This is a genomic window from Candidatus Pelagibacter sp. HIMB1587 (genome assembly GCF_052047775.1).
Taxonomy (GTDB): domain Bacteria; phylum Pseudomonadota; class Alphaproteobacteria; order Pelagibacterales; family Pelagibacteraceae; genus Pelagibacter.
Genome location: NZ_JBNAJJ010000001.1, coordinates 1 through 113744 on the forward strand (window position 1 = coordinate 1; position 113744 = coordinate 113744).

Annotated in this window: 126 protein-coding genes and 1 riboswitch (1 of these 127 running past the window's edge); of the genes, 74 read left to right on the plus strand and 52 right to left on the minus strand. The window is 29.3% G+C overall.

What is annotated here, in order from left to right; all coding sequences use genetic code 11:
- The 3 genes from ACTTBE_RS00005 to ACTTBE_RS00015 form a co-directional block, all read right to left on the minus strand.
- A partial coding sequence (locus ACTTBE_RS00005) for an OstA-like protein (RefSeq protein ID WP_440676665.1) occupies positions 1–409 on the minus strand: 409 nt, incomplete at its 3' end.
- Positions 399–1472 carry an LptF/LptG family permease gene (locus tag ACTTBE_RS00010; protein WP_440676666.1) on the minus strand — a complete coding sequence of 358 codons (1074 nt, stop codon included), beginning with the start codon at positions 1470–1472 and terminating at the stop codon, positions 399–401. The genes ACTTBE_RS00010 and ACTTBE_RS00005, both read right to left, overlap by 11 nt.
- Entirely contained in the window at positions 1472–2602 is a 1131-nt protein-coding gene (locus ACTTBE_RS00015) for an LptF/LptG family permease (RefSeq protein WP_440676667.1), read from the minus strand. Before ACTTBE_RS00015 ends, ACTTBE_RS00010 begins: the two co-directional genes overlap by 1 nt.
- A 60-nt stretch (positions 2603–2662) precedes the next feature.
- On the opposite strand from ACTTBE_RS00015, the gene ACTTBE_RS00020 reads away from it, so the two are divergent.
- Positions 2663–4117 carry a leucyl aminopeptidase gene (locus ACTTBE_RS00020; RefSeq protein ID WP_440676668.1) on the plus strand — a complete coding sequence of 485 codons (1455 nt, stop codon included), beginning with the start codon at positions 2663–2665 and terminating at the stop codon, positions 4115–4117.
- Between the two features lies 1 nt (position 4118).
- On the plus strand, positions 4119–4520 hold the full coding sequence (gene ndk / locus ACTTBE_RS00025) for a nucleoside-diphosphate kinase (RefSeq protein WP_440677331.1): 402 nt from the start codon (positions 4119–4121) through the stop codon (positions 4518–4520).
- On the opposite strand, the gene purN is transcribed toward ndk, so the two are convergent.
- Together purN and purM are read right to left on the minus strand one after the other, a co-directional pair.
- A complete protein-coding gene (purN, locus tag ACTTBE_RS00030; RefSeq protein WP_440676669.1) occupies positions 4510–5091 on the minus strand; it encodes a phosphoribosylglycinamide formyltransferase in 582 nt (193 codons plus the stop codon). The genes ndk and purN overlap by 11 nt on opposite strands.
- On the minus strand, positions 5069–6097 hold the full coding sequence (gene purM / locus ACTTBE_RS00035) for a phosphoribosylformylglycinamidine cyclo-ligase (RefSeq protein WP_440676670.1): 1029 nt from the start codon (positions 6095–6097) through the stop codon (positions 5069–5071). Before purM ends, purN begins: the two co-directional genes overlap by 23 nt.
- Before the next feature lie 11 nt (positions 6098–6108).
- On the opposite strand from purM, the gene ACTTBE_RS00040 reads away from it, so the two are divergent.
- From ACTTBE_RS00040 to aspS, 3 genes are read left to right on the plus strand one after another with little or no spacing between them, the layout of a single operon-like run.
- Positions 6109–7188, plus strand: coding sequence for a DUF2066 domain-containing protein (locus ACTTBE_RS00040; protein ID WP_440676671.1), 1080 nt, complete (start codon positions 6109–6111; stop codon positions 7186–7188).
- A complete protein-coding gene (locus tag ACTTBE_RS00045) occupies positions 7185–7847 on the plus strand; it encodes a DNA replication protein (protein ID WP_440676672.1) in 663 nt (220 codons plus the stop codon). Before ACTTBE_RS00040 ends, ACTTBE_RS00045 begins: the two co-directional genes overlap by 4 nt.
- Positions 7848–9632: an aspartate--tRNA ligase gene (gene aspS / locus ACTTBE_RS00050; protein WP_440676673.1), complete on the plus strand. Its 1785-nt coding sequence runs from the start codon at positions 7848–7850 to the stop codon at positions 9630–9632.
- 2 nt (positions 9633–9634) lie between these two features.
- On the opposite strand, the gene ACTTBE_RS00055 is transcribed toward aspS, so the two are convergent.
- Positions 9635–10450: a TSCPD domain-containing protein gene (locus ACTTBE_RS00055; RefSeq protein WP_440676674.1), complete on the minus strand. Its 816-nt coding sequence runs from the start codon at positions 10448–10450 to the stop codon at positions 9635–9637.
- Between the two features lie 114 nt (positions 10451–10564).
- On the opposite strand from ACTTBE_RS00055, the gene ACTTBE_RS00060 reads away from it, so the two are divergent.
- Both ACTTBE_RS00060 and ACTTBE_RS00065 read left to right on the plus strand, forming a co-directional pair.
- Entirely contained in the window at positions 10565–10924 is a 360-nt protein-coding gene (locus ACTTBE_RS00060; protein WP_075506547.1) for an NADH-ubiquinone oxidoreductase subunit NDUFA12 family protein, read from the plus strand.
- Entirely contained in the window at positions 10887–11288 is a 402-nt protein-coding gene (locus tag ACTTBE_RS00065) for a DUF2155 domain-containing protein (protein WP_440676675.1), read from the plus strand. The genes ACTTBE_RS00060 and ACTTBE_RS00065 overlap by 38 nt, the downstream gene beginning before the upstream one ends.
- On the opposite strand, the gene accC is transcribed toward ACTTBE_RS00065, so the two are convergent.
- The 3 genes from accC to aroQ are packed head-to-tail and all read right to left on the minus strand — an operon-like array spanning position 11285 to position 13497.
- The gene (accC, locus tag ACTTBE_RS00070; protein WP_440648985.1) at positions 11285–12622 is read right to left on the minus strand and encodes an acetyl-CoA carboxylase biotin carboxylase subunit; all 1338 of its coding nucleotides are present in this window, start codon (positions 12620–12622) and stop codon (positions 11285–11287) included. The two genes, ACTTBE_RS00065 and accC, sit on opposite strands and share 4 nt — an antisense overlap.
- 3 nt (positions 12623–12625) lie before the next feature.
- Positions 12626–13060 (minus strand): acetyl-CoA carboxylase biotin carboxyl carrier protein, encoded by a 435-nt coding sequence (locus ACTTBE_RS00075; protein ID WP_440672736.1) that lies wholly within the window; start codon positions 13058–13060, stop codon positions 12626–12628.
- Complete coding sequence (gene aroQ, locus ACTTBE_RS00080) at positions 13057–13497, minus strand: type II 3-dehydroquinate dehydratase (RefSeq protein WP_440676676.1); 441 nt, start codon at positions 13495–13497, stop codon at positions 13057–13059. The genes ACTTBE_RS00075 and aroQ overlap by 4 nt, the downstream gene beginning before the upstream one ends.
- Before the next feature lie 16 nt (positions 13498–13513).
- Between aroQ and thiS the strand changes: the two genes are divergently transcribed.
- Both thiS and ACTTBE_RS00090 read left to right on the plus strand, forming a co-directional pair.
- Positions 13514–13723, plus strand: coding sequence for a sulfur carrier protein ThiS (gene thiS / locus ACTTBE_RS00085; RefSeq protein WP_440648991.1), 210 nt, complete (start codon positions 13514–13516; stop codon positions 13721–13723).
- 1 nt (position 13724) lies between these two features.
- Positions 13725–14498: a thiazole synthase gene (locus tag ACTTBE_RS00090; protein WP_440614625.1), complete on the plus strand. Its 774-nt coding sequence runs from the start codon at positions 13725–13727 to the stop codon at positions 14496–14498.
- Here ACTTBE_RS00090 and ACTTBE_RS00095 read toward each other — a convergent pair.
- On the minus strand, positions 14491–16299 hold the full coding sequence (locus ACTTBE_RS00095; RefSeq protein ID WP_440676677.1) for an Rne/Rng family ribonuclease: 1809 nt from the start codon (positions 16297–16299) through the stop codon (positions 14491–14493). The two genes, ACTTBE_RS00090 and ACTTBE_RS00095, sit on opposite strands and share 8 nt — an antisense overlap.
- A gap of 98 nt (positions 16300–16397) precedes the next feature.
- Between ACTTBE_RS00095 and ACTTBE_RS00100 the strand changes: the two genes are divergently transcribed.
- The 3 genes from ACTTBE_RS00100 to ACTTBE_RS00110 are packed head-to-tail and all read left to right on the plus strand — an operon-like array spanning position 16398 to position 22456.
- Entirely contained in the window at positions 16398–18734 is a 2337-nt protein-coding gene (locus ACTTBE_RS00100) for a penicillin-binding protein 1A (protein ID WP_440676678.1), read from the plus strand.
- A gap of 3 nt (positions 18735–18737) precedes the next feature.
- Positions 18738–19829 carry a peptide chain release factor 2 gene (gene prfB / locus ACTTBE_RS00105; protein ID WP_440677332.1) on the plus strand — a complete coding sequence of 364 codons (1092 nt, stop codon included), beginning with the start codon at positions 18738–18740 and terminating at the stop codon, positions 19827–19829.
- Positions 19826–22456, plus strand: coding sequence for a hypothetical protein (locus ACTTBE_RS00110; RefSeq protein ID WP_440676679.1), 2631 nt, complete (start codon positions 19826–19828; stop codon positions 22454–22456). The genes prfB and ACTTBE_RS00110 overlap by 4 nt, the downstream gene beginning before the upstream one ends.
- Here the strand turns inward: ACTTBE_RS00110 and tyrS are convergent.
- Positions 22453–23682 (minus strand): tyrosine--tRNA ligase, encoded by a 1230-nt coding sequence (gene tyrS / locus ACTTBE_RS00115; protein WP_440676680.1) that lies wholly within the window; start codon positions 23680–23682, stop codon positions 22453–22455. The genes ACTTBE_RS00110 and tyrS overlap by 4 nt on opposite strands.
- A gap of 45 nt (positions 23683–23727) precedes the next feature.
- Between tyrS and ACTTBE_RS00120 the strand changes: the two genes are divergently transcribed.
- Entirely contained in the window at positions 23728–24873 is a 1146-nt protein-coding gene (locus ACTTBE_RS00120; RefSeq protein WP_440676681.1) for an anhydro-N-acetylmuramic acid kinase, read from the plus strand.
- Here the strand turns inward: ACTTBE_RS00120 and ACTTBE_RS00125 are convergent.
- Positions 24870–25514, minus strand: coding sequence for an alpha/beta hydrolase (locus ACTTBE_RS00125; protein WP_440619478.1), 645 nt, complete (start codon positions 25512–25514; stop codon positions 24870–24872). The two genes, ACTTBE_RS00120 and ACTTBE_RS00125, sit on opposite strands and share 4 nt — an antisense overlap.
- 148 nt (positions 25515–25662) lie before the next feature.
- Here ACTTBE_RS00125 and ACTTBE_RS00130 point away from each other — a divergent pair, with 148 nt between their 5' ends.
- The 9 genes from ACTTBE_RS00130 (at position 25663) to ACTTBE_RS00170 (ending at position 32060) form a co-directional block, all read left to right on the plus strand.
- Positions 25663–26088, plus strand: coding sequence for an Rrf2 family transcriptional regulator (locus tag ACTTBE_RS00130; RefSeq protein WP_440614619.1), 426 nt, complete (start codon positions 25663–25665; stop codon positions 26086–26088).
- Position 26089: 1 nt separating this feature from the next.
- Positions 26090–27532: a Fe-S cluster assembly protein SufB gene (gene sufB / locus ACTTBE_RS00135; protein WP_440652683.1), complete on the plus strand. Its 1443-nt coding sequence runs from the start codon at positions 26090–26092 to the stop codon at positions 27530–27532.
- Positions 27533–28267 carry a Fe-S cluster assembly ATPase SufC gene (gene sufC / locus ACTTBE_RS00140; RefSeq protein ID WP_440618646.1) on the plus strand — a complete coding sequence of 245 codons (735 nt, stop codon included), beginning with the start codon at positions 27533–27535 and terminating at the stop codon, positions 28265–28267.
- Complete coding sequence (sufD, locus tag ACTTBE_RS00145; RefSeq protein ID WP_440676682.1) at positions 28267–29505, plus strand: Fe-S cluster assembly protein SufD; 1239 nt, start codon at positions 28267–28269, stop codon at positions 29503–29505. The genes sufC and sufD overlap by 1 nt, the downstream gene beginning before the upstream one ends.
- The gene (locus ACTTBE_RS00150) at positions 29502–30722 is read left to right on the plus strand and encodes an aminotransferase class V-fold PLP-dependent enzyme (RefSeq protein ID WP_440676683.1); all 1221 of its coding nucleotides are present in this window, start codon (positions 29502–29504) and stop codon (positions 30720–30722) included. The genes sufD and ACTTBE_RS00150 overlap by 4 nt, the downstream gene beginning before the upstream one ends.
- Complete coding sequence (gene sufU, locus ACTTBE_RS00155; protein WP_440676684.1) at positions 30719–31183, plus strand: Fe-S cluster assembly sulfur transfer protein SufU; 465 nt, start codon at positions 30719–30721, stop codon at positions 31181–31183. Before ACTTBE_RS00150 ends, sufU begins: the two co-directional genes overlap by 4 nt.
- A gap of 2 nt (positions 31184–31185) precedes the next feature.
- Positions 31186–31485 (plus strand): SUF system Fe-S cluster assembly protein, encoded by a 300-nt coding sequence (locus tag ACTTBE_RS00160; RefSeq protein ID WP_075506523.1) that lies wholly within the window; start codon positions 31186–31188, stop codon positions 31483–31485.
- Complete coding sequence (locus tag ACTTBE_RS00165) at positions 31485–31817, plus strand: HesB/IscA family protein (protein WP_075506524.1); 333 nt, start codon at positions 31485–31487, stop codon at positions 31815–31817. Before ACTTBE_RS00160 ends, ACTTBE_RS00165 begins: the two co-directional genes overlap by 1 nt.
- Positions 31818–31889: 72 nt before the next feature.
- Positions 31890–32060 carry a hypothetical protein gene (locus ACTTBE_RS00170; RefSeq protein ID WP_428080472.1) on the plus strand — a complete coding sequence of 57 codons (171 nt, stop codon included), beginning with the start codon at positions 31890–31892 and terminating at the stop codon, positions 32058–32060.
- 7 nt (positions 32061–32067) lie between these two features.
- On the opposite strand, the gene glnA is transcribed toward ACTTBE_RS00170, so the two are convergent.
- Positions 32068–33474, minus strand: coding sequence for a type I glutamate--ammonia ligase (gene glnA, locus ACTTBE_RS00175; protein WP_440635040.1), 1407 nt, complete (start codon positions 33472–33474; stop codon positions 32068–32070).
- A gap of 140 nt (positions 33475–33614) precedes the next feature.
- Here glnA and ACTTBE_RS00180 point away from each other — a divergent pair, with 140 nt between their 5' ends.
- Positions 33615–34097, plus strand: a complete 483-nt coding sequence (locus ACTTBE_RS00180) for a YbaK/EbsC family protein (RefSeq protein WP_440676685.1) — start codon at positions 33615–33617, stop codon at positions 34095–34097.
- The gene (locus ACTTBE_RS00185; protein ID WP_440676686.1) at positions 34094–34975 is read left to right on the plus strand and encodes a DMT family transporter; all 882 of its coding nucleotides are present in this window, start codon (positions 34094–34096) and stop codon (positions 34973–34975) included. Before ACTTBE_RS00180 ends, ACTTBE_RS00185 begins: the two co-directional genes overlap by 4 nt.
- Here the strand turns inward: ACTTBE_RS00185 and ACTTBE_RS00190 are convergent.
- The 3 genes from ACTTBE_RS00190 to ACTTBE_RS00200 form a co-directional block, all read right to left on the minus strand.
- Positions 34968–35873 carry a homocysteine S-methyltransferase family protein gene (locus tag ACTTBE_RS00190; protein ID WP_440614612.1) on the minus strand — a complete coding sequence of 302 codons (906 nt, stop codon included), beginning with the start codon at positions 35871–35873 and terminating at the stop codon, positions 34968–34970. The two genes, ACTTBE_RS00185 and ACTTBE_RS00190, sit on opposite strands and share 8 nt — an antisense overlap.
- Before the next feature lie 7 nt (positions 35874–35880).
- Positions 35881–35943: riboswitch (SAM riboswitch) on the minus strand.
- 91 nt (positions 35944–36034) lie between these two features.
- Positions 36035–36625 (minus strand): putative 2OG-Fe(II) oxygenase, encoded by a 591-nt coding sequence (locus ACTTBE_RS00195; protein WP_440676687.1) that lies wholly within the window; start codon positions 36623–36625, stop codon positions 36035–36037.
- A 36-nt stretch (positions 36626–36661) separates the two neighbouring features.
- Complete coding sequence (locus ACTTBE_RS00200) at positions 36662–37408, minus strand: sulfite exporter TauE/SafE family protein (protein WP_440647775.1); 747 nt, start codon at positions 37406–37408, stop codon at positions 36662–36664.
- A 15-nt stretch (positions 37409–37423) separates the two neighbouring features.
- On the opposite strand from ACTTBE_RS00200, the gene ACTTBE_RS00205 reads away from it, so the two are divergent.
- Positions 37424–37924, plus strand: coding sequence for a molybdenum cofactor synthesis domain-containing protein (locus tag ACTTBE_RS00205; RefSeq protein WP_440614609.1), 501 nt, complete (start codon positions 37424–37426; stop codon positions 37922–37924).
- Here the strand turns inward: ACTTBE_RS00205 and ACTTBE_RS00210 are convergent.
- Genes ACTTBE_RS00210 through moaA form a run of 8 tightly spaced genes read right to left on the minus strand, consistent with a single transcriptional unit; the run spans position 37905 to position 42323 of the window.
- Positions 37905–38321 (minus strand): YqaA family protein, encoded by a 417-nt coding sequence (locus ACTTBE_RS00210; RefSeq protein ID WP_440614608.1) that lies wholly within the window; start codon positions 38319–38321, stop codon positions 37905–37907. The two genes, ACTTBE_RS00205 and ACTTBE_RS00210, sit on opposite strands and share 20 nt — an antisense overlap.
- Positions 38322–38342: 21 nt before the next feature.
- A complete protein-coding gene (locus tag ACTTBE_RS00215; RefSeq protein WP_440635033.1) occupies positions 38343–38588 on the minus strand; it encodes a DUF1244 domain-containing protein in 246 nt (81 codons plus the stop codon).
- Positions 38581–39165 carry a sulfite oxidase heme-binding subunit YedZ gene (locus ACTTBE_RS00220; RefSeq protein ID WP_440633962.1) on the minus strand — a complete coding sequence of 195 codons (585 nt, stop codon included), beginning with the start codon at positions 39163–39165 and terminating at the stop codon, positions 38581–38583. The genes ACTTBE_RS00215 and ACTTBE_RS00220 overlap by 8 nt, the downstream gene beginning before the upstream one ends.
- A complete protein-coding gene (msrP, locus tag ACTTBE_RS00225) occupies positions 39165–40070 on the minus strand; it encodes a protein-methionine-sulfoxide reductase catalytic subunit MsrP (RefSeq protein ID WP_440676688.1) in 906 nt (301 codons plus the stop codon). The genes ACTTBE_RS00220 and msrP overlap by 1 nt, the downstream gene beginning before the upstream one ends.
- Positions 40057–40509 (minus strand): molybdopterin synthase catalytic subunit, encoded by a 453-nt coding sequence (locus tag ACTTBE_RS00230; RefSeq protein ID WP_440618633.1) that lies wholly within the window; start codon positions 40507–40509, stop codon positions 40057–40059. The genes msrP and ACTTBE_RS00230 overlap by 14 nt, the downstream gene beginning before the upstream one ends.
- A complete protein-coding gene (locus ACTTBE_RS00235) occupies positions 40509–40778 on the minus strand; it encodes a molybdopterin biosynthesis protein MoeD (RefSeq protein ID WP_440676689.1) in 270 nt (89 codons plus the stop codon). The genes ACTTBE_RS00230 and ACTTBE_RS00235 overlap by 1 nt, the downstream gene beginning before the upstream one ends.
- Positions 40779–40783: 5 nt before the next feature.
- Positions 40784–41329, minus strand: coding sequence for a cyclic pyranopterin monophosphate synthase MoaC (gene moaC / locus ACTTBE_RS00240; RefSeq protein WP_440676690.1), 546 nt, complete (start codon positions 41327–41329; stop codon positions 40784–40786).
- A gap of 1 nt (position 41330) precedes the next feature.
- Complete coding sequence (gene moaA / locus ACTTBE_RS00245; protein ID WP_440654507.1) at positions 41331–42323, minus strand: GTP 3',8-cyclase MoaA; 993 nt, start codon at positions 42321–42323, stop codon at positions 41331–41333.
- 33 nt (positions 42324–42356) lie between these two features.
- Between moaA and ACTTBE_RS00250 the strand changes: the two genes are divergently transcribed.
- A complete protein-coding gene (locus ACTTBE_RS00250) occupies positions 42357–43196 on the plus strand; it encodes a phytanoyl-CoA dioxygenase family protein (protein WP_440676691.1) in 840 nt (279 codons plus the stop codon).
- Positions 43197–43231: 35 nt separating this feature from the next.
- On the opposite strand, the gene ACTTBE_RS00255 is transcribed toward ACTTBE_RS00250, so the two are convergent.
- The 4 genes from ACTTBE_RS00255 to ACTTBE_RS00270 form a co-directional block, all read right to left on the minus strand.
- Positions 43232–44194: an aldo/keto reductase gene (locus ACTTBE_RS00255; protein ID WP_440676692.1), complete on the minus strand. Its 963-nt coding sequence runs from the start codon at positions 44192–44194 to the stop codon at positions 43232–43234.
- Positions 44195–44197: 3 nt separating this feature from the next.
- A complete protein-coding gene (locus ACTTBE_RS00260; protein ID WP_440676693.1) occupies positions 44198–45040 on the minus strand; it encodes an amidohydrolase family protein in 843 nt (280 codons plus the stop codon).
- A gap of 19 nt (positions 45041–45059) precedes the next feature.
- The gene (locus ACTTBE_RS00265; RefSeq protein WP_440676694.1) at positions 45060–45914 is read right to left on the minus strand and encodes an SDR family oxidoreductase; all 855 of its coding nucleotides are present in this window, start codon (positions 45912–45914) and stop codon (positions 45060–45062) included.
- Between the two features lie 74 nt (positions 45915–45988).
- Positions 45989–46993, minus strand: coding sequence for a substrate-binding domain-containing protein (locus tag ACTTBE_RS00270; RefSeq protein WP_440656426.1), 1005 nt, complete (start codon positions 46991–46993; stop codon positions 45989–45991).
- A 142-nt stretch (positions 46994–47135) separates the two neighbouring features.
- Here ACTTBE_RS00270 and ACTTBE_RS00275 point away from each other — a divergent pair, with 142 nt between their 5' ends.
- Entirely contained in the window at positions 47136–48155 is a 1020-nt protein-coding gene (locus tag ACTTBE_RS00275) for a LacI family DNA-binding transcriptional regulator (protein WP_440656427.1), read from the plus strand.
- On the opposite strand, the gene ACTTBE_RS00280 is transcribed toward ACTTBE_RS00275, so the two are convergent.
- Genes ACTTBE_RS00280 through iolG form a run of 3 tightly spaced genes read right to left on the minus strand, consistent with a single transcriptional unit; the run spans position 48156 to position 50933 of the window.
- Positions 48156–49193: an ABC transporter permease gene (locus ACTTBE_RS00280; RefSeq protein ID WP_262589493.1), complete on the minus strand. Its 1038-nt coding sequence runs from the start codon at positions 49191–49193 to the stop codon at positions 48156–48158.
- Positions 49190–49930, minus strand: coding sequence for an ATP-binding cassette domain-containing protein (locus tag ACTTBE_RS00285; RefSeq protein WP_440614594.1), 741 nt, complete (start codon positions 49928–49930; stop codon positions 49190–49192). The genes ACTTBE_RS00280 and ACTTBE_RS00285 overlap by 4 nt, the downstream gene beginning before the upstream one ends.
- Position 49931: 1 nt before the next feature.
- Entirely contained in the window at positions 49932–50933 is a 1002-nt protein-coding gene (gene iolG / locus ACTTBE_RS00290; protein ID WP_440676695.1) for an inositol 2-dehydrogenase, read from the minus strand.
- Positions 50934–51071: 138 nt separating this feature from the next.
- Here iolG and iolE point away from each other — a divergent pair, with 138 nt between their 5' ends.
- Positions 51072–51974 (plus strand): myo-inosose-2 dehydratase, encoded by a 903-nt coding sequence (gene iolE / locus ACTTBE_RS00295; RefSeq protein ID WP_440676696.1) that lies wholly within the window; start codon positions 51072–51074, stop codon positions 51972–51974.
- A gap of 44 nt (positions 51975–52018) precedes the next feature.
- Here iolE and ACTTBE_RS00300 read toward each other — a convergent pair whose 3' ends face one another.
- On the minus strand, positions 52019–52984 hold the full coding sequence (locus ACTTBE_RS00300) for a hydroxyacid dehydrogenase (protein WP_440676697.1): 966 nt from the start codon (positions 52982–52984) through the stop codon (positions 52019–52021).
- Between the two features lie 112 nt (positions 52985–53096).
- On the opposite strand from ACTTBE_RS00300, the gene ACTTBE_RS00305 reads away from it, so the two are divergent.
- From ACTTBE_RS00305 to ACTTBE_RS00315, 3 genes are all read left to right on the plus strand, one after another.
- Entirely contained in the window at positions 53097–53690 is a 594-nt protein-coding gene (locus ACTTBE_RS00305) for a TRAP transporter small permease (RefSeq protein ID WP_440676698.1), read from the plus strand.
- Between the two features lie 2 nt (positions 53691–53692).
- A complete protein-coding gene (locus ACTTBE_RS00310; RefSeq protein ID WP_440676699.1) occupies positions 53693–54982 on the plus strand; it encodes a TRAP transporter large permease in 1290 nt (429 codons plus the stop codon).
- A gap of 85 nt (positions 54983–55067) precedes the next feature.
- Positions 55068–56120 carry a TRAP transporter substrate-binding protein gene (locus ACTTBE_RS00315; protein ID WP_262589484.1) on the plus strand — a complete coding sequence of 351 codons (1053 nt, stop codon included), beginning with the start codon at positions 55068–55070 and terminating at the stop codon, positions 56118–56120.
- 40 nt (positions 56121–56160) lie between these two features.
- On the opposite strand, the gene ACTTBE_RS00320 is transcribed toward ACTTBE_RS00315, so the two are convergent.
- Complete coding sequence (locus tag ACTTBE_RS00320) at positions 56161–56631, minus strand: tetratricopeptide repeat protein (protein ID WP_440676700.1); 471 nt, start codon at positions 56629–56631, stop codon at positions 56161–56163.
- A 105-nt stretch (positions 56632–56736) separates the two neighbouring features.
- Here ACTTBE_RS00320 and ACTTBE_RS00325 point away from each other — a divergent pair, with 105 nt between their 5' ends.
- The gene (locus ACTTBE_RS00325) at positions 56737–57969 is read left to right on the plus strand and encodes a cytochrome-c peroxidase (protein ID WP_440676701.1); all 1233 of its coding nucleotides are present in this window, start codon (positions 56737–56739) and stop codon (positions 57967–57969) included.
- 31 nt (positions 57970–58000) lie between these two features.
- Complete coding sequence (locus ACTTBE_RS00330) at positions 58001–59083, plus strand: Gfo/Idh/MocA family protein (RefSeq protein ID WP_440676702.1); 1083 nt, start codon at positions 58001–58003, stop codon at positions 59081–59083.
- On the opposite strand, the gene ACTTBE_RS00335 is transcribed toward ACTTBE_RS00330, so the two are convergent.
- The 5 genes from ACTTBE_RS00335 to ACTTBE_RS00355 are packed head-to-tail and all read right to left on the minus strand — an operon-like array spanning position 59076 to position 63797.
- Positions 59076–59999 (minus strand): NAD(P)-dependent oxidoreductase, encoded by a 924-nt coding sequence (locus ACTTBE_RS00335; RefSeq protein ID WP_440676703.1) that lies wholly within the window; start codon positions 59997–59999, stop codon positions 59076–59078. The two genes, ACTTBE_RS00330 and ACTTBE_RS00335, sit on opposite strands and share 8 nt — an antisense overlap.
- A gap of 37 nt (positions 60000–60036) precedes the next feature.
- On the minus strand, positions 60037–60957 hold the full coding sequence (locus tag ACTTBE_RS00340) for a DMT family transporter (RefSeq protein WP_440676704.1): 921 nt from the start codon (positions 60955–60957) through the stop codon (positions 60037–60039).
- An 11-nt stretch (positions 60958–60968) separates the two neighbouring features.
- Positions 60969–61952: a phytanoyl-CoA dioxygenase family protein gene (locus ACTTBE_RS00345; protein ID WP_440676705.1), complete on the minus strand. Its 984-nt coding sequence runs from the start codon at positions 61950–61952 to the stop codon at positions 60969–60971.
- A gap of 31 nt (positions 61953–61983) precedes the next feature.
- Positions 61984–62853 carry a 2OG-Fe(II) oxygenase gene (locus tag ACTTBE_RS00350; RefSeq protein WP_440676706.1) on the minus strand — a complete coding sequence of 290 codons (870 nt, stop codon included), beginning with the start codon at positions 62851–62853 and terminating at the stop codon, positions 61984–61986.
- Positions 62853–63797: a ketopantoate reductase family protein gene (locus ACTTBE_RS00355; RefSeq protein WP_440676707.1), complete on the minus strand. Its 945-nt coding sequence runs from the start codon at positions 63795–63797 to the stop codon at positions 62853–62855. The genes ACTTBE_RS00350 and ACTTBE_RS00355 overlap by 1 nt, the downstream gene beginning before the upstream one ends.
- Positions 63798–63884: 87 nt before the next feature.
- Between ACTTBE_RS00355 and ACTTBE_RS00360 the strand changes: the two genes are divergently transcribed.
- The 3 genes from ACTTBE_RS00360 to ACTTBE_RS00370 are packed head-to-tail and all read left to right on the plus strand — an operon-like array spanning position 63885 to position 66122.
- On the plus strand, positions 63885–64862 hold the full coding sequence (locus tag ACTTBE_RS00360; RefSeq protein ID WP_440676708.1) for a DUF1907 domain-containing protein: 978 nt from the start codon (positions 63885–63887) through the stop codon (positions 64860–64862).
- A 28-nt stretch (positions 64863–64890) separates the two neighbouring features.
- Positions 64891–65307, plus strand: coding sequence for a hypothetical protein (locus ACTTBE_RS00365; protein ID WP_440676709.1), 417 nt, complete (start codon positions 64891–64893; stop codon positions 65305–65307).
- Positions 65307–66122: a 3-methyl-2-oxobutanoate hydroxymethyltransferase gene (locus tag ACTTBE_RS00370; RefSeq protein WP_440676710.1), complete on the plus strand. Its 816-nt coding sequence runs from the start codon at positions 65307–65309 to the stop codon at positions 66120–66122. The genes ACTTBE_RS00365 and ACTTBE_RS00370 overlap by 1 nt, the downstream gene beginning before the upstream one ends.
- Here the strand turns inward: ACTTBE_RS00370 and ACTTBE_RS00375 are convergent.
- Together ACTTBE_RS00375 and ACTTBE_RS00380 are read right to left on the minus strand one after the other, a co-directional pair.
- A complete protein-coding gene (locus ACTTBE_RS00375) occupies positions 66119–66913 on the minus strand; it encodes an HpcH/HpaI aldolase family protein (RefSeq protein ID WP_440676711.1) in 795 nt (264 codons plus the stop codon). The two genes, ACTTBE_RS00370 and ACTTBE_RS00375, sit on opposite strands and share 4 nt — an antisense overlap.
- Positions 66914–66915: 2 nt before the next feature.
- Complete coding sequence (locus ACTTBE_RS00380; protein ID WP_440676712.1) at positions 66916–68358, minus strand: NAD-dependent succinate-semialdehyde dehydrogenase; 1443 nt, start codon at positions 68356–68358, stop codon at positions 66916–66918.
- Positions 68359–68452: 94 nt separating this feature from the next.
- Here ACTTBE_RS00380 and iolD point away from each other — a divergent pair, with 94 nt between their 5' ends.
- The 6 genes from iolD to ACTTBE_RS00410 all read left to right on the plus strand — a co-directional run bounded on the left by iolD (position 68453) and on the right by ACTTBE_RS00410 (position 75584).
- Positions 68453–70297, plus strand: coding sequence for a 3D-(3,5/4)-trihydroxycyclohexane-1,2-dione acylhydrolase (decyclizing) (gene iolD / locus ACTTBE_RS00385; protein WP_440676713.1), 1845 nt, complete (start codon positions 68453–68455; stop codon positions 70295–70297).
- A 6-nt stretch (positions 70298–70303) separates the two neighbouring features.
- A complete protein-coding gene (locus ACTTBE_RS00390) occupies positions 70304–71461 on the plus strand; it encodes a Gfo/Idh/MocA family protein (RefSeq protein WP_440676714.1) in 1158 nt (385 codons plus the stop codon).
- Positions 71462–71472: 11 nt separating this feature from the next.
- Positions 71473–72495, plus strand: a complete 1023-nt coding sequence (locus tag ACTTBE_RS00395) for an NAD(P)-dependent oxidoreductase (protein WP_440676715.1) — start codon at positions 71473–71475, stop codon at positions 72493–72495.
- Between the two features lie 113 nt (positions 72496–72608).
- On the plus strand, positions 72609–73634 hold the full coding sequence (locus ACTTBE_RS00400) for a sugar ABC transporter substrate-binding protein (protein WP_440614572.1): 1026 nt from the start codon (positions 72609–72611) through the stop codon (positions 73632–73634).
- Between the two features lie 91 nt (positions 73635–73725).
- Positions 73726–74820 carry an ABC transporter permease gene (locus tag ACTTBE_RS00405; RefSeq protein WP_440614571.1) on the plus strand — a complete coding sequence of 365 codons (1095 nt, stop codon included), beginning with the start codon at positions 73726–73728 and terminating at the stop codon, positions 74818–74820.
- The gene (locus ACTTBE_RS00410) at positions 74820–75584 is read left to right on the plus strand and encodes an ATP-binding cassette domain-containing protein (protein WP_440614570.1); all 765 of its coding nucleotides are present in this window, start codon (positions 74820–74822) and stop codon (positions 75582–75584) included. The genes ACTTBE_RS00405 and ACTTBE_RS00410 overlap by 1 nt, the downstream gene beginning before the upstream one ends.
- Here ACTTBE_RS00410 and ACTTBE_RS00415 read toward each other — a convergent pair.
- Complete coding sequence (locus ACTTBE_RS00415; protein WP_440676716.1) at positions 75581–76207, minus strand: AAA family ATPase; 627 nt, start codon at positions 76205–76207, stop codon at positions 75581–75583. The genes ACTTBE_RS00410 and ACTTBE_RS00415 overlap by 4 nt on opposite strands.
- Positions 76208–76217: 10 nt before the next feature.
- A complete protein-coding gene (gene xylB / locus ACTTBE_RS00420; protein ID WP_440676717.1) occupies positions 76218–77666 on the minus strand; it encodes a xylulokinase in 1449 nt (482 codons plus the stop codon).
- 77 nt (positions 77667–77743) lie between these two features.
- On the opposite strand from xylB, the gene ACTTBE_RS00425 reads away from it, so the two are divergent.
- From ACTTBE_RS00425 to ACTTBE_RS00435, 3 genes are read left to right on the plus strand one after another with little or no spacing between them, the layout of a single operon-like run.
- Positions 77744–78202: an RbsD/FucU family protein gene (locus ACTTBE_RS00425; protein WP_440652622.1), complete on the plus strand. Its 459-nt coding sequence runs from the start codon at positions 77744–77746 to the stop codon at positions 78200–78202.
- Entirely contained in the window at positions 78202–79113 is a 912-nt protein-coding gene (gene rbsK, locus ACTTBE_RS00430) for a ribokinase (protein ID WP_440654468.1), read from the plus strand. The genes ACTTBE_RS00425 and rbsK overlap by 1 nt, the downstream gene beginning before the upstream one ends.
- A gap of 11 nt (positions 79114–79124) precedes the next feature.
- Entirely contained in the window at positions 79125–79886 is a 762-nt protein-coding gene (locus ACTTBE_RS00435) for an SDR family NAD(P)-dependent oxidoreductase (RefSeq protein WP_440654466.1), read from the plus strand.
- 3 nt (positions 79887–79889) lie between these two features.
- On the opposite strand, the gene ACTTBE_RS00440 is transcribed toward ACTTBE_RS00435, so the two are convergent.
- A complete protein-coding gene (locus tag ACTTBE_RS00440) occupies positions 79890–80891 on the minus strand; it encodes a 4-hydroxythreonine-4-phosphate dehydrogenase PdxA (protein WP_440654464.1) in 1002 nt (333 codons plus the stop codon).
- Between the two features lie 89 nt (positions 80892–80980).
- Here ACTTBE_RS00440 and ACTTBE_RS00445 point away from each other — a divergent pair, with 89 nt between their 5' ends.
- The 12 genes from ACTTBE_RS00445 to ACTTBE_RS00500 all read left to right on the plus strand — a co-directional run bounded on the left by ACTTBE_RS00445 (position 80981) and on the right by ACTTBE_RS00500 (position 92968).
- On the plus strand, positions 80981–81955 hold the full coding sequence (locus ACTTBE_RS00445; protein WP_440676718.1) for a Bug family tripartite tricarboxylate transporter substrate binding protein: 975 nt from the start codon (positions 80981–80983) through the stop codon (positions 81953–81955).
- A 23-nt stretch (positions 81956–81978) separates the two neighbouring features.
- Entirely contained in the window at positions 81979–82485 is a 507-nt protein-coding gene (locus ACTTBE_RS00450; protein WP_440654462.1) for a tripartite tricarboxylate transporter TctB family protein, read from the plus strand.
- Entirely contained in the window at positions 82486–83958 is a 1473-nt protein-coding gene (locus ACTTBE_RS00455) for a tripartite tricarboxylate transporter permease (protein ID WP_440633985.1), read from the plus strand.
- A 3-nt stretch (positions 83959–83961) separates the two neighbouring features.
- Positions 83962–84711 carry an SDR family NAD(P)-dependent oxidoreductase gene (locus tag ACTTBE_RS00460; RefSeq protein WP_262589454.1) on the plus strand — a complete coding sequence of 250 codons (750 nt, stop codon included), beginning with the start codon at positions 83962–83964 and terminating at the stop codon, positions 84709–84711.
- A 5-nt stretch (positions 84712–84716) separates the two neighbouring features.
- Positions 84717–85619 (plus strand): ROK family protein, encoded by a 903-nt coding sequence (locus ACTTBE_RS00465; RefSeq protein ID WP_440676719.1) that lies wholly within the window; start codon positions 84717–84719, stop codon positions 85617–85619.
- 177 nt (positions 85620–85796) lie between these two features.
- Complete coding sequence (locus tag ACTTBE_RS00470; protein ID WP_440676720.1) at positions 85797–86702, plus strand: sugar ABC transporter substrate-binding protein; 906 nt, start codon at positions 85797–85799, stop codon at positions 86700–86702.
- Between the two features lie 72 nt (positions 86703–86774).
- Positions 86775–88370 (plus strand): ABC transporter permease, encoded by a 1596-nt coding sequence (locus ACTTBE_RS00475; protein ID WP_440618598.1) that lies wholly within the window; start codon positions 86775–86777, stop codon positions 88368–88370.
- Positions 88370–89149 (plus strand): ATP-binding cassette domain-containing protein, encoded by a 780-nt coding sequence (locus tag ACTTBE_RS00480; RefSeq protein ID WP_440654459.1) that lies wholly within the window; start codon positions 88370–88372, stop codon positions 89147–89149. Before ACTTBE_RS00475 ends, ACTTBE_RS00480 begins: the two co-directional genes overlap by 1 nt.
- A 44-nt stretch (positions 89150–89193) precedes the next feature.
- Positions 89194–90042, plus strand: coding sequence for a phytanoyl-CoA dioxygenase family protein (locus ACTTBE_RS00485; protein ID WP_440676721.1), 849 nt, complete (start codon positions 89194–89196; stop codon positions 90040–90042).
- A gap of 133 nt (positions 90043–90175) precedes the next feature.
- Positions 90176–90937, plus strand: coding sequence for an SDR family NAD(P)-dependent oxidoreductase (locus ACTTBE_RS00490; RefSeq protein WP_440652610.1), 762 nt, complete (start codon positions 90176–90178; stop codon positions 90935–90937).
- Positions 90938–90945: 8 nt separating this feature from the next.
- Positions 90946–91929, plus strand: a complete 984-nt coding sequence (locus ACTTBE_RS00495) for an aldose epimerase family protein (RefSeq protein ID WP_440652609.1) — start codon at positions 90946–90948, stop codon at positions 91927–91929.
- A 1-nt stretch (position 91930) separates the two neighbouring features.
- The gene (locus ACTTBE_RS00500; protein WP_440652607.1) at positions 91931–92968 is read left to right on the plus strand and encodes a Gfo/Idh/MocA family protein; all 1038 of its coding nucleotides are present in this window, start codon (positions 91931–91933) and stop codon (positions 92966–92968) included.
- Here the strand turns inward: ACTTBE_RS00500 and ACTTBE_RS00505 are convergent.
- A complete protein-coding gene (locus ACTTBE_RS00505) occupies positions 92965–94029 on the minus strand; it encodes a tartrate dehydrogenase (protein WP_440676722.1) in 1065 nt (354 codons plus the stop codon). The two genes, ACTTBE_RS00500 and ACTTBE_RS00505, sit on opposite strands and share 4 nt — an antisense overlap.
- Before the next feature lie 106 nt (positions 94030–94135).
- Here ACTTBE_RS00505 and ACTTBE_RS00510 point away from each other — a divergent pair, with 106 nt between their 5' ends.
- Both ACTTBE_RS00510 and ACTTBE_RS00515 read left to right on the plus strand, forming a co-directional pair.
- Positions 94136–94648 carry a pentapeptide repeat-containing protein gene (locus tag ACTTBE_RS00510; protein WP_262589441.1) on the plus strand — a complete coding sequence of 171 codons (513 nt, stop codon included), beginning with the start codon at positions 94136–94138 and terminating at the stop codon, positions 94646–94648.
- Between the two features lie 3 nt (positions 94649–94651).
- A complete protein-coding gene (locus ACTTBE_RS00515; RefSeq protein WP_262589440.1) occupies positions 94652–94945 on the plus strand; it encodes a hypothetical protein in 294 nt (97 codons plus the stop codon).
- Between the two features lie 85 nt (positions 94946–95030).
- Here the strand turns inward: ACTTBE_RS00515 and mgrA are convergent, their stop codons facing one another.
- Positions 95031–96059, minus strand: coding sequence for an L-glyceraldehyde 3-phosphate reductase (gene mgrA, locus ACTTBE_RS00520; RefSeq protein WP_440676723.1), 1029 nt, complete (start codon positions 96057–96059; stop codon positions 95031–95033).
- 128 nt (positions 96060–96187) lie between these two features.
- Between mgrA and ACTTBE_RS00525 the strand changes: the two genes are divergently transcribed.
- Positions 96188–97627 (plus strand): sodium:solute symporter family transporter, encoded by a 1440-nt coding sequence (locus ACTTBE_RS00525; RefSeq protein WP_440676724.1) that lies wholly within the window; start codon positions 96188–96190, stop codon positions 97625–97627.
- A 1-nt stretch (position 97628) separates the two neighbouring features.
- Here ACTTBE_RS00525 and ACTTBE_RS00530 read toward each other — a convergent pair whose 3' ends face one another.
- Positions 97629–97997 carry a thioredoxin family protein gene (locus ACTTBE_RS00530; protein WP_440676725.1) on the minus strand — a complete coding sequence of 123 codons (369 nt, stop codon included), beginning with the start codon at positions 97995–97997 and terminating at the stop codon, positions 97629–97631.
- A 69-nt stretch (positions 97998–98066) separates the two neighbouring features.
- Between ACTTBE_RS00530 and ACTTBE_RS00535 the strand changes: the two genes are divergently transcribed.
- Together ACTTBE_RS00535 and ACTTBE_RS00540 are read left to right on the plus strand one after the other, a co-directional pair.
- Entirely contained in the window at positions 98067–98999 is a 933-nt protein-coding gene (locus ACTTBE_RS00535) for an ABC transporter ATP-binding protein (RefSeq protein WP_440676726.1), read from the plus strand.
- Positions 98989–99756, plus strand: coding sequence for an ABC transporter permease (locus ACTTBE_RS00540; protein WP_262589435.1), 768 nt, complete (start codon positions 98989–98991; stop codon positions 99754–99756). Before ACTTBE_RS00535 ends, ACTTBE_RS00540 begins: the two co-directional genes overlap by 11 nt.
- Here the strand turns inward: ACTTBE_RS00540 and ACTTBE_RS00545 are convergent.
- The 3 genes from ACTTBE_RS00545 to ACTTBE_RS00555 all read right to left on the minus strand — a co-directional run bounded on the left by ACTTBE_RS00545 (position 99753) and on the right by ACTTBE_RS00555 (position 102461).
- Entirely contained in the window at positions 99753–100892 is a 1140-nt protein-coding gene (locus tag ACTTBE_RS00545) for a glycine cleavage T C-terminal barrel domain-containing protein (protein WP_440676727.1), read from the minus strand. The genes ACTTBE_RS00540 and ACTTBE_RS00545 overlap by 4 nt on opposite strands.
- A 92-nt stretch (positions 100893–100984) precedes the next feature.
- Positions 100985–102259 carry an isocitrate lyase gene (gene aceA, locus ACTTBE_RS00550; protein ID WP_440676728.1) on the minus strand — a complete coding sequence of 425 codons (1275 nt, stop codon included), beginning with the start codon at positions 102257–102259 and terminating at the stop codon, positions 100985–100987.
- A gap of 40 nt (positions 102260–102299) precedes the next feature.
- Positions 102300–102461, minus strand: coding sequence for a hypothetical protein (locus tag ACTTBE_RS00555; protein ID WP_440676729.1), 162 nt, complete (start codon positions 102459–102461; stop codon positions 102300–102302).
- Between the two features lie 111 nt (positions 102462–102572).
- Between ACTTBE_RS00555 and ACTTBE_RS00560 the strand changes: the two genes are divergently transcribed.
- The 6 genes from ACTTBE_RS00560 (at position 102573) to ACTTBE_RS00585 (ending at position 106719) form a co-directional block, all read left to right on the plus strand.
- A complete protein-coding gene (locus ACTTBE_RS00560) occupies positions 102573–104006 on the plus strand; it encodes a helix-turn-helix domain-containing protein (protein WP_440676730.1) in 1434 nt (477 codons plus the stop codon).
- A gap of 173 nt (positions 104007–104179) precedes the next feature.
- Entirely contained in the window at positions 104180–104449 is a 270-nt protein-coding gene (locus ACTTBE_RS00565; protein ID WP_440614542.1) for a GNAT family N-acetyltransferase, read from the plus strand.
- Complete coding sequence (locus ACTTBE_RS00570; protein WP_440676731.1) at positions 104440–105186, plus strand: sulfite exporter TauE/SafE family protein; 747 nt, start codon at positions 104440–104442, stop codon at positions 105184–105186. The genes ACTTBE_RS00565 and ACTTBE_RS00570 overlap by 10 nt, the downstream gene beginning before the upstream one ends.
- Complete coding sequence (locus ACTTBE_RS00575; protein WP_440676732.1) at positions 105183–105737, plus strand: hypothetical protein; 555 nt, start codon at positions 105183–105185, stop codon at positions 105735–105737. Before ACTTBE_RS00570 ends, ACTTBE_RS00575 begins: the two co-directional genes overlap by 4 nt.
- 2 nt (positions 105738–105739) lie before the next feature.
- A complete protein-coding gene (locus tag ACTTBE_RS00580; RefSeq protein ID WP_440676733.1) occupies positions 105740–106309 on the plus strand; it encodes an SOUL family heme-binding protein in 570 nt (189 codons plus the stop codon).
- Positions 106306–106719 (plus strand): carbonic anhydrase, encoded by a 414-nt coding sequence (locus ACTTBE_RS00585; RefSeq protein ID WP_440676734.1) that lies wholly within the window; start codon positions 106306–106308, stop codon positions 106717–106719. Before ACTTBE_RS00580 ends, ACTTBE_RS00585 begins: the two co-directional genes overlap by 4 nt.
- Here the strand turns inward: ACTTBE_RS00585 and ACTTBE_RS00590 are convergent, their stop codons facing one another.
- Positions 106720–109254: an ABC transporter permease gene (locus tag ACTTBE_RS00590; protein WP_440676735.1), complete on the minus strand. Its 2535-nt coding sequence runs from the start codon at positions 109252–109254 to the stop codon at positions 106720–106722.
- Positions 109238–109903 (minus strand): ABC transporter ATP-binding protein, encoded by a 666-nt coding sequence (locus ACTTBE_RS00595; RefSeq protein ID WP_262589421.1) that lies wholly within the window; start codon positions 109901–109903, stop codon positions 109238–109240. Before ACTTBE_RS00595 ends, ACTTBE_RS00590 begins: the two co-directional genes overlap by 17 nt.
- Between ACTTBE_RS00595 and ACTTBE_RS00600 the strand changes: the two genes are divergently transcribed.
- From ACTTBE_RS00600 to ACTTBE_RS00615, 4 genes are read left to right on the plus strand one after another with little or no spacing between them, the layout of a single operon-like run.
- Complete coding sequence (locus ACTTBE_RS00600; protein ID WP_440676736.1) at positions 109902–110513, plus strand: arylesterase; 612 nt, start codon at positions 109902–109904, stop codon at positions 110511–110513. The genes ACTTBE_RS00595 and ACTTBE_RS00600 overlap by 2 nt on opposite strands.
- Complete coding sequence (locus ACTTBE_RS00605; protein ID WP_440676737.1) at positions 110514–111203, plus strand: ion transporter; 690 nt, start codon at positions 110514–110516, stop codon at positions 111201–111203.
- Positions 111204–111213: 10 nt separating this feature from the next.
- Positions 111214–111864: a pilin gene (locus ACTTBE_RS00610; protein WP_440676738.1), complete on the plus strand. Its 651-nt coding sequence runs from the start codon at positions 111214–111216 to the stop codon at positions 111862–111864.
- Positions 111865–111872: 8 nt separating this feature from the next.
- Complete coding sequence (locus tag ACTTBE_RS00615) at positions 111873–112328, plus strand: hypothetical protein (protein WP_440676739.1); 456 nt, start codon at positions 111873–111875, stop codon at positions 112326–112328.
- A gap of 6 nt (positions 112329–112334) precedes the next feature.
- On the opposite strand, the gene ACTTBE_RS00620 is transcribed toward ACTTBE_RS00615, so the two are convergent.
- Complete coding sequence (locus ACTTBE_RS00620) at positions 112335–112730, minus strand: hypothetical protein (RefSeq protein ID WP_440676740.1); 396 nt, start codon at positions 112728–112730, stop codon at positions 112335–112337.
- A 130-nt stretch (positions 112731–112860) separates the two neighbouring features.
- On the opposite strand from ACTTBE_RS00620, the gene ACTTBE_RS00625 reads away from it, so the two are divergent.
- The gene (locus tag ACTTBE_RS00625) at positions 112861–113118 is read left to right on the plus strand and encodes a hypothetical protein (protein WP_440676741.1); all 258 of its coding nucleotides are present in this window, start codon (positions 112861–112863) and stop codon (positions 113116–113118) included.
- 107 nt (positions 113119–113225) lie between these two features.
- Positions 113226–113744, plus strand: the 5' portion of a protein-coding gene (locus ACTTBE_RS00630; RefSeq protein ID WP_440676742.1) for a tetratricopeptide repeat protein. It continues 30 nt past the right edge of the window; only the first 519 of its 549 coding nucleotides appear in the window; it begins with the start codon at positions 113226–113228; its stop codon lies off the right edge, out of view.

Below are 113744 nucleotides of genomic sequence, written 5' to 3' on the forward strand. Positions count from 1 at the left end.
CTACAATGTTTGTAATTTTATTATAAGTGAGTTTATCTGATGTGATAGTTCTGTTTTTGTTATCAATTCCTTTTGAATTTCCTTCTGTGATAACTATTTCTTTATTCTTATTATACTTAGCGGTATCAGAAAAAATTGTATAATTGTTAACAACATCCTCAACTTTTACTTCTCCTTCAGCCTCTACAATGTTTGTAATTTTATTATAAATAAATTTATCAGCCTCTATAATAATTCCTTCATTATTCTTGATAATTCCACGTTTCAATCCTTTAAATAAGTTACCTTTTTCTAAAATTTCTATTTCAGTTACGTCGAAAATAAAATCATCTTGTGCTTTTACTAAGTTTGTAAAAACTAAACTAAATAAAAAAATTAATATATATTTTAAAAAAAATTTATTTTTCATTGATTTTATTTAACATTAAAAAATTAATAAAACTTAGTACAATTAAAGGAATAAATATTGCTAACTGTACATTGATTTTTTCTGTGCTACCTAAAACATTAAAAAAATTATTTAAATAATAAATAATTACAGAAAAAAATAAACCAAAAGTAATTTGCAATGTAGTATTCGATAAGTGTTTTATTCTTAACATTAGTATTGACGAAAATAGACACATCAACACTAAAAAAACAGGTAAAGTTAATAGCTTTAATATTTGAAGATCTACATCAATAATTGAATAGTTAAGTTTTTTATAATTATTTCTAAGCTCTAAAAGTCCCAACAAATTAAGAGAACTTAGATTTGAATATAATGAATTTATACGTTTAAGGTCAAAATTTGTATTTAAAGAAAAAGTTTTAAAAGATGAATAGTTGTTTTTTTCGTAAACTTTCGCATCTAAGATTAACCAATTTTTTTTACTTACATCAATTTTGTCACTCTTAATGTTTTTTATCACGTTATAGTTGCCATCAAATTCTGTAATAAAGTTACCAATTAAATATTTCTCATCAATCTTAGATGAATTAATTACTAAGGTTTTTTCACCAACTCTATCTCTAATCCATAGACCGTTTTGAGTAACAACTGCAAGATATTTTCCATCATTTGAAAAAGGTGATTTTAACTCAAGATATAGATTTTTAAAATTTGATGAAAAATAATAAAATATTGTTGTAGTAAAAATTCCAGTAAGAAATGAAAGAAGCATTAAAATTTTAATTATTTCTGAATTTTTTAAACCAGAATATTTGAAGGTTGCTAGTTCATTATTATTGAATAGTTTTACAAAAAAAATTTGAGATGTAATCAATATAATAAATGGAGCCATATCAAAAATCATTGCTGGAGAATTCAATAAAGATAAAAATAAAGTAAAATAAGTTTCAATTTCAATTTTTTGAAAGTAGTCTAGCTCTCCTAAGTAATTTAAAATAAATACCAAACTGAACATTATACCTAAAACATACAATAAGGATTTAAAAAAAATTACTGTTAAGAACCTAATATAAATTTTCATTAACTTTTAAATTTTAATTTAATTAAAAACATTAGGTATAAAAATAAAAAAAATATTATTGGAGTTAAAAATATAAGTAGATTCCTAAAATACTCTATTGATAAAAATCTAATTACACCCTCAGATAAAATTATTGTTATTATTCCTGTTAAGAAGGTTATTATTTTTAATTTGGAATAATTTTTTTTTTCTTTAGAGGATAAAATTAAAAAATAGGGTATTAACATTAAAACTGGTATGTAGAAGGGAACTATGAGTCTTTTATACAATTCTTTCAACATGTTAATTTTATTATTTTCTGTACAGTTTATAATTTCATCGATTTTTTTAGAAATAATTTTTAATTTTAAGTTATAAATAGAAGCCACACATACAATAACATCTGTTGTTTTCATTTCTTGATTTTTTTGTTGTGTTATTGTGTTTGCTTTTAGATTTCTTAACAAAAAATCTGATTTTGAAAATTTAAAATTTGTTATTTTGTTATCTTTATTTCTTATAGTTTCTCCGTTATATAATATTAAAATTGGGATCCCTTGATTTTGTTCAAATCTACCTTTATTTGCATAAGTTATCTCAAATTCATCAAGCATTTCCTTTTTAATATACAAATTATAAAGGTTACCATTTACATCCTTGTTTTCTGCATAAATTGTTACTCCATCTATTGTGTCATTAAATCTTTTTGGCTTGACAAAGTTTCCTAAAAAATTCACTTCAGAGTCCCTCAAAAAAGACCTTGCCTTATCTTGACTGCTAGGAACTATTATACTTGTAAACAAAATTTGTATCATAAACATGAATAATGAAACAAACAAAATAAAATTTGTAAATTTAATTTTATTTTCTCCAAAGTTCCAAAAAATCATTAGCTCATTGTTTAGCTCATATCTAGATAAGATGTAGAAAATACTAAAAAATAATACAAATGGAAAAAGCCTACTAATAATCTTTGGAAAATTAAGTAAAGAATAATTTATGTAAACAGTGTATTCTCTTCCATCTTCTATCATGATATCAAGAAAGTTTACTGCCTGAAAAACCCATATGATTAAAGAGGAGCTAAATAGAGCAATTAAAAAAAAATTCATATAATCTTTTAATAATTTTCTGTAAATTAACTTTTTCATTGAAATATTATTTTTTTGATCATATATAGCACCAGTCTTTACCTTATAGAATTGAAATTTATGAATGTTGTAATTGATTATAAAAACACTAAATCTAAAAAAAGTACCCTAAATCAGGTCTTATTTGTTAATGAAAATTTTAACATTTCAAAATGTAAAAGCTTTTTTTCTAGTACAGAATTTACTTTTGTAAACGATTTACTTAAATCAAAAGATCTTAAGAAAAAATTTGTTTTTTTTGAACTAAGTTCAAAAAGAAAAATTATTTTAGCTTCAATTAAAAAAGATATTAAAAACTGGGAATTAGAGAATTTAGGAGGCAAATTTTTTGATACTTTTAAAGAATCTAAAATAAATGAATTTAATATTAATTCAGATTCTTTAAATTTAAATTTAAAAAACGCAGTAGGGTTTTTTTTACATGGTATAAAATTAAAATCTTATTCATTTGATAAATATAAAACTAAAAAAAATAAACAAATTATCAAAATATTTGTTTCTGGAAAAAATATACCGTCATCCAATGATCAACTAAAATTCAGATCTGTAGAGGAAGGTACTTTTTGTACTAGAGATTTAGTTTCAGAACCTGGCAATGTACTGCACCCTGATGAGTATGCTAAAAGATTGAGCCTATTAAAAAAAGATGGTTTGAAAGTAACTATTTATGATAAAAAAAAATTAAAAAAATTAGGAATGAATACTTTACTTGGTGTTGGTCAAGGAAGTATTAGAGGCTCATATCTAGTCACTTTAGAATGGAAGGGATTAAAAAACAATTCTAAACCTTTGGCATTTGTTGGTAAAGGAGTATGTTTTGATACTGGAGGAATATCACTTAAACCTGCAAAATTTATGGAGGACATGACTTATGATATGGCTGGATCTGCTGTTGTTGTAGGTTTAATGAAAAGTTTAGCTCTTAGAAAAGCTAAAGTAAATGCTGTAGGTGTAGTCGGATTAGTGGAGAATATGCCAGGTGGGAACGCTCAAAGACCAGGAGATATAGTAAAATCCTACAGTGGAAAAACTGTTGAGATTCTGAATACAGACGCAGAAGGTAGGCTTGTGCTTGCAGATGCGCTGACATATACAGAAGAAAAATATAAACCTAAATTTATTGTTGATTTAGCAACTTTGACAGGAGCAATTATTGTTTCACTCGGTTCAGAGTACGCAGGGTTATTTTCAAACGATGATAATCTATCAAAACAATTAATTGAGGCAGGTAAAAAAGTTGAAGAAAAAGTTTGGAGAATGCCTCTAAATAAAAATTTTGATAAATTAATCGATTCAAAAAATGCTGATATGCAAAATATAAATTATGTTGGGGGAGCAGGTTCAACAACTGCAGCTCAATTTCTACAAAGATTTATTTTAAACAAAACACCATGGGCCCACTTAGATATAGCTGGTATGGCTTTTTCTAAATACGGAGGAGCATTGAACTCAGGTGGAGCAACTGGTTATGGAGTAAGATTATTAAATAAACTAATAGAGGATAAATATGAGTAGCATTGAGCAAACTTTATCAATTATAAAACCTGATGCAGTTGAGAGAAATCTAGAAAATGAAATAAAAGGAATGTTTAAAAATAATGGCTTTTCAATTTTAAAAGAGAAGAAAATTCAAATTGAAAAATCTGAAGCTGAGAATTTTTATAAAGTACATGAAACAAAGCCATTTTATAATGATTTGTGTGAATATCTATCTTCAGGCCCAATAGTAGTAATGGTACTAGAAAAAGAAAACGCAGTATTAGGAAATAGGGAATTGATGGGAGCAACAAATCCTAAAGATGCCGAAGAAGGTACAATTAGAAAGAAATATGGGATTTCAATTGATAAAAACTCTGTCCATGGTTCTGACAGTGTTGAAAATGCTAAAATTGAAATTGATTTCTTTTTTAAGGACTAAAGATTTTCAAAATAGCTTTTGGATATAATTTATGCTCTTGAGCTAAAATTCTTTTAGCAAGACTATCTGAACTGTCATTTTTGTTAATATTAACTCTTTTTTGAAGAATTATTTTCCCAGAATCTAATTTTGAATTAACAAAATGCACAGTACATCCTGAGTATTTATCTTTATTATCTATAGCTCTTTGATGAGTATTTAAACCTTTGTATTTTGGTAAGAGGGATGGGTGAATATTTAAAATTTTACCTTTAAAATTCATAATAAAGTTTTTAGAAAGTATTTTCATAAATCCTGCCAAACAAATTAATTCAATTTTATTTTTTTTAAGCTCATTAAGTATTTTTTTTTCAGCAATTTCTTTATTTTTGAAATTAATTATTTTTTTTTTAATTTGAAAAATACTGCCATATTTCAAACCTTTAGCTAATTTATTATTAGTAATAATTAAGTTAACAGAAATAGGAGATTTCTTTAATTTAGAAAATTTAATCAGTGATTTTAAATTACTACCTGCTCCAGAAATAAATACTGCAGTTTTAGTTTTATTAGTTCCAGTTGATAGAACCATTTAATTTTACTTTATTTTTTCCATTAATAATTTTTCCAATTACGTATGGTTTGTAACCTTTAGGAAAATAACTTTGAATTTTATTTAAGTTTTTTTTGTTAATAATTAAGCAAAAACCAACACCACAATTAAATGTTTTTAACATTTCATTTTCTGATATTCCATTCTTTTTAAGCCAATTAAAAATTTTTAAAGTTTTAATTTCATTTAAATCAATATCAGCTACCATGTTATCTGGTATAATTCTTTTGATGTTATCAGCAAGTCCTCCTCCAGTAATATTCGCACAACCATTAATAAGATTTTTTGAAATTAAATTCATTATTTCTTTTACATATATTTTTGTTGGTTTCAAAAGTTCTGATTTTAAAAATTTATTTCTATTTATATTAATTTTTTTTTTATTTATTAAATACCTTACAAGTGAGAACCCATTAGAATGTAATCCACTAGATGGAATTGCCAATATTAAATTATTTTTTTTTATTTTATTTTTATTTAAGGTTTTATTTTTACCAACAAGACCAACAGCAAAACCAGCTATATCAAATTTACCTTTTGAATAAGTACCAGGCATCTCTGCAGTTTCTCCACCCACAAGTTCACAACCTGATAGTTTACAGCCCTTCACTATTCCTTTAATGATCGATTTAAGTTTAATTAAATCAATCTTGTTTATTGAAATGTAATCTAAAAAAAGCAAAGGTTTTGCACCTTGAACAATTAAATCATTCACACTCATTGCTACAAGATCAATACCGATTGTATCAAATTTATTTAAAGAATTAGCTATTTCAATTTTAGTACCAACACCATCTGTACAAGCAACTATTTGAGGTTGTTTTATGTTACTTGGAATATTTGAAATAGAACCAAATCCCCCGATATTAGAAAACTTTTTTTTGCCCTTTTTTTTTGATGATACTGATGAAATGAAATTTACAAACTTATCAGCAGCTTTAATGTTAACTCCACTTTTTTTATAGGTAAAATTTTTATTATTCATTACAATATTTTATGAGGTGTTTTACAAAATTAATTAAACTGAGAAATTTATATAATCTTTTTCTATTTCTTGCTTTATTAAATATTTTTTTTTCCACAGAAAATAGTGTTGCAAAAACATTTTCTATAAAAGAAATTGAAATTTCAACTCCATATAATGCTTTATTTGATAAAAATAAGATCATAAATGATGGTTTTGCCAAAGCATTTGAAGAACTTATTTTAACCATTGCCCAAAGCAAAGATCAAAAAAAACTTCAAAATTCTTCAACCAAAGAAGTTAAAAGTTTAGTTGAAACATTTTCAATTGTTCAGGAAAACTTTGTTGATGAAATATATAATCTTACTTTAAATGTAGAATTTAATAAAAAAAGTTTTTTTGAATTATTAGAAAAAAAAAATGTATTTCCTTCATCTATTATTCGAAAAGATTTAATTTTTTTTCCAATAGAAGTAGATGAAGAAAAAAATGAAATATTTCTTTTTTCAGAAAGTCAATTATATAAAAATTGGAATTTTAAAAAAGAAAAATACCATCAACTAAATTACATTTTACCAAACGAGGATATCGACGATTATAATTCAATTAAAAAAAATATTAACAATTTAGAAGATTTTGATTTTAGAGAAATTTCAAAAAAATATAATTTTGAAGATTTTATTATAATGATTGTTTTTAAAAATAATCAAGAAGTTCGAGTACTTAATCAAATAGTATTTAACAAGAACCAAAATTTAAAAAATTTTAAATTCAAAAATATCAATTTAGAAAATTTAGAAGATTTAAAAAAATTCATAGATCAACAAAAAATGATTTTTGAAGATTATTGGAAATTAAAAAATATAATAAACACATCAATCAAATTAGATTTGACTATCTCAGTTGATAATAGCAATTTAATTGAAATCGATCAGTTTGAAGCAACACTTTCAAAGATAGAGTTGGTTAATAATTTCAATATATTTAAATTTGATAATAAAAAAAACATTTATAAAATAATATTTAATGGAACTCGTGATCAGTTTTTAGATGTGATGAAAGATTATGATTATTTTTTTGAAATTAAAAATAAAATTTGGTTGTTAAAATGAAATCTTTAAATCAAGAAATATTAAAATTTGAATATGATCAAAATTTTAAAGATCAAGATTTTTATGTTTCAAAGTCTAATGAATTTTCATTTCTATTATTGAATAGTTGGCCTAAGTGGGAAAAAAATTTTGTAAATCTTATTGGTGACAAATTTTCAGGAAAATCTCATTTAATTAATATTTTTTTACATAAATTTAAGGGCATTAAAATAAACGCAACTGATATTAGTAATGAATATTTAAAAAAAATTAAAATCTATGAAAATATAATTATTGAAGATTTGAATAAAAATATTGATGAAAAGTTATTATTCACTTTTTTGAATAACATAGAGCAAGACAATAAGTATTTAATTATTACTTCAACAAAACCTATTGTTGATTACACTTTTGAATTAAATGATTTAAATTCTAGAGCTAAAAATTTTATCTTATCAAAGATTGATAAACCAGAAGATGATTTATTATATGCCTTAATATTAAAAAATCTTTCTGATCGTCAGATATCAATTGATAAGAAATTAATAGATTTCATTATAAAAAGAATAGATAGATCCTATGGCAAAATATCTGAATTCATATATAAGATCGACGAAATTAGTTTAAAAAGAAAAAAACCAATCGATTTTAAAATTATTAAAGAAGCTTTAGGAGATTAATTGAGTAAATATAGAACACATACTTGTAATGAACTAAGAAAAGAAGATGTTAATAAAAAAGTATTTCTTTCAGGCTGGATCAATAAAAAACGAGATCATGGTAACTTATTATTCATAGATTTAAGAGATAATTATGGAGTTACGCAATGTATTATAGATAAAGATAACAAAAATTTTACAAACTTAGAAAAAACACAATTAGAAACTGTAGTTAAAATCGAAGGCAAGGTTGTAGCTCGATCTGAAGATACAATTAACAAAGAAATAGGTACAGGAGAAATTGAGGTTACAATTGATACTTATGAAGAACTAGGTTCGTGTAAAGAATTACCAATGCCAGTTTTCAGTGATCAAGAATATGCTGAGGAAATAAGATTAAAATATAGATTTTTGGATTTAAGAAGAAAAAAAATACATGAAAATATCATCTTAAGATCAAAAGTTATTTCACACATTAGAAATGAAATGACTAAATTAGGTTTTTTGGAATTCCAAACACCAATACTAACATCTTCTAGCCCCGAGGGTGCTAGAGATTTTTTAGTTCCAAGTAGATTAAATCCAGGGAAGTTTTATGCGTTACCTCAAGCGCCACAACAATTTAAACAACTAATTATGGTATCTGGGTTTGATAAGTATTTTCAAATAGCCCCTTGCTTTAGGGATGAGGATGCAAGAGCAGACCGAAGTCCAGGTGAATTTTATCAATTAGATTTAGAAATGTCTTTTGTAGAACAAGAAGATGTTTTTAATGTTGTTGAAAAATTAATGGTTAATACTTTTAAAACATTTTCGAATAAAAAATTATTAAACGATAAGTTTCCAAGAATTCCTTATAAAGAAGCAATGTTAAAGTATGGAAGTGATAAACCTGATTTAAGAAATCCACTTATAATAAATGATATTACTGAAATATTTACAAGAGAAGATGTATCTTTTGAAATATTTAAAAAGTTAGTAAAATCTGGTTCAAGAGTAAGATGCATAATAACAAAAAACACAAAGGACAAACCAAGAAGCTTTTTTGATAATATTGATAAATGGGCCAAAGAACAAGGTGCATCAGGTTTGGCTTATTTTACATTTGAAAAAGATACTGAATTGTTTGGTAAAGGACCTATAGGAAAATTTTTTTCAAAAGAGGCATTGTCAGAAATAATGAATTTAACTAATGCAGAAGTAGGAGATAGTATTTTTCTAGCATGTGGAAAACAAAATGAATTAGAAAAAATAACTTCTCAGGCAAGAAATAAAATTGCAGAAGATTTAGACTTAATAGATGAGGATGTGTTTGCGTTTTGTTGGATAGTTGATTATCCGATGTTTGAAAGAGATGAGATTACAAACAAAATCGAATTTAGTCACAATCCATTTTCCATGCCACAAGGTGATTTGACAGAAAAAGAACTTGAAAATCCTCTAGAGCTTTTAGCTTATCAATACGATATTGTTTGTAATGGTATTGAATTATCCTCTGGTGCTATAAGAAATCATAAACCAGAACTTATGTACAAGTTATTCTCAATTGCTGGTTATGATAAGCAGCAAGTAGATGAAAAATTTAGTGGTATGATAAATGCATTAAGTTATGGTGCTCCACCCCATGGAGGTATTGCTCCAGGAATAGATAGAATTGTCATGTTGTTAGCTAATGAGAAGAATATTAGAGAAGTAACAATGTTTCCAATGAACCAAAATGCACAGGATTTGATGATGAACGCTCCATCTGAAGTTAATCCTGAACAGTTAAAAGAATTGAACTTGTCTTTAAAAAATAAAAAATAAAATTATTTTTTACCTTTAAGACTTATTTTAACATCAGATAAATCAACTAGATTTTTTTTATAGTTATTTCTTACAAATCCTTTGCTAGTAATATCCTTAACAATTTTTAATAATTGATTTTGATCTTCATTTTCTTGATCATTCGTATCGTTTCCACCAATTGCAGGAGTATGTGCAAGATCTTCTCTATTTTGGTAAGATATAGCTAACTCTCTAAAAATATAATCTAAAATAGAGGTAGCGCTCAATATTCTATCATTTCCATGTACTTTACCTGATGGTTCAAATTTTGTTCCCACGAATGCACTTATAAATTCATCTAACGGTACTCCATATTGAAGGCCTAAAGATACTGCTATTGCAAAGTTATTCATTAATGCCTTAACTAGTTCTCCTTCTTTACTTGTGTCGATAAATATTTCTCCAATTTTTCCATCTTCATATTCACCTGTATGAAGATAAACTTTATGATCTCCAATTGTAGCTTTTTGAATATAGCCTTTTCGTCTGTCAGGCATACTAAATCTTTTTCCACCTTTTTCTGAGGACTTGTTTAATTTTTGAACGACGGTTTCTTTACTTATAGAATTTTCACTTGCACTTTTTGAAACTATTTCAATTTTTTTATTTTCAACTACTTTTTTGTTATTTGGATCTAAACTTTTAGTTTTTCTATTGTCTAATTTGACATCTAAAACTTCGAATTTACCATCATCTCTTTTTTCTAGATTTTTAAGCTCTGTTTCATTTATGTCGTCTAAGTAATGATTCACCTTAAAGGTACAAGTGTAATAAGTTTCTACAAGATATTTTGCCATTTCACCTCAGTTTAAAATTAGTTTGAAAATAGATTCTTTTAATTTATATACTTATTCAAATTTTAGTCTAATTTAATTTTTACAATTTTTAATTGAAATAAAAAATAAAATAACATGTTGACACTTTTTAAAAAAATTTTCACTTGGTGGAATCAAGATACTTTTGGAACAAGATTAAAAACAATTTTTTTTGGAAAACTTGCTGGTACAGATCAGTTTGGAAACAAATATTATGAAGATAAAAAAGGAAAAAGATGGGTAATATATTCTGATGTTATTGATGCATCAAAAATTCCAGTTGAGTGGTACTCATGGATGCATTTTACACCTAACAAAATAGAAAAAAAACATGAGCTAGAAAAATATGAATGGCAAAAACCTCATCAATCCAATTTAACTGGTACCGAAGAAGCATATTACCCAAATAAAAATAAAGATGGTGTTAAAAAAAAATATACTAGTTGGAAAGAATAGTTTTTTTCTTTACTTACTAATCTTCTTTTTTTTATTTACATCTATTTCACATTCCAATAGTCAACTTGAAGGTTCTTTTACTGAAATTAAAATTTTAGATAAAATTAGTTCTAAAAACACTTCATTAAAACTTAAAAATGGTCAATTACTAAAATTTAAAGACTTATCAATTCAGAGTTTAAAATGTAAAAATTCTGAATTTGATGATAGTCCAGAAATTACTGCTTATATTCAAGTCAGAGATTTATCAAATCAAAACAATGATGAAGTTTTTGTTTTTAATGGATGGATGTTTTCTTCAAGCCCTTCAATAACTCCGTTTGATCATCCAATTTACGATGTGTGGCTAACAAAATGTTATTAAACTATAGTATCTTTATCTAGCCAGCTCACATTAAAATCTGAATTGATAAATTTTTTATGATTTAACAATTTTTTATGAAGTGGAATAGTAGTCGTAATACCTTCAATAACAAATTCATCCAAAGATCTATTCATTCTTTGAATAGCTTCTGTTCTATTTCGACCATGACAAATTAACTTACAAACCATACTGTCGTAATATGGAGTAACTTTGTAACCTTGAAATATAGCTCCATCCACTCTTGTTCTAAATCCAGATGGCTGGTGACACATACTTATAACGCCTGGAGATGGTTGAAAATTTTTACTAGCATCCTCAGCGTTTATTCTGCATTCAATAGCATGACCTCTTGGGTTAATGTCGCTTTGCTGTAGTGCTGTTTCTTCAGAAAATGCTATCCAAATTTGTTCTTTGATAATATCTACTCCTGTCACCATTTCTGTAACAGGGTGTTCTACTTGAACTCTTGTATTCATTTCAAGAAAGTAAAACTTTCCATCTTCATAGATAAACTCAACTGTACCAGCCCCCATGTACCCAATTTTAGAGACCATTTTTACAGTTTTTTCAAAAAGATCTTTTCTAATTTCATCATTCAAAACAGGACTAGGAGTTTCTTCAATAAGTTTTTGATGTCTTCTTTGAACAGAGCAATCCCTTTCATGCAAATGCACAACTCTGTTTTTTCCTGCGAGTATTTGAACTTCTATGTGTCTTGGATTTTGAAAGAATTTCTCAATATATACTTCGTCGTTACCAAAGTATTTTTGTGCTTCTGATTTCGCTGTGGAAAATAAAGTTTCAAATTCTTCCTCTTTATGTACTATTTTCATACCTTTTCCACCACCTCCACCTGAGGCTTTAATAAGAACAGGAAAACCAATTTTTTTACAAAGGTCTTTTGCTTCATTAATATCCCTAACACCTCCTTCAGATCCTTCGATAACTGGTAAACCATTTTCTTTAGCTATTCTTTTAGCTTGAATTTTATCTCCCATCATTTCGATGTGTTTTGAAGATGCACCAATAAATTTAATTTTATTTTCCTCTAAAATTTTAGCAAAGTTAGCATTTTCAGATAAGAAGCCATATCCTGGATGAACAGCATCTGCATTAGTCAGTTCTATTGCAGACATTAATGCAGGAATATTTAAATAACTGTTTGCTGGTTGATGAGAACCTATGCAGACACTTTCATCTGCCATTCTTACATGCATGCTTTCTCTATCAACATCTGAATGCACTGCTACAGTTGCAATACCCCATTCTTTACATGCTCTTATAATTCTAACTGCAATTTCTCCACGATTTGCAATTAAAATTTTTTTGAACATTAATTATTCTAAAATAAGAATTGTTTGACCAAACTCAACTGGCTGACCATCATCAACACAAATCTCTTTTACAACACCATCATGCGTGGATGGGACGTGATTCATTGTCTTCATTGCTTCAACAATCATTATTGTGTCACCTTTTTTAATTTTTTTACCAACTTCAACAAATTTTTTTGCCCCGGGTTCTGGCGCATGATAAGCGGTTCCAATTATTGGAGAAGTAATTTCTGTACCAGATTTAACGCTTTCAGTAGATTGGGAAGAAGCAGTTAAATTTGTATTGTTTACAGATGCTGGAATTGTTTGATTGCTAATTGATACGTTATTTTTTGAAACTTTAATTTTAGTATCTTTTTCAGTAATTTCTATTTCAGTTAAATTAAATTCATCCAAATAATTACTAAGTTCTTTGATTATGTTTTTATCTATTTTCATTTTTGTAAAAGCTTTTGTAATGAAATTATGGCCAAAATATATCCTTCAGTGCCTAATCCAAAAATTCCACCTGTTGCAACTCCACTAATAAGTGATTTATGTCTAAATTCTTCTCTTTTATATATGTTTGATATATGCATTTCAATTATTGGTTTCTTGAACAATTCAAGAGCATCTCTTATTGCAACTGAAGTATGTGTAAATGCAGCAGCATTTATAATCATTCCATCATAATTTTTACGTGCATCTTGAATTATATTTACTAAATCTCCCTCCAAATTTGATTGGATAAATTCACATTCAAGCCCAATTTCTTTTGATTTTTTTAAACAATTTTCTTTAAGTTGTTCATAGTTACCTGATCCATATTGTGATTGTTCTCTTTCACCTAATAGATTAAGATTTGGACCGTTAATAATAATTATTTTATTATTCATTCAGCTTTTATATACGATGAAAAAAATAAAAATCAAAGTAAATGGTAAGAACAGATCAATTTCTGAAACATATAAACTTTCAGATTTAATAAAACACCTTAAAATTCCTATGAAAAAAGTAGCAATTGAACTTAATGAAGAAATAATAGATAAAAAAAATGTTAACAAAATTAAATTAAATCAAAACGACAAAATTGAGATTGTTCATTTTATAGGAGGAGGGTAATATGAAAAAAGATAATCTCATCATTGCTAAAAAAAAATTTAAATCTAGATTAATTGTTGGCACTGGAAAGTATAAAACGATGTCTGAATGTGCCAAAGCTATCAAATTATCAGGAGCAGAGATAGTAACTGTTGCAGTTAGAAGAGTAAATATTTCTGATAAAAACAAACCCTTGTTGATGGATTATATAGATCCAAAAAAGATTACCTATTTACCTAATACAGCAGGTTGTTTTAATTCTAAAGAAGCTTTGAGAACTTTGAGGTTAGCAAGAGAAATTGGTGGGTGGAAATTAGTTAAATTAGAAGTTTTAGGAGATAAGGAAAATTTATTTCCAGATATGATTGAAACTTTGAAATCTACCGAAGTTCTTACCAAAGAGGGGTTTAAAGTTATGGTTTATTGTAACGATGATCCATTAATGGCAAAAAGATTAGAAAATGTTGGAGCTGCTGCGATAATGCCACTAGCAGCACCAATTGGATCAGGTTTAGGAATACAAAATAAAATTAATATTCAAATAATCAGGAAACAAACAAAACTTCCATTGATAATTGATGCAGGTCTTGGACAAGCTTCAGATGCTACAATTGCAATGGAGCTGGGTTGTGATGGAGTATTGGTTAACACTGCAATTGCGAAAGCAAAAAAACCATTTGATATGGCTCTAGCATTTAAAAATGCTGTTATAGCTGGAAGACAATCATACAACTCAGGAAGAATAGATAAAACTTTAATGGGAAACCCTTCTTCTCCATTAAAAGGTATTATTTAGTTTTTTTATAATATTTCTTTTTTTTAAAATTCTTTATAATTTTTTTTACTTCTTTTTTTTGAGAAATTTTATCTTCTTTATTTTGGGTTTCTAAGTTTTTTAATTTTTCATAATGCTCAACAAGTTCAATAGTTTTTTTGGATTTGTTCTGAACGTTGATAATATATTCTGGAATTATCAGAGAGTTGTCACTGATGATATCAATTGTCATTTTATTTTTTTTTTCAAAGTAAGTTAAATCATTAACAAAGTTTTCTTTTAGAAAATCTGAAATTTTTTCGCAGACTTTTACTTCAACAAATTTTGCTTTATTAGTTACAGCCTTTAATTCAACAATTTTTAATAATTTTTGAGCAAAAGACTCGTCTGTTAAAGTTACCTTCCATTTAACAGCACTTTCCCTCAATCTTTGTCTAGACATTTCTAAAAGACCAAAATTACTTATTCTTCCAATTTGAATTCTTGCTCTATCAGATCTACATTTTTCTTTAAGTTTTCTCTCTACTAAACGTCGATTGCCAAAACTCAGCATATCAATGAAGTCTATAATTATTAATCCTGATAAATCTCTTATTTTTATTTGTCTCGCAATTTCTTCCGCTGCTTCAATATTTGTGTCTAAGGCTGTACTCTCTACATTTTTACCTTTAATTGAGCTACCAGAGTTAATGTCTATCGATACAAGTGCTTCTGTAGGATTAATAACTAAATATCCTCCAGATTTGAGTTTAATTTCTGAGTCAAAAATTTGATTTAATTTTTGTTCAATATTTTCCTCAATAAATAGTGGTGTTCTTCCTCTATATTTTTTAACTTTTTTTACGCTTGATGGCATCATTGTTTTCATAAAAGATTGGGCTTTTTTATAACCTTCATTTCCTTCAACAATAATTTGGTTAGTACTATCATCGTACATATCTCTTAAAGTTCTTTTAATTATTTCGCTTTCTTGATGAATTAAAGAGGGAGCTATAGAATTAATTGCATTATCTTTTATCTGTCCCCAAGTATTAATTAAAGTTGTTAAGTCACTATTGATTTCATTTTTTGTTTTGTTGCTTCCTGCTGTTCTTACAATTAAGCCCATCTCTTTAGGAATTTCAATTTCATTTAAAATAGTTCTAATTTTTTTTCTATCTGCAGGATTAAATATTTTTCTAGAAATTCCACCACCTTTGGGTGTGTTTGGCATTAACACTATATATTTTCCTGCAATTGAAATAAATGTGCTTAGTGCAGCGCCTTTTTGACCTCTCTCGTCTTTGATGACTTGGACAAGAATTACTTGATTAGGTTTGATTACTTCTTGAATTTTGTATCTTTTAAATTTGAACCTTTTTTCAGGTTTTTTTTCAGTTTTTTCCTCTGTATCTGAATTTTCTTTTGTCTCTGCTTCTTCTTTATCAGTTTCTACATCTTCAACTTTTTCATCTATTGGATCATCTATTTCAAGTTTGCCCTCAGCAATATTTTCTTCTTCTTTTGCTTCAACTTGTTTTGAAAGTTCTTCTCTTGCTTTTTCTTCCTCTTCTTTTATTTTATCTAGATCCGCTTTTGGTATTTGATAGTAATCTGACTGAATATCATTAAATGATAAAAATCCATGTCTTTCTCTTCCAAAGTCAACAAAGGCTGCCTGGAGTGAAGGTTCAATCCTACTTACCTTACCTAAATATATATTATTTTTTATTAAATTGTTTTTTAAACCTTCGTACTCGTAGTCTTCAATATTTTCACCTGATTTAAGAACAACTCTAGTTTCATTTGGATGCGATGCATCGATATATAAATTTTTTTCCATAATATGTTGATTGTTAAGTTCATTAATTTTTTTGTAATAAATTTTGTTAATCTCTGATGCCTTATCTTTAACAAATTCCAAGATATAATGGAAATAAAATGAGTAAATTATTCAAAAATATTCTGTTATTTTCCTCCACTATTTTAATATTATTGGGTATTTTGATATTTAGTATTTTATGGAAATACTCCAACGATATTCCAGATTATAAATTTCTTAAGAGTTATAAGCCACCAGTTTCAAGTAAAGTTTATTCAAGAAATGGAGAATTGGTTGCAGATTTTTCAAAAGAAAAAAGAGTTTTTGTTCCTTACAATGCTATACCAAAAAATGTAATTAACTCATTTTTATCCGCAGAAGATAAAAATTTTTTCTCTCATCCTGGTGTAGATGCGAAAGGTGTTCTAAGAGCAGTCATCAACAATATTTCAAATATAATGGCCTCTAAAAGACTAGAAGGTGCCTCAACTATTACGCAACAAGTAGCAAAAAATTTTTTATTAACAAATGAAGTAAGTCTAAATAGAAAGATAAAAGAGGCAATTTTAGCATTCAGGATTGAAAGAGCATTATCTAAAGAAAGGATATTAGAACTTTATTTAAATCAAATCTATCTTGGTAGTGGAGCCTATGGCGTAGCTGCTGCAAGCTTAGAATATTTTGATAAATCTATAAGGGAACTTAATTATTCAGAAGCTGCATTGTTAGCTGCTTTACCTAAAGCGCCCAGTAAATACAATCCTTATAAAGATAAAGATTTAGCAAAATTTAGAAGAAATTTAGTTTTAAAAAATTTATATGAAAATAATTATATTACATTTGAGTGGTTAGAAAAATTAAGTAATCAAGAAATTAAATTAAAGAAAAAACAAAAAATTTACTTAGAAGATGCGCAATATTATATTGAAGACGTTAGAAAAAATGTCATAGAAAGTTTGACTTACGATAAAGTTTATAAACAAGGTTTAAATATCAATACTCCAATAGATTTAGATTTACAAAAATTAGCAACTAATTCTCTAAGATCTGGATTAATTTCCTATGATCAGAGAAAAGGTTGGAGGGGTGCACTAATTAACAAACCTTACAATTCGAACTGGCACAAAGATTTAGATAAATACAAACTTGAAAAATCAATTAATTGGAAATTAGCAATTGTAAAAAAATTAAATAAATTTTCAGCAATTGTAGAAACGATTGATAAAGATGATGGTGTTATTGAATATAAAGATATTTCTTGGACAAAAAAAGAGTTTAACAAATTATTAAAAATTGGAGACATAATTTATGTAAAACAAATAAAAGATAAAAAATACAGTTTACAACAATTACCAAAAATAAATGGAGGAATTGTTGTTATGGATCCTTATACGGGAAGAGTTTTGGCCCTTAATGGTGGTTTTAGTTTTAAGAAAAGTGAGTTTAATCGCGCAACACAAGCAAAAAGACAACCAGGTTCTGCATTTAAACCATTCGTTTATGCTCTTGCTTTAGAAAATAATTATACACCTACATCATTAGTTTTAGATGCACCTTTAGTTTTAGATCAAGGGGATGATTTAAAGTTATGGAAACCGCAAAATTATGGAAAAAAATTTTATGGTCCATCCACAATCAGAACTGGATTGGAGAAATCAAGAAATCTAATGACAGTTAGAATAGCTCAAGATTTAGGTTTAGATAAAATTATCGACTATTCTAAAAAACTTTCAATTTATGAAGATCCTGAAGAACTTTTGTCAATTTCCTTAGGTTCTGCTGAAACTACTTTGTTGCAGCTTACATCTGCTTATTCTGTTTTTGTTAATGGAGGAAAACTTGTTGAACCTGTTTTGATTGACAGGATACAAGATAGTGAGGGAAATACTATTTATAATAACGATAAGAGATCTTGTGTAAATTGTGATTCAATATCCTATCTTAGTGATGATTATCCTGAGTTAAAAAATAAATATATACAAATTTTTTCTGAAGAAACTGCGTATCAAATGACATCAATTCTTGAAGGGGTAGTTCAAAGAGGAACCGCAAAAAAATTAAGAGATTTAAAATTAAATATAGCAGGAAAAACTGGAACCACGAATAATAATACTGATACTTGGTTCATTGGTTTTACATCAAACTTGTTAGTAGGTGTTTATGTAGGAATGGATAGTCCAACACCACTTGGTAAATTTGAAACAGGATCAAAAACTGCCCTACCTATATTTAAAAATTTTATAAAAAATTCTGTTAAAAAGTCTGAGGCTAGACCATTTAAAGCTGCAAAAGACACAATAATGATGGTTGTGGATCCCTCAACAGGCCAAAAAGCTAAATTCACATCTAAAAATACAATAATTGAGGTTTTTAAAAAGAAAAATGTTGTAGATGGTAAAGTTCTTTATTCAAATTCTTATAGAATGGATATAAACAACATACTAAAGTTTTACTAATGGATAACAATTACCAAAATTACAAAGAAGAAATTTATAAAATTAATCAAAGAATTAAGGAGTATCTTTGAAAACAATAAAATTTACTCAAAACTTGAAAAATTAAATTCTCAAATGTTGGATGCCAATTTTTGGCAAGATAAAGATAATTCAAAAAAAGTTATAAAAGAGAAAAAACTCTACGAAGATTTAGTAAATTCTTTAAATCAGTCTATCCAAAAATTAAATGATTTTGATGATTTGAATGAGCTTGCTTTAGAGGAAAATAATCTGGCGGTTCAGGAAGAAACATTACAAAATATTAAAGATTTAAAAAAAGAAGTAAAAAAAAATGAAATCAAATGTTTTTTATCAGACGAAGCAGACTCATTAGATTGCTATATAGAAATACATGCAGGCGCTGGAGGCACTGAAAGTCAAGATTGGGCAGATATGTTGAGAAGGATGTATTTGAAATGGTCTGATAAAAAAAGTTTCACATCAAATTTAATTAGTGAGCACAAAGGAGATGAAGCTGGCATTAAATCAGCAACAATAAAAATTGAAGGTGATTACGTATTTGGTTGGTTGAAAAAAGAATCGGGTATTCATCGTTTGGTTAGAATTTCACCATTTGATTCAGGAGCAAGAAGACATACAAGTTTTGCAAGTGTCTGGATTTACCCAGTAGTAGATGAAAATATAAATGTTGAGATTTTAGAGAAAGATTTGAGAATTGATACTTATAGATCAAGTGGTGCTGGTGGACAGCATGTAAATACAACTGATAGCGCTGTAAGAATTACTCACATTCCATCGAAAATAGTAGTCCAATGTCAAAATGAAAGATCGCAACATAAAAATAAAGAAACTTGTATGAATATGTTAAAAGCAAGACTGTACGATTTTGAAATTAAAAAAAGAGAAGAGGAGAACCAAAGTACAGAAAACAGTAAGTCAGAAATTGGTTGGGGGCATCAAATAAGATCATATGTTTTGCAACCTTATAGATTGGTAAAAGACAACAGAACAAATTTTGAAAGCACAAGTCCAGATAAAATTCTTGATGGAGAATTAGATGATTTTTTAGAACAATCTCTTTACAAAATTAAATGAAAATAAATATTTTTAAATACTTTTTAATATTTCTAGGATTTTTAATATCACTGATATTTTATTTAAGCATTGTTGGAATAGAAACAGACAAATTTAATCAGCAGATAAAAGACACAGTTGTTCAAAGTAATAAGAATTTGGATGTATCTTTAAAAAAAGTAAAATTAATTCTTGATCCTTTTAAACTTAAAATAAATGCAAAAACTATTGGTGCAAATATCTATTATGCAAATAGACCACTTGAGCTAGAATATATAAAAACTCAAATATCACTTGATTCTATTCTTAAAAATAAATTAGTTTCCTCTAATTTTGAAGTGGCAACAAAGTCAATATTATTAAAAGATTTTGTAAAATTTATAAGAGCCAAAAGTAACAAACCAGAATTATTAATTTTGGAAACTTTCATAAAAAAAGGACATGTAATTTTAGATCTAAATCTTAACTTAGATCAAAATGGAAAAATTAAAAATGATTACAAAATTAAAGGATTATTGAAAGATGGAAAATTTAAATTTTTTAATGGAATAGATTTTAATAATATTAATTTTTTATTTTATATAGAAAAAGACAAATATTTATTTGAAGATATTAAATTTACATCAGATCAAATTGATTTTTCATCTAAATTATTAAAAGTTAACAAAAAGAATAATAATCATTACGCAGAAGGTAAAATTCAAAATTCTGAGGCAGTTTTATCAGATAATTTAATTAATATATTAAATTTAAATAACTTTAATTTAAAAAATACCAAGTTTAGTTCTGAGAATATTTTTAATTTTGAAATAACTAATAAATTTAAATTAACCAATTTAAAAATAGACTCTGACATAAATTTTAAAAAAGTTATTTATGACAATAATTTAATTCCAAATTATTTTTCAAATCAAAATAGTGAAATCTTATTAGATAATCATAAATTAAAATTAATTTATGAAAATAAAGCTCTTATAGCTAATGGTGCAGGTGAATTTAAGTTAGATAATAAAACAAATAAAATTGAATATACTTTTAAAAGAGATCGAAATGATATTGAATTTGAAACTAATTTAAATATTAAAAAAGGAACATTAAAAAATCAAAAAATTATTCAAGAATATTTTCCACTTATTAAGGATCAAATAAATATTGAAGATCATAAAATAAATTTAAAGTACAAAAACAAAGATTTTACCCTTAAAGGTGAAGGTAAAGTAAAACTTAATAAAGATTTTGATTATTTTAAATATTTTTATAACAAAAATGATAAGGATTTTGAATTCATATCTGACATTAATCTAAAAAGTGTTGATTTAAAAAATCAAGAATTCTTAAAACAATTTTTTCCATCTACTAAAAAATTTCTCAACCTTCAAAATCATAAACTCAATATCAAATATAAAAATGGTTCATTAACTCTTTCAGGTAACGGAAATATAAAAATTGATAAAAACTATGATGAAATAAATTACTTTGTTCTCAATGATAAAGAAAAAACCAATTTTGATTTAAAATTAATTTTAAATCAAACAGATTTTGAAATTAAAAATTTAAATTATAAGAAAAATATAAATGAAAAAACAAATTTATCAGTTGCTGGAATATTAAAAAGTTCTAAAAATTTAAATTTTGAAAGTATAAGTATTTTAGATAAAAGAAATAAAATTAAAATCAATAATTTAATATTAGATAAGGATTATTTAATAGATAGATTTGATAAGATTGATTTTGATTATATTGATACTGAAAATAAAGATAATCAATTTATTATTCAAAGACAAAAACAAAACGATTATAAATTAAATGGATTGTTCTTGAATGCTAATTCTATAGTAACAAATTTACTTAAAAGTAAAAAGGAAAAAGAAAATAAAATTTTTAAGAACAATTTTAATTTAAAAATAAATCTGAACGAAGTTTATATAGATGAAATTTATTTTGTTAAAAATTTACAAGGGTTAATTTTTATCAAAGATAATGAAGTTGAAGATGCAAATTTATCTGCAAATTTTGAAAATAGTAAAAACATATTTTTTTCTATTGAAACAAAAAATAACGGTGAAAAAATAACTAAACTTTATTCATCTAAAGCGAAACCATTGGTGAAAAGATATAAATTTATAAAAGGATTTGATGAAGGCAACTTAGATTTTATATCAACAAAAAAAAATGAAAAATCAGTATCAAATCTTAAAATTTATGACTTTAAGTTAAAAGAGGTCCCAGCATTAACAAAACTTCTAACACTAGCTTCCCTGCAAGGAATTGCCGATATTTTAACTGGAGAAGGAATAAGATTTGATGAGTTTGAAATAAATTTCAATAACCAAAAAAATCTTATGACAATAGATGAACTTTATGCAATTGGCCCGGCTATTTCGATATTAATGAGTGGTTATGTGGAAGAAGAAAAATTGATAAGTCTAAAAGGGACTTTGGTGCCAGCAACAACTATAAATAAAACAATAAGTAAAATTCCATTATTAGGTAAAATTTTAGTTGGTGATAAAACAGGAGAGGGTGTTTTTGGAGTAAGTTTTAAAATAAAAGGACCACCAAAAGATCTTGAAACCTCAGTAAACCCAATAAAAACATTAACTCCAAGATTTATAACTAGAACTCTTGAGAAAATTAAAAGAAACTAACTTAATTCAATCTTAATGTGCCTTTTTTTACCTATAGAAAGCTTTAAATAATTCTCTGTGAATAGCTCCTGATTAATTATAAATTTTTCATCTGGAACTACAGTATCATTAATCTTAATAGCTTTACCTTTGATTAATCTTCTTATCTCACTTTTTGAATTTTCTGCTTTAGATAAAATTATTAAATCAATTATATTGATATTATTTTCTAATTGTTTTGTTTCAATTTTAACGCTTGGTAAGTTAGAGCCCAAAGAATTTCCAGAAAATGCTTCTTTTGCAGCTTGTTCAGAATTTTGAGCAGCATCTTCTCCATGTAACATAGCTGTGGCTTTGTTTGCTAACAATATTTTTAATTCATTAATATTTTTTTTCTCTAAAGCATTGATTTCGCTTATATCAATATCAGTAAACATTTTTAAAAATTTAATTACATCCCGATCATCAATATTTCTCCAAAATTGCCAGTAGTCATAAGCTGATAAATATTTTTCGTCTAACCAAATAGCGCCATTTTCAGTTTTTCCCATTTTTGCACCTGTGGCTAAAGTAATTAATGGTGTTGTTAATCCATATGTTTGGTTATTAGAATATCTCTTAATAAGTTCAACACCATTTACAATGTTTCCCCATTGATCAGAACCACCTATTTGTAGAACACAATTTTCTTTTTTATTTAATTCTAAAAAATCATAGGCTTGAAGTATCATGTAATTAAATTCCATATAACTAAGCGACTGTTCTCTTTCTAATCTTAGTTTTACACTATCAAATGTAAGCATTCTATTGATCGTAAAATGCTTTCCTATATCTCTTAGAAAAGAAATATAATTTAAATCTTTAAGCCAGGTATAATTATTGACATAAATAGGTGAAGTATTTGGATCGTCACTGTCTAGAAATTTTTTTAAGATATTTTGAATATTTTTAATATTTTTTTCAATTTCATTTTCATCTAAAATTTTTCTTGTTTTATCTTTTCCTGAGGGATCACCTATTCTTGTTGTTCCACCTCCTAACAATACGATTGGTCGGTGACCATTTTTTTGTAACAATCTCAAACACATGATTTGCAACAAACTACCAACATGCAAACTTTCAGCAGTACAATCAAATCCTATATAAGCTTTAATTTTTTCTTTATCTAATAAATTAGATAAGTCAGCTTCACTAGTACATTGATAGAAATATCCTCTATCTTTAAATTCTTTTAAAAATTTATTCATAAGACTATAATTACTATATACAAATTTTTTTTAAAAATAATATCAATGAAAAAAAAATTATTTTCAGCTATGGGCTTGATGAGCGGCACATCTATGGATGGAGTCGATGTTTCAATAATTAAATCTGACGGATATGACGAGGTAGAACTAATTTTTGATCAATACTTTGAGTACGATATTGATCTCTATAGGCAATTATCAACTTTAAGAGACAAAATTAAAAGTAGTGAAGATTTGACAAAATATTCTAAGGAATTGAGTGATTTGGAGAGAGCTTTAACTATTTTTCATGCTGAAAAGATCAGCAAAATAGCATTAAAAAATGGAATAGAAATTGATTTTATAGGTTTTCATGGTCAAACGATTTTCCATAACCCTCAAATCAAAATTACTAAACAACTAGGTGATGGCAATTTGTTATCTCAATTATTAAAAAAACCAGTAATTTATGATTTTAGACAAGCAGATATTGATAACAATGGTCAAGGAGCACCTCTGACACCAATTTACCACAGATTAGTAGTTAATAATTTTTTAAATAAAGAAAAAAATAATTCAGCTCAACCTATTTGCATTGTTAACATTGGAGGAATATCTAATGCTACAATAGTAAATGATATATCCAATAATATAGAAAATGATTTGATTGCTTATGATATTGGTCCAGGTAATTGTTTGATAGATGAATGGATCAGGAATAATTCAAATTATACCTTTGATAAAGATGGTAAGATTGCAAAATCTGGAAAAATTGATCAATTAATTCTAAATCAAGCAATAGATAATTTTAAAATTGAAACTTATTCAAAATCACTTGATGTAAAAGAATTTGATATATCTTTTGCAAGAGGTTTATCTTTAGAAGATGGGTGTTCAACAATTACAGAATTCACAGCATATTTGATAGCAGAAGGAATAAAATTTTTAAATAAAAATAATTCTAACAAATATTTATTTTGTGGGGGAGGCCGAAAGAACAAATTTTTGATTGAATCAATTATTAGAAATTCAAATTTAAATAAGAATAATTTTGATATGATAGATAATTTTCAGCTGAATGGAGATTATATCGAGTCTCAAGCGTTTGCTTATTTAGCTATAAGATCTAAATTAAATTTACCAATTTCTTTCCCAAATACGACAAGATGTAATGCCCCGGTCATTGGAGGCAAGTTGGCAAATAATTATTAATATAAAGCTGTTTCTTTTTTTATATATTTATCCAAAGTTTTTGTTAAAGCGTCATCAGTTTTAGAAAAGAAATGATTTGCTTCAGTTATTGTTTGGAATTCAACTTTAATACCTTTTTGAGCGCTTAATCTTTTATCTAATTCAGTAATATATTCTACTGGCACTAATTCATCTTTTTTTCCATAAACAACCATCCCAGATGTTGGACATGGAGACAAAAAAGAAAAATCATAGACATTAGGTTGTGGAGATATGGCTATAAATCTATTTATTTCCGGTCTTCTCATAAGCAGCTGCATTGCAATCAAAGAACCAAAAGAGAATCCTGATACCCAACATTGCGAATTATCAAAGTTTTCTCTTTCCAACCAATCTAGTGCTGCTGCAGCATCTGCCAGTTCACCTTGACCATTATCAAATTCTCCATCACTTTTCCCAACTCCTCTAAAGTTTACTCTACAAACTGAAAAATCATTTTCCATGAATGTATGAAATGTATCTACAACTACTTTATTATTCATAGTTCCCCCATACTGTGGATGAGGCTGTAGAACTAATGCAATAGGAGAAGTATTTTTTTTACTTTTATAATATTTAGCTTCTAATCTACCAGCAGGTCCAGGTATAAAAATTTCTAAAATTTTATTATCCATATATGCAATTGATTATTGTTCTCAAAAAAAAGGTACGTTTATCACAACTGAGCGACAAAATGGTAGTCTTTTTTTACTTTATTAACTTGACCATTTTAGTCGGGTATGTATAAAAACCCAGATTTTAAGGGTAAAAATGAAACTAACATCAAAAGGAAGATATGCCGTAATGGCATTAGTTGATCTAGCAAGGTTTGATAATATCAATCCTGTATCATTAAGAGATATTTCTTTAAGACAAGGAATTTCATTAGATTTTTTAGAGCAAATATTTTCAAAACTTAAAAAAAATCAAATTGTAAAAAGTATTAGAGGTAATCAAGGAGGTTACATTTTATCAAAAGATCCAAGTGAAATAAAACTTACAAATATTTTCAATGCAGTAGATGAGAAAGTTAAAACTGTTCAGTGTAAAAAAGAATCTAAAAAAGGTTGTAATGGTAAAGCTACAAAATGTATTACACACAATCTATGGGATGAACTTGAGGTTCATATTAATACTTTCTTTGAAAATAAAAGCTTAAACGACTTATTAAAAAATAATAAAGAGAACAGAGTATAGTATGGATAGTAGGCAGAAAGAAATAGATAGTTTGAAAGATTACAAATATGGTTTTTCAACAGATATAGAAAATACAAAAGCCCCTAAGGGTTTAAATGAGAATGTAATAAAATTTATCTCTAATATTAAAAAAGAGCCTCAATGGATGTTAGATTTTAGATTAAAAGCTTTTGAAAGATTTAAACAATTAAAAGAGCCTGATTGGCAGAAACCAAAATATCCTAAAATAGATTATCAGGATCTTTACTACTACTCAGCTCCCAAAAGCATGAAAGATAAACCAAAAAGTTTAGATGATCTTGATCCTAAATTATTAGAGACATATAAAAAATTAGGAATTCCTCTTCAAGAGCAAGCAAGATTAAATGGTATTGCTGTTGATGCAGTTTTTGATTCTGTTTCTGTTGCAACTACTTTTAAAGAAGAACTTACTAAGCAAGGAATTATATTTTGCTCGATGTCTGAAGCTATTCAAAAACATCCTGAATTAGTTAAAAAATATCTTGGATCAGTTATTCCTACAACTGATCATTTTTTCGCAACTCTTAATTCTGCAGTTTTTACTGATGGCTCATTTGTATACATTCCAGAAAATGTTAAATGTCCTATGGAACTGTCTACTTACTTTAGAATCAATGCATCAGAAACAGGACAATTTGAAAGAACATTAATCATAGCTGACAAAGGAAGTTATGTAAGCTACCTAGAAGGATGTACAGCTCCAATGAGAGATGAAAATCAATTGCATGCAGCTAATGTTGAATTAATTGCTCTTGATGATGCAGAAATAAAATATTCAACAGTTCAAAATTGGTATCCAGGGGATAAGGATGGAAAGGGCGGTATTTATAATTTTGTTACTAAAAGAGGATTATGCAAAGGTAAAAATTCTAAAATTTCTTGGACCCAAGTAGAAACTGGTTCAGCAATTACTTGGAAATATCCAAGTTGTATTTTGAAAGGTGATAATTCAGTAGGTGAGTTTTATTCTATAGCGATTACAAACAATCATCAAAAAGCTGACACTGGTACTAAAATGATACACTTAGGAAAAAACACAAAAAGTAAAATAATTTCAAAAGGAATTTCAGCAGGTAAATCAGATATGATGTACAGAGGATTAGTAGATATATCTTCAAAAGCTGATAATTCTAGAAACTTTACACAATGTGACTCTTTATTGATGGGTAATAAATGTGGAGCTCATACAATTCCTTATATCAAGAACAAAAATCTTAAATCAAATATAGAACATGAAGCAACAACATCAAAAATAAGTGATGAACAGCTATATTACTGCAATCAAAGAGGATTAAACCAAGAAGAGGCAGTTAGTTTAATTGTAAACGGTTTTTGTAAAGAAGTTCTGCAGCAGCTACCAATGGAATTTGCAGTAGAAGCACAAAAACTTGTAGGTATTAGTTTAGAGGGGAGTGTTGGGTAGATGTTATCAATAGAAAATCTTAAAGCAAAGATTGATGAAAAAGAAATATTAAAAGGTTTAAATTTAGATATTAAACCAGGAGAAGTTCATGCAATTATGGGTCCAAATGGATCTGGAAAAAGCACATTATCAAATATTTTGTCAGGCAAAAAAGGTTATGAAATAAATGGTAAAGTTACATTTGATGGAGAAAACTTATTAGAATTAGAAACAGAAGAAAGAGCTCATAAAGGAATTTTTTTAGCGTTCCAATATCCAATGGAAATACCAGGTGTTAATACAAACACTTTTTTAAAAACATCAATAAATGCAATTAAAAAAGCTAGAGGCGAAAAAGAGCTAGATGCAATTGAATTTTTAAAATTAATAAAAGAAAAATCTGCAGAACTAAAATTTGATGAAAAAATTTTAAACCGACAACTTAATGTTGGATTTTCGGGTGGAGAAAAGAAAAAAAATGAAATTTTACAAATGTCTATCTTAAATCCAAAATTATCAATTCTAGACGAAACAGATTCAGGATTAGATATAGATGCTTTAAGAATAGTTTCAGAAGGAGTTAATTCACTAAGAAATAAAAATAATTCTTTTTTAATAATTACTCATTATCAAAGATTATTAGATTATATCAAACCAGATTTTGTTCATGTTCTTAAAAATGGACAAATTATAAAATCAGGTGATTTTGAATTAGCAAAAGAATTAGAAAAAGTAGGTTATGAGGATTTTAATTAATGCAAAATGAACTTAAATTAAATTTTGATAAAATTATTAGTCTAAATAATTTTTCTGATAGTCAGAAAAAAATAAAACAAGAAAATTTTAATAATTATTTTGAAAAAGGTTTACCAAATAAAAGAAGTGAGGATTGGAAATTTTCAGATATAAATCAAATTATTTCAAAAAATTTTGACAATTTAAACTTTATTGTTGATCAAAAAAAAGTTTTTGAAGAAAAAGATTTTCCACTAGATTTTGAACATAATAAAATAAGTTTTGTTGATGGAAAATTATATGATTTTGATTTTAAACACGAAGACAAAGATAAAATCTTAGTTGATCAAAATTTAGACTTAGATGATACTATTTATCAAAATACTCTTTTAAATTTGAATTCAGCCTTTCTTACAAGTGTTTCGAAAATTACTATTAAAAAAGGTTACAATGTTAAAAAACCATTGATTTTATTTAATTATTTGAGTGATGGTTTAAAATCTTCTGCAATTAATTCTAGAGTAGATATTAATCTAGAAGATGACAGTTCATTATGTGTAGTTAATTTTTTAAATGAAAATTCTGAAAAAAATTTCATTAATTTTAGACAAAAAATTAAGATTGGAGTGAATTCAATTTTAAAAAATTATAGTCTAGACTCAAATACTTCAGAAAATATAAAGTATTTCAACAAAGATATTAATTTGTCTAAAAATAGTCATTTAGAATATTTTATTTTATCTGAAGGATCTAAATTTATAAAACAAGATATAAATTGCAATCTAGATGATGAATATGGTTCTATTGCGTTAAATGGAATTATCAATTTAGAAAATGAAAAACATCATGAAATAAAAACTGTAATTAATCATAAAAAAGAAAATTGTAAAAGTTATCAATTAATTAAAAGTGTATTGAATGATAAATCAAAAGGTATTTATCAAGGTAAAATTTTCGTAAGCCCTGAAGCACAAAAAACAGACGGATACCAATTAAGTAGAGCTTTATTGTTAAATGAAAGTGTTGAGTTTAATGCGAAACCAGAATTAGAAATATATGCAGACGATGTTAAATGTTCACATGGATCCACATCAGGAAATATTGATGAAAATTCAATTTTTTATTTAATGTCAAGGGGTCTCAGTTATTCAGAATCAAAAAAATTATTAACAAATGGTTTTCTTAACGAGGTAATTGAAAAAATTTCTAATGAAGATGTAAAAAAACTAGTTAAAAAATTATCAGGTATAAATGTATGAACATAGATCAAGTTAAAAAAGAATTTCCAATATTTGATGAGAAAATCCAAAATAATGATTTGGTTTATTTGGATAGTGCAAATTCATCACAAAAACCAAAAGTAGTTGTAGATAGAATTAATGAATTTTATACCAAACAATTTTCTAATGTTGGCAGAAGTGTTCACTATCTTGCGGTTGCTGCAACAAATTTATATGAAAACACTAGAACATCAGTTCAAAAATATATTAATGCTAAAGATAAAAATGAAATAGTATTTACCAAAGGTGCCACCGAAGCATTAAACCTTGTTGCTAATACATTGGGTCAAAATCATTTAAACGAAGGTGATGAAATATTAATTACCGAATTAGAACATCATTCAAATTATGTACCTTGGCATTTTTTAAGAAAATCTAAAAATATAAAAATTAATTTTGCAGAAATAAATGAAGAAGGAGAAATTACACTAGAAGAAATTGAAAAGAAAATTACTCCTAATACAAAAGTTATTTCAATTACTCATTTATCAAACGTGACTGGAGCAATATTACCAGTAAAAGAAATTACTAATTTAGCACATTCAAAAGGAATAATAGTTGTCGTAGATGGTTGCCAAGGAGCTCCTCATTTAAAGCTAGATATGCAAGACTTAGATTGTGATTTTTATGCAATTTCTTGTCATAAAATGTATGGCCCTACAGGATTAGGGATTCTTTATGGTAAGAAAAAGTGGTTGGATGAACTTCCTCCTTATCAAGGTGGTGGCGGAATGATTAGAGAGGTTAAAAAAGATAGAATTACCTATGGTGATTTACCTAATAAATATGAAGCTGGAACTATGGCTACAGCGCAAGTTATTGCTTTTGATCAATCAATTAAATTTCTGGAGAGCGTAGGTATTGAAAATGTTATGAAACATGAAGCAGAATTAGTTGAGTATGGCCAAGAATTATTAAAAAAAAATAATTCAGTAAAATTAATTGGAAATCCAAAAAATAAAGGTGGAGTTTTGTCTTTCACTTTAGAAGGTGTGCATCCTCATGACATCGCAACAATTTTAGATGAAGACGGAGTTGCAATAAGAGCTGGTCATCATTGCTGTCAAATTTTACATGACAAACTTAATATACCAGCTAGCGCACGAGCTTCCGTTGGAATATATAATACTAAAGAAGATTTAGATAAACTTAATGATGCAATAAATAACTGTAAGAAAATATTTAACTTAAAATGAATTTAAAAGAATTATATCAAGAAATAATTTTAGAGCATGGAAAAAATCCAAGAAATCTTCGTAAGACAGAAGATTTTAATAAAGATGCCAAAGGCAACAATCCACTGTGTGGTGATAACGTTCATGTCTATTTAAAATTAAATGGACAAAGAATTGTAGAAGATATTTCATTTGAAGGTAGTGGCTGTGCAATTTCTATGGCTTCTGCATCAATAATGACTGATTTAATTAAAGGCAAAAATGAAAATGAAGCAAAAGAAATTGTTGAAGATTTTTTGGGGATGATTAAAGAAAATCCTGGGCTTAAATCAGAAAATCTTAAAGAAGATGAAAAAACAAAACTAATGTGCTTATCTGGAGTAAAACAATATCCAATGAGAGTAAAGTGTGCCACATTATCTTGGCATACGCTAGTCTCAGCTTTTGATAATAAAACTGATGAGGTTAAAACAGAAAATTAATTATGTCGAAAAAAGATCAAATTATTGAAGAAATTAGAAAAATTTACGATCCTGAGTTACCAGTGAATATCTATGAACTAGGTTTGATTTATGATATTAAAGTTGAGGATGATAAATTTGCAAAAATTAAAATGACTTTGACCACTCCTAATTGTCCAGTTGCTGAAAGTTTACCTAAAGAAGTTAAAGATGGTGCAATGCAAGTTGAGGGTATTGAGGACGTTGATCTTGAATTAGTTTGGGACCCACCTTGGAATAAAGACATGATGTCAGAAGCTGCAAAACTGGAGTTAAATTTATAATGAATCCAATTATTAAATTAAGTGATAATGCTGCAGAAAGAATTAAAGAGATTATGTCTAATGCAGAAAAAGATTCTTTAGGTGTAAGAGTTTCAGTTAAATCAGGAGGTTGTGCTGGTATGTCTTACGTCATGGAGTATACCAAAGAAGTAAATCCAAATGATGAAGTCATTGAAGAAAAAGGTGTAAAAGTATTTGTTGATTCTGCAGCTATTATGTATTTGCTAGGAACAGAAATGGATTACAAAAAAGAGGAGCTATCTTCCTCATTTGTATTCAATAATCCTAACGAAACAGAGAGATGTGGATGTGGAGAATCCTTTAAAATCTAGCAAAAGTTGAATATTCCCATTTAACGCATATCAGTATTGCACTATACGCATACCTAGTATATATAAATAGGTATGAATAAATTTGAATTTAAAAATCTTGTTAAAAACCTAAAAGACACAATTAAAGAAAGAACTTTCTTTAAAGATTTACGTAAAGAAGTTGAGACCGGCGCAAACGGAACTCAAGATTACGTTGTTAAAAAAGGTATTAACAAAGATACAATTGCAACAACCAGACAGTAATTAAATACTAACTACTGTAATACATCTCAAACTCTACAGGGTGAGGTGCATGTTCAAATTTATGAATTTCCTCAAACTTAAGAGCTATATAAGCATCTATTTGGTCGTCAGTAAATACACCACCTTGAGTTAAAAACTCTCTATCCTTATCTAAACTTTCCATTGCTTCTCTTAAAGATCCACAAACGGTTGGTATAGCTTTTACTTCTTCTGGTGGCAATTCATATAAGTCTTTATCAAAAGACTCACCTGGGTGTATTTTATTTTTAATTCCATCAATACCAGCCATTAGCATTGCTGCAAATGTTAGGTAAGGATTACCTGCTGCATCTGGAAATCTAATTTCACATCTTGCACCTTTTTTACTTAAAGTAATTGGAATTCTACATGATGCCGATCTGTTTCTTGCAGAGTAAGCTAATAAAACTGGAGCTTCAAAACCAGGAATTAATCTTTTGTAACTGTTTGTGGTAGAGTTAGCAAAAGCATTAATCGCTTTAGCATGTTTTAAAATTCCACCAATATAGTGTAATGCAGTTTCTGAAAGTCCTGCATATGCTTCACCTGAAAATACAGGAGTATCACCTTTCCAAATAGATTGGTGAATATGCATACCTGAACCATTATCACCTGCAACTGGTTTTGGCATGAAGGTTGCAGTTTTCCCAAATGAATGTGTTACCATTTGAACTACATACTTATAAAGCTGAACATTATCTGCTTGGTCAACTAAAGTTCCAAAATACATACCAAGTTCGTGTTGACTTGGAGCAACTTCATGGTGATGTTTTTCAACTTTGATACCAACTTCTTTTAAATTTTTTAAATATTCACCACGCATATCTTGCTCACTATCAACAGGTGGCACAGGGAAATAACCTCCTTTGATTTGAGGTCTATGACCCATATTTCCATTTTCATATTCTTTACCTGAATTATATGGACCTTCTTTACTATCAATTTTAAATCCACTTTCATTCATATCATTTTTAATTCTTACATCGTCGAAAACAAAAAATTCTGGCTCAGGTCCAAAAAACGCTTTATCACCAATACCTGATGCTTTTAAATATTCCTCTGCTTTTTTTGCAACTCCTCTTGGATCTCTTTCGTAAGGATCTTTTTTGATTGCATCTAAAATATCACAGAACAAAACTACAGTATTATGAGACGTGAAAGGATCCATGAACATTCTTGCAGTATCAGGTTTTAAAATCATGTCAGATTCGTTAATTGCTTTCCATCCAGCAATAGATGAGCCATCAAAAAACACTCCTTCATTAAGCATGTCAGCATCCACTATTGATGCATCCATAGTTAAATGTTGAAGTTTTCCTCTTGGATCAGTAAATCTTAGATCTACGAATTCTGCTTCTTTTTCTTTAATAAATTTTAAAACGTTTTCTGCACTCATTTTGTCTCCTATGTAATTTTGATGAAGCCTAATTAGCAAAAAAAAGTTAAAAAATAATGCTTATTTAATAAATAACACCTATGCATTTTTTACATAAGTAGTGTATCTACTCAATCAAATTAGGGAATTTTATAAATTCAATGGAATCAATACTAAATAAAGAACCGGTAAAAAGGGCAGAAAAAGCTCTTAAAACATTCGATCAAAATTTAAATGTTATCGTCTTAGAAAAAACAGCAAGAACAGCCAATGATGCTGCTACAGCTTTGGGTTGCAATGTTGGTGCTATTGTCAAAAGTTTACTTTTTAGGGCAGGTGACAACTATATATTAAGCTTGGTATCTGGAGACAAGCGTTGCTCATTAATTAAGTTAAAAAAAATTCTCAATGAAAAAGACGTGTCTATGGCATCTCCTGAAGACGTTAAAGAAAATACTGGATATACAATTGGTGGAGTGTCTCCAGTAGGGCACTTGAAGAGATGTAAAATCTTTATTGATAAAAGTCTTAAGAGATTCCCAGATATATTTGGAGCAGCTGGACATCCAAATGCTGTTTTCAAAATAAATTATAATAAGTTAATTGAAATAACAAACGGAACACCAGAAGATATTATTGAATGAGAGAACCAAAACTAATTGATTATAGTTTATTAACGTTGCTAGCATTAATTTGGGCATCTGCTTTTTTTAATATTAAAATTGCAACCTATTCATTTGGACCTGTTACGATTGCATTTCTAAGAGTTTTTTTTGGTTCAATTCCAGTTTTACTACTTTGCTTTTATAAACAAATTAAAATAGAGGCATTCTCAAAAGATTGGTATTGGTTTGCGATGATTGGATTTATAAATTTAGTAGCTCCATTTTTTTTAATAGCATATGGGGTTAAATCTGTTCAAAGTAACTTAGCAGCAATTTTAATGTCATCAACTTCACTTAGCTCAGTAGTACTAGGACATTTTTACACCAAAAATGAAAAATTTAATTTAATTAGAACAACAGGAGTTCTAATTGGATTTTCAGGAATAGTTTATTTATTTTCAGATAATTTATTAATTAATGAAAATAACTTTACTTCAGCATTATTAATTTTGTTAGGTGCTACCTGTTATGTAATTGGAGGTCTTTTAACATTAAAAATAAGTAAGAAAAAAAATGAAAATGTAACTAGTTCAATTTTGATTTGGGCTACTATTATATTATTACCTTTAGTGTGTTTAATTGAACAACCTTGGAAAACTGTTCCAAGATTAGATTCTACTTTTTCAGTTATTTATCTTGGGTTGGTATCTACTGGAATTGCTTGGTTATTGAGATTTAGAATTTTAATTAACAATGGTTTAATTTTTCAATCTCAAGTATCTTATTTAATTCCAATATTTGGTACCATTTTAAGTTATATCTTTTTAAAAGAATTAATAACAACGAAAGTTATAATTTCATTGATAGCAGTTGCTACAGGTATCTATTTTGTAAGAAAAGGTACAAAATTTAAATAGTGTTTTTTATTGCCTCTATATGTGATGGCCGAGTTTCACAACATCCTCCAAGAATTGTGGCACCATTTTCTCTAAATTTTTTTGCAAAAATTGATATTTTTTCAGGATCTAAATCTTTTCTTTGACCTAAAAAACTATTGGGGTTCGATCCATCATTTTCTTTATACTGAGAAGTATAACCACCTTTTGGTTTAGTTGTGATAAATCCGTTTAATTTGAAACCAAATGGAACTTTAAGTTTTTGAATTTCATCTAAATTATTCTCATAATTTTCAGGTGAAACACATGCTAGAATTACTCCTAGGCAATTTTCAGTAATTATTGAATTAATTGCAGAAATTTTTTCTCCACTTGGTAAAGAGTTTCCTTCAGAAATATGAACCCCAACTAAGTATGGTTTATTAAATTTTTTAATAGCTTCTATTCCACATCTAATTTCTTTGATACTACTCCAAACATCAAAATAGAAAAAATCTACTGAAGGGTTTAGTATTTCTGCTAATTCCAAATGATCTTTTGTGATTTCTTTTTCACTTCTCTTGTCTTCTTCATATGTCAAATCTTGAGGCGGGAGTCCTCCTGCAATCTTAATGTGAGGATTATTTAATTTAGCTTTTTGTGCAATTTCACACGCTTTCTGATTTAAGAATTTAAATTGATCTTCTATTCCATTTTCTCTCAATCTTTTTCTTCTCGTTGTAAAAGTTGTAGTTACAATTACATCAGCTCCAGATTTAATAAAATCATTATGAATATTAAGTATTAAGTCGTGGTATTTTTCCTCAATTAAAGCATTTGCACTCCACAAAGTTCCTTTGGGTTCCATACCTCTAGCCAATAATTCTTGACCCATTCCACCATCTAAAATTTTTGTTGTTTTAAAAAAATCTTTATTCATTTTATCCTCACTTTTTTATTGCTTAAGCTACATGCAGGTGCACAATATAGTTCAACTACCTTGCTAATTAGATCTATTGGGAATTTCCATTTTAGCAGTTTATGCCCGCAATAGGATCAAATCGGCAAATTGATTTATATAATATTATTTAAATTTGTAAATTATTTATTAAAAATTATTTTAGCATTGAAAGAAAATGATCTTCTTTCTTCCTCAATATTAAATGGGTAGGCTGTATGCATTAAGTAATTGGGAAATATTAAAAGATCACCTGTTTTTGGTATCAAATTAAAAATACTTTTTGAAAGAAAAGCTTTTTGTCCATTAATAAAATCAATTGTTCCATTGGTTTTTATTTTTTTATTTTTAACATTTTTATTTTTTGTCATATGTTTTGGAATTTTTAAATAACCAACACCTGACAAGTCTCCTTCATGATAATGTATAGGATTATACTCATTTTTATATTGGCTAACGACCCATAGGTTTAAAATTCTAATTTCTTTAATTTTTTTAATATTTTCTTTAGCTAGAAAAATTTTAATATTTTTTATTAATTCTTTTTCCAAATTTATTTTTATAAAATTTTTAGAAATTTGAACTTCTTTTCTAATTTGACTTGCTAATTTTGGACTATAATCATTCGATTTTGAGAAGATTTTTGTATCAACTTCCTTGTTAAGTTTTTCTAAAAATTTTTTAGAAATTTTAGATTTTCCTATTGAAGGCCCAAATGGTTTAAAATTTTTCATGAGAGATTAAATATATCAAAAAATAATTAATTCAACTTATGCAATAAGTGTTATGCCCATTCTTATAGCAACAAAAATTACTAGACATGCAGTCATTAGAGCTAATATTTTGTTAGACAGGAATTTTATATTTAAAAAACTTCCAATTTGGCCACCAATTAAGACAGCAATAAATAGTGGCCAGTAATTTAAAAATTCGTTAAAGACTATATCCTTTGTTAATTGTCCTCCTATGCCAAAAATTGAATTTACTAAAATAAATAAGGATGCAGTACTTGTTATATGTTTTGGAAGCCCTGCTTTCATCAAAAATAAAATAGGACTTAAAAATATCCCACCACCAATACCAACCAAACCAGACATTAAACCAATTATTGATCCTATTAATATTGATAAAACTAGGGGTGTTTTTTTAATTTCAATTTTTTGTTTGTTAAAGGATTTGCTTTCAATAAGTAAAAAAACTCCAGCTGATATTAAAATAAAGAAAAGTAAAATTTCAAATAAATTTTTTTCAATAGAGATCGATGCTCCTATAAAAGCAAGAGGTATAGAACCAATTAAATAAGGATAAAGTAAATTAAAATTAATATTCTTTGATTTTAAAAAATTTATAGAATTTCCAGAAACTACAATAATATTACAAATCAAAGCTAAAATTGGAAAAATATAGTAAGGGACATCCCAAATTAAAAGTAATGCAAGATAAGTAGAGCCACCACCAAATCCTATGCTTGAATATAATACTGCAGTTATAAAAAAAAATATTGTAAGTATAATCATTAAAAAAATTTATTTATGATTGTAAATATAGCTTTACTAACTGTAACAGATACAAGAACAATTGATAACGATAAATCTGGTGCGATCTTGGTTGAAAAAATTAAAGAGGCAAATCATCAATTAATTGACAGAAAAATTTGTAAAGATAATAAAGAAGATATAGTTAAAATTCTAAAAGACTGGACTAATCATAAAGATATTGATGTTATCATTACAACTGGTGGCACAGGTTTAACTGGAAGAGATATTACACCCGAAGCTGTTGATGAAATAGCAGATAAACATATTCCAGGATTTGGCGAAGTTTTTAGGACTATTAGTTTAAAAACAGTTGGTACGTCTTCAATTCAATCTAGAGCTTGTGCAGTTCTATCAAATGGTAAATACATATTTGCCTTACCAGGATCCTCAGGAGGAGTAACAGATGCTTGGGACGGTATCCTTAAACATCAATTAGATATTAATCATAAACCTTGTAATTTTGTTGAATTGTTTCCTAGACTAAAAGAGAAATAAAAAAATATCTCATTATTTTTCCAAAACTTACAAGCAATAAAAAAATTAAAAATTTAATTCTCATCGTTCCAGCGACAAAAGTAAGTGGATCACCAATAATTGGTACCCAGGCAAATAACAAAGACCATTTACCATACTTTTTAAACCACTTAGACGACCTATCAATTTGTGTTCTACTAAATGGAAACCATTTTTTATTTTGAAATTTAAGTAAATAAATTCCTAGAAACCAATTGAAGATAGATCCTAAAATATTTCCAAAACTTGCAAAAAATATTAACAAAAATTTATTATAAGTTTCTGATAATAGATAAGTTGCCAATATAGCCTCTGATGAAAAAGGAAGTATAGTTGCCGCTAAAAACGAAATAATAAATAGACTTAAATAAGCAAACATTAACTTGAATTGAATAGAAAGTTATTTTTGGTATTTTTCTTTCCATTCAGAGTAGGGCATTCCATAAATATGTTGCCTTGCATCAGGATCTGATATTTCTACTCCTTTTTTTTCAGCTTCTTCTCTGTACCATCTAGACAAACAATTTCTGCAAAATCCTGCTAAATTCATTAAATCAATATTTTGAACGTCTTTTCTCTCATCTAGATGTTTTATTAATCTTTCAAGTGTAGCTGATTGAATTTCTTTTTTTAGATTGTCATCCATAATTTACGTTCCTATTTTTAATTTTAATTCTTAAAGCAAGTAAAACAAGTATTATTGCCAAATATACTAGTGGTCTAAAAAAAATTGTTTTAGATAACCATATATAATGAAGAGCTCCAAATATCGCTATTACATAAATTAATCTGTGTAATTTTTTCCAATTATTTTTTAATAACTTCATCATCATTTGAGAAGATGTAATTGCCAATGGAAGCAGTAATACCCATGCCGCAAATCCAATAAAGATATATTTTTTTTTCAGAACATCATCAAGTATTGGCTGTAAATTAAATCTATAATCTATACCTATGTAAGTAAGCAGGTGAAGAGATGCATAAAAAAATACAAACAATCCCAACATTCTTCTAAAACTTATCCAAATATTTAAATTAGTTAGCCTTTTAAGTGGTGTCATACTTAATGTTAGACAGATAAATATCAAAGTCCACTCTCCAGTAAAATGAGTAATTTCTTTTACAGGTTCTGGCCCAAGTTTATTGAAGTATATTTTATAAAAAATTAATAAAAACGGAATTGTGCTTAAAATAAATACACCTGGTTTAAAATATTTTCTCATTAAAAATATTTTTTTAGATCCATCCCTGTGTATAAATTTGCGACTTCATCTCCATAACCATTGAACATAAGTGTTTTTACTCTTGGCACCCAAATATCTTTACCAATTATTCTTTCTGTTGCTTGAGACCATCTAGGATGATCTACATTAGGATTAACATTAGAGTAAAATCCATATTCTCGTGGAGATGCCCACATCCATGAAGAAGTCGGCATTTTTTCTACAAATTTAATCTTAACAATTGCTTTTGCACTTTTGAAACCATACTTCCAAGGGATAAATATTCTCAGAGGCGCTCCATTTTGATTTGGAAGTTTTTTACCATACAAACCTGTTACAACTGTAGTTAAAGGGTGCATTGCTTCATCTATTCTTAATCCTTCTTTGTAAGGCCAGTTCAAAACCGGATATCTTTGACCTTTCATTTGTTCAGGATCATAAACACTTTCAAATTCAATATGCTTTGCTTTGCTAGTTGGGTTTACTTTTGACAATAATTTACTTAACGAAAAACCCATCCATGGAATTACCATTGACCATCCTTCTACACATCTTAATCTGTATATTCTTTCTTCAGAGGTAAATGTTTCGGTTATTTCTTCCATAGAAATTTTGATAGGTTTTTCAACTTCACCCTCTATACTTATTGTCCATGGTGATGTTTTAAAATTTTGTGAATTAACATAAGGATCACTCTTTGAAGTACCGAACTCATAATAATTATTATAAGTTGTTATATCTTTAAAACTTGTAAGTTCATTTCTATCATCTGCTTGAGATTGACTTGCAAAAGGAATTGTGGCTAAAGCTAAAGAACTTGCTCCATACCCAAGAGATTTAACAAAAGATCTTCTATTTTTATAAATTTTCTCTGGTGTTATTTCTGAATACTTAATTTTTTTCATGAATAATAGGATTTCCTTTTAACCAATCACTTTGATTATTTGTGTAATGTTCTTTTTTCCATATAGGAGACCTTTTTTTAATTTCTTCAATTATATATCTTGATAGTACATAAGCCTCATCTCTATGCTTGCACGCAACTGCTATAATAATACTAATTTCTCCTAAGTTTAAGTAACCTTTGGCATGTTCAATAAAAACACTCTTATTCTTTATGTTTAGTTTTTCTTCTGCCTCACTATAAATTTCTTCAAAACTTTTTATTACCAAAGCATCATGGCTATCATATGTAATACCTAAAACACTTTTATTATTATTTTGATTACGAACTGTGCCACTAAAAATTAGCGATGCTCCAAAATCATTGGATGCTATAAATTTTTCAGCATCAATTAATGATAATTTTTTAACTTTACTATCTACAATGTCAGTATGAAGCATTAACCTCCTCCAATTGGGGGAATAATACCAATTTTTTCATTGTTTGTGATTTTATAATTGTCGCTAACAATATTATTTTTTTCTGAACAAAAAGCTGAAGAGTTAATGATTTTTATATAATTTTCATTTCCATTAAATTTCTGATCTACATATTGAATTATTTTATTTCTTATATCCTTGATTGTTGCCTTTTGACCTAGATCTAGTTCTAATAAATTTTGGTCATTAAAATCTCTTGCAGCTCCAAACAACTCAATTTTAACTTTCATAAAGTTTAGAAAAAATCTTTTAAAAAGTTCGGAAGTCCATCTGGATTTTTCCATAATCCAGTTTTTCCTCCTTCTTTAATTAATAATTTTACATTATCTATTTTTAAATGAGGATTTACAATTTTGCTTAAATCGTAAATTGTAATCAGAGCTGCATTTACACCCATTATTGCTTCCATCTCTACACCTGTTTTGGCATAGGTGGACACCACACAGTATACTTCTAGTGAACTATCTTCTTTATTCATTATGATTTTAGTAGCCGTATGATCTATTGGAAGAGGATGACACAAAGGTATTAATTCACTTGTTTTTTTAACACCTAATACTGCCGAAACTTCTGCTAAAGTAATTGGATCACCCTTAGGCATCTTTTTACTTTTAATAAGTTCAAACACTTCTTTGCCAACATAAATTTTTCCTGATGCCAAAGCTCTACGGAATGTTTCTTTTTTTTCAGAAACATCAATCATTTTAAATGAATTTTTTTCAAAAATTTCCTTTGCCCAGTTTTTTAAATCGTCATTAGTTACAATCTTTAAATTTTTCATTTTATCCACCTGTTGTTGATAGATTTTTTGTTAATCCTGTTTCTCCTATTTCAAGATAGTGAGATTCTTTTTTATAATTTAATTGTTTCAAAATTAAATCTTTCAGTTCTTCAGTTTGGTCATCTCTTTGCATCAAGTGTCTAATATTTATTCCAGTATTTCCAAATAAACACAATCTTAAATCACCTTTGGCAGTTATTCTTAGTCTGTTACAACTCTTGCAAAAATCTTTTGAGTAGGGTGCAATAACACCAAATTTTCCTTTGTATTCAGGATTTATATAATTCTTAGAAGGACCAGCATCTTTACCAAATGTTTGAATTACCCAATTATTATTATTTAAATAATCTGTAAATTTATTTGCAGACACATGATACTGATTAAAATAATCTAAATTATCTCCAGTTTGCATTAATTCTATATATCTAAAATCAATTTGATTATTTTTAATAAAATTAGCCCAACTTTTAAAATCTTCTTCTTTATCATTAACTCCTTTAAGAAGAACTGCATTAACTTTGATATTTTTAAAATTTAATTTTTGTAATTTTTTTATTCCTTCTAAAATCTCATTTAATCTATCATGTCCTGTAATTTTTCTAAAAGTTTTTGGGTCAAGACTATCAATACTTATATTTATACCATCAAGACCACTTTCATTTAAATCATCTGCAATTCTATCTAAGTGATATCCATTAGTAGTGATTACAGTTTTTTTAATACCTGAATTTTTTTTAATTATTTTAATTATATCCAAAAAATCTTTTCTAACTGTAGGTTCTCCTCCAGTTAATCTTATCTTAGATACACCTAATTCTGATAAAGCTTTTGCAAGTCTTCCAATTTCTTCTTTAGTGATAAAGGTTCTGTTATCACTTTTATCAATTTTATAACCATTGGGTAAACAGTAGCCACATTTAAAATTACACACATCAGATATTGACAATCTTATGTATGGAAACCTCCGTCCAAAACTATCTTTGAGAATATTCATATGTTATATTGAGTATTATTTCTTAAATAATCTATGAGTCAAATTTTAAATGATAATGAGATCAAACTATTTAAAAGAGATGGAGCGGTATTTTTAAGAAATAAATTTGATATAAAATGGATTGAGCTTTTAAGATCTGGAATAAATAAAGCAAAAAACAATCCAAGCCCCAGGTTTACTAATCATACCACAGATCCAAATTTGCCTTGTTATTTAGAGGATTTTTGGACATGGAACTTACATAAAGAATTTGAAAATTTTGTTTTTAATTCACCTACAGCTAAAATTGCCTCTGAATTACTAGATGCCAAACAGATTAATTTAGTAATGGATAATTGGTTTTTTAGAGAAGCTGGCTCTAAATCTAAACCACCATTTCATCATGATATTTCTTACTTTGATTTTGAAGGTTCAATGTGTGTTTTGTGGATACCTCTTGAGCCAGTAAGAAAAGAAGACTCTATAGCCTGGATAAAAGGATCTCATTTGTGGAATAAATTATTTATAAGAACTCGTTTTAAAGACGGTCATAAAGTTGATGGAGCAGAAGGAGTTGTGAATGGTGTTAAGTATGAATTAACCCCAGATATAATTTCTAATAAAGAAAATTATGAATTTTTAGAATGGGATTTAGAAGTAGGAGATTGTGTATATTTTGATATTAGGACTTTGCATGGAGCTTTACACGAAACTACTCCAAAATCAGATATAAATAGATTTACACTTAGAATGGCGAAAGAAAATTCAAAAATAATTTATAGAGGTGATTGGGCTAGAGAAGAGAGATCAATTATGGAGGCTAATGGATACAAAAACGGTGATGATTTAAGTGGTAAAATGTTTCCTACTCTTTATGAATTTAATTCTAATTAAGTATAAAGTTTACTGATATTTTAACTTTTTAAAATTTAACCTGGTGTAAATATTCTCTCAGACTCTGGATCTTTTGTTGAGTAAGGTAGTTTCAAAACTTCATTCCAAAATTCTTCCGGTATATCTGTTTCAGCCCAAGCTAGAGTTTTTTCAATACTGTTAACACTAGTAACTCCACAAATAGTAGATGTAATTCTTTTATCTTTCATAGAAAACTGTAAAGCTGCTGCACCCATTTCAACATTATATTTTTTACAAACTTTTTCTATTTCTCTTGCTGGTGCAAGTTTTTCTTCAGTAGCGTCTTGATAAGTTATTTTTTTAAAATTACTTGGACCTTTTGCCAAAACACCACCTGCGTAAGGGGCAGCGTTGAAAATAGATATATTTTTGCTATGAGCATAACTGTACATTTCATCTGCTTCTCTATTTAACAAAGTGTATCTGTTATGATTTATTATGACATCAAAGTCCCACTTTCTTAAGATAGGGAACATAATATCTATTCTTCCCATAGCTAAACCAACTGCTTTTGCCAAACCTTCTTCTTTAATTTTAAACAATTCATCCAATGCCCCATCTTTTTTAGTTACGTCATTTATATCTTTTACGTATTCTGGGTCATGAAGAAATAAAACGTCTACAGAATCAACGTTTAAAGCTTTTAAACTTTCTTCAACAGACTCTCTTGTTCTTTTTTTATCAAGAACTAATGTGTCCATATTTCTATCAATTTTAGTTGATAAGACAAAGTTTTCTGGCCATCCACCATTTTCTTTTATTGCTATACCAATTCTTTTTTCACTTTCTCCCATTGCATAATTTCTTGAAGTATCAAGCAAATTTACTGGACCTTGAAAAAATCTTTTTAGTGTTTCTTGAGCTCTTTGTTCAGGTACTTCATAACCGTAAGTATCAGGCATACTTCCTAAAGAAGAAGTTCCAAAACTCAATTCAGTGACTTCAACACCAGTATCTTTGATTTTATTTTTTTTCATAAATTATATTTTTAGTTTATAAAACTTTACTGCATTATTATAAAAGATGTTTTGTTTTTCAGCTATACTTAATTCTTTAAGTAAATTTGTTGCTGCATTATACCATCCTAAATAGTTTGTTCTTAAGTTGCAAACAGGCCAATCTGACCCCCACAAAATTTTTTTATCAGTAAATAGATTTAATATTTCATCTACATATGGCTTTAGATCTTGCTCAGTCCAATTTTCGCAGGCTTCTGTGACCATACCAGAAAATTTACAATATACATTTTCTAGCTTAGATAATTTGTCCATACCTTTTTGCCAATGAATAAATTCTTCTTGTTTATTGTTACAGATTTTTGGTTTCATTAAATGATCTATAATAAATCTTAGAGAAGGATATTTTGTAGCAATTTTGTAAAAATTTTCCAGGTGCACTGGAAATCCTAGTGCATCAAAGCTTAATTCTAAATTAATTATATTTTTAAAAAAAGTATCAAAATTTTTATTTAAAACCCAATTTTCATCTGGAATATCTTGTATCATTGGTCTTACACCAAGAAATTTAGGATGTTTTGAGAAAATTTTTAATTGTTCTAATTGATTTTGGTCTTCAAAATTTACCCAACCAATAACTCCACAAACTAAATCAGAACCTTCAGCAATATTTAACATATATTCAGTTTCAGCATTAGTTGCTGCAGCTTGAACTAAAACAGTTTTGTGTAAATCTATAGACTCAGAAACTTTAGTTAAATCTTTAACTTCATATTTTCGATTTAATATTGGATTGTCTTTTGGCATCCAATGATAATCATCCCTTGAAGGATCCCAAAAATGTTGATGTGAATCAATAACTTTCATAAGTTATTATAAATTAGGTTCACTCTCCCAAAATGCTTTCATCTAAAATCTTAGTGTCATATGCTGAATAAGAATGCCAACCCGCAACCGTTTGATCAAAATCAACAATACTTCCAGTCATAATCCCCGACTCATCTGAGCACAAGAAAGCTAAGATCTTAGCAACATCCAAAGGTTTGTTTAATCTTTTAAATGGAACTTTGGCTTCAGCTTTTTTTAACCAGTCATCATCTGCATTATGAAATTTTTTTTGAATTATTGTTTCTGCTGGTGTATCTGTCCAACCTAAATTTACCCCATTAACTCTTATTTGGTGCCCAGATACTGAATTTGCAACATTTTTAATCATTACTGCTAATGCTGCTTTAGAAGAGCTGTAAGCAGTTAAGAAAGGCATACCACTATATCCAGCCATTGATAAAATATGAGCAATAGTTCCTTTTTTTTTATCTCTAATCATTATTTTTATAACATCTTGCATCATAAAAAGTGGAGCTTTTACATTTACATTAAAATTTTTGTCATAATTTTCCTCTGTAGTGCTTAAAATTGTTCCTCTTTCTGTAAAAGCAGCAACATTAATAAAACTATCTACAGTATTAAATTTTTTATCAGTCTCAGAAACTATTTTTTTACAATCTTCAAGTTTTTCTAAATCTGCTTGAACGTATAAGCATTCCGCACCTATACTTTCTATTTCAGATTTTATCTTGTTTCCTTTCTCTTTATTTCTTCCACAGATAGTTATTCCTTTAGCACCTCTACTTGCAAGCAATTTTGCTGTCTCAGCTCCACTACCTTGAGTACTTCCTGTTACAATTATTATTTTATTTTTAAACTGGTTAGCTAGATCAGATATATATTTATTAGTCATAAAATTTTAAGTTATACAGATAACTAAGCCCAATATAAAATTGGGCTTAGAAACTTTTAAGAAGAATAATGATTTTATCCTGCAATACAAGATCCAATGTTTGGTTTCATACAAACATCAAGACCTGTATAGATTGCTTTTAGTGATGGGTTGTCAAATTTTAATGCTTTACCATCTACTATGTCTTTAAGAACATACATAGCTTTATAGCCCATCATATATGGCTGTTGACCTACTTGACCATGAGTTCTTCCAGCATCTAAATCTTCCATTTGCATTGGAAGAGTGTCTGCAATTACAACAGCAGTTTTCATAGAACTAATTCTATCTGCATGCTTTTCAGCTACTCTTCTGAAAGCTTTAGATACGAATTGAGGGAAACCGCCTGTTGGTACAAATGCTGTTAGGTTTGGATGTTTTGCAAAGATATCTTCCATTTGTTGAACAGAAAGAGGGAAATCATCGTTCGTGTACAGAGGACATCCGCTAGCTTCAGTCCATCCATTTTCACCCTTAAGAGCCGCACTAGGATAAGTTCCTGAGTCTGCTCTTCCAGCAATAGTATCTCTTATACCTGACATTCTTTCATTGTGGTTTGCAGCTGCAGCACCACCAGATTGTATACAAATTTCACCACCGTTAGGTTTTAACATCATAACAATTTGAGCAAGGTATACACCAATGTCATAGTTTTTTGTTCCGACATAAGCTGCTCTTAAACCAGCATCTTTAGTTAAAAGATCTGAGTCCCAAGTAATGATTGGAATATCTGTTCCTTTAACAGCTTTTGCCATTGCAGCTGCATTAGAAGATGCAACAGCAATTCCATCAACACCTTTAGCAATTAAATCTTGAACAATTTGCACTTGTTCTTGTTCAGTATGCTCTCCAGGTCCAATGTATAAACACTCTATCCCGCCAATTTCTTTCTCAGCAACTTTACAACCATCTCTCGCTAAATCAAAAAACGGGTTGTTCATAGCTTTTGGAACTAATGCAAAAACTTTATCAGCTGCATATGAAATTCCAGAAATTGATACAAAAATAAATGCCAACATTGCAATTATTGTTTTTCTCATATTTCTCTCTCTCTTAGTTAGTTAATTTAATAAACAGATACTATTTAGAATGTTTTTACGTTTCAAGTAAAATGATGTTATTCAACTAAAAAGTGATACATCAAATGATTGATTTTACATCAATAAATGTTACGATGTTTATATGAAAAATCATTGGAAAAATGTCTCTATTAAGAAAATTTCTGAGGAATCAGGATATGGTACAGCCACTGTAGATAGAGTTTTAAATAACAGAAAAGGGGTGAGTAAAAAAACTAAAGATAAAATTATAAAAATTTTAAATAACCTTCAAAACGGAAATAATACAAATCAAACTAAAAATATTTTAATTTGTTGTCAATCAGGACCTTCATACAATAAGACTCTTGAGGAGAGCTTAGATAATATTAATAATGAAATTTATAAGTTTAATTTAATAAAACATTTTATTCCTGCAAAAGAATTTAAACCCAGTCAATTTGTTAAAATTTTAAGAGAAACTTCAAATTTTGATGCAGTGATTATAGTTTCACAAGAGGACCAAAATATAAATAACGAGCTAAGTAAAATTGCGAGTGAAGGAAAACCTGTGATTACATTAACAACTGATTTTCCAAATTCGAACAGAGTAGCTTATATTGGTAACAATCAATCTAATGCTGGATCGACTGCTGCAAGTATAATTGGAAAAAATGTTGGTAAAAGATCAGGTTCAATTTTGATGGTCATGAGTATGCCATATAGGTGTCAACAGGAAAGAGAACTGGGTTTTAGAAAAGTATTAAGATCAGAATTTCCAAATCTTAAAATCAAAGAAAGTGTTTTCAATTTAGATACATCGGAACAAAGTTATAAATATGTAAAAAAATATATTAAAGAAAATGGACCACCTTTAGGAATTTATAATATTGCTGGAGGAAATTTAGGTGTCGCTAAAGCAATTAGTGAAATGAATGTAAAAGATCATATTATATTTGTAGGTCATGAACTAAATAAAAATTCTAAAAATCTTTTAGAAAATGATAAAATGGATTTTGTTATAGGCCACGATGTTGAATTAGAAATCAAAGTTGCATTTGATAAAATTTTAGATTTTGAGAAAAATCCAGATAATCAAAATTCTTTTTTTTCAGATATATTAATTTTCAATAGATATAATTGTATGGATAAAAAAGTTTATTAACTAATTCTTTTTATTCTTAACTTTTTCTAACCAAACTGCACCTACGATAAATATTCCTAAAAATGTTCCTTGCCAATAAGGGTCAATTCCAGCCATTAGAAGACTGTTTCTAATTGTTTCCATTAATGCAGCACCAATAAATGCTCCAAAAGTACCACCAACACCACCCATTAAGTTAGCACCACCAATAACTGTTGCTGCAATAACTCTTAATTCATAAGTATAACCTAAAGCATTAGTTACAGAGCCCATCCATCCAACTATCATAACAGCAGAAATTGCCGCAAATAGTCCACTGATCATGTAGACTGACATTTCAATCCATCTCGTATTAATTCCAGATAATTCAGCAGCTTTTTTATTACTACCAACTGCAAAAACATGTTTGCCATATGAGGTATATTTCAATACTAAACCCATAACTATCGTAAGAAATATTAATAACCAAGTTGCGTTAGCAAGACCTAGCATTGAACCTCCTCCAATTTCATAAAACATTTCATCTTTAGGTCCAAATTCATAAAACATTTTATTGTTTGAGACTACTAAAGCTAAACTTCTTGCAGCAGCCATCATTCCTAAAGTGACTACAAAAGGAGAAAGTTTAACATAAGCAATTAGATATCCATTTACTGCACCAATTAATGTACCAGCAAGTAAAGCTAAAATTATTGATACCCAAACATAAACTCCTTCAAAATATGAGGCTTTGGAATACCATTCAGGTAAAAATTGAGCATCCAAAAATAAACCACATATAACTCCTGTAACACCCATTATTGACCCTACAGACAAATCTATCCCAGCAGTAATAATCACAAATGTCATTCCAATTGCCATTATTCCGATGAAAGAAAAGTTTCGTGTAATATTAAAAAGATTATCTTTGCTAGAAAAAGCATCTTCTACAAAAAACATAATAAAACAAATCCCAAATAAAGCTATTGTTACCCAAAAAGATTGTTCAGAAACAAGTTTTTGTAATAAATTTTTTTCAGTCTTAGAGATTATTTCCTGATTAAATTTTACTGAACTCATACCCTATCTATTGCTCCTGTAATTAAGCCTGTAGCTTCTTCTGTAGAAGAATCTTTTATATTTTTTTCGCAAACTTTTTCACCTCGTCTTAATACTACTAGCTTGTCGCATACTTCAAATATATCTGGCATTCTGTGACTAATTAACATCACTGCTATTCCTTGATCTTTTAATCTTTTTATAAGATCTAATACTTCAGCAACTTGCCTAACACTAATTGCTGCTGTTGGTTCATCCATTAAAACTAATTTAGGATTTGTAAGTCTTGTCCTTGCAATAGCCACAGCCTGTCTTTGTCCACCAGACATTTGCATAACTAAATCTTTTGGTCGAGTTTCGGATTTAAGTTCCTCAAATAATTCAGAGGATTTTTTAAACATTGCAGGATAATCCAAATACTTAAATGGCCAAATACCTTTTTGTATCTCTCTACCTAGAAAAACATTAGATGCTGCAGTTAAATGATTACAAAGAGCTAAGTCTTGATAAACTACCTCAATACCAGATTTTCTTGCATCTATTGGTTTTTCAAATGACACAGTATTATTTTCAAACTTTATTTCACCATTTGAAGGTTTAAAATTACCAGCTATTATTTTTAGTAGTGTAGATTTACCTGCTCCATTATCACCCATTAATCCTACAGTTTCAGCTTCTTTAATATCAAAACTAACCCCTGTTAAAGCCTGTATGGCTCCAAAATTTTTTTCTATATTATTTAAAGAAAGAATGCTCATTTTAGAATTTTACATCTACAACTTTGCCACTTTCAAATGATTCATATGCTGCATTAGCTATTATTAAAGCGTTTCTACCATCTTCAAATCCTACTAATGGTTTTGTTTTATCTTCAACACATTTTACAAACTCATTAAATTGATCTCTGTAAGCTTGCTCATATCTTTCAATAAAAAAGAAATGTATGGGTTCTTTTTCATTTGTAGATGTACTTGTGTATCTTTCTAAAGAAGTTGGGGTTTGATTGTTTGAAATTACCATACCTTTACTTCCAAACACTTCTACTCTTTGGTCATATCCATAAACTGCTCTTCGAGAGTTATTAATATGGATTAAAACTCCTTTTTTTGATTTTAGAATAAACATTGCTGTATCTAGATCTTTTTCTTTCTGTGAATTTTTATCAAACAAAGCACCTCCAAATGCAGATATCTGAACTACAGGATCATCCCCTAAAATAAATCTAGTTAAATCGAAATCATGTATAGTTGTATCTCTAAAAAATCCTCCTGCAGCTTTTAGATAGTCAATCCCTGGGGGCTCAGGATCTCTACTTGTAATAACAACCATTTCTAATTCACCAATTTCTTTTTTTACTCTTGCTTGTTGAGCTTTTGCATGACTTGCATCAAATCTTCTATTAAAGCCGATTTGAATAGGAACGTTTGTTCCCTTTATATTTTCCATGCATTCATTTACTTTATTGATATCTAAATCAATTGGCTTTTCACAGAAAATTGCTTTTCCTGCTTTTGCAGCCATTGTGATAAATTGAGTGTGTGTTGGTGTAGCTGAAGCGATAAGAACTGCATCTACATCATCTGAATTTATTGCTTCCTCAGGTGAAGATGCAATTGAACATCCTGTTGATTTTGATACTTCTTTAGCAAATTCTGAATTAACATCATATATATATTTTAATTTTGCATTCGGATGTGCTGCAATAAATTTAGCATGCATTTTTCCAATTCGTCCTGCTCCCATTAAAGAAAAGTTAAGCATAAGAATATAGAACAGAATTAAAAAATAAAATCAAGAAACATTTTTAAATGATGAATTAAACATCAAATTAAATTATAATTTTCTTGATGCACAAAACATCATAATTTAAAAATAAATTTAACTTTTTAAATAATTAATATGTCAGTAAAATTAGGAATAGCACCAATTGCTTGGAGTAACGATGATATGCCAGAATTGGGTGGTGATACTTCTTTAGAACAATGTTTATCTGAAGCTAGTCAAGCAGGGTTTATTGGAATTGAGTCTGGTGGTAAATTTCCAAAAAAATCAGAAGAATTAATACCTAAGCTTAACGAATTTAAATTAAATCTTTGCTCAGGTTGGTATGGAGCTAATTTAAGAACAAATAGTGTTGATGAAGAAAAAAATCTCATTCAAGATCAACTAAAACTTTTTAAAGATTGTAATTCACCATGTATGGTTTTTGCTGAAGTGTCTGGCTCAATTCAAGGAGATCCAAATCGAAAACTATCTACTAGACCTCAAATGGATCTTGAAGAGTCTAAAAAATATTATGAAAAAATTTCTGAAATGGGAAAATATCTTGAAGACGAAGGTATGCCGCTTGCTTATCACCATCATATGGGAACCGTAATAGAGACAGAAGAAGATACAGTAAGATTACTTGAGAACACTCATGATAGTGTAAAACTTACATTAGATACTGGTCATATGTTGTTTGCTCAGGGAGACTCATTAAAAATATTAAACAACTTTAGTGAAAGATTAATTCATATGCATTGTAAAGACATTAGAAAAAATGTTTTAGAAAAATCTTTAAAAGAAGACTTAAGTTTTAGAGGGGCATTTTTAGAAGGTGCATTTACAGTTCCAGGCGATGGATGTATTGATTACAAGCCTTTATTTGATGTGCTGAAAGAAAAAAATTATTCTGGATGGTTAGTAGTAGAGGCAGAACAAGATCCTGCAAAAGCAAATCCATTTGAATATGCAAAAATAGGTTACAAGTATTTAACTGAAACTTTAAATCTTAGTGGTATTGAGATTTATAAAAGTTAATTTTCAATAAATAATAAATCTAAATTTTTAGATTAAATCTTTTACTATAGTCTTACAATTTTTGATTTTTCCAATGTATCATCGAAATAATCAATTATATTTTGAATTGTTTCTACTCCCATTCTTGTCATACATTCATCAGTAAATGCTGCTGTATGTGGACTTAAATAAACTTTTTCATTCTTTAAAAGAGGATTATCATTTTCTGGTGGTTCTTGTTTAAATACATCAATTCCTGCTCCAAATATTAAATCTTCATTTAAAGCCTTATCAAGATCTTCCTCATGAATAATTCCACCTCTTGCAGCATTAATAATGATACAGTTTTTCTTCATCGTTTTAAGTAAATCATAATTAATAAGATTTTCTGTTTTTTCGGTTAAAGGCATATGTAAAGATATTACATCCATTGTTTTTACTGCCTCTTCGAGATTATCAATTTTTTTTCCACCAAGCTTCTCTATTGTATCTTTATCTACAAATGGATCGTAGACAAAAACATTCATTTCAAATCCTAAACATCTTTTAATAAGTGCTTTACCGATTCTACCAAATCCCATAATTAGGAAATTTTTTTTCCATACTTCAATAGTCTTTGGTAATTTATTTCTATCCTTAAAATTACCTTCTTTAACCGTTGTATGATAAAGCTCTCTTCTTTTTGCAATATTTAGCAAGACAAACATAACATGCTCTGCAACTGTAACTGCATTTGCATTAGCTGTAATAGCAATTTTGATATCTCTTTCTTTAGCTGTTTTTAAATCAATATTATCGTAGCCAACTCCATGTCTAGATATTATTTTAAGATTTTTGGCTTCGTTAATTACCTCACCTGGTAGTTTTGCTATTCTAACTGAAGCACCATCACAATCTTTTATTTTAGCCTTTAAGTTTTCTACTGAAACATCGTCAGTTACCTCTACATCAAAATCTGGATGGTTATTAATTAATTCCATGCCTTTATCATGAAGTTTTTGGATAACTAGAATTTTCTTTTTATTACTCATAATTTTATTCAAGCTTTTCTGTTGAAGGCTTTTCTAATACGAAAAATATCCAACAATGTAAAATAGTTTTTTAAAAAGTTGTAATTATTTTCTTATTAAAATAAATTTAGTTGTGAATTTAACTATAAAAACTCTATTTTACATTTTTAACTTTCTTGAAAAGATAAATACTTTTTTTCTAAGAATTGGAAGACAATTTGCATGGATCGCAATTTTTTTAATGGTTGTCGTAATTATGATCCAAGTTTTTTTTAGATATGTTCTCAACAACGCATTACCTTGGCCTGATGAAGTTGCGAGATTTTTAATGCTATGGATGACAGGGTTAATTGCTCCTTCAGCTTATAGATGGGGTGGTTTTGTTTCAATTGATATGCTGGAAAGATTTTTACCTAAAATCATATCAACTTTTTTAACCTTATTTTTATTGATCATATCTTTATTTGTTTTGATCATTGGACTTGAATTAGGTTTGAAACACATTAATGCTGGATGGATATTTAATTCAGCTTCAATCAAAATTCCATTTAATCTAATTGGTGGCAAAGCAGAACCAATAAAATTAGCCTGGATGTATATGTCATTACCTGTTGGAATTGTTTTTTTGATTTCAGTTAACATAGAGTTAATTTTAAGAAATTTTTTAAGTAATTTTACAAAATTAGAATTACCTGAAGATTTAGATAAACAAAAATTGGAGACATAATAATGTTAATTTGGTTTCTCCCTTTATTTTTATTATTTTTGTTAATTGGATTACCAGTATTTTTTGGATTGTTGGCTGCTCCTGGAATTTTACTTTGGCTGAATGATCAATCTAGAGATGGAGCAATGCTTTATAGAAATATTTACAATGGTATTGATAGCTTTCCTTTAATGGCAATTCCTTTTTTTATGTTAGCTGGTGAGCTAATGAATAGGGGAGGAATTACTCAAAGATTAGTAGAATTTAGCCAGGCGATGATGGGGCATTTAAAAGGTGGTTTGGCACATGTTAACGTCTTAACTTCAATGCTTTTTGCTGGCCTATCTGGATCTGCAGTTGCAGATACTTCTGCAATTGGTTCAATGTTAATTCCTGCAATGGAGAAGCAAGGGTATACTAAAAAATTTTCAGCAGCAATTACCGCAGCGAGTTCAGTAATTGGTCCAATCATTCCACCTTCAGGAATAATGATTATTTATGCATACGTTATGGGAGAGAGCGTAGCTGCCTTATTCTTAGCAGGTATTATTCCTGGAATTTTAGTTGGTGTTAGTTTGATGGTTACAATCAAGTTTATGGCTAAAAGATATAATTTTCCTGCGGTAACAAAAAAGACAACATGGAAACAAAGAGGAAAAGCTTCTTTGAAAGCTTTTTTCCCATTGATGACTCCTGTTATAATTCTAGGAGGTATACTTGGAGGGATTTTTACCCCAACTGAAGCATCTGCAGTTGCAGCTGCTTATGCAATGTTTATTGGTTTGTTTGTTTTAAAATCTTTAGAGTGGAAAGACGTACCCAAGGTTATGACAAAAGCTGCGATGGTTTCATCTGTAGTTTTGCTTTTGGTTGGTGCTGCAATGGCTTTTAAAACAGTTGTTAGCTTATCTCATGCACCAGAATATCTTGCTGAATTTGTTTTAGGATTAACTGATAATCCTTATATTTTATTATTTCTTATAAATATTTTACTTTTTGTTGTTGGAATGTTTTTAGATGCTGGTCCTGCAATAATTATTTTAGGACCAATACTTGGACCAGTGTTTGTAGAATTAGGTGTACATCCAGTTCATTTTGCAATTATTATGTCAGTTAATTTAACTGTTGGTTTAGCAACACCGCCAATGGGTTTAGTTTTATTTGTTGCATCCTCAGTTTCTGGTGAAAGAGTTGAAACTATATCAAAAGCAATATTGCCATTTTTAGCAGTAGAAGCAATTGTAATATTTTTAATTACTTACTTCCCATCAATCTCAATGACCATTCCTTTACTTACAGGTTTTGCAAAATAATTTTAATTTTTAGATAATAGACACAGAGGTTCAGTTTAGGTATAGTTTCTATACTTAAATATATATTTAAAGAGAGGGAAAAAAAATGAGTAAAATAATTAAATCATTCTTTTCATTACTATTCTTAATTAGTTTTACAGCTTCTGTTTCAGCTGCTGATTACAATTTAAGAATGACAATGAACTCTAATGATCAAGATGAAGACTATGATGGCGCAGTAGTATTTAAAAACTATGTAGAAGCAGCATCAAATGGAAAAATATCTGTAGAACTTTTCGTAGGTACACAGTTATGTTCTAAAGGAGCAGAATGTTTGCAAGGTGTTTCTGATGGAAGCATCGACGTTTACATTTCTACTTCTGGAGGAGCAGCAGGTGTATTCCCATACGTTCAAGTTTTAGATTTACCATACCTAATGGCAGACGACAGAATTGCTGAAGATGTTATGCAAGGTGATTTTGTAAGAACTATGAGACAAATGGCTCTTAAAGATTCAGGCGATACAATAAGATTAATGACTATCGGAAATACTGGTGGATGGAGAAATTTTGCTAACACTAAAAGAAGAGTTGCAGAACCATCAGACATGAAAGGTCTAAAAATCAGAACTGTTGTAGCTGACTTACCTCAAGAGCTTGTAAGAGCTTTAGGTGCATCACCAACTCCTATTCCATGGCCAGAATTATTTACATCTTTTCAAACAGGTGTAGTTGAAGGTTCTAAAAATGGAATAACTGACATTATGAACATGAAGTTTCCAGATGCAGGTCTAAAATATGTTACTTTAGACGGCCATGCATACATGGGAGCACTTTGGTGGATGAACAATGCAAAATATCAATCTATGCCAAAAGAACTTAAGAAAGTTATTACGGATGGATTTTATGCATTGCAACAAGCAACATTTGCATCTCCAAAAAGAAAATCAATCAAAGCATATGAAGACTTTGTAGCAGGCGGTGGAGATTTATATGTTCCAACTCCAGCACAAAAAGCTAGCTTCAAAAAAGCTGCTAGTCCAGTTTATGATTGGTTTAAGTCAAATGTTAAAGGTGGAGGACAAATCTTTGACGCTTTAACAAGTGCAGTTGCTGATGCTGAGAAAAAAGCATCAAGTGCATACGACAAAGACTTATAATCTTTATTTAAAGATGGGGCGGATTTAATTATTCGCCTCATTACCTAAACGGATAAATCCAAGCTTTGTAATCTTTAATAAGTATATGCGCTTTTTCAATTTGTTCAGGAGTCATTTTTTTAATAACTTCTTCTTGAGAAATCACAGCATCAGGATCGCCTCCAATAGCAGACAAACCATACCACATGTAAGCTCTAACAAGATCAGGGGCAGGAAGTCCTCTACCGATTTCATAATACCATCCAACACCCGATTGAGCACCAGGATGACCTTTCATCGAAGATCTAAGATACCATTCAAAAGCTCTAACATCGTCTTGCTCAACTCCAAGACCCATTGCATACATTATTCCAATAAGCTCTTCAGCATCAGCGTTCCCAGATCTAGCAGCTGGCATCAGTTCTTCCATAGCCTCTTGAAATTTTCCAGCTTCCATCAAATCTCTAGCATTTTCAATTTCTGCAAAAACTATAGATGGAATAAAAAAAATTATGAAAAAGTATCTCAACATATAAAAATATTAATATTTATAATTCCATTTTTAATTTCAGCAAACAAAACATATTCAATTGAATTACCAAAACCTTTAACAGGTAATGATTTTCATAAAGTTGATATGGAAAAGGTTAAAATAGGAAGACTTTTATTTCATGATAAAATTTTATCTGCCAATCGTAATATTGCTTGTGCAACTTGTCATAGCCATGATCTAGGAGGGTCTGATGGACTCTCATTAGGAATTGGTGAAGGTGGACATGGTATTGGATTAGAAAGAACAGCTGGATCAGGAGATGATAAAATTAAAAAACGTATTCCAAGAAATGCTTTAGCATTATGGAATTTAGGATTTAAAGATATTACCACATTACTTCACGATGGTAGAGTGACTAAATCTGATATATTTGGAAATGGTTTTAATACCCCAGCACAAGAACTGCTTCCTAAAGGTCTTGATAATATAGTAGCGGTACAAGCTTTATTTCCAATGACAAGACAATTTGAAATGGCTGGAAATCCAGGTGAAAATGAAATTATAGGACTTGTTTCAAAAGTTGGTAAAGACAGTATGAGAATTGATAGAGTTTGGCCAGTAATTGCTCATAGAATAAGAGGAGTTCCAGAATATGTTGAAATGTTTAAACATGCTTTCGATGATGTGGATAATGCTTTAGACATAAATATTACGCATATAGTAAACTCAATTGCAGCTTTTGAAATTCATGAATGGACATCCTTTGACTCTCCATTTGATGAATATTTAAACGGAAATAAATCAGCTTTAAAACAAAATCAGATTGCAGGTATGAATTTATTCTATGGCAAAGCTAATTGTAGCTCATGTCATTCAGGGTCTTTATTGTCTGATCAAAAATTTCACTCAATAGGTATTCCACAATTTGGACCAGGCAGAACCAGACCATTTGATCCTTATGCACGTGATGTTGGAAGAATGGTTGAAACAGATGATGTGGATGACATGTATAAATTTAAAACACCCGCTCTAAGAAATGTTTCTTTAACAGCACCTTATGGTCATAATGGTGCTTATCCAACACTTAAGGGTATAATTAAACATCATTTAAATCCAGTAGCTATGAATAAAAATTGGAAACCTCAATATGCAAATTTACCAAAGGCTCCATGGTTAGAGCAAATAGATTTTGTAACTTTTTCTGACAAAAGAGAACAGGATAGAATTATTTCAAGTATAGACATCAAGCCAATAGATTTAAGTGAAAAAGAAATTGATCAATTAGTATCTTTTTTACAATCTCTAACTGGAAAAAGTGGAAATCAAAGACCGCTCGGTAAACCAGAAAAAGTACCAAGTGGATTAACAATTGATTAAATTTATTTAATTAAACTGATAGATAATAAATATGGAAAAAATTAAATATGGAATAATTGGAGCTGGCACAATGGCTCGAGAACATATTCTAAATTTATCTCTAATAGATGAAGCTGAAGTGGTTGCTCTTTCAGATCCTCACGAAGAGTCTTTGAAACAGTGCCAAGAATTACTTAAATCAGAAGTTGTTTGCTTTAAAAATCATCAAGATTTGATTAAAGAAAATTTAGTCGATGTATATATAATCTCATCTCCTAATTTTACTCATATTCAAATTTTAAAAGATGTAATTCAAACTAAGAAACACATATTGGTTGAAAAACCTTTGTGTACTAAGACAAAAGATTGTTTAGAAATAGAAAAACTTACTAAAGATTACCCATCAGTACTTTGGACTGCTATGGAATATAGGTACATGCCTCCTGTTTCAAAATTTATTAAAGAAATTCACAACAAAACAATTGGTGATCTAAAAACATTAACAATAAGAGAGCACAGATTTCCTTTCCTAAAAAAAGTAAATGACTGGAATAGATTTGAAAAAAATACCGGAGGAACTTTAGTTGAAAAGTGTTGTCATTTTTTTGATTTGATGCGTTTTATTGTTAAGAGTGAGCCCATAAGTGTTTATGCAAGTGGGGGACAAGATGTAAATCATTTAGATGAGGTATATGATGGGAAAAAACCAGATATTATTGATAATGCTTACGTAATTGTTAATTTTGAGAACGGCTCAAGAAGTATGCTTGAGCTTTGTATGTTTGCTGAAAATTCTGAAATGCAAGAAGTGTTAACCGCAACAGGAAATATTGGTAAAATTGAAACTTCAGTCCCCTCAAACGAGTCTGGGAAAACTACTTCTGATGTAAGAATTGGTATGAGAGATGGAAAAATTAAACAAGAAAGTATTAGTGTAGATCCAAAAATACTTGAAGCAGGACATCATCATGGTTCAACTTATTATGAACATTTAGCCTTTATAAATGCAGTAAAAAATAAATTAAAGCCAGAGGTATCTTTGAAAGATGGATTAATTGCAGTTGCTGTTGGAGAAGCTGCTGAGACATCAATTAAACTTGGAAGAGTAGTAAAGCTAAACGAGATAATTACTTAAAAAAATCTATCGCCTTTTTAACTATAAAATTACTAACTCTTATATTTGACTCTGTTGTCACACCTGAAATATGAGGAGTTAAAATACAATTCATTTCAGATGTTATTCTTTCGTATAAATTTTTTTTAATAGGTTCATTTTCAAACACATCTAATGCAAATCCTGAAATTAGATTTTGATCATAAGCATCTATAAGATCATTCTCATTTACAACACTACCTCTAGAAGTATTAATTATTATTGGCTGTTTTTGCATTTTAGAGAATGAAGACTTGTTGATTAAATTTTTAGTCTCTTCTGTTAATGGTAAGTGTAAAGAAATAATATCTGCATTTTTAAATACATCTTCTAATGAAGATAATTTATAATTTTTTTCATTATCATCTAATTTTTTAATGTAAGGGTCGTAAGCCAAAACATTTAGACCATTTTTCAAACTATAGTCCGCAACCTTTCTGCCGATGGTACCAAAACCCACTATTCCAATAGACTTTCCATTTATTTCAGAGGATTTAATAGTTGTTCTAGGCCAATCACCTTTGATTGTTCCATGATGAAACATAGGAATTTTTTTTATCAAAGACATCGAGGATGAAATCACATACTCAGCTACAGAGTCTGCATTCATGCCAGTTGCAGGTTGGACATGAATATTTTTGGTTTTACAAAATTCAGTATCAATATTATCTAAACCAACACCCAGTCTTCCTATAAATTTTAATTTATTAGCGTTAGTTAAAATATCTTTATTTACTTGAGTTTTATTTCTGACAATTAAACCATCATAATCTTTAATAATTTCTTTAAGCTCATCCTTTTTTTCCCAAAGCTTTTCATCAAATTTGATTTCAAAACTACTGTTTAGATCGTTCAAACTGCCTTGGTTAATAAACTCTGTTATTAAGATTTTAGCCATACTTATTTATATATATTTTTAACTTAAATTGAATAACTTACTTTTTTATTGAAATTGTTGTTGGTCTTATTGAATTTGAAACAATATTTCTAGAAAGTTTTATCTCTCTTAAAACAATATAAATTCCAGCACCAATTATAAAAACATTTCCTAAATAAATATTCCAAGTAGGGATTTCATTAAAAATATAAAAACCGACCAATGCACCAATTAATAATTGAACATATTGTGTATTTGCAAATATTGAAGCAGGAAGATGACGAGCCGAGTTTATAATAAAAATCATTCCCATTCCTCTTAATAAACCTGCATTAAAATTTAAAAAAAAATCTGTTTTAGTCATTGGAATATAAATCTCAAATGTAATCACACCAGAAATTACAATTAAAATTAACTTCCCAATTATTAAAAAAGAATACACACTCTCTGATTGACCATATTTTTTAACCAATAAATGACCTACAGACCCAAAAATTGGTATCAACAATGCTAATAACACATAATTATTTATTTCTTTTCCAAAAGGATTAATTGCAATTATCGTTCCAATAAAACCAACTAATATTGCCGTATACCTTCTCCAACTTACTTTTTCTTTTAAAAAAATTACAGATCCAATTGTTAATACAAAGGGTGTAAAGAAGATGATGCTATACATAGTTGTCAGTGGAAGTTTATTTATACAAAGAAAAAATAATCCCATTGAAATTATTAAAGTTATTGCTCTAACTAAATGTACAAAAAAGTTTTTAGTCTTAATTTTTTTCCAGGAATTTCTAACTTGTGTGTAAAGTAAAATTGGCAGTAATGCAGATAAAGAATTAATAAATATTATTTGTGTTACATGATAATAATTTGTCAATTCTTTTGCTATAGAATCCATAATAACAAATAAAGAATAGCCAAGAATTGCTAAAAAAAAGTCTACCGAGTAGACACGGGTAGTTACTGAGTTCATTTATTAATTTTTTATAATAATTTTGAAAGATCTCTTTTACTATTCTTAAACGTTGGCAAAGGATATTTAAAGGCATATTTACGTGGAATGCATTTTTCTTTTGCTTTTTCCCAAAGAGCTAACCATTGTTTAAAATTCTGAATTTTGAGATTTTTTTTGTTTTTACTTCTTACATAGAAATTTGGAAGTGGATCTCTTCCAGAAGGTTGGCCGGCAACGTTATATCTAAGGTCTGCACTTATTCTAAAATCATTTGATCTGTTAGGCAGAGAACAATGAATTGAATGTTTGTGTAAAAGAATTACATCCCCAACATTTGCCTCTAAGTGAATATGTTCCATTTTATCTAGTAATTTGCTGTCTTTAATTTCTACTTGGCCCCTATAACCAGCAATATGATTTAATAATCCCATTTTATTAATTTTCTTAACAGTAATCATGCACCCATTTTTTTTTGTAGTTTTTGTAAAAGGTATCCATACAGTAACCATGTCCGTTAATTTTTGTCCTTTAGTATTAAGAACAGCAGCATCCTGATGCCAAGGTGTTCTTCCACTTAAACCATCTAAAATTGACCCTTTTGGTAATTTTTTTTCAGGTTGTTTAATTCTAGTATTTTGTACTGGATTAGACATAATTTCTTTTCCTAAAATTTTTTCAACAACATCTAAAATATTTTTATTTGTGATTAAATTCCATAAAGACTGAGTAGCAAAATAATCGCTATCTTTCTTGACATGATCTCTTGGCAATCTAGTATTAAAATATTGATCTAAATCATCAATTTTTAATTTTGATATATAAGAATATTTTTTTTTAAAATCTAAATTAAGAACTTTTTTTACATCCTTTTTTTTCGCAAATTTTTGGATTAAGCAATCCATTACAAATTCCATGTCATTAAGGATTGGCTTTAAATCTCTTTGATAGTTAAGAACATTTTTTACTCTCAAATATCCTTGTTCGAATAATTTCTTTTGTAGATTATTTGCCATTACTAGAACCTAGTAGAGTTTATTAACAATATCAATTCTTAGGAGCAGTTGTTAAATAATTTGCATCATGAAAAGAAGTTAACATTTTTTTCTTAGTATTGATGATGTGTGGATAGTAAGCTGTTCCTTTAAAATTCCAAATAACCGGTTTATTGAGCGCATAACTTCCATAAATAAAAAATCTTTTTGGACAGTTTTTTTCTATAAAACGCTTAACTCCATGATAAGAATTTGGTGTTGATTGAAAAAATACCACAGTTCCTTTCTTTGGAGTAAATGCTTTTACTATTTCTAATTCACTCATTTTTGGAAATCGTCTGAAACTTTTTCTTAAATTTTTCTTTGATTTTTTTCTATAAATTGTAAGTGATCCTCCATTTTTTTTTGGAATATCTGTTAGATAAATTAAGAAATTATACAATCTCGTAATATCATCTCTATGAGGACGTAATCTGTATCCTCCTTTAGAGACCGAAAAATCAATATCTAAATTAACTTTTGGGTTAGTGTAATTGTTTCCTAATAGTTTTTTTAACTCGCTCGAATTTAATTTCTTTTTAATAGTAAATTTCTTTTGATTAAATATTTTTGGTTTGTGAGTATTTGTCCAAGATCCATCTTTAAAATTTTTAGAAAAAAGAGTTTCAATTTTTTTATAAAATGCTTTGCTATTAAAAAGTTTGAAGAGTTTTGCAGAATTATTTGAAGATTTAATATAGTTATTAAAATTTTTTGAGCCTTTGTTAATTCTGCTTCGACCACCCATTATCATGTCGTCAAAAGCTTTAGATTTACTAATTTCATCAATTAATAAATTGCACATATTTTTCTCAACGACTTTATCTCCAACTAGTACAGGAAAATTACTTTTAATTTTTTTTAATCGATTAATTTTAAGCATTAACTATACATACCTTCTTTAACTTTGATCATTTTATACATCAGGTCATTTAAAGGTGTTTTTACTCCATGTTTTTTTCCAATTTTAGAAACAGCACCACTTATAAAATCAATTTCTGTTTTTCTTTTGTATTGAACATCAAAAGCCATTGAAGATTTGTTAGTTTGCATAGAATCTACAATTTTATTGAACATAAATAGACACTCATCTTCAGAAACATTAACTCCATCAGCAAGTGCTACTTCTCTTGTCTCTAAAATGATTTCTTTACCAAGCCCTCTTGAAACATCATTAGCCTTATTATTTATGTAAAGATCGGTGTGATGTAGATCAAATATAGCTGAAAGAGGACCAATTGCTGTTAGAGCAAAAAGCTTCATCCATTTTCTTTTTTTAACATCTTCAGCTGCAATCATTTCTAAATTATGTGCAGTAAAAGTATCAGCTATTTCTGTAATTCTTTCTGTTATCCCTCCTTCATATTCACCAATCCATGAAGGCAATGCGCCATGGTTCATTATATGACCTGGTCCTAAAATATTTGAAGCTTGTGTTGTTGTTCCACCGATTACTTTTTCATTTCCAACGATACTTTGAATTATTGCTTCATGACCAATTCCATTTTGAAAAGACATGAAAACTGTTTTTTCACCAATAATATTTTTAATGCTATTTAGTGCTGGTTCTAATGCAGTTGCTTTACACATAACAATCACCGCATCCATTTTATCTAACGATGACGGATCTGAAGTAGCATTAACTTTAATTATACGATCACCACCGTGACCATCCATTTTCAAACCATCTTTATTAATTGCATCTACGTGCTCTTTCCAAACGTCAATTAAAGTTACATTTAAACCTTTTTCAGCTATCAATCCTCCAAATAGGCAGCCCATAGCACCTGCACCTAATACGGCTACTTTCAAATCTTTATTTATCATCGTTACCTTTTTTAAATTATTTATGTATAGAAATTATATATATTATCTATAGACAATATGCAAAATAAATTATAGCTTATTAACATCATGCAATTAAAAATAGAAAAAGGAACTTTCACAAATCATTCACTTGAAGATATAGCGAGTGCATTAAAAAAAGGACTTTCAGAAAATTATAAAAATGTTGGAGTAGAAGTTGTAGATTGTCCCAATCTTCGTGAATGGGATTGTCCATCTGAAGGAATAAGCGGTAACCAAAAAATCATTGATGTTGGTGGTGAACCATACATGCATGATCCTAATTTTATCGGTGCTGAATTTGATTACCAAGAAATTTCTAAAATGATTGGATCAGAAAAATCCTATGCTTTAGGTGCTGGATCTGGTGCAATGTCGTGTTTGGATGGTCACTGTGGAGAATTAGTAATTAATGAAAATTTAATTACTGACGAGTCTAGATCTATAATTGCAAGAGTAAGTCCTAATAAAAAATGTATTGTTGAAAAATATAGTGCAAGAAAACACGGTGGACTTGGAAATATTTATTATACCGATGGTAAACAAGGAAAAGTAATTAAAATAAAAATCAAAGGAAGATCAGGTGATCAAGGTTCGCTTCCACAAGCAATGAGGTCTTCATTATCAAATAATTTAAATCTTAAAGAAAATGAACATGTTGCTATCGCAGGTGTGTTTAGAATTTTAGAAGGAAAAGTAAGATCGCATGTTCAACCAGATTATAAAGATATTAAACATGAATACTATGATCCAAAACAAATGAAGTGTGTAAAAGATTTTCTTCAATTTTATGAACCTGTTGGTCCAAAATTGCAGTGTTATACAGTACTTTGGACTGGAGATCCTACAGGAGGAGAATTAAATTTAAGAGAGTCTGGTGAACATACACATTTTCATTCTTATGAACATGATAAAGATGCTGGTCATTACCATTTTGATGTAACACCAGATGAAATAGAATATGAAGGATATTTTAATACAGCTTCAGAAGTGCATAGAGTGAATAATATTTATAAAGAACTACTAAGTAAAAATAGTATTGAATAGAAAACTTAATAAGTTTAAGTTTATTTAAATGAAAAGACAGTTTAAGTATCCAAAACATTTTGAAGAAGATAAAAAAATTCCAAAACTTACACAAAAAAGAATTAAATTAGCTGAAATTTCACTTGGAGATTTTGAGGGAAGGTTAGCAAATGAGTTATTAAATTGGTTTTCTTTAACACCTCAACACTGGATTATGCTGCACATGGTAATGCTTGCTTATTATAAAAATAAATCCATTACTAAAAATGAACTGTTAAGAGTTATAGAGAAATCTTATTTAACATCGAATGTCTATATTGATACGGCTATAAAGAAAGGATACTTTAGAATTATCAGAAACGAAAAAGATAAAAGATCAATTTTTATTTTACCATCAGTTATTACTATTAAAACATTCGAAGGATTTATAGATAGAAGAGATATTCTCTATAAAGATGTTAAATAATGAAGAATGTATATACATGGGCTGCAAAACCAGCCAATAGATCAACCACAGTAGGTGATTTAAAAGCAGCCAAAGGTAAAAGAAAATTTACTCAAGTTACTGTAAATACTGTTGATGAAGCATCAGCTGCAGAAAAAGCTGGTTTTGACATGATTATTGCTAATGCTAAAAATGTTATTCCAGTTAGGGAAGGGTCAAAAAATCTTTTTTTAACCGCAGCTTTAGTTTTGAATGAATATGTTACAGCGGATGACATTATGCGTGCAGCATTTAAAGCTTTAGAAAATGGTGCAGATGCCGTGATGACACCACGAAGTATGGACATAGTAGAAATGTTAGCAAAGGAAGATGTACCTGTGATGGGTCACTTAGGATTAGTTCCAAGAAAATCAACTTGGATAGGTGGACTTCGAGCAGTTGGTAAAACAGCAAATGAAGCTTATGAGTTATTTCAAAAATTTAAAAGATTAGAAGATGCAGGAGCTTTTTCTGCTGAGTGTGAAGTGATACCTGAAAACGTAATGGGAGAAATTTCTAAACGAACAGATATTGTAACTGTCTCTTTAGGATCAGGAAGAAACGCAGATGTGATGTATTTATTTATGGAAGATATTTGTGGTGATACCGAAAATCCACCAAGACATTCTAAAGCTTATGGAAACTTATTAAAACTTAGAAATGAAATTAAAACTGAAAGAGTCAAAGCTCTTAAAGCATTTAAAAAAGATTCTATGGCTGGAAAGTTTCCAGGTAAAAAACAATCTTCTAATTTAGATAAAAATCAGTTTGAAGAATTTTTAAATCAACTTGATTAATAAGTAGCGTCGTCGTCTTTTTTAGACAAAGAACCTTTCATCTTATCAACAGTTGCTTTTGCACCAGCACTTAAAGCTCTTAAATCAGATGCTATCGTTACAAAATCAAAACCTTTTTCAATCATCTTCATTGCGTAGTCTGTTGTACCATTGTGAATTCCAGCAAAAATATTATTTTTCTTCGCATGTTCTAGAATTCTCAAAATTTCAGAATAAGCTTTTGTAGTTTCAGCTCGATCAAAGCCAGGCTTTTCTCCAATTGCTAAACTTAAGTCTGCAGGCCCAATATAAATACCATCAACACCTGGTGTAGACATTATCTCATCTAAATTTTTTAAAGACTCTTTAGTTTCTATCATTGCTAATTTAAGAATTTCTTCATTAGCGTGATCTGCATAATCTGCACCACCATAAATTAATCCTCTAACAGGACCAAAGCTTCTGTAACCATCAGGTGGGTACATACATGCTTGAACAAAATTTTCAGCTTCTTTTCTATTGCTTACCATTGGACAAACAATTCCATAACAACCAGCATCTAAAATTTTCATTATTTGTCCTGGCTCATTCCAATTAACTCTAGCAAGTGGAGTGACATCCGTTGTCGAAATTGTTTGAAGCATTGGAAGTGCATTACTGTAATCAACTAAACCATGCTGCATATCTATAGTTAATGAATCCCAGCCTTGATGTGCCATTGCTTCTGCAGATGCAGTACTTGGAATTGCGCACCAACCATTAATGACGGGTTTACCGTCTTTCATCATTTGTTTAATTTTATTTTTTCTCATTATTATACCTTTAATGCCATGTGAGTGTATTTAACGTTTAGATAATCTTTGATAGCCATTGATCCTCCTTCACGCCCATAACCAGTTTGTTTAATACCACCAAAAGGAGCTTCTGCTACAGCAACTGCACCAGTATTAACAGCAACGCAACCAGACTCTAACATTTCAGAACCTCTGTTGGCTTGATCCATGTTATTTGTATACAAATAACTGCATAAACCAAGGTCATTATTGTTTGCTCTTTCAATAACTTCATCAAATGTTTTAAACGTAAGAACGGGTACGAGAGGACCAAATGGCTCTTCTCTCATAATCGTAAAATCGTCTTTTACATTATCAAAAACAGTTGGCTCATAAAAATAACCTTTGTTAAAACCCGAAGGTCTTTTTCCTCCCATTAAAACATCGGCTCCCTCATTTTTTGTTGTCTCAACTAGTTTTTCAATTTCCTCTAATCTTTTTGCAGTTGTTAAAGGACCTAAGATAGTTCCTTCATCCATACCATTTCCAATTTTTAATTTCTTAGCTCTATCCATAAAAGCTCCAAGAAATTCATCTTTTTTATTTTCTTGGATATAAAATCTGTTTGGAGAGATACAAACTTGTCCATTGTTTCTGAATTTTGCAGTTATAGCAATATCTGCAACTTTATTCATATCAACATCATCACAAACTATGAACGGTGAATGACCACTAAGTTCCATTGTTACTCTTTGAACTTTATCTGCAGCTTTCTTTAATATTAATTTTCCAACTCTTGTTGAACCAGTAATTGATACTTTTTTAATAATATCAGATTCTAATAATTCATTAGAAATTTCTGCAGGATCACCAGATAATAAATTAACCACACCATCAGGAACTCCCGCTTCTTTACAAATATTAACTAATTCCATAACTGCACCAGGTGTAATTACATCTGGTTTACAAATTACAGAGCAACCTGCTGCTAATGCTGTTGAAATTTTTCTTGCAGCCAAAATAATTGGAAAGTTCCATGGTATTAAAGCAGCCACAACACCTACTGGCTGATAATAAACATGAACTCTTGTATCAGGAAATCTACTTTGTACTGTTTGACCGTAAATTCTTTTTGTTTCTTCAGCATTCCATTCAAATATATCTGCTCCTCCACCAACTTCTCCAACTCCTTCAGCAAGAGGTTTACCAACCTCAAGAGTTAACCATTTAGCAAGAACATCTTTTTTCTCTCTCATTAAATCTGCAATTTTTCTAATTACATATGATCTTTGCCATGGAGTAGTGTTACTCCAAACTTTAAGACCTTTCTCAGCTGACTTTAATGCTTTTTGTACATCCGCTGAAGATGCTTTTGATGCTTTTCCAATCACTTCCTCAGTTGCAGGGTTGATTACATCATATGTCTCTTTTTTTTCTGCTTCTTGCCATTTTCCATCAATGAATTGTCCAAATTTGCTATACATAATTTTTATTTTTTTAAGGTTTACTAAGTTGGGTTTTTTAATTTATAAATATAAATATATATAAACATTATACATAAAAAAAATAAACCCAATTATGAAAAAAATCACTCTTACTTGTGCACATGCAATCGTTAAATATTTAATTGCTCAAAAAATATTAATTAATGGCAAAAAAGAACCACTCTTTCCTGGTGTCTTTGGAATTTTTGGACATGGAAACGTAGCGTGTTTAGGTCAGGCACTTGAAGAAAATCAAAAAGAATTACCAACTTATAGAGGCCATCATGAGCAGAATATGGCTTTAACTGGAATAGGTTATGCCAGAGCAAAAAGAAGACAACAAATTTTTGTTGCTACTTCATCTGTTGGCCCAGGAGCAACCAATATGGTTACTGCAGCAGCAGTAGCGATGAGTAACAGATTGCCAATTTTATTTTTACCAGGTGATACTTATGCAAATAGAATGCCAGATCCAGTATTGCAACAAGTTGAACATTTTAACAATCCAAGTGTAACTGCAAACGATGCTTTCAAACCAGTTACAAGATATTTTGATCGTATCACTAGACCTGAACAAATAATTCAATCATTTCCAATAGCAGTTCAAACAATGTTAGATCCTGCTGACTGTGGCCCTGCTTGTATTGCTTTAAGCCAAGATATCCAAGGTCAAACTTTTGATTATCCAGAAGAATTTTTCCAAGAAAAAGTTCACACAATTAGACGACCTAGACCAGATGAATTTCAAATTAAAGAGGCAGCTGAAAAAATTAAATCTTCAAAAAATCCCATCATTATATCTGGAGGGGGAGTTTTTTATTCAGATGCAATGGAAGAGTTAAGTCAGTTTGCAATCAAACACAATATTCCAGTTACACAAACTGTAATGGGTTATTCAACAATGAAGAGAGATCATTCTCATTTTGCAGGTCAAATTGGAGGACTTGGTGGAAAAAATACAAACACATTAGCAAAACAAACTGATCTTGCTATTGCTGTAGGTACAAAACTTGCTGATTTTACAACAGGATCATGGGCAAACTTTGAAAATGAGAATTTCAAACTAGTTTCAATCAATGTATCAAGATTTGATGCTAATAAACATTTAGCTCAAGCTGTTGTTGGAGATGCAAAAGTTTCATTAACTGAACTTTCTCAAGCCTTAGGTGATTGGAAAGCAGGAGAAGATTGGAATAAGAAATCTCAAACAGAACTTAAGTCATGGAATGAACATATAGATAAAGAGAGCGCTCCAACTAATCAGGAAGTTCCAAGTTATGTTCAGGTAATTGGTGCTATTTATAGAAATTCTGATCCAACTGATATTGCAGTTACAGCTGCAGGAGGTTTGGTAGGTGAAGTAATCCAAGTATGGAGACCAAGAGAACTTAATACCCATGAAACAGAGTGGGGTTTTAGTTGTATGAGTTATGAAATATCTGGAGCATTAGGAATTAAGATGGCTAATCCAGATAAAGAGGTGATCTCATTTGTTGGCGATGGTTCTTATCTATTAAATAACACTGATATTTATTCGTCAGTAATTACAAAAAATAAATTGATCATAGTTGTTTGTGATAATGGAGGCTTTGCAGTTATAAACCGACTTCAATTATTCAAAGGTGGAAAAGAGTACAATAACTTATTGAAGAGCTCAAACACACCTGGCTTAGTTGATGTAGATTTTGCAAAACATGCAGAAAGTATGGGTGCAAAATCAGAACACGTTACTTCAATTTCAGATCTTGAAGCTGCGTTTAAAAGAGCTAAAGCATCTGATGTAACTTATGTTATTTCAATTAAAACTCATGCTTATAAATGGGTAGAAGGATCATCTTTTTGGGATAGCCCAACTTTAGAAATTCCAACTACTAAAGAAAATGAAGAAGCTTTAAAACTTTATAAAGAAGGAAGAAGCAAACAAAGACAAGGTATTTAATCCTTAATGAACAAAGTATTTAAAGTCGGCCTTATAGGATGTGGTCATATTTCAGAAACTTATTTTAGAGCTCAGGAGTATTTCAATAATATCAGAATTGTTAAATGCGCTGATATCAATATGGAAACAGCGAAGAAGTGTGCAATTCATTACAATATTGAAGCTGTAACTGTTGAAGAACTTCTTAAAGATAAAGAGATTGAAATAATATTAAACCTTACAATTCCTGGCGCACATTTTGAAGTTTCAAAAATGGCTTTAGAAAATGGTAAGCATTCTTATGCTGAAAAACCTATGGCTGTTAACTTTGAAGATGGAAAAAAATTAGTTGAACTTGCTAAAGAGAAAAATCTTTATATTGGAAATGCACCAGATACTTTTTTGGGTGGGGGCATTCAGAAAACTCGTGAACTCATTGATAACGGTGTAATTGGTGACATTAAATTAGGTAATGCTATTTTTGCTTTCCCTGGAGTGCAATCTTATCATCCAAACCCAGAACCTTGGTTTGCTGAAAATGAAGGGGGTCCCGTAATAGATATGGGTCCATATTATCTTACGGCATTAGTAAATTTAATTGGTCCAGCAAAACAAGTACAAGGAAGATGTACAAAAGTTTTTGAAGAAAGAGAAATTGGGATAGGTCCAAAAAAAGGTCAAAAATTTAAAGTAGAAACTCCAACAACTTATCTTGCAACTATACAATTTGAAAATGATTGCATTATACAGATAACTTTATCATTTGATGTAGTCGCTCATCAAAGAAACCACATAGAGCTATATGGTAACAAAGGATCAATTATTGTTCCTGATCCAAATATGTTTGGTGGATCAGCTTTTGTCTCAGTGACTGCTGGTGGTAATTGGGGTGAGCACAAAACAGATATGATGCCTTTAGGAAAAATTAACATTAAAAGTCAAAGCTCAAGAGCAAATGAATCTCCAACAAATGCAAATTATAGAGGAGCTGGTCTATCGGAGATGGCTTATGCAATTGAGCACAATTTAGAACATAGATGTAATGGTGAGCTTTCTTTGCATGTTTTAGATATCATAGACTCAACTATGAGAGCATCTCAAACAGGTATCCCGCAAGAAATAAAGACTACTTGCAAAAAACCTAAACCATTTACGTTAGAGGAAATAAAAAAAATTATGAATTAATTTTTTAATTTATGAAAAAATTAATTGTAATTTCAGATCCTTTCCCAAGAACTTTAGATCTAATTTTCACAAAAAAAAAACTAAAAGAACTTAAAACTAAATACACACTTATTGTAGCCCCAAGCAAAAACAAAAAAAAATTTTATGAAAGCAATATTCACAAAGCTTCATTTATAATGGGTCAACCCGATCTAGATAAAAAACTTTTATCAAAAGCAATTAAATTAAAAGCAATTATAAATGTTGAAAGTAATTTTATGAACAATGTTGATTATAAATATTGTCATAAAAGAGGTATTCATGTGATAGCTACTTCTCCTGTTTTTTCTAAACCTGTAGCTGAGATAGCATTAGGAATGACATTATCCCTATTAAGAAATATTCATGAAGCGCATTTCGATTTTCTAAAACGTAAAGAGAAATATGGCCTAGAAAGTAATCTTAAAGCATCAATGTTGTCAGGTAAAAAAATTGGTTTATTAGGGTTTGGTGATTTAGCAAAATCTCTTTATCCACTACTTTTACCATTTACAAAAGATATCTCTGTTTATGATCCATGGCTTCCAAAAAATGTGATCAAAAGATATGGATTTCAGCCGATCAATTTAAAAGATATGTTTTCAAAATGTGAGGTAATTTATGTTTTAGCAGCCGTGACAACTGAAAATAAAAATTTAATTGATAAAAAATTGTTAAACAGAATGAAGCCAAATACTCTATTTATTTTAATGAGTAGAGCAGCAGTTGTTAATTTTAAAGATTTAGTTACTAGATTAAAAAAAGGAGATATTTATGTAGCCACTGATGTATTTCCAGAAGAGCCTGTAAGAAAAAATGATCCTATAAGAAAAGTAAAAAATATTTTATTTTCAGCTCATAGAGCCGGTGCATTAAAGGAGGCTTTTTTTGACATGGGAAATATAGTTCTTAAAGATATGGATTTAATTTTAAAAAATCAAAAACCAAAATATTGTAAAAAAGCACAATTAAAAACAGTTGAATTGTTAAGCTCCAAACCTGTCAGTGTTAACTAAATTTAAAAATTATTTGTTTGACAATTTATTCAACTTTTAGTTGTGAGCGTTTTTTTTTGTTGCTAATCATTTCCAATTACATTTAACTCTTAATAAATAAAAGGGAGATATATATGAAAAAACTAACGTTAACTCTCGCTTCAATGATTTTAAGTGGTCTATTTTTTGTGACTACTTCAGCGAATGCTGCAATTGAAGCTTGTTTGATTACTAAGACGGATATCAATCCATTTTTCGTAAAAATGAAAGAAGGTGCTGAGGCTCGTGCTAATGAGTTAGGTGTAAAATTATCATTTTTTGCTGGAAAAATTGATGGTGACCATGAAACTCAAGTAAGAGCTGTTGAAACTTGTATAGCATCTGGTGCAAAAGGAATTTTAATTGCTGCATCTGATACTAAAGCAATAGTTCCAGTTTTAAAAAACGCACAAGATAACGGTCTATTAGTTATTGCGCTTGATACACCTTTAGAACCTATCACAGCTGCAGACTCTACTTTTGCTACTGATAACTTTGAAGCTGGTAGACTAGGCGGTGCTTGGGTTGCTGCAAAATTAGGAGCAAATGCTGCTAATGCAAAAATTGCAATGTTAGATCTTAATGAAAGTCAACCATCTGTTGGTGTTTTAAGAGACCAAGGTTTCTTAAACGGATTTGGTATTGATACTAAAGATGTTTCAAGATGGGGAGACGAAGATGATCCAAGAATCATTTGTAATGAAGTTACAAATGGTAACGAAGAAGGTGGAAGAACAGCAATGGAAAAATGTCTTCAGAAAGATAGAGACATTAATGTAGTTTATACAATTAACGAACCAGCAGCTGTTGGTGCTTATGAAGCTTTAAAAGCAGCGGGCAAAGCAGATGGAAGTGTATTAATTGCTTCTGTTGATGGTGGATGTCCAGGTGTAGCTGATGTTAAAAAAGGTATAATTGGAGCTACATCACAACAATATCCTCTTTTAATGGCTTCTTTAGGTGTTGAGGCTATTAAAGCTTGGGCAGAAAATGGAACTAAACCTGAGAACTCTCCAGGATTAAAGTTTTTTAATACTGGTGTAAATTTAGTTACAGATGATGCTGCAAGTGGTGTTCCTTCAATAAGTGTTAAAGAAGGAATGGACAGATGTTGGGGATAATCCAATAACTTTTCATTTTATCAGGGCAGAATATTTCTGCCCTGATAAACTTGACTTTAAATTCTGTAATTATTAATTTTATTTTTTATTCATGAGCAAAATATCTGATGACATATCAAAAGATTTAAAAGATCAGCCAAAGTTTACATCAGATATAGGTGACAAGGCTCAAGACCACCATACATTTGATATTGGTGAGCAAACGTTTTTAAAAAAACTTCAACATTTTCTACATGGTAATCCAACTATTGTTCCAGTAATTATTTTAATTTTAAGCGTAATTGCGTTTGGATTTATAGCTGGAGGAAAATTCTTTTCTGCATTCAATTTATCTTTGATTGTTCAACAGGTAACAATTGTTGGAATTTTAGCTGCCGCACAAACACTGATCATTTTAACTGCTGGAATTGATTTAAGCGTTGCTGCAATGATGGTTCTCGCATCAGTCGTTATGGGAAAACTTTCAATTGATTTTGGGATGCCCACTTTACCCGCAATTGCAATAGGTATGATTTCAGGAGTTGTAACGGGTGCTATAAATGGTTTGTTAGTAACAAGATTAAAATTACCTCCATTTATTGTTACTCTAGGAACTTGGAATATATTTTTTGCATTAGTTATTTTTTTTACTGGTTCTCAATCTATAAGAAGCTCAGTAATTGAAGAGAATGCACCTTTATTACATTTTTGGGGTGAAAGAATAAATCTTGGAGGTTTCGTATTTACTTACGGTGCTTTCTTGATGATCGCTATATTTGTTTTCTTATGGTTTATGCTCAACAAGACTGCATGGGGAAGACATGTCTATGCAATTGGAGATGATAAAGACGCTGCAGAGCTGTCGGGTATTAGAACAGATAGAATGCTTGTATCAATTTATGCTGTTGCAGGATTGGTTATTGCTATAGGAGCATGGGTTTCAATAGGAAGAGTCGGATCAGTTTCACCTACAAGTTTTTATGAAGGAAATCTAGATTCTATTACAGCAGTTGTAATAGGTGGAACTTCACTTTTTGGTGGAAGAGGAACTATTATTGGATCTCTATTTGGAGCATTAATTGTAGGTGTATTTAGTTCTGGTTTATCAATTGCTGGATTAGATGTTTTATGGCAAAGGTTCGCGCTCGGTTGCTTGATCATTATTGCTGTTGGTATAGATCAATGGATTAGGAAGGTATCAAATTAATGAAACCTGTTCTTGTTGCAAAAAATTTATCAAAAAAATATGGAAGAGTTGTTGCTTTGGATAGTGCTGATCTGGAGCTTTATCCTGGAGAGGTGTTAGGAGTTATTGGAGACAATGGCGCTGGTAAATCAACTTTAATTAAAGTTTTATGTGGAGCAGTAATACCTGATAGTGGCGAAATACTTTTAGATGGAGAGAATGTAACTTTTACTTCTCCTATTGAGGCAAGAAAACTAGGTATAGAAACCGTTTATCAAAACTTAGCTCTATCTCCAGCTTTATCAATTACTGATAATATGTTTCTGGGGAGAGAGATTAGAAAAAAAGGTTTTCTAGGAAAATTTTTAAGATTTTTGGATAAAAAAGCTATGGCTGATGAAGCTAGAAAACGTCTTTCAGATTTAGGATTGTTAACAATTCAGAATATAGATCAATTAGTAGAAACTTTATCAGGAGGTCAAAGACAAGGTGTAGCTGTAGCTAGAGCAACATCATTTGGAACTAAAGTGGTAATTATGGACGAGCCAACAGCTGCCTTAGGTGTTAAAGAAAGCAGAAGGGTTCTTGAGTTAATAGGTGAGGTAAGAGCAAGAAAAATTCCTATTATATTAATTTCTCACAATATGCCTCATGTCTTTGAGGTAGCTGATAGAATTCATATTCACAGACTAGGAACTAGATTGTGTGTTATTGATCCTAAAAAATATGAAATGTCAGATGCTGTTGCATTCATGACTGGAGCTAAAGAACCGCCAAAAGCTTAATTAATTAAAGTGTAGTCTGCCTCAATACTATTTTGCAAAACATTTAATCCGTTCGGAAGATCATTTTCATATACTTTTTTATGAATTTCTTCTTTAGGTAAATTAAAATTTTCCCAACGTTTAATAAGCCTTTCTTCTCTAATTTTTTCTTCACAATCAATTATGATTTTAGATTGAAAATAATTATGTAATTTTTTCCAAGGTTCAGAATTCAGAAGAAGATAATTTCCTTCAACTATTATAACTCTTGTTTTTTTTGAAATTATAACCGCTGACGATTTAGATAATTCTAAAGAACGATCGAAAATTGGGACAATAACTTCATCTTCATCATTTAATCTGTTTAAAAAATTTTTTAAACCCATAACATCAAAGGTTTCAGAGGATCCTTTTTTGGATAGTAAACCTTTATTTTCTAAAATATCATTATCATAATGAAACGCATCCATCTGAAGAATATTTGATGGATATCCTTTTATATTTAAATCTTTTGTTATCTTTTCAGAAACAGTGGTTTTTCCCGAAGCAGGCGGTCCAGCCAAAGCTATCAAATATCTATTTTTTATATTATCTAATTTTTTTATTAAATCGCTGATTAGTTCTTCATAGATTAATCTTTTCATAATTATAATTTTAAGTTTTAGTATAAAATTTTTTCCATTTATCAAACCTATATGAAAGCAAAGAAGCAAGTTCAGGATCTTTTTTTATAATTTTTTTCACTTTAGGAGATTTCAGTTCTTTTTGGTGATCAAGATTATTGTAACCTAAAAAAGCTATTTTTGCTGCTCCATAAGCAGCCATTGAATCTGAAGTTTCTGTAATTGAAAGATTTTTATTTAGAATAGATGCTAAAATTCTAATCCAAGTTTCATTATTTGAACCTCCTCCAATTACATAAAGATTTTCTAATTTAATGTTTGTTTTTATAAGGGCTTGATAGTTGTCATTTAATGCAAATGAAATTCCTTCTATCAAACTGTAAATCATTGAGGATCTTGTTGTACTTATATCAACATTGTTAAAACTTGCACGAACATGAGGGTCGTTAATAGGCGTTCTTTCTCCAGTTAAATAAGGTAAATAGTATGGAGCATTTTTGATTAAATTTTTGGCTTTAATTGCTTTTTTTAGATTTAGTGAAATTTCTTCTATAGATGAATTAAAAGTTTCAACAAACCAATTAATATTAGATGTACAAGACAACATAACAGACATTAAATGCCATGTGTTAGGTAAACAATGGCAAAATGAATGAATCGCATCATCATAGTTTTTTAAAAATTTTTTTGTTGATGCAAATATTACACCTGATGTACCTAAAGATATTGATGCATCGCCTTCATCATATAGACCCAGACCAACAGCTGCTGCCGCATTATCTCCTCCACCTCCATAAACTTTACATTTTAAATCAAAACCGTACTTTTCTGCGATTTCTTTTTTGACAATTCCAGTTTGATCTGTCCCTTCACAAGTTATAGGCATTTGAGAAAGACTCATAAAAGTAGTTTGTAATAATTTCTTTGACCAGGATCTATTTTTTACATCAAGCCAATATGTTCCAGATGCATCAGACAAGTCACTATAAAATTCTCCAGTAATATAAAATCTCAAGTAATCTTTAGGTAGTAAACATTTGTGAATTGATTTGAAGTTTTTAAATTCATTATTTTTAAGCCATAAAATTTTTGGAGATGTAAACCCAGGCATTGCAATATTTCCCGCAATATCTAAAACATTTTTATTATTCATTATATCATTACACTCATTATGACTTCGAGTATCATTCCATAAAATACATTTTCTTATCACGTCATAATTTTTATCAAGACATGTAGCCCCATGCATATGTCCAGAAAATGAGATTGACTTAATATTTTTTAAATTAATTTCTTTTTTTAATTTTTTGATGCAGTAATTGAGGGCAATGATCCATGATTTAGGATCTTGTTCTGACCACCCACTTTTTAGATTAGATAATGGAATATTTTTGCTAGAGGTTTTGCAAATTATTTCTTGATTGTCTCCAATAACAACACATTTCATTAATGTTGTTCCAAGATCGATACCTAAATACATTTTATGATTATATATTTTAATTATTGTAATTGAATTAATTTATTGAATTATTGAAATTAATTTAGTTGTATAAGGATATGTTAATTAAAATTGATCCAATACTAAGCCCTGATGTTTTACACTGCTTACGCAGTATGGGACATGGTGATAAGCTAATACTTTGTGACTCAAATTTTCCAGCATATTCTTTGAATAAAAGAGTTTATCGAATTGATGGTGTAAACGCTTCAAGAGCGGCAGAAGCTATTCTTTCAGTTTTTCCCTTAGATAGTTTTATAGAATATCCAATTTTGAGAATGGAAATTGATGGAAAACCAAATGAATTAAATGATGTCCACAAAGAACTTATAGATACAACAAAAAAAGTATCTGGAGATCATTGGAAAATAGGATCTATAGAAAGAAATAATTTTTATAAAGAAACAAAAAATGCTTACGCAATTATAACTACTAATGAAACAAGACCATTTGGCTGTTTTATTTTTACAAAAGGTGTAGTTAAACCCAATGGCGATGTGTGGGTTCTTGAAAAATAATGAATTCAATTTGTGTATTTGGAGTTTTTGTTGCTGATCTTTGCTTCTTTGGTGAGACAATTCCAGTTAAGGGTCAAACAGTTTTAGGAAAAAATCATATTGTTGGACCTGGAGGTAAAGGCTCTAATCAAGCAATTGCAGCTGCAAGATTAAAAGGTGATGTACATTTTATAACAAAAATTGGCCAGGATAGTCATGCCGATATGGCATTAAAATTATATAAAAAGGCTCAAATAAATATAAATTCAATCATCCAGGATAAAAATCTTTCCACGGGAGTTGCGGGTATCATGGTTGATGAAAAAGGTCATAACGCAATTAATGTTGTTGCTGGGGCAGCTGCCCACTTAAATAATGAAGATATAGATCAAAATCTAAACACCATAAAAAATTCAAAAATTTTTCTTACTCAATTAGAAACTCCAGAGCAAGTGACACTTTATGCTTTAAGTAAAGCTAAAGAAAATAATTGTGTTACAATTTTAAATCCAGCGCCTGCAAGAAAAATAGAAGAGGAATACTTTAAATTAATTGATTATTTTACTCCAAATGAAACAGAAGCAGAATTTTATTTAAATAAAAAAATAAAATCAGAAAATGATATTAAAGAAGCTGCTAAACAGTTTTTAAATAAAGGAGTTAAAAATATTATAATTACATTAGGAGAGAAGGGTGTTTATTATTCTAATGGAAAAGAAGATTATTTTGTTGAGGCATGTAAATTAAAAAATAATGTTGTAGATACTACTGGTGCGGGAGATGCTTTTAATGGTGCTTTTGTTGTTGGATTATCTAATGACCTAAAAAATAAAGATGCATTAGTATTTGCAAATAAAGTAGCAGGAATATCAACAACAAAATTAGGTGCAGCAGCATCAATGCCATTACTTCAAGAAGTAGAAAATTATTAAGTAAAATAAAAATGAAAGTAGAATATTTTGATTTGAAAGGAAAACGTGCTTTAGTTTCGGGCGGAGCATCTGGTATCGGCGCATCAATTGTTGAACATCTTTGTGAACAAGGTGTTGAGGTCTATTTTTTTGATATAGATAAAAAAGAAGCTCAAAAATTAATTTCAAAAATTAAGAGGAAAAAACATAAAATACCTACGTTTCATATCTGCAACATTAAAAATATAAAAAAATACAAAACTTTAATTCAGAGCATTATAAAAAAAAAAGGAGCAATTGATATTTTAGTAAACAATGCATCTAATGATCAAAGACATACTCTTGAAGAAGTTAATGAAAAATACTGGGACGACAGAATGGCAATAAATTTGAGGCATTACTTTTTTGCTACTCAAGCGGTAAAAAAAAGTATGATTAAAAATAAAGGTGGATCAATAATAAATTTAGGCTCGGTTAGTTGGATTAGAGGGGCCGTAATGTTTCCAGCATATAGTACTGCAAAAGCCGCAATTTATGGTTTAACCAAATCTTTAGCTAGAGATTTAGGACAACACAATATTAGAATAAACTCCATTGCACCTGGGTCGGTTGCAACTAAAAGACAGTCAAAATTATGGTTAAATCCAAAATTTAAAAAAGAAATTTTAGATAAACAGTGTCTTAAAAAACAAGTATTACCTGAGGATGTCTCAAGAATGGTTTTATATCTAGCATCAGATGTTTCATCTGGATGCACTAAACAAAATTTTACGGTAGATGCTGGTTTAATATAAGGCTTAACTTAACTTCTTTTTATTTTCAGCCATTGATAAAGCAATTTTAAATGAATTTAAAATTGGAGCTAAATTAGCTTCATTTTTTCCAGCAATTGCAAACGCAGATCCATGTGCAGTAGTTGTTACAGGAACTGTTAATCCGCCTTGAACTGTAACTCCTCTGTCAAAACCAAATGCTTTAAGTCCAGACTGAAGTGCATCATGGTACATTCCAACCATACAATCATGATTTTTATTTTTATATGCAACTACAAAAGATGTATCACATGGTAACGGACCATCTGTATCAAATCCAAGTTTTTTTGCTTCTTCTATTGCTGGAATAATTTCATCTTTTTCTTCAGTACCAAATTCTGCATGTGGGTTAAGTGCTTGAACTGCTATTCTAGGATTTTTTACGCCATTCAATTCCATAACTTCATTAATTAATTTAATTGGCTTTAAGATATTTTCTTTTGTGATGTGCTGTGCAACTTCTTTAATTGGAATGTGAGAGGTTACTCTTGCAGTCCAAAAATTATCTATAACATTAAACTCACAACAAAAACTTTTTACATCTAATTTTTCAGCCATTAATTGTAATTCATCTGAATGAGTGTTTCCTCCAAGTTTTAAACTTGTTTTATTCATTGGAGCAAAATTAATTGCATCAATTTTTTTTTCTTTAGCAAGAGTTAATGCTAAATCTAAAGCCTCCAAAACGCTTTCGCCTGATTCTTTTGAAGGTTCAGCTATTTTGTATTTATGGTTTTTTCCTTTTGAAATATCTAATAGAAATCTATTAGATTTATTAAAATCAATTTGTTCAAAATTTTCAACTACTTCAAGTTGGTGAGAGTTGCCAGTTACATTATTTCCACTCTCAAGTATCTGTCTTTCACCAATAACAACAATATTTGCTTTGTTAGTTATTTCTTCACTTAATAATTTTGAAATAAGTTCAGGTCCTATTCCTGCTGGATCACCAAGTAGAAGTGCGATGTTAGCTTTTGTTTCACTCATTTTTTACTTTACGTGTTGTATTAAAATATGATTATATATTTATATATAACTTATATATATAAAAACTAAATAAACTAAAGAGGGAAATAATGAAAAAAAGCTTTAAACTATTTTTAGCAGCTGCTTTTTTAGTAACTGAATTTTTTGTTGTAGCTCTTCCATTAATGATCACTTCAGCAAAAGCTGATGGACATCCAATACAAGCAATTACTCATGCTGGTTTTGGTGGTGGAACTGACGTTACTACTAGAATGATGTTATTAAGAGCAAGAAGAGTTCTTAAACAAGATATGCAGTTAGTTAACAAAAAAGGTGGTGGTGGAGCAGCATCTATGGATTACATGATGTCTTTACCTGCAGATGGTAACCACACTTTAACTTGGACTACTGGTCACGCAGTATCAATGGCTTTAGGAAAAACTAAAGTAAAATTAAGTGATATGCAGCCTTTAGCAAGAGGAACAGACGATCCTCAATTATTTGTTGTTAACTGTAACAATGAAATTAAAGATGCTAAGAAATTCATTAGCGCGCAAAAATCAAAATCACTAAAATATGGAACAACACACACTGGTGGTATTGATGACGTTAGTGCAATTGCATTTACTAAAAAAGGTGGATTAACAGATCCAACTATTGTTGCTTACAAAGGTGTAGCACCAATTAAAACTAACCTTATCAAAGGTGATATCGATGTAGGTGTTTTAAACTTAGGTGAAGCATTAACTGAAATCAACGAAGGTAAACTTTGTGTATCAGTTGTATTAGCAAACGAAAGAATGGCTAAAATTGGAGACTCTCCAACAGCTAAGGAATTAGGAATTCCTGTTTCTTTATCTACTGTTAGAGGATTTGTAACTAAAAAAGGTGCTCCAGCAGATAGAGTAAAACAATTAGAAGCTGGAATGCTTAAAGCAATGGGTCACAACTATTACAAAAATTTCTTAACAGAAATTGGTCTTGATGACACTAGTGTAGTTGGTGCTGACGAGTGGGGTAAGCAAATGGAAGAAATGCTTACTGAAATGACTGCTCAGCTAAAAGCTTTAGGTTACATAAACTAATCTAATTAAAAGTACATTTGCAAATGAAGAATGTACAAAAACAAAAAAGGGCAAACAAAAGTTTGCCCTTTTTTTTTAGAGACGAATTTAAAGTCTCTTTTGTAATTATTTTTATATCTGTAGCGCTATTAATCACCACTTTTACTTTTGATATTGTTCCTCCTATATTGAATAGAGGAATACAGCCCGCAACATTTCCAAAAGCACTTTTGGTATTAATAATAGTAATGACTTTATTAATTTATTATTTAGCAACTAAAAATCCTTGGAAGGTTCAAAAAAAATTACCTAAATCATTCTTTTTAACACTTTCAAGTTTTGTAATTTTTTTAGTAATTTCAAAGACTTTAGATTTCTTTTTAGCAATCTCAGTTTTATCTATTTTTGTTTCTTATTATTGGGGAGAGAAAAGAATATTTTATTTATTACTTGTTGGAATTATTTTTCCAGTGATTGTCTTTATTTTCTTTGAAACAATTTTAGGTTTAAGATTTCCTCCTGGAATTATAACTAACATTTATTATAGCTAGATGGATAATTTATTATTAATGATGGCTCCTTTATTTAGCTCAAAGCTATTATTAGTTTTATTTTTTGGTACATTGTTTGGATTAATTTTGGGAGTGTTACCTGGTTTAGGTCCAACAACTGGTGGTGCATTAATTTTACCTTTCACAATGACACTTGATCCATTGTCAGCAATTGTATTGTTAACTTCTATTTATTGTGCAGGTACTTATGGTGGTGCAATAACTGCAGTTCTAATTAATACACCAGGAACACCAGCTGCTGCAGCAACTTGTTTAGATGGTTATCCTTTAGCACAAAAAGGAGAGGCTGGAAGAGCTTTAGGAATGGCTACTGTTTCTAGTACAGTTGGTGGTATTTTTAGTGTTGTTATACTTGTCTTTTTTGCACCTATATTAGCTCAACTTGCATATGAATTTGGTCAGCCAGAATATTTTGCATTAGCGATCTTTGGTTTAACTATGCTTGCATCAATTGGAGAAGGAAGTCCAATTAAGAATTTGATTGCAGGTGCATTTGGAATTTTAATTTCAACAGTTGGTAAAGATTTTATGACATCAATTGATCGATTTACTTTTGGAATTAATGAATTAACTGAAGGGATTGGTTTTATTCCAGTAGTGGTTGGTTTATTTGCAATGAGTGAGATGTTAACTCAATCAACTCTAATTAATCAGGTATTCAACAGAATAGCTTTAAAAGCAATTAAACTTCCAAGTAAAGATGATTATAAAAAAACTTGGAAAACAATTTTAAGATCTAGTGGTATTGGTTCATTTATTGGAGTGTTGCCTGCAGAAGGTGGAACAGTTGCCTCTTTAATTGGATATTCAGAAGCGAAAAGATTTTCAAAAAAACCTGAAGAATTTGGAAAAGGATCTATTGAAGGTATAGCTGGTGCGGAAGCTGCAAATAATGCAGCAACAGGTGGAGCAATGGTTCCAACACTTGCACTTGGAATTCCAGGAAGTGCAACAACAGCTGTTATCTTAACTGGATTAATTATACATGGGGTTAGACCTGGACCTGATTTATTTAGAGAGCAACCTGATTTTTTATATGGAATATTTGGAGCAATGCTTATTGCTAATGTTTTGTTCTTTATATTTGGTTTTTTTGGTGCAAAAATTTTTGCAAGAATAACTTTAGTGCCTAATAAAATATTATGGCCAATGATTTTTGCAGTTTCAGTTTGTGGAACCTATTCATTAAATCAATCTATAATTGACGTTTGGATAATGTTATTTTTTGGTGTGCTTGGTTTCTTTATGAGAAGATATGGTTTCTCAGTTGTACCTGTTATAATTGGATTAATTTTAGGTGAGTTAGTTGAAGGTACTTTGAGACAATCTCTGGTTATATTTGATGGAAATTGGTTAATGTTTTTTACAAGACCAATAGCTTTAACATTCTTTATTTTATCTTTAATTGCTTTAGCTTTTCCATTAATAAGATCTAGAAAAATTAAAAAATAAACTATGATTAAATTTGATTTAAATAACAGAGTGGCAATTGTAACTGGTGGAGCCCAAGGGTTTGGATTGGCTATCACTGAAAGATTTATCGAGTCAGGTGCTAAAGTAGTAATTTGGGATATCGATGAAGGAGAAGCTAAAAAAGCTTTAGAAAAGGTAAATTCTGAAAATTTAACTTATCAAATAGTTGATGTAAGCAACTATGAAACAATTAATTCAAAATTATCTGAAGTTGAAAAATCACATGGTAAGATTGATATCTTTATTAATAATGCAGGTGTAGCAGGCATGAACACTACTGTTGCAGAGTATCCAATAGAAGAGTGGAATAAAGTTATTAATCTTAACTTAAATGCAGTCTTTTATTGTTGCAAAGCAGTTGTTCCATTTATGGCAAAGAATGATTATGGAAGAATTGTTAATATTGCCTCTATTGCAGGTAAAGAAGGAAATCCAAATGCAAGTGCTTACAGCACATCAAAAGCAGGAGTTATAGGTTTAACTAAATCTTTAGGAAAAGAACTTGCACAAAAAAATATTGCAGTAAACTGCGTTACTCCAGCAGCAGCAAAAACTAGAATTTTTGATCAAATGACTGAAGAGCATATAAATTATATGCTTTCAAAAATACCAAGAAATAAATTTGCTAAAGTAGAGGAATTAGCTTCTTTAGTTGCTTGGTTATCAAGTGAAGAAAACTCTTTCTCAACAGCTGCAGTATTTGATCTAAGTGGTGGTAGAGCAACATACTAATCATTATGCAAGTAGGTATAGACGTTGGCGCAACAAAGATAGAGAGCGTTGTACTTGAAGAAGATGGACAAGAAAAACATAGATCTAGAATAGCGTGCCCAAAAAATTATACTAAAATTATTACTGCAATAAGAGATATTCATAAAAAATTAGAAGAAGAGTTTAAACAAGAGCTTCCAATCGGTGTTTGTCATCCAGGAGTTCACTCTCCTCAAACAGGTTTGGTTAAAAATGTACCCAACATAAGTTGGTTAGAAAAAAAACCATTTCAAAATGATTTACGTAAAGCATTAGGTAAAGAGGTGTTTTGTGAAAATGATGCAAATTGTTTTGCTTTATCAGAGTCCATAGATGGAGCAGGGAAGCATTATAAAATTGTTTATGGAATTATTTTAGGATCTGGAGTTGGGGGAGGTTTGGTAATTGATAAAAAAATAGTAAGTGGTCCCAATGGTGTTGCAGGAGAGTGGGGTCATAATCAAATTCCTTATTTTGCTGCAAAAAAGGAAAATTTCGACTCTAGTAATCCAAGAGAAGCAGAGATTGAGAGTTTTTTGTCTGGATTAAGTTTGGCTAAAAGATTTAAAAAACTTTATGGAAAAAGTTTAAAAACAAATGAAATTTTTGAATTAAATAGAAAACATGATTTGGATGCAGAAAGATTTATAGATGATTTTAAAGTAAATTTAGCAATGTCACTTTCAAGTATAATAAATATTTTAGATCCCGATGCTTTTGTTTTTGGTGGTGGAGTTTCAAATGAAATTGATTTCTTGCATGAAATAGATTCACTGGTGCGAAAATTTGTAATTGGAAGAGAGTACGAAGGTGTTTTTTTAAAACCAAGATATGGTGATGCTAGTGGTGTTAGAGGTGCTGCAAGATTGGGAAGAAGCGCGACATATTAGTTTTTAATTTAAATTAGAAAAATTCTAAATTTCAAAAACAAGAAAAGAAGCTAAAAAAAATTTAAAAAAAAAAATCAATTAAAAGTTGTATTAATATTTTTTGTTATGATCTTTACTCAAAGTGGGTATATTTCGTTTTTTAAATTAATTTAAAAATATTAAAAAAAGGGAGAAATAATGAAAAAACTTATACTTTCGATTGCAGCTCTTGCATTATTTGCAACTTCTGCGTTCGCTGAAAGATACGTCATGATTACTCATGGTGAAGGAAAAGATCCTTTTTGGCCTGTAGTTCAAAAAGGTGGTGAAGATGCAGCTAGAGCAATCGGTGCTGACTTCGAATATATCTACAACCCTTCTGCTGATATGGCTGATATGGCAAGCTCAATTCAAGCTGCTGCAGCTACTCAACCAGATGGAATGGTGATTTCTTTACCAGACCCAGATGCATTAGGCCCAGCTATTAAAGCTGCTGTTGCTGCTGGTGTTCCAGTAATTACAATGAACTCTGGTTTAGAGTCTTCTGCTAGCCTAGGTGCTTTAATGCACGTTGGTCAGCCTGAATTACTTGCTGGTCAAAAAGCTGGTGAAAGAGCAAAAGTTGAAGGTGCTTCTAAAGCACTTTGTATGATTCAAGAAGCATACAACACAGCTCTTGTAGACAGATGTGAAGGTTACGGTTCAGCTGTTCCTATGCAAATGACTGATACTACATCTGACCCTGCAACTATTCAAACTAGAGCAACTGCTGCTTTACAAGCTAACAGCGATATCGATGCGATCCTTTCAGTAGGACCACACGTGTGTGAAGCTGTTGATAAAGCTTTAGCTGATCTAGGTATGACAGTACACCACTCTTGCTTTGACTTAAGTCCTGCAGTTATGGATTTAATCGGATCTGGAAGAGTTGCTTTCACTATCGATCAACAACAAAGATTACAAGGTTATATGCCAATCATCGTATTACACTTGTACAACAACAGTGCTGGACTTTTACCAGGAGCTAACATCCCATCAGGACCTGGCTTCGTTGACAAGTCTAACGCTTCTTCAGTTGCTGCTTTAGCAGGTATTGATAGATAGTCTGTAATAATTTAAAGGGTCGATTATTCAATCGGCCCTTTTTTTTTAACAAAATTAATAAGTCTTTAATTAATGAATACTTCAACAACAAAAAAACCAAGACAAGAGTCAGACCGACAAGGTGAAAAAAAATGGTACTCTGCATTTATGTCTCGACCAGAAGTTGGACCTTTTGGAGTTATGGTTTTACTTTTTTGTATGTTGGGATACTTTTCTATTCCAGAAGGACAATTTTCTCTTAACCCTTTCTCTGGTGAAGGATTTAACGCTTTAGGAATTAGAAATAATTTTAGGGTAATTGCTCAATTAGGGATCGTTGCACTTGCTGCTGGAATGTTAATCATTGCAGGTGAATTTGATCTTTCTGTTGGTTCAATGATCGGTTTTGCCGGTGGTTGTATGGCAATGATACTAAAATGGGGTTTTGCTGTTGTTATTCCTTACATATCTTTCGAGGGAGGTTTTCATTTTGAAGGATTTACATTATTTAAAATTCAAGATGTATCTCCATTATTAGCAATATTAATTACATTATGTATGACATTATCTTTTGGATGGATACAAGGATGGATAATTGTTAAGAGTGGAATATCTTCTTTCATCGTTACATTAGGTGGACTTTTTTTCTTAAGAGGATTAACTGAGGTATCATACAGAGCATTTAACAAAGCTCCTGATCAAACTGCCGGATCAACAACTGTTACAGATTTACCAGATATCAAAAACATTATAAATGTACCAGGTCATGGAGAAATGGAAAGAGACGCGGCTAAATCTTTACCAAATGACCAATTATTAGAAATTCTTAGCACTGTGCCAGCTAGCACGGTTGCAAAATTAACTGAACGATTAACATATATTAACGAAAAAGTTGCAGCTTACAAAACTGCTATGAATGCTGAAAAGATGATTGCAACTTTAGAAAAATCATTAGCTGGGGCAAAAAAATCTGGCAATGACTCAATGGTTGAAATTTTGACAAAGAAAATTGAAGCTGGTGTTAATGTTCCTGAAGTTGCAGCAAAAGCTGTTACTGATATCGATATAGCAAAAGCTTATATCGACACCATCGTTACTGCAAGACCTGTAGCTAATTTCTTTGGTGGCGATATTATGGAACCAGTATTTAACTGGCTATATTATACGGTAGATTGGAACGTAAATAACTTTGGAAACATTTTTGCTAAAGGAATGTATTCTTGTTTAATGATTTGGGGACTAATTGCGTTCATTTGTTATTTAATTTTAAGTAAAACTCAAGCAGGTAACTGGATTTATTCAACTGGTGGAAATCTTAATGCTGCAAAAGCTAATGGTGTGCCAACGAATAAAGTTAAAATTTCATTATTTATGTTTACTGCATTTTGCGCAACTATGTTTGCTGCATGTCAGGTATTTGAAGTTAACACAGCAGATACAGCTAAAGGTAATTTAAAAGAGTTAGAGGCAATTGCTGCAGCAGTTATTGGTGGAGTTGTATTAACTGGAGGTTTTGGAACTATAGGTGGAATAATTCTAGGAACAATTATTTTTGGAATTGCAAAAGAAGCTTTCTTTTATATTCCTGGAATTGATGGATCGTTCTATAGGGTGTTCCTTGGAGCAGTGCTTGTTACTGCTGCCTTTACCAATGAGAATATACGAAAACGAATTATGGGAAATATCTAATGGATAAAAAACCATTAATTGAAATAAAAAATTTAGTAAAAAAATTTGGAGCATTTACTGCTTTAAACGGTGTTTCGTTAGATGTTTATCCAGGAGAAGTTCATGCATTATTAGGTGATAATGGTGCTGGAAAATCAACTTTGATTAAAGTTTTATCTGGTGTTCATCCTATGACAAGTGGAGAAATAAAAGTAGATGGAGAAAATGTTAACTTTACTACACCACGACAAGCATCTGATGCAGGTATTGGAACAGTTTATCAAGATTTAGCACTCAACGCTTTAACATCAGTAACTAGAAATTTTTTTCTTGGACGTGAAATAATAAAAGGTCCAGCCGGATTTGGTTTAATGCAAATGGATGAGATGGATAGAATAACAATAGAAGAAATGTCTAAAATTGGAATTAATATTGCAAACCCCAATCAGCCAGTTGGAACAATGTCAGGTGGACAAAGACAAACATTGGCAATTGCAAGAGCAATTTATTTTGGTGCAAAGATATTAATATTAGATGAACCTACATCAGCGTTAGGTCAAAAGCAGCAAATGGAAGTTTTAAAGACAATTAAAAAAGTTCAAAATTTAGGAAACATCGCAATTATACTTATCACACACAATGAAATTCATGCTCGTCTTATAGCTGATCGATTTACATTTTTAAGTTTAGGAGAAGTAATTGGTTCAGGATTGTCTTCAGAACTAGGTAATGAAGATGTGAAAAGATTGATGGCGGGTGGTGCTAAAATTGGCGATCTAGCTAAAGAATTAGAATTATAATTTTTTTTATTTTTTTTTAATTTTTTTTCACTTAAAATTTATCTATGCGTAAATTCTCAAGAGATAATTTTAATATTACTGAAGCAATAAACGAATTAATGCATGGATCTGGAGTTATCGTTATTGAAAATGCATATAATATTAACGATATCAAAGAAGCAAGAGAGATTGTTAATCATTTTGCAGACACACAAGAACAAAAAGAAACCCACTTTAATGCTGAAGCTGAAGCATCTGATAAAATTAAACTTCAACAAAGGATATGGAACCTATTTGGCAAAGGAGAGGTTTTCAGCAAATTAATAACAAATGATATTATTTTTAGCTTAATGTCTAAACTTTTAGGTTCAGAGTTTTTTTGTGGATCTTACTGTGCAAGTAGGTTGTTACCAGGATCTATAGGTCAAGAACTACATATCGATTATCCATATTGGGATTTTTATAATAGTGAGACTTTTCCGATGGGTCTTAATAGTTCATTTGCACAAAACTGTCAGGCTACTATACCTTTAGATATCTGTTCAGAACAATCAGGAGCAACTGCATACATACCAGGATCACAAAAGAAACTACACTATCCAAATGAAAATGATGACTTTTCAAACAAACAACAGATGATTGCTAATCCTGGTGATTTAGTTTTTTTCAATGGTAACTGCTGGCATGGAGCATCACCAAATAAATCAGATCACCAAAGAGCAGCATTACTGATAGAGTTTCTTCCAAAGTATATAAAACCAGTTGAAGATTTAGTTACTTATTTATCGGAAGATTTTAAAAATAATTCAAATCCAAAAGTGCGACAGCTTTTAGGATTAAATTATGAATATCCAAAAATAATGGATGCAAGTAAAAAAATAAATAATATTGGTTTGGGCTATAAGGCAAAATAAATTCTATATTTTTAATTTAAATTCTTTATAAGTACTAAAATAAACAGAATTTAAATTATTTAATTAATAAAATTTTTAAATATCACTATTTAGAAAATTTAAGAGCATTTATAACTGGTGGAGGATTAAGAAAATGAAAGTAAAATATTATGATTTAGAAAAGAAAAGAGTATTTATAACAGGTGGAGGATCTGGAATTGGTGCTTCAATTGTTGAACATTTTTGTGAACAAGGTTCAGAAGTTTACTTTATAGATATTAATGTATCAGAATCTGAAAAATTAATTGAAGATATAAAAAATAAAAAATATTCAATACCAACTTTTATTGAATGTGATTTATTAAACATAAAACAACTTCAAAAGACAATTGCAGACATCATAGATCAAAAAGGTCCAATTGATATTTTAATCAATAATGCTGCTAATGACACAAGACATAAAATTGATGATGTTACAGAAGAATACTGGAATGAGAGAATAAATGTAAACTTAAGACATTATTTTTTCACAGTTCAATCAGTAAAAAAATCAATGATTGAAAATAAAGGTGGTGTAATTGTTAATATGGGTTCAGCATCTTGGATGGTTGGACAAGGTGGTATGGCAGCTTATACAGCCGCGAAATCTGGAGTAGTTGGTTTAACAAGGTCATTCGCTAGAGATTTAGGAGAATTTAATATTAGAGTTAACTCAGTAGTCCCAGGGTGGGTCTTAACACAAAGACAAATTGATATGTGGTTAAACGAAGAATCCGAAAAAGATTTGATGAAAAACCAATGTTTAAAAGAGAAACTAATGCCTCATGAGCTTGCGCAAACTGTTTTGTTTTTTTCATCAGAACAGTCTTCTGGTTGCACAAATCAATCTTACATCGTTGATAAAGGTTGGCTATAAGAGACTTTGTGAAAATACAAAGTTCAACGATAGAAAGTAAGTATTTAAAAGTTAAGTCAATTAATATTGGTGCTTGTTTATATGAAGTTTATGACAAGCAAAGGAAAATTAATTTAATCTTAAACCTAGGTCCTACAAAAAATTATGGCAGTAAGAATTTTTATGTGGGCGCTACTTGCGGCAGGTACGCAGGCAGAATTTCAAATTCAAGATTTAAGATTAAAAATAAGATTTATAAACTTGAAGGCAACGAAGGAAGAAATACACTTCATGGAGGAAAAATAGGATTTGATAGATTAGAATGGAAAATTAAACATCATTCAAAAAATAAAATTATCTATCAATTGTTATCTAAAAATTTAGACCAAGGTTTCCCAGGGGACTTAAATTCAGAGTGTATTTTTGAAATCAAAAACAAAAGCTTATTTATAAAATATCAATATAAATCAAGCGAATTAACTCATGTGAGTTTAACCAATCATAGTTATTGGAACTTGAATAAGAGTAAAAAAGAGACAATTTTCAATCATGATTTAAAAATTAACTCTGAAAAATATCTTGAAGTAACTAATAAATTAATCCCAACTGGTAAAATTAAAAAAGTTAAAAATACTATTAATGATTTTAATAAGTTTCAAAATATTGGAAAAAAAATAGACATTATTAAAAACAAAAAAATAAAGAGAGTATCTAATACAATCAATCAATTGGGATTTGATTTAACTTATTGTATTAAAAAAAATTCTAAAAATTATTTAGCCTCTTTAAAAAATAAAAAAACTAATATCCAATTAGACTTTTATTCAAATCTTCCTGGAGTACAGCTCTATACTAGTCAAGGTTTGAGATATAAAAATAAACTTGCTCCATACCAGGGGGTTTGTTTAGAAACGCAACACTACCCAGATGCACCAAACAATAAAAATTTTCCAAGTTCTTTAATTAAACCTAAAAAACTTTATAAGTACTTTACAAAAATAAATATTTCATAAAATGAATAAAAAAATAAACATATCCATTGTTGGAACTGGCTTAATGGGATTGCAACATATAAAGGCAATTTCAAAATCTAAAAAAGCAAACCTTCATTCAATAGTTGATATTAGTAACAACGCAAAAAATTTATCAAAAAAATATAAAATCCCATTATTTTCAAATGTAGACGAACTTTTAAATTCAAAGAATTTAGATGCAGTAATTGTAGCTACTCCAAATCAACTTCATGAAAAACATACAGTCAGTTTTTTAAAGAAAAAAATTCCAGTATTATTAGAAAAACCTATTTCAGATAATATTAATTCAGCTAAAAAAATTATTAGTAGCGCTAATAAAAATAAAACGCCGTTATTAATTGGGTATCATAGAAGACATAACTCTATTGTATCAAAGGTAAAAGAGTTAATTGATAAAGGTAAATTAGGAAACATCGTTTCAGCAAATGTATTGTGTTGGTTATATAAACACAAAGCTTATTACAAAGAAAAATGGAGAATTAGTAAAGGAGGCGGACCTTTAGGAATTAATTTAGTCCATGATATCGATATGATTTGCTACTTACTTGGTTCAATTAAATACGTTCAAGCATTTACAACCAACAAAACTAGAAAATTTGCAGTTGAAGATACAGCAACAATTAGTTTAATTTTTAATTCAGGTGCACTTTGTACATTAAATTTATCAGATACAATTGTTGCTCCATGGAGTTATGAGTTAACTGCAGGAGAAAATCCAGCTTATCCTATAACTAATCAATCCGCATATATGATTGGTGGTACTAAGGGATCATTGCAATTTCCTAATTTAAAATATTGGTTCTATAAAAATGAGCGAAGTTGGTGGAATAAGATATTTGTTAACGAAGATAAAAACAAAAAAGACGACAGTACTTTAGTAAACCAAATTGATCATTTTGCAGATGTAGTATCAAAAAAAGTTAAGCCAAAAGTTAATGGTAATGATGGTTTGATCTCTCTTAAGATTTTTGCAGCAATAACAAAAAGTGCAAAAACTGGTAAGAAGGTTAAGATTTAAAGATTAGCCAATATTGAATTAGAACATTTTAAGGTATCAGCTTCTCCACCTAAGTCTTTAGTTCTATTTTCTTTTTGACTTAAAGATTTTTCAATAGCTTCAACAATTGAATTAGATGCTTCTTTTTCTCCCAAATAATCTAACATCATTGCTCCTGACCAAATTTGCCCCACAGGATTAGCAATACCTTTTCCTGCAATATCAGGTGCTGAACCATGAACTGGTTCAAATAAAGATGGAAATTTATTTTCAGGATTAATGTTTCCAGATGGAGCTATTCCAATAGTTCCAGTGCAAGCAGGTCCCAAGTCAGAAAGAATGTCTCCAAATAAATTAGATGCAACAACAACATCAAACCACTCAGGATTTAGTACAAATCTAGCAACCAAAATATCAATATGATATTGATCTGTTTCAATATCAGGATAATTTTCTTTCATTGCATTAAAACGTTCATCCCAAAACGGCATTGTAATTGAAATGCCATTTGATTTTGTTGCATTCGTTAATTTCCCTCTTTTTCTTTGTTTAGCTAATTCAAAAGCAAATTTTTGAACTCTATCTACTCCATGCGCAGACATGATAGTTTCCTGAATAGCTATTTCTCTATCAGTATTTTTAAACATTCTTCCACCAACAGACGAGTATTCACCTTCAGTATTTTCTCTAACAATTAACATATCAATGTCACCTGGTTTTTTATTTGCTAAGGGAGGATTAATTCCAGGAAACAATTTTACCGGTCTAAGATTGATATATTGATCAAACTCTCTTCTAAACTGAAGTAAGGATCCCCATAAAGATATATGATCTGGAACTCGATCTGGCATTCCAACTGCGCCAAAGAATATTGCATCATGTTTTCCTAATTTTTCCTTCCAATCATCTGGAAGCATTTTTCCATGTTTTTCATAATAATCACATGAAGCAAAATCATATTCTGTAAAATTTATTTTGAATTGATGTTTTTCAGCAGCGTCTTTTAATACTTTTAAGCCTTCAGGAACAACTTCTTTTCCTATTCCATCTCCTGCTATTGATGCAATGTTATATTCTTTCATAGGTTGATTTTTATACTTCAAAAACACTTTAATTTATAATGTTAAATTATTTTTTAAAGGCATAAACCTTCATTGTTTTGACATATTTTATTTGTTAGTTTTGATTATGAAAAAAATACTTCTTTTAATATTCTTTAGCTTCTTTTTTGTTTCAAATTCAAATGCTGCATGTGATGATCCATTAACAGATGGTGTAGATTATTCTAAATGCAGATTTTCAGATGCACAGGATCTCCAAGGTAGTTATCTACCAAACTCAAATTTATCTTTTGCAAGTTTTGTACAAGTAAATTTAGATAAAAGTATTATGATGAATTCAAATTTATCCTTTGGAACTTTTCCAGAGTCTACATTTGTTAGAGCTAATCTTTATGAAACAATTAGTATTGGTGGCAATTTTGAAAAAACGAATTTCACTAATGCAAATTTAACTAGAGTTGATTTCATGGGAGCAACTTTAATAGAAGCTAATTTTCAAAATGCAAATTTGATGGAAGCAAATTTTACATCTGCAAACATTACTAATGCAAATTTTGAAAATGCAAATCTGATTGGTGCTACTTGGACTAATGGTAAGACATGTGGTCCAGACTCAATCGGAACCTGTATTGAGCAATAAGATATGAACACTTCAGTTAATACTGATGATGTTATTTTTAATTTTTTCAAACAAATCTGTGATGAAAAAGATGATCAAAAATGTGTTGAGCTTGGTAAAGAATGGATAAAAGCAATGGAAACCAACCTTTCTTCTATGGAAGCAAATTTAAATGGTGCTGATTATCTTAAACATAAAGATGATATTCAAAGTAACCGAGATCATTTAAATAGCCTAAAAAATAAGAATTCTACAGAGTGGAGAGAATATGCTACTCAGTGTATGATCGAAATAATGAATCACAAAGGTCAACAATAATGAGTAATCAAGAAAGAGTATTTCTAATTATTTGTGCTTCTCTAATTATTTTTACTCTTCATTATTTAATTGAAAAACACTTCTTTTAATAAGAACTAGATCTTGCCCACTTATTAATATTTCCGTCTTTAGCTTTTTTATTTATTTCTTTAAGTTCAGATTTAGAAAAATTTAAATTATTTAAACTTTCAATATTTTCTTTAATTTGTTTTACACTACTTGCGCCAATTAAAGCTGTAGTTACTGCTTTGTTGTTTAACACCCAAGCTAAAGCCATTTGCGATAATGTTTGACCTCTTTTTTTAGCAATTTGATTTAAATCTGAAATTATCTTTATGTTTCTTTTGTTTATAAAGTTTTTATCTAATGCAGATTTTGGATCACTTGCTCTTGATGCTTTTGGAATTCCTTTTAAATATTTATCCGACAACATTCCTTGTGCTAATGGAGAAAAAGCAATAGTTCCAATTCCTAATTTAATTAAATTTTTATCCAAGTCTTTTTCAAACCATCTATTTATTAATGAATAAGAAGGTTGATGGATAAATATTTTAATGTTTCTTTTTTTTAAAATATTGAACATCTCAATAGTTTTCTTTGAAGAATATGAAGAGATCCCAATATAAAGTGCTTTACCAGATCTATAAATAAGTTCTAAAGCATCTGCTGTTTCTTCTAATGGTGTATTTGGATCGTACCTATGAGAATAAAATATATCTACATAATCCAATCCCATTCTCTTTAAACTTTGATCACAGCTTGCAATGATGTATTTTTTAGAACCCCATTCACCGTAAGGTCCTTCCCACATATCATAACCTGCTTTAGATGAGATAATTAATTCATCTCTATATCTTTTAAATTCTTTACTTAAAATTTTTCCAAAATTAGCCTCAGCACTTCCTGCTGGTGGACCATAATTATTCGCTAAATCAAAATGAGTAATCCCTGAATCAAAAGAATAAAACAACATCTTCTTTGCTTCTGATGTAAGTTGCTTACCGCCAAAATTATGCCAAAGACCAAGGCTTATTAAAGGTAGATCAACACCACTCTTTCCACATCTTCTATATTTCATGTTGGAATATCTTTTTGGTGATGCTTTGTAACTCATTATTCTTAATATACCTTAAATTATTAGTTTAAAAACTTAAAATTAAATATATATTTAAAAAAAAGGGGTGTCTTAACAGACTGAGATTAAACCCAAAGAACCTGTCCGGTAATTCAGAAAGGGATAAAATGGATAACACATACTTTTTAAGTCAATCATCATCATTAACATTAGTAATTGTAATTAGTTTGGTATTTGCTGTTTTAGGAATTTATCATTCTAAAAAATTCCAAGGAATAAGTAATTATTTAACAGCCAATAGAAATATTGAATTATTTTCATTAACAACAAGTCTTGTTGCATCTGCTTTAGGAGCATGGATTTTATTTGGCCCTGTTGCTGCTGCCACATGGGGAGGAATAGGGGCCGTTATTGGTTATGCACTTGGTACAGCTTTTCCAATGATTTTCTTAATTTATTTTGGAAGAAAAATTAGATCTGAGTTTCCAAAAGGTTCATCTCTAATTGAATTTATGAGAAAAAAATTTGGAAAAAGTTTGTTTAAACTGATTTTGTTAATGACAATTTTTTACATGTTTATTTTTCTTTGTGCAGAGGTGACAGCTGTTGCAGTTTTAATCAATTATTTATCAGGTACAGATCTTTGGATTACTGCATTAATAGTGCTTTTAGCTACTTTAACTTATACGCTTTATGGAGGTCTAAGAGCTTCTATTTTTACTGATAATATTCAAATGATTGTTATTGGCTTTCTTTTATTAATTCTAATTTTAATTATCAGTTCATCAACAGGAGATAATTTTTCTTTTGCATTAATTAAAGAAAAAAATCCGCAATTGTTAAGTTCATCTTATATTCCAAGTTATACTGCTGGATTAACTTTTTTTATAGCTGTTGCAGCTACTAATCTATTTCACCAAGGAAATTGGCAAAGGGTATATGCTGCTAAAGATTACAACACTTTAAAATCAGCATTAATCATTTCGTTTTTTGTAATTGTACCGATAGTTTTTTTAATGGGCTTTATTGGAATGGTGTCATTTTCTATAGACCCATCAGCAAGAGCTGATTTAGGATTTTTTACTTTATTGTTAAAAGAACAAACCGAAATGCTATCATTAATTATTATTATTCTTGGATTAGCTTTAACAATTTCAACAGTTGATACATTGGTTAATGCGATATCAAGTTTGTTTGTTGTAGATGGTAAAGCAACTTTTAATTTAGATAAAAAAACAGATTATTTAAAAGTTTCTAAATACTTTATTGTATTTTTGTCATTGATTGCATTTGGTGTTGCATCAAAAGGATTTGATATTTTGTATTTATTTTTACTTGCAGATTTATTTTGTTGTGCGTTTGTGTTCACAGTCTTTTACAGTTTTTACAACAAGGTAAATGAAAAAATTGCTTATGTTTCAATTATAATTGGTTTAATTGGTGGATTTTTAATGTTTCCTTATCCAGATTTTTCTAAGAGTTTATTAGTTGGGGTATTGATGTCTAAAGATCTATTTTCACCTTTTGTTGCACAATCTTTATTATTTTTATCCTTTGTTATTGCAACTTTTTTGCCAGCAGTAATTTTGAAATTGAAAAGTAATTAACTTAGATCACTGAATTTAAAGCATCATAAATAAGTTCTTTGGTTGTCTCACCAATGCTTCTGTAAACTTCTTTATTATCTTTAAAAATTAAAAGTGTCGTTTGATATTGAACATTAAAAAATTTAGCTATTTCTTTATTTGTTACATCAAATTTAAAGTATTCAATATTATCAAAATCATTTTTTGCTTTATCAAGAACTTTCATTTGGCTGGCACAAGATGTACAATATTTAACCCAAGAACTAACCACTACAACTTTTCCATCCGCTAAAGCCTTATCAAACAACTCTTTAGTGTAGGTTGTTTCTTTAGCCATCACATTAGTAGTGAATGCAAAGATAAAACAGGTAAATACAAAAATTTTTCTCATTAATGGTGAGTTGTAAACAAATTTTAAAATATTGTAATACAATAAATTGTCTCTATATATGCCTTGTCCATGTCAGATCAAATAAGCATAAATAATCTATCAAAAGTCTACGATAATGGCTTTGAAGCATTAAAGAAAATAAACCTAAACATCAAAAAAGGGGAAATTTTTGCAATGCTTGGACCGAATGGTGCAGGTAAAACTACTCTTATAAGCATCATTTGTGGAATCGTTAGACCATCTTCAGGAAAAGTTACTGTAGATGATTTTGATATCATTGATGATTACAGAGAAACAAGATCTAGAATTGGATTAGTTCCACAAGAATTAACTTTAGAACAATTTGAAACAGTTTTTAACAATGTCTCTTATTCAAGAGGTTTGTATGGAAAAAAACCAGATCCAAAACATATTGAAAAAATTTTAAAAGACTTAAGCTTATGGGATAAAAAAGATTTAAGATTAAGACAGTTATCTGGAGGAATGAAGAGACGAGTGTTAATTGCAAAAGCATTGTCTCATGAGCCAACTATATTATTTTTAGATGAACCAACTGCTGGTGTTGACGTTGAATTACGTCAAGATATGTGGAAGGTAGTTGAAACTCTAAGAAAAACTGGTGTTACTATTATTCTTACCACTCATTATATTGAAGAAGCAGAAGCGATCGCTGATAGAGTAGGAGTAATCAATCAAGGAGAAATCATTGTTGTTGATGAAACAAAAGAATTATTAAAAAAAATGGGACATAAAAAGCTTACAGTGGATCTTCAAGAAGAAATTACTGAAATCCCAAGCAGTTTAGATAAGTATAATCTAGAAGTTGGAGAAGATAAGAAATCAATTAATTACACATATAATGTTAGAGCTAAAAGCACTGGAATAACTAACTTGTTACAAGATTTAAAAGATGCAAATTTAAAATTACAAGATTTAAAAACTGAACAAACTACTTTAGAGAAAATATTTGTTACATTAGTAAAGGAGAACAATGAAGTTTAATTATTACGCATTTAGAGCAATGTACTTACATGAAATGGATCGATTTAAGAGAACATTGATGCAATCATTGTTTTCACCTGTTCTATCAACCTCACTTTATTTTATTGTTTTTGGTTCTGTAATTGGTGGTTATGTAGAAAAAATTGATGGAATTAGTTATGGATCTTTTATTGTTCCAGGTCTTTTAATGTTAACATTGTTAACCCAATCAATCAGTAACACTTCATTTGGGATATTTTTTCCAAAATTTAATGGAACTATTTATGAAATTTTAGCTGCACCAATTTCAACTTTTGAAATTGTTTTAGCTTTTGTGGGCGCTGGCGCTACTAAAACTCTTATTGTTGGATTAGTTATATTTTTAACATCAACTTTCTTTGTTGAGGTCCAAGTAATGTATCCATTGTTAATGATATTTTTATTAGTATTAGTAGCATTTACATTTGCTCTATTTGGTTTTTTAATTGGTTTAATGAGCTCTAATTTTGAGCAAATGTCTATCATTCCAACTTTAGTTATCACGCCAATGGTATTTTTAGGTGGTAGTTTATATTCTTTAGATATGTTGCCTGAGTTCTGGCAAACAGTTACTTATTTTAACCCAGTTGTTTATTTAATTAATGGTTTAAGATTTGCCTTTTATGGTGTTTCAGATTTCAATATTTGGGTGAGTGTTATTTCAATGGTAGTATTTTTGATGTCATGTGTAACTGTGGTTACAGTTCTATTGAAAAAAGGATACAATATTAAATCTTAGCTACTAGCTATTTTCTTTTTTGGATCGTAAAAAGGTTTTTCTACTATTGTAGCTGAATATTTTCCTTCGTTAGTTTCTATATCTAATTTATTACCTAATTCTGTATGATTAACTTCAATCATTGCAAGTGCAATATTCTTTTTTAATCTAGGTGAATATACAGCTGAAGTTACCTTACCAATTTTCTTGCCATCTTTTTCAATCTGCCAAAAAGTTGTGTTTGGTCCTGATAATGGATCACAATCAATGATAAGACCAACTTGTTTTCTTTTAATTCCTTCTTGCTTGATTTTTTTAAGTGCTTCTTTACCTATAAAATTTATATCAGTATCTAAATTAACTAATCGATCAAATCCTAATTCGAATGGATTTGTATGAATATCTGCATCTGCGTGATAAGAAAGCATACCACCTTCTATTCTTCTAATAGAGGATGTATGACCAGGTTGAATACCATGTTCTTTACCAGCTTCCATTATTTTTTCATAAAGTTCATTACCTCTTGAGCCATCTCTTAAATATATTTCATAACCAAGTTCACTTGACCAACCAGTTCTTGATACAATTAATGGAATTCCATCAAGTTCATATTCTCTTAACCAATAATATTTAAGATCTCTGATATCTTCACCAAATAGTTTGACCATTATTTCTTGTGAGGTAGGGCCTTGTAACTGTAGAGGGGATACATCTGGTTCAGATATTTTAACATCTAAACCTGAGTTAACTGCAACACCTTGTGCCCATAACAAAACATCACTATCTGCTAAAGATAACCAAAAATGATTTTCAGCCAGTCTTAATAAAACTGGATCATTTAAGATACCGCCATCATTGTTTACAATTAAAACATATTTACATTGTCCAACTGATAACTTTGAAAGATCTCTAGGAGTTAAAAGCTGAGTAAATTTATATGCATCAGGACCAGTGATCTCAACCTGTCTTTCGACTGCAACATCACATAAAATTGATTTTTCAATAAGGTTCCAAAAGTTTTGCTCAGGACTTCCAAAATCCCTTGGAATATACATGTGATTATATACAGAAAAACCTGTTGCTCCCCATTTTACAGTAGCATCAAAATATGGAGACTTTCTTATTTGTGTTCCAAAACCAAAGTTTTTATTAGACATTTGTGACCCTTAACAGTCTGAGTATTAATTACAAATAAAAAAATAGCCCAATTAAGGGCTACTAAAAAAAATGGAGAGGGAAAGTATTTTTTTTAAAATTGTTCAGATTCAGTAGATCCAGCCATAGCTGTTGTTGAGCTTTGGCCGCTGCTAATAGTATTTGAAACTGCATCGAAATAAGATGTACCAACTTCTCTTTGGTGCTTAACACTAGTATAGCCATCTTTTTCTCTAGCAAATTCTTGTTGTTGAATTCTAGAATATGCAGCCATACCTTCTTTTCTATATTTTTCAGCAAGCTCGAAAATTGCAATGTTTTGAGTATGAAATCCAGCAAGAGTAATGAACTGGAATTTGTAACCCATTTTAGCAATTTCTTGTTGGAATGAAGCAATCTCGTCATCACTTAAATGTTTTTTCCAATTGAATGATGGAGAACAATTGTAAGCTAATAGTTTTCCAGGAAATTTCTCATGAATTGCATCTGCAAATCTTTTGGCTTCAGCTAAATTAGGAGTAGCTGTTTCACACCAAATTAAATCAGCATACGGTGCATAAGCTAAACCTCTAGAGATAGCTTGTTCAATTCCATCTTTAACATAATGAAAACCTTCAGGAGATCTTTCGCCAGTTAAAAATGGTTTATCATTTTCATCAAAATCATTTGTAATAAGTTTTGCAGCATTAGCATCTGTTCTTGCCAATATAATTAGTGGAACTTCTGCAATATCAGCAGCTAATCTTGCAGCTTTTAGGTTTTTGACCATAGTGCCGGTTGGAACAAGAACTTTTCCACCCATATGACCACATTTCTTTTCGCTAGCTAATTGGTCTTCAAAGTGAACACCTGCAGCACCAGCTCTTATAAATTTTTTAGTTAATTCAAATACATTTAATGGTCCACCAAAACCCGCTTCACCATCAGCTATAATTGGAAGCATATAATCAACTTTTTCTTCAGGTTTCATGTCACCATCTTGCATTTCCATATGCTGAATTTGATCTGCTCTAATTAAAGAGTTATTCATAGACTCAACTAACTTAGGAGCACTATCATAAGGATATAAAGATTGATCTGGATACATTTCTCCAGCAGTGTTTGCATCTGCTGCAACTTGCCAACCACTTAGATATATTGCTTTTAATCCAGCTTTTGCATGTTGAACAGCTTGGTTACCTGACAAAGAACCAAGTGTATTAACATAAGCTTCAGTATTTAATAATTTCCAAAGTTTTTCAGATTGATTTTTGCAAAGTGAGTATTCAATTTTAATTGAACCTCTTAATCTCTCCACTTCTTGATCAGTGTAGTCTCGTTTGATACCAGCATATCTTTTTAACTCATAAGAGATTTTCTCTGCACTCATTATTTATAATCCTTTTTTTAAGAAAATTGAAAAAGTTGAATTAGTTACTATCGTTTAAAGCTTCGATTAGTTCACTCATTCCACTTGAACCCCAATCACAATGATCATCTCTCATGTAAATTCCTTTACTATGATGGTGATCTAAATCCTCTTTTTTGATGATTTGAGCTTCATTTTCTGGGTTTTTTAAGTTTTTATCCATGTATATTATATATTTTACAAAATTTACAAAATCTATTAAAAACGTTAAAAAGCTTTGTAAATAAGGAAAAAATATTGTAAAAATAAATTTACAAAATTTACAAATAGTAAAATGAGTCAAATAGATCTTAAAATAGGGCCAAAAATAAGAGCTTTTAGAAGACAACTTGGACTACAAGCTAACAAATTAGCTGAAGATTTAAGCATTTCTCCTAGTTATTTGAACTTAATTGAAAGCGGTAAAAGAAAAATAGATGGCGATTTACTTTTAAATGTTTGTGAAAAACTAAATATTCAATTATCAGATCTTACATCAAAGACAGATATCAATCTTCAAAATACAATTTCTGAAATTTTAGATGATAGTTTATTTGAAGACTTAGATATTTTAGGTCCAGAGGTAAAAGATCTAGTAAGCACCAACCCAAAGATTGGAAAAGCAATTGTAAGACTTGGAGATATTCTTAAAAAAAAAGATCATGAATTAATAAGTAAGATTGAAAAAATTTCAGGTAAAATTGTAGATAATAGAAAAAATTCTTTTCCTGGAGAGGTTGTTGTTGATTTTTTTCAAGAGAATAAAAATTATTTTCCGAAGTTAGAAGAATTTGCAAATAAAGTTTTTAACAAAATTCAAAAAAATAATCGAACAAGATATTTATCTTTGTGCGATTATTTACAGTCAGAATATTCAATTACTGTTAAAGATGTTATTCCTGATGAGAACAAACCATTTTCAAAAATTTATAACAAAAATAAAAAAGAGTTATTGCTTAGTGATTATAGTTCTATAGAAACCAAAAAATTACATGCAGCATCTCAAGTTGCACAAATGGGTGCTATTAAAGATGTCGAATATTATTTAACTAAATTTAGTTTTCCATCAGAAGAGTCAAAAAAACTTACTAAAGTTGCTTTGTTAAATTATTGTGGTGCTGCAATTTTGATGCCATACAAACTATTTCATTCTGAATGTAAAAAACTAAAATATGATTTAGAGCTATTGCAAAATACATTTGCAACTTCATTTGAACAAGTAGCTCACAGAGTTACATGTTTGCAAGATCCAAAACTACCAGGTATTCCATTTCATTTCTTAAGAGTTGATATGGCTGGAAATATTTCAAAAAGATTTTCTCTATCTGGAATTGATATACCAAGATATGGTGGAGCATGTCCAAGATGGAATGTTTACACTGCATTCACTACTCCAGGAGTTTTACATACGGCAGTTAGCAAAATGAATAATGGTGAAAAATATGTTTGTATTGCAAAAACTGTGGAAAAAGGAATTGGAAGATTTGGACAATCTAAAAATGTATTATCGATTGGTTTAGGTTGCGAAGCAAAATATGCAAAAGATTTTATTTATACTGAAAATATGAACATTAATGATAAATCAACGGAAATTCCTATTGGTGTTTCATGTAGAACCTGTGACAGATTAGATTGTTCACAAAGAGCATTTCCACCACTACATAAAAAATTCGATGTTGACTTAAATAGTCGTGGGGTTTCTGTTTATGTCAGTGACGATAAATCTTAAACTATGATTAAATATATTTTACCTGCTATAATAATTTTTCTGATCGTATTATTTTGGGAAAAAATAACTGATTTCGTTGATAAAAAGTTCAATATTAAGCTTAATTATATCGTTGTTAGTTCTATAGTTGCTGCAATAGCAATTATCCTTTTGCTCCTTAATTACTAGGATTTATGAACAGCATTGATTTATCTACTTATAAATTAGATGAAGCGGATGGTGTTTTTACTTATAAAAATGAAAATACAACACTAGGGTTTGTTAGATTTAATGAAAAGGGAGAAGTGGAGTACATTTTCGTTAATCCAATTTTTAGAAAAAAGGGAATAGCAACAAAATTATTACAGCTAGTTAAACAAAAAACAGGAAAAGAAATAATTCTTCAAGAACCAATTAGTCCTTTAGGATCAAAACTATTAAATTCATTAAACAAATGGAAATAAACTTATTATTTTTCTTCACAGTAGTACCAGCAATAATTTTGTACGGTATTGCAAAGTCAGGTTTGGGTGGATCAATGACATTAATATCTATTCCATTAATGACAATTGTAATGCCTTTGAACCAAGCATTAGGAATAATTTTACCAATTTTAATATTTTCAGATTTTATTGCAGTTTATAAATATAGAAAAGAATATGACTTAGGTACTTTAAAGTTAATGGTTCCATTTGCTGCTGTAGGAATATTCATTGCTTCTTTCACGTTCACATATTTTTCTGAAGAATTATTAAAATTTATGATTGGTTTAATGGGATTTATTTTTGCAGGTCATTATTTTTTTTTTAAAAAAGATAAAGAAGCCAAATCTCAAAAAAATTCTATCAAAGGAAGTATTTGTTCTGTCATAGCTGGCTTTACAAGTTTCTGTGTCCATGCAGGAGGAACACCTGTAAGTGTTTATATGCTTCCTTTAAGGATGCAGAAAGAAATTTATGTAGGAACAAGAATTATATTTTTTACTTTTGTAAATCTAATAAAGCTTCCTTTATATATTAATCTTTCAATGACCAATTTAGTGACATTTAAACAATCTGTATATTTATTTCCTCTTGCTTTTATAGGAATACTAATTGGTTATCGATTAATTAAAATTATAAATGAAAAATTATTTTATAATATTTTATATATTTTAATTTTTATAAGTAGTTCAAAACTTTTATATGATTATTTAATATGAAAAAAAAATTTAATCCTAGAATAAAAGCTCGTTTAAGAAAAAATAAACAAGTACTTAATAAAAAGATTGATAATTTTTTTGGTTGGGTAAATGGTGCTAAACTTGTTGAACTTAAAGAATGTAATGTAGAGGAAGATCCAGTTCGACCAGAATTAGATAATGAATTTAGAACAGGATTTGGAAGAAAAATTTATGGTGTTGAGTATCAAGGCGAAATTCATGCTGTTATGTGTTTTGCTTACACTAATGAAATTCCTAAAAGTGTCGATGAACTTGAAAAATTAAGTACTGATGCTTTTCTACAAAGTGCAATGAGAGATCAAAAAGGTGGTCAAATTGCTATTGCTTATACTGTATGGTCAAAGAAAAAGGGTGGAGGAAAGTTAATTGTAAAAGAAGTGTTTAAAAAGATAAAAAAATCTAATCATTTAAATAGATTAGTAACACTCTCACCTTTAACAGAAATGGCAACGAATTTTCATGAAAGAAATGGAGCAAAATTAGTTCAAATTAATGAAACTACACAAAATTTTGAATATAAAGTTATTTAACCATGAAGTTAAAAAAACTATTAATTCTTCTATTTTGTACTTTCTTTGTTTTACCGTATTCTATTGTGATGGCTAATGAAGAAGCAAAGTATGAGGTAGTAGATAAAAATGAAATTTATGAGATTAGAAAATATTCTGATCGTTTAGCAGTTGAAACCTCTAGAGCTGGAATAGATAGTAATTTTAGAAAATTATTTAATTATATTTCTGGAAGAAATGATGCTCAAGAAAAGATAGCAATGACTACTCCAGTTACTCAAGTAGAAAAAAATGGGAATATGACTATGCAGTTTTATTTACCTTCAAAGTTTAATTCAGATAATGTACCCAATCCCAGTAGAGATGATGTAAGAATAGTAAATATTGAAGGAGGATATTATGCTGTGCTTAGATATTCTGGTCGTGCTTCTGATGGAAATTTTATAAAACATAAAGAAATTCTTGAAAAAGAGTTAAACAAAAATAATATTTCAATTATAAGTCCACCTATTAGAGCTACATATGATAGTCCTTTTACCCTTCCAATGAATAGAAGGAATGAGGCAATGTATAAAGTGGAGTTTAATTCATGAAGTCAAAGTTCAAAGCAATGGTGTTATCTTGTATGGACCCAAGATTTCAACATTTAGTTCACAATCATTTAAAGAAAAAAAAATTAACTGGTAAGTACAGTGCTTTTACTATTGCTGGTGCTGCAGTAGGGGTCACACACAATAAATTTAAAAAATGGCATAATACTTTTTATGATAATCTTGGAACTTCAATACAGCTTCATAAAATCGAAAAGCTTATTGTTATAAATCACAAAGATTGTGGTGCTGCAAAAATTGCTAATGGAAAAAAAGAATTTACACTTGCAAATGAAAAAAAAATACACCAAGATTCATTCAATAAACTTAAAAAAGAAATTAAAAAAAGATTTCCAAAACTAAAAGTGGAATTAAATGTAATTGCTTTAGATAGTAAAATTACAAAATTTTAATTATTGATTTCTAATCAAAGGATAAACTTTTGGATTTAGATATTTTAAATTTGTTAACATAATCAATATCAATGTTACAAATCCGATTGAAAAACCTAAGTAGATTAAAACTTTAAAATCAAACATCCATACAAGTTCAAAGATATTTTCCATAATAAATTTTGAACCAATTACTGCAAAAAATATTGCAATCAGTATGACTGATTTAAATATAATGATAAATTCTATCAATGATGAGAGGATTATTTCTTTTTTTGAAAAGCCTAGAATTTTAAATACTAAGTTTTGATACTCTTTGACCTTACCTTGAACCATAATTGCACTTGAAATAACAATTAAACCAATCACAATAGTTACAGCTGATATTAGAGTAACTGCAATGAATACTTTATTTAAAACAGCTGTTACTTTTGTCAGATAATCTGCAATTTTTATCATGGATAAGCTAGGCATAACTTCTAGCATTTCAGTTTCATCAAATTTATCAGAGTTAAATTTTGCTGTTGCTAAATATTCATGAGGAATATTTTGAGCAAACTGAGGATTAAATAGCATTGCAAAGTTAATACTTAAATCTCGATAATCAACTTCTCTAAAATTAACTACTTCGCCATCAATTTCTCTTCCATATATATTTAGAGTAAAAATATCTCCTAATTGAATGTTAAAATCTCTTGCAACTTTAGCATCTAAAGATATTTGAAGTTGATTAGGTTTATTTAAATCCCACCATTCTCCAGCAATTAATGGATTGTCTTCAGGAACATCTCCCACCCATGAAGATCTTCTTTCACTTCCAATTACCCAATAACTATCATTATCAGGCTTAATATAAGTATTTGGATTAATGCCATTAATTTTTGTAATTCCAGATGAAACCATTGGAACAACTTCAATGTCTGCATCTGGATCCATCTTTAATATTCCTTGCTCAAACTTTTCACGCTCTCCTTTTTGAATTCCTACAAAGAAATAATCAGGTGCAATATCAGGAATTGATTTAGCAATTTCTCTTTGAAAATTTGTTCCAACTAACGCCAATGTTAAAAGTAAAGTAACTCCTAAACCTAAAGACATTATAGTAATTGGAGTGATACTTTTAGTTTGAGTGATATTTTTAATTGATACCTTTAATGAAATATTGGAGCTTGATTTAAATTTTTTAAGAAAAAATATAATTATTCTTGAAAGAAAGAAAAACACAATCAAACACACAAAAAATGCAGCAAAATAACCAAGACTGTAAGTCGGTTGCTCTGAACCAACTGTAAATAATAAAACTAAAATAGAGAGCAAAATAAAACTTAAAACAACAGACTTTTTTGAATAATAAAATTGTAGGTTTTGAAAAACATTTCTAAATAAATTAGATGCTTTTACTTGGTCAATTGAACTTATTGTTGGGATAGAAAATATTACAAGCACCAATAAACCTACTAAAAATATTTTAATAAAATTAACTATAGAAAATACTGGATAAACATTTAATCCAAGTCCATCTGATAAGTATTTGTCAGCGATAGGGACTATTAAAAAACTAGAGCCATAGGAAACAACTGTGATTACAAACAACAATATTAATAATTGAAGATAATAAAGTGTCTTTATATTTCCTGAGTAAAATCCAACTGCTTTTCTAACTGCAATTGACATATTGTTTTGATTAATAAAAGAGAGAAGAGTATTTGCAATTCCAATACCAGCAATCAACATCGCACTTATTGAAACAAGCGATAAAAATTGTGAAAAATTATTAATTATTCTCTTTATTCCACTTGCTGAATTTTCAGGATAACGAAGTTTTACTTTTTGATCATCTTTAAAAATATTTTCAATTCTTTGTTCTAATTCTTCAGAGTTATCTCCTTCATTAAATTTAACTTTATATTCATAGTTTAAAAAGCTTCCAATCCCATTTAATTTTAATATCTCTAAGGTTTGTTTTCCTGCAAGCGCCCAATCACCAAAAGCAACAAATCCACTAACATCGGGAACTGATTTTATAATTCCAATAACTGTAAAGTTTTGGTCTTGAACTTTAACTTGTTCATTAAGTTTTATATTTAGTGTCTTTGACAAACTTTCATTAATTAAAATAGTGTTTGGTTCTTTTTGCATTCGCTCATAAGCACCTTTGGGTTCAAATACTACTTCGCCATATAACGGGTATTTTTCATCAACTGTTTTAATTCTCGTGAATAAAGATTTGTTTTTTTCTCTTCCAGTTGTTGAAAGCATTGTACTGAACTCAATCATTTGAGATACAATTGCAAATTCTTTTACCTGATTAACTAGTTCCAAATTTCCTTGGTTACGATTGTAATCAATTTCTAAATCACCACCTAATAAAGCTTTTGCATTATCGTTTAGTTCTTTTTTAAGACTATCTTCAATTGTAAAAATGGCACTTAATATAAAGAGGCTGATAAATAGAGTAACAATTATAGATGAGATTTTGTGATAGTTTCTGCTTAAATCCTTCAAAGCATATTTAAAAATCAAACTAAATTCAGATCGATTATTTAATTTTTCCATCTTTTATTTTGATTTTTCTTTTTGCTTTGTTTGCAAGTTTTGGATCGTGCGTTACCATGATTAAAGAAGATCCTTCCTCTTTTACATATTTAAATAGAATATCCGAAATCATTAATGAGTTTTCAGTGTCCAAGTTTCCTGTAGGTTCATCAGCTAAGATTAATTCAGGCTTCATTGCTATAGCTCTTGCAATTGCAACTCTTTGTTGCTCACCACCAGATAACTGACTAGGTAAATTATTAAATCGGTGCTTTAATCCAAATCTATCTAATAAACTTTTTGCTTCACTCTCAGGATTTTTAAAATTATTTAATTCTAGTGTTAAAGCAACGTTTTCAACTGCTGTGTAATTTGGAATTAAATAAAAGGATTGAAATATAATTCCAATATTTTTCTTTCTAATTTCAGAAACTTCATCTTCATTTAAACCAGTTATTTCTTGATCTTGAAAAACAATTTTACCTGAAGTTGGTTTTTCCAACCCTCCAACCAGCATGATTAAACTGGTTTTACCAGATCCACTTTCACCAACGACAGAAACTGTCTCTTTTTTCTTAATGGTAAGATCAATATTCTTTAAAACACTGATACTTTCTTTACCAGTTTGGTATTTGAGATTTATTTTTTTTAATTTAAGAAGTGCACTCATGAACAAAAGTTTATTTATTAAAATTTTGATAATCTTTCTAGTGCACATTAATGCAAGTGCAATAGAAAAGGTTGTCTTATTTGGTGATAGTTTAATGGCTGGATACGGTTTACCTAAAGAACATCACTTATCAGTAGTATTAGAAGATGATTTTAAAAAAGATGGTTTAAATATAAAGGTAATTAATAGCAGTGTTTCAGGGAGTACATCTTCAGGAGGGCTTAACATTGCTGAATGGAGTTTATCTGAGACTGGTATTGACTTAATCATTTTAGGCTTAGGCGCCAATGATATGCTTAGAGGTATAAAACCAGAAGAAACTGAGAAAAATTTAGAAGAAATCATAAAGATAGCCAATAATAAAAAAATCAAAATTATCATTGCAGGTATGGTTGCTCCAACAACACATGGCGCTGAATACAAAAAAAAGTTTGATGCAATCTATCCAAAATTATCAAAAAAATATAACCTACCCTTGATACCATTTTTACTTGAAGGTGTTGCACTTGATCCAAGTTTAAATCAACAAGACGGAATTCATCCTAATAAAGAAGGAATAATTAAAGTAAGTGAAACTATTAAAAAAAGTATTATTAATATTTTAAATTAAATGAATAAATTTTTATATAATCTTAAAGAAAGCAGAATTTTTCAGTTTGTTGTTATTTCAATTATCATATTAAATGCAATCACAATTGGGGTTAACACTTATGAATTAAGCGATTTAACCAGACAAGCAATCAATTATTTGGATTATTCAATTACTATATTTTTTGTAGTTGAAATTATAATTAGATTTGTTGGAGAACCTAAAAAGCTACAGTTTTTTAAAAGTGGATGGAATGTATTTGATACTTTAATTGTTTTAATTTCATTAATTCCAATTCCTAACAATTCTAGCTTCTTACTTTTAAGATTATTAAGAGTATTTAGAGTATTGAGAATTATTTCAGTTGTTCCAGAATTAAAAAAAATCATTGAAGCTTTGCTTACTTCGGTCAAAAGAGTGTTTTACGTTGGATTATTATTGTTCATAATTCTTTATATATACGCAACTATTGGTTCAATTTTATTTAGCACAGATATTCCTGAGAGATGGAGCGACGTTGGTGTTGCTATGATCACATTGTTCCAAGTTTTAACTCTATCTAGTTGGGAACAAGTAATGCTACCATTACAAGATGTTTACTGGTGGGCTTGGATTTATTTTTTCAGCTTTATAATTATATGTGGAATTACAATGCTAAATTTACTTATAGCGATATTAGTTGATGTTGTAATAAATCAAAAAAAATTATAACTAAATAATTATGAAATATAAACAAAATGGTTTCTCTTTAGTAGAACTTTTAGTTGTTGTTGCAATAATTGGAGTTTTAGCGGGAGTAGGTATTGTGGGCTATGACAGTTATGTAGATTCTACTAGAACAAAAGTTTTAGAGCAAAATTATAGTACAATTAGTAAGTATATGGAAACTGAAACTATTATTGTTCAAAATGATTTAGGAAGTGCTACACCTGAGTATGATGATAGTAATACCCTTACTGGTGACATGATAGATGGAGACACAACGTGTAAACAGTTTTTAATTTCAATGAAAAATTACTTTTTAAATTCTGGAGTAGCTCAAGGTGATTTTAAAAATCCATGGAAAAAAGAAAAGACAAGTATAACAATTGATAATGAATCTTGGGGAAACCATAAAAGAGGTATGATCCAGATGTTTTGTTATAAATCTACTGGTGGTTATGGATCAGGCGGTGGTTGTCCAATGTCTAAGGCAAGATTTAGAGTAATTATTCATAGAGATACAGGAGATTATTCTCATAAATCAATTGGTGGATCATATTTTGCGGATAGCGTGGATGATGCTAAAGCTGACTGCGGGTGGAGCCAAAGTGAACATGGTGATTGGCACACAGGTAGTGATAGCATTGATACAGATGCTGACTACGATTAGTAAAAATAATGAAAATATACATAGCTTTATTTATCTCATTAATAGTTACCAATTTTGCTAATGCACAGAATACAAATATTAATATAGATAGAAATTTAAATCTTACATGTGCTTTTGAAAAAGTAATTTTAAAAAATCCAGATCATAACTTTGAAACGTTTACAAAAGATCAAATTAAGAGAGATGATATTACTAAATTAGTAATAGAGTCTAAATCACCAAATGTATTAAACATCAAAAATTTATCCAATTTTATTGATAAAATTGAATTAGACGTAAAAATTTCTAATAAAGATATCGTTTTGATCCAAGCTCTTGATGATAATAAGAATTATTCTGAATCAGCTGTTTTAACTTTTAAAACAGGAGAACTTATTCATGAGATAACAAAAAATATTAATCAAAAAGAAAAAGAAAAAGAAATCTTATTTTATAACTGTAAGAATAAAAATCAAAACACTTGATGGTTTTTAACCAAATAATTCTAATAATATTATCAATTTGTATAAATAATAGATTATAGAAAGAGCTATAGAAACTTTTACCACTCGTGGCCAAAACCAATTTTTATTATTACTTGCACTTCTCCACATCGCAATAGTAATTATTAATGTATAAATCAACAGTATTGCCAACTCTATTACGAGTATAGTTGAGTAAAAATTATTAATATTTGAAAAAATTTGTTTAATAATTAACTCAGGATTTTGACTATAATTTATAAGAGATTTATCAATCGAATCTAAAGCAAAAAAAAATGTTATAAAAATTATTAAGCTAAATATTAATTGGTATAGAGTTCCATAAACCCAGAATGTTTTTCCAAGTCCGTAATAACCTTTAATTAAATTTTTAAAAAAATTCATTAATTTTCTATTGTCGCAATAATAATTAAAAAATAAACAAAATATTTAAATCTATTAAGCAATAAAGAGAATTTTTGATAAATAAATATTTTTTTTTCCATATAATAATTTAAAGTGAAATAATAATTTCATGAAAAAAGTACTAATCACATTATTTTGTTTAAATTTTATTTTTTCTTCAGCTATTGCTGACTCACTCGGAAATCTTAGAACAGTAAATCATTATCTATCAAATGGATTTAATTTAGAGAGTACAATTTTAATAAATGATCAAAAAATATTGTACAATCTTGAAAATAATGGTTCACCAAAAATGCAATTTGAGCCTAAGTTAATTACTTGCATTTATAATATAAAAAAAGAAACCACCAATTGTTACAAACCTTAAGAATTTTCATCTTAATAAATTTATAAATTCATTTTGAAGTTGTAAAAATATGATCATATTGTTTTAAGAATAAAGACTCTATTGTTCACATTTGTTAATATTTGATTATGAAAAAGTCATTTATAGTAATTTTGATTTTAATATTTTCACAATTGCAGTCTTTTGCAAATGATCGAGATATAAAATTAAATCAATTATTCAATGAGCTTAAAGTTAATAAAGCAAAGGTAGCATCTATTGTTGAACAAGAAATTTGGTCTTTATGGAGCACTCATCCAACTGACGAAAAATTGACTGCTCGTTTAGAAGAAGGTTCAATGTTTGTTAGAAACCAACAACCAAAAATAGCAAGAGAAATATTTACTGAAGTAATAAAACTTGATGAAAATTGGGCTGAAGCCTGGAATAAGAGAGCAACTGTACTTTATATGTTAGGAGAATATCAAAAATCACAAGATGATATTGATAAAGTTTTGGAATTAGAGCCAAGACATTTTGGTGCTTTAGCAGGGCAGGGTTTAGTAAATATTCAGTTAAAAAATTTTGAAAAAGCAATTAGAAGCTACAAACAAGCGCAAGAGATTTATCCTTCCATGCGATCTCCAGAAATTATGATAAAACAAATC

Bases quoted from the DNA above. Each gene is read 5' to 3' on its own strand.
- ACTTBE_RS00010 (WP_440676666.1), bottom strand. From the start codon at position 1,472: ATGAAAATTTATATTAGGTTCTTAACAGTAATTTTTTTTAAATCCTTA.
- ACTTBE_RS00015 (WP_440676667.1), bottom strand. From the start codon at position 2,602: ATGAAAAAGTTAATTTACAGAAAATTATTAAAAGATTATATGAATTTT.
- ACTTBE_RS00020 (WP_440676668.1), top strand. From the start codon at position 2,663: ATGAATGTTGTAATTGATTATAAAAACACTAAATCTAAAAAAAGTACC.
- purN (WP_440676669.1), bottom strand. From the start codon at position 5,091: ATGGTTCTATCAACTGGAACTAATAAAACTAAAACTGCAGTATTTATT.
- purM (WP_440676670.1), bottom strand. From the start codon at position 6,097: ATGAATAATAAAAATTTTACCTATAAAAAAAGTGGAGTTAACATTAAA.
- ACTTBE_RS00040 (WP_440676671.1), top strand. From the start codon at position 6,109: ATGAGGTGTTTTACAAAATTAATTAAACTGAGAAATTTATATAATCTT.
- ACTTBE_RS00045 (WP_440676672.1), top strand. From the start codon at position 7,185: ATGAAATCTTTAAATCAAGAAATATTAAAATTTGAATATGATCAAAAT.
- ACTTBE_RS00055 (WP_440676674.1), bottom strand. From the start codon at position 10,450: ATGGCAAAATATCTTGTAGAAACTTATTACACTTGTACCTTTAAGGTG.
- ACTTBE_RS00060 (WP_075506547.1), top strand. From the start codon at position 10,565: ATGTTGACACTTTTTAAAAAAATTTTCACTTGGTGGAATCAAGATACT.
- ACTTBE_RS00065 (WP_440676675.1), top strand. From the start codon at position 10,887: ATGGTGTTAAAAAAAAATATACTAGTTGGAAAGAATAGTTTTTTTCTT.
- accC (WP_440648985.1), bottom strand. From the start codon at position 12,622: ATGTTCAAAAAAATTTTAATTGCAAATCGTGGAGAAATTGCAGTTAGA.
- ACTTBE_RS00075 (WP_440672736.1), bottom strand. From the start codon at position 13,060: ATGAAAATAGATAAAAACATAATCAAAGAACTTAGTAATTATTTGGAT.
- aroQ (WP_440676676.1), bottom strand. From the start codon at position 13,497: ATGAATAATAAAATAATTATTATTAACGGTCCAAATCTTAATCTATTA.
- thiS (WP_440648991.1), top strand. From the start codon at position 13,514: ATGAAAAAAATAAAAATCAAAGTAAATGGTAAGAACAGATCAATTTCT.
- ACTTBE_RS00090 (WP_440614625.1), top strand. From the start codon at position 13,725: ATGAAAAAAGATAATCTCATCATTGCTAAAAAAAAATTTAAATCTAGA.
- ACTTBE_RS00095 (WP_440676677.1), bottom strand. From the start codon at position 16,299: ATGGAAAAAAATTTATATATCGATGCATCGCATCCAAATGAAACTAGA.
- ACTTBE_RS00100 (WP_440676678.1), top strand. From the start codon at position 16,398: ATGAGTAAATTATTCAAAAATATTCTGTTATTTTCCTCCACTATTTTA.
- ACTTBE_RS00110 (WP_440676679.1), top strand. From the start codon at position 19,826: ATGAAAATAAATATTTTTAAATACTTTTTAATATTTCTAGGATTTTTA.
- tyrS (WP_440676680.1), bottom strand. From the start codon at position 23,682: ATGAATAAATTTTTAAAAGAATTTAAAGATAGAGGATATTTCTATCAA.
- ACTTBE_RS00120 (WP_440676681.1), top strand. From the start codon at position 23,728: ATGAAAAAAAAATTATTTTCAGCTATGGGCTTGATGAGCGGCACATCT.
- ACTTBE_RS00130 (WP_440614619.1), top strand. From the start codon at position 25,663: ATGAAACTAACATCAAAAGGAAGATATGCCGTAATGGCATTAGTTGAT.
- sufB (WP_440652683.1), top strand. From the start codon at position 26,090: ATGGATAGTAGGCAGAAAGAAATAGATAGTTTGAAAGATTACAAATAT.
- sufC (WP_440618646.1), top strand. From the start codon at position 27,533: ATGTTATCAATAGAAAATCTTAAAGCAAAGATTGATGAAAAAGAAATA.
- sufD (WP_440676682.1), top strand. From the start codon at position 28,267: ATGCAAAATGAACTTAAATTAAATTTTGATAAAATTATTAGTCTAAAT.
- ACTTBE_RS00150 (WP_440676683.1), top strand. From the start codon at position 29,502: ATGAACATAGATCAAGTTAAAAAAGAATTTCCAATATTTGATGAGAAA.
- sufU (WP_440676684.1), top strand. From the start codon at position 30,719: ATGAATTTAAAAGAATTATATCAAGAAATAATTTTAGAGCATGGAAAA.
- ACTTBE_RS00160 (WP_075506523.1), top strand. From the start codon at position 31,186: ATGTCGAAAAAAGATCAAATTATTGAAGAAATTAGAAAAATTTACGAT.
- ACTTBE_RS00165 (WP_075506524.1), top strand. From the start codon at position 31,485: ATGAATCCAATTATTAAATTAAGTGATAATGCTGCAGAAAGAATTAAA.
- ACTTBE_RS00170 (WP_428080472.1), top strand. From the start codon at position 31,890: ATGAATAAATTTGAATTTAAAAATCTTGTTAAAAACCTAAAAGACACA.
- glnA (WP_440635040.1), bottom strand. From the start codon at position 33,474: ATGAGTGCAGAAAACGTTTTAAAATTTATTAAAGAAAAAGAAGCAGAA.
- ACTTBE_RS00180 (WP_440676685.1), top strand. From the start codon at position 33,615: ATGGAATCAATACTAAATAAAGAACCGGTAAAAAGGGCAGAAAAAGCT.
- ACTTBE_RS00185 (WP_440676686.1), top strand. From the start codon at position 34,094: ATGAGAGAACCAAAACTAATTGATTATAGTTTATTAACGTTGCTAGCA.
- ACTTBE_RS00190 (WP_440614612.1), bottom strand. From the start codon at position 35,873: ATGAATAAAGATTTTTTTAAAACAACAAAAATTTTAGATGGTGGAATG.
- ACTTBE_RS00195 (WP_440676687.1), bottom strand. From the start codon at position 36,625: ATGAAAAATTTTAAACCATTTGGGCCTTCAATAGGAAAATCTAAAATT.
- ACTTBE_RS00200 (WP_440647775.1), bottom strand. From the start codon at position 37,408: ATGATTATACTTACAATATTTTTTTTTATAACTGCAGTATTATATTCA.
- ACTTBE_RS00205 (WP_440614609.1), top strand. From the start codon at position 37,424: ATGATTGTAAATATAGCTTTACTAACTGTAACAGATACAAGAACAATT.
- ACTTBE_RS00210 (WP_440614608.1), bottom strand. From the start codon at position 38,321: ATGTTTGCTTATTTAAGTCTATTTATTATTTCGTTTTTAGCGGCAACT.
- ACTTBE_RS00215 (WP_440635033.1), bottom strand. From the start codon at position 38,588: ATGGATGACAATCTAAAAAAAGAAATTCAATCAGCTACACTTGAAAGA.
- ACTTBE_RS00220 (WP_440633962.1), bottom strand. From the start codon at position 39,165: ATGAGAAAATATTTTAAACCAGGTGTATTTATTTTAAGCACAATTCCG.
- msrP (WP_440676688.1), bottom strand. From the start codon at position 40,070: ATGAAAAAAATTAAGTATTCAGAAATAACACCAGAGAAAATTTATAAA.
- ACTTBE_RS00230 (WP_440618633.1), bottom strand. From the start codon at position 40,509: ATGCTTCATACTGACATTGTAGATAGTAAAGTTAAAAAATTATCATTA.
- ACTTBE_RS00235 (WP_440676689.1), bottom strand. From the start codon at position 40,778: ATGAAAGTTAAAATTGAGTTGTTTGGAGCTGCAAGAGATTTTAATGAC.
- moaC (WP_440676690.1), bottom strand. From the start codon at position 41,329: ATGAAAAATTTAAAGATTGTAACTAATGACGATTTAAAAAACTGGGCA.
- moaA (WP_440654507.1), bottom strand. From the start codon at position 42,323: ATGAATATTCTCAAAGATAGTTTTGGACGGAGGTTTCCATACATAAGA.
- ACTTBE_RS00250 (WP_440676691.1), top strand. From the start codon at position 42,357: ATGAGTCAAATTTTAAATGATAATGAGATCAAACTATTTAAAAGAGAT.
- ACTTBE_RS00255 (WP_440676692.1), bottom strand. From the start codon at position 44,194: ATGAAAAAAAATAAAATCAAAGATACTGGTGTTGAAGTCACTGAATTG.
- ACTTBE_RS00260 (WP_440676693.1), bottom strand. From the start codon at position 45,040: ATGAAAGTTATTGATTCACATCAACATTTTTGGGATCCTTCAAGGGAT.
- ACTTBE_RS00265 (WP_440676694.1), bottom strand. From the start codon at position 45,914: ATGACTAATAAATATATATCTGATCTAGCTAACCAGTTTAAAAATAAA.
- ACTTBE_RS00270 (WP_440656426.1), bottom strand. From the start codon at position 46,993: ATGAGAAAAACAATAATTGCAATGTTGGCATTTATTTTTGTATCAATT.
- ACTTBE_RS00275 (WP_440656427.1), top strand. From the start codon at position 47,136: ATGAAAAATCATTGGAAAAATGTCTCTATTAAGAAAATTTCTGAGGAA.
- ACTTBE_RS00280 (WP_262589493.1), bottom strand. From the start codon at position 49,193: ATGAGTTCAGTAAAATTTAATCAGGAAATAATCTCTAAGACTGAAAAA.
- ACTTBE_RS00285 (WP_440614594.1), bottom strand. From the start codon at position 49,930: ATGAGCATTCTTTCTTTAAATAATATAGAAAAAAATTTTGGAGCCATA.
- iolG (WP_440676695.1), bottom strand. From the start codon at position 50,933: ATGCTTAACTTTTCTTTAATGGGAGCAGGACGAATTGGAAAAATGCAT.
- iolE (WP_440676696.1), top strand. From the start codon at position 51,072: ATGTCAGTAAAATTAGGAATAGCACCAATTGCTTGGAGTAACGATGAT.
- ACTTBE_RS00300 (WP_440676697.1), bottom strand. From the start codon at position 52,984: ATGAGTAATAAAAAGAAAATTCTAGTTATCCAAAAACTTCATGATAAA.
- ACTTBE_RS00310 (WP_440676699.1), top strand. From the start codon at position 53,693: ATGTTAATTTGGTTTCTCCCTTTATTTTTATTATTTTTGTTAATTGGA.
- ACTTBE_RS00315 (WP_262589484.1), top strand. From the start codon at position 55,068: ATGAGTAAAATAATTAAATCATTCTTTTCATTACTATTCTTAATTAGT.
- ACTTBE_RS00320 (WP_440676700.1), bottom strand. From the start codon at position 56,631: ATGTTGAGATACTTTTTCATAATTTTTTTTATTCCATCTATAGTTTTT.
- ACTTBE_RS00325 (WP_440676701.1), top strand. From the start codon at position 56,737: ATGGAAAAGGTTAAAATAGGAAGACTTTTATTTCATGATAAAATTTTA.
- ACTTBE_RS00330 (WP_440676702.1), top strand. From the start codon at position 58,001: ATGGAAAAAATTAAATATGGAATAATTGGAGCTGGCACAATGGCTCGA.
- ACTTBE_RS00335 (WP_440676703.1), bottom strand. From the start codon at position 59,999: ATGGCTAAAATCTTAATAACAGAGTTTATTAACCAAGGCAGTTTGAAC.
- ACTTBE_RS00340 (WP_440676704.1), bottom strand. From the start codon at position 60,957: ATGAACTCAGTAACTACCCGTGTCTACTCGGTAGACTTTTTTTTAGCA.
- ACTTBE_RS00345 (WP_440676705.1), bottom strand. From the start codon at position 61,952: ATGGCAAATAATCTACAAAAGAAATTATTCGAACAAGGATATTTGAGA.
- ACTTBE_RS00350 (WP_440676706.1), bottom strand. From the start codon at position 62,853: ATGCTTAAAATTAATCGATTAAAAAAAATTAAAAGTAATTTTCCTGTA.
- ACTTBE_RS00355 (WP_440676707.1), bottom strand. From the start codon at position 63,797: ATGATAAATAAAGATTTGAAAGTAGCCGTATTAGGTGCAGGTGCTATG.
- ACTTBE_RS00360 (WP_440676708.1), top strand. From the start codon at position 63,885: ATGCAATTAAAAATAGAAAAAGGAACTTTCACAAATCATTCACTTGAA.
- ACTTBE_RS00365 (WP_440676709.1), top strand. From the start codon at position 64,891: ATGAAAAGACAGTTTAAGTATCCAAAACATTTTGAAGAAGATAAAAAA.
- ACTTBE_RS00370 (WP_440676710.1), top strand. From the start codon at position 65,307: ATGAAGAATGTATATACATGGGCTGCAAAACCAGCCAATAGATCAACC.
- ACTTBE_RS00375 (WP_440676711.1), bottom strand. From the start codon at position 66,913: ATGAGAAAAAATAAAATTAAACAAATGATGAAAGACGGTAAACCCGTC.
- ACTTBE_RS00380 (WP_440676712.1), bottom strand. From the start codon at position 68,358: ATGTATAGCAAATTTGGACAATTCATTGATGGAAAATGGCAAGAAGCA.
- iolD (WP_440676713.1), top strand. From the start codon at position 68,453: ATGAAAAAAATCACTCTTACTTGTGCACATGCAATCGTTAAATATTTA.
- ACTTBE_RS00390 (WP_440676714.1), top strand. From the start codon at position 70,304: ATGAACAAAGTATTTAAAGTCGGCCTTATAGGATGTGGTCATATTTCA.
- ACTTBE_RS00395 (WP_440676715.1), top strand. From the start codon at position 71,473: ATGAAAAAATTAATTGTAATTTCAGATCCTTTCCCAAGAACTTTAGAT.
- ACTTBE_RS00400 (WP_440614572.1), top strand. From the start codon at position 72,609: ATGAAAAAACTAACGTTAACTCTCGCTTCAATGATTTTAAGTGGTCTA.
- ACTTBE_RS00405 (WP_440614571.1), top strand. From the start codon at position 73,726: ATGAGCAAAATATCTGATGACATATCAAAAGATTTAAAAGATCAGCCA.
- ACTTBE_RS00410 (WP_440614570.1), top strand. From the start codon at position 74,820: ATGAAACCTGTTCTTGTTGCAAAAAATTTATCAAAAAAATATGGAAGA.
- ACTTBE_RS00415 (WP_440676716.1), bottom strand. From the start codon at position 76,207: ATGAAAAGATTAATCTATGAAGAACTAATCAGCGATTTAATAAAAAAA.
- xylB (WP_440676717.1), bottom strand. From the start codon at position 77,666: ATGTATTTAGGTATCGATCTTGGAACAACATTAATGAAATGTGTTGTT.
- ACTTBE_RS00425 (WP_440652622.1), top strand. From the start codon at position 77,744: ATGTTAATTAAAATTGATCCAATACTAAGCCCTGATGTTTTACACTGC.
- rbsK (WP_440654468.1), top strand. From the start codon at position 78,202: ATGAATTCAATTTGTGTATTTGGAGTTTTTGTTGCTGATCTTTGCTTC.
- ACTTBE_RS00435 (WP_440654466.1), top strand. From the start codon at position 79,125: ATGAAAGTAGAATATTTTGATTTGAAAGGAAAACGTGCTTTAGTTTCG.
- ACTTBE_RS00440 (WP_440654464.1), bottom strand. From the start codon at position 80,891: ATGAGTGAAACAAAAGCTAACATCGCACTTCTACTTGGTGATCCAGCA.
- ACTTBE_RS00445 (WP_440676718.1), top strand. From the start codon at position 80,981: ATGAAAAAAAGCTTTAAACTATTTTTAGCAGCTGCTTTTTTAGTAACT.
- ACTTBE_RS00450 (WP_440654462.1), top strand. From the start codon at position 81,979: ATGAAGAATGTACAAAAACAAAAAAGGGCAAACAAAAGTTTGCCCTTT.
- ACTTBE_RS00455 (WP_440633985.1), top strand. From the start codon at position 82,486: ATGGATAATTTATTATTAATGATGGCTCCTTTATTTAGCTCAAAGCTA.
- ACTTBE_RS00460 (WP_262589454.1), top strand. From the start codon at position 83,962: ATGATTAAATTTGATTTAAATAACAGAGTGGCAATTGTAACTGGTGGA.
- ACTTBE_RS00465 (WP_440676719.1), top strand. From the start codon at position 84,717: ATGCAAGTAGGTATAGACGTTGGCGCAACAAAGATAGAGAGCGTTGTA.
- ACTTBE_RS00470 (WP_440676720.1), top strand. From the start codon at position 85,797: ATGAAAAAACTTATACTTTCGATTGCAGCTCTTGCATTATTTGCAACT.
- ACTTBE_RS00475 (WP_440618598.1), top strand. From the start codon at position 86,775: ATGAATACTTCAACAACAAAAAAACCAAGACAAGAGTCAGACCGACAA.
- ACTTBE_RS00480 (WP_440654459.1), top strand. From the start codon at position 88,370: ATGGATAAAAAACCATTAATTGAAATAAAAAATTTAGTAAAAAAATTT.
- ACTTBE_RS00485 (WP_440676721.1), top strand. From the start codon at position 89,194: ATGCGTAAATTCTCAAGAGATAATTTTAATATTACTGAAGCAATAAAC.
- ACTTBE_RS00490 (WP_440652610.1), top strand. From the start codon at position 90,176: ATGAAAGTAAAATATTATGATTTAGAAAAGAAAAGAGTATTTATAACA.
- ACTTBE_RS00500 (WP_440652607.1), top strand. From the start codon at position 91,931: ATGAATAAAAAAATAAACATATCCATTGTTGGAACTGGCTTAATGGGA.
- ACTTBE_RS00505 (WP_440676722.1), bottom strand. From the start codon at position 94,029: ATGAAAGAATATAACATTGCATCAATAGCAGGAGATGGAATAGGAAAA.
- ACTTBE_RS00510 (WP_262589441.1), top strand. From the start codon at position 94,136: ATGAAAAAAATACTTCTTTTAATATTCTTTAGCTTCTTTTTTGTTTCA.
- ACTTBE_RS00515 (WP_262589440.1), top strand. From the start codon at position 94,652: ATGAACACTTCAGTTAATACTGATGATGTTATTTTTAATTTTTTCAAA.
- mgrA (WP_440676723.1), bottom strand. From the start codon at position 96,059: ATGAGTTACAAAGCATCACCAAAAAGATATTCCAACATGAAATATAGA.
- ACTTBE_RS00525 (WP_440676724.1), top strand. From the start codon at position 96,188: ATGGATAACACATACTTTTTAAGTCAATCATCATCATTAACATTAGTA.
- ACTTBE_RS00530 (WP_440676725.1), bottom strand. From the start codon at position 97,997: ATGAGAAAAATTTTTGTATTTACCTGTTTTATCTTTGCATTCACTACT.
- ACTTBE_RS00535 (WP_440676726.1), top strand. From the start codon at position 98,067: ATGTCAGATCAAATAAGCATAAATAATCTATCAAAAGTCTACGATAAT.
- ACTTBE_RS00540 (WP_262589435.1), top strand. From the start codon at position 98,989: ATGAAGTTTAATTATTACGCATTTAGAGCAATGTACTTACATGAAATG.
- ACTTBE_RS00545 (WP_440676727.1), bottom strand. From the start codon at position 100,892: ATGTCTAATAAAAACTTTGGTTTTGGAACACAAATAAGAAAGTCTCCA.
- aceA (WP_440676728.1), bottom strand. From the start codon at position 102,259: ATGAGTGCAGAGAAAATCTCTTATGAGTTAAAAAGATATGCTGGTATC.
- ACTTBE_RS00555 (WP_440676729.1), bottom strand. From the start codon at position 102,461: ATGGATAAAAACTTAAAAAACCCAGAAAATGAAGCTCAAATCATCAAA.
- ACTTBE_RS00560 (WP_440676730.1), top strand. From the start codon at position 102,573: ATGAGTCAAATAGATCTTAAAATAGGGCCAAAAATAAGAGCTTTTAGA.
- ACTTBE_RS00565 (WP_440614542.1), top strand. From the start codon at position 104,180: ATGAACAGCATTGATTTATCTACTTATAAATTAGATGAAGCGGATGGT.
- ACTTBE_RS00570 (WP_440676731.1), top strand. From the start codon at position 104,440: ATGGAAATAAACTTATTATTTTTCTTCACAGTAGTACCAGCAATAATT.
- ACTTBE_RS00575 (WP_440676732.1), top strand. From the start codon at position 105,183: ATGAAAAAAAAATTTAATCCTAGAATAAAAGCTCGTTTAAGAAAAAAT.
- ACTTBE_RS00580 (WP_440676733.1), top strand. From the start codon at position 105,740: ATGAAGTTAAAAAAACTATTAATTCTTCTATTTTGTACTTTCTTTGTT.
- ACTTBE_RS00585 (WP_440676734.1), top strand. From the start codon at position 106,306: ATGAAGTCAAAGTTCAAAGCAATGGTGTTATCTTGTATGGACCCAAGA.
- ACTTBE_RS00590 (WP_440676735.1), bottom strand. From the start codon at position 109,254: ATGGAAAAATTAAATAATCGATCTGAATTTAGTTTGATTTTTAAATAT.
- ACTTBE_RS00600 (WP_440676736.1), top strand. From the start codon at position 109,902: ATGAACAAAAGTTTATTTATTAAAATTTTGATAATCTTTCTAGTGCAC.
- ACTTBE_RS00595 (WP_262589421.1), bottom strand. From the start codon at position 109,903: ATGAGTGCACTTCTTAAATTAAAAAAAATAAATCTCAAATACCAAACT.
- ACTTBE_RS00605 (WP_440676737.1), top strand. From the start codon at position 110,514: ATGAATAAATTTTTATATAATCTTAAAGAAAGCAGAATTTTTCAGTTT.
- ACTTBE_RS00610 (WP_440676738.1), top strand. From the start codon at position 111,214: ATGAAATATAAACAAAATGGTTTCTCTTTAGTAGAACTTTTAGTTGTT.
- ACTTBE_RS00615 (WP_440676739.1), top strand. From the start codon at position 111,873: ATGAAAATATACATAGCTTTATTTATCTCATTAATAGTTACCAATTTT.
- ACTTBE_RS00620 (WP_440676740.1), bottom strand. From the start codon at position 112,730: ATGAATTTTTTTAAAAATTTAATTAAAGGTTATTACGGACTTGGAAAA.
- ACTTBE_RS00625 (WP_440676741.1), top strand. From the start codon at position 112,861: ATGAAAAAAGTACTAATCACATTATTTTGTTTAAATTTTATTTTTTCT.